The 114547-nt window shown below is 73.9% G+C and carries 98 protein-coding genes and 3 pseudogenes; 32 read left to right on the plus strand and 69 right to left on the minus strand.

The window, feature by feature from the left end:
• Positions 1-507: 507 nt before the first annotated feature.
• From ACFY4B_RS34180 to ACFY4B_RS34210, 7 genes are all read right to left on the minus strand, one after another.
• Entirely contained in the window at positions 508-1497 is a 990-nt protein-coding gene (locus tag ACFY4B_RS34180) for a phospholipase (RefSeq protein ID WP_387974417.1), read from the minus strand.
• A gap of 146 nt (positions 1498-1643) precedes the next feature.
• On the minus strand, positions 1644-3014 hold the full coding sequence (locus ACFY4B_RS34185; protein ID WP_387974420.1) for a (5-formylfuran-3-yl)methyl phosphate synthase: 1371 nt from the start codon (positions 3012-3014) through the stop codon (positions 1644-1646).
• 215 nt (positions 3015-3229) lie between these two features.
• The gene (locus ACFY4B_RS34190; protein ID WP_387974422.1) at positions 3230-3820 is read right to left on the minus strand and encodes a hypothetical protein; all 591 of its coding nucleotides are present in this window, start codon (positions 3818-3820) and stop codon (positions 3230-3232) included.
• Positions 3817-5217, minus strand: a complete 1401-nt coding sequence (locus ACFY4B_RS34195) for a hypothetical protein (protein WP_387974425.1) — start codon at positions 5215-5217, stop codon at positions 3817-3819. The genes ACFY4B_RS34190 and ACFY4B_RS34195 overlap by 4 nt, the downstream gene beginning before the upstream one ends.
• Entirely contained in the window at positions 5214-6023 is an 810-nt protein-coding gene (locus tag ACFY4B_RS34200; RefSeq protein WP_117492847.1) for an ABC transporter ATP-binding protein, read from the minus strand. The genes ACFY4B_RS34195 and ACFY4B_RS34200 overlap by 4 nt, the downstream gene beginning before the upstream one ends.
• Before the next feature lie 41 nt (positions 6024-6064).
• Positions 6065-6892: a zf-HC2 domain-containing protein gene (locus ACFY4B_RS34205; protein WP_387974428.1), complete on the minus strand. Its 828-nt coding sequence runs from the start codon at positions 6890-6892 to the stop codon at positions 6065-6067.
• Positions 6889-7392, minus strand: coding sequence for an RNA polymerase sigma factor (locus ACFY4B_RS34210; RefSeq protein ID WP_049650857.1), 504 nt, complete (start codon positions 7390-7392; stop codon positions 6889-6891). The genes ACFY4B_RS34205 and ACFY4B_RS34210 overlap by 4 nt, the downstream gene beginning before the upstream one ends.
• Positions 7393-7593: 201 nt before the next feature.
• Between ACFY4B_RS34210 and ACFY4B_RS34215 the strand changes: the two genes are divergently transcribed.
• The 3 genes from ACFY4B_RS34215 (at position 7594) to ACFY4B_RS34225 (ending at position 10660) form a co-directional block, all read left to right on the plus strand.
• Complete coding sequence (locus ACFY4B_RS34215) at positions 7594-8172, plus strand: TetR/AcrR family transcriptional regulator (RefSeq protein WP_387829029.1); 579 nt, start codon at positions 7594-7596, stop codon at positions 8170-8172.
• Between the two features lie 227 nt (positions 8173-8399).
• Complete coding sequence (locus ACFY4B_RS34220; protein ID WP_049650855.1) at positions 8400-9437, plus strand: agmatine/peptidylarginine deiminase; 1038 nt, start codon at positions 8400-8402, stop codon at positions 9435-9437.
• A 59-nt stretch (positions 9438-9496) separates the two neighbouring features.
• Entirely contained in the window at positions 9497-10660 is a 1164-nt protein-coding gene (locus tag ACFY4B_RS34225) for an agmatine/peptidylarginine deiminase (protein ID WP_074004639.1), read from the plus strand.
• 87 nt (positions 10661-10747) lie between these two features.
• Here ACFY4B_RS34225 and ACFY4B_RS34230 read toward each other — a convergent pair whose 3' ends face one another.
• Entirely contained in the window at positions 10748-11926 is a 1179-nt protein-coding gene (locus ACFY4B_RS34230) for an agmatine deiminase family protein (RefSeq protein ID WP_387974430.1), read from the minus strand.
• A 142-nt stretch (positions 11927-12068) separates the two neighbouring features.
• On the opposite strand from ACFY4B_RS34230, the gene ACFY4B_RS34235 reads away from it, so the two are divergent.
• Positions 12069-12725: a TetR/AcrR family transcriptional regulator gene (locus ACFY4B_RS34235; protein WP_158077750.1), complete on the plus strand. Its 657-nt coding sequence runs from the start codon at positions 12069-12071 to the stop codon at positions 12723-12725.
• Positions 12726-12748: 23 nt separating this feature from the next.
• On the opposite strand, the gene ACFY4B_RS34240 is transcribed toward ACFY4B_RS34235, so the two are convergent.
• From ACFY4B_RS34240 to ACFY4B_RS34275, 8 genes are all read right to left on the minus strand, one after another.
• Positions 12749-13930 (minus strand): agmatine deiminase family protein, encoded by a 1182-nt coding sequence (locus ACFY4B_RS34240; RefSeq protein ID WP_387974433.1) that lies wholly within the window; start codon positions 13928-13930, stop codon positions 12749-12751.
• 127 nt (positions 13931-14057) lie between these two features.
• Complete coding sequence (locus tag ACFY4B_RS34245) at positions 14058-14981, minus strand: DUF4436 family protein (RefSeq protein WP_387974436.1); 924 nt, start codon at positions 14979-14981, stop codon at positions 14058-14060.
• Between the two features lie 122 nt (positions 14982-15103).
• A complete protein-coding gene (locus tag ACFY4B_RS34250; RefSeq protein ID WP_049650845.1) occupies positions 15104-15901 on the minus strand; it encodes an ABC transporter ATP-binding protein in 798 nt (265 codons plus the stop codon).
• On the minus strand, positions 15894-16841 hold the full coding sequence (locus ACFY4B_RS34255; protein WP_074004680.1) for an ABC transporter ATP-binding protein: 948 nt from the start codon (positions 16839-16841) through the stop codon (positions 15894-15896). Before ACFY4B_RS34255 ends, ACFY4B_RS34250 begins: the two co-directional genes overlap by 8 nt.
• Before the next feature lie 76 nt (positions 16842-16917).
• Complete coding sequence (locus tag ACFY4B_RS34260; protein ID WP_375875354.1) at positions 16918-17772, minus strand: ABC transporter permease; 855 nt, start codon at positions 17770-17772, stop codon at positions 16918-16920.
• Complete coding sequence (locus tag ACFY4B_RS34265; RefSeq protein WP_079272556.1) at positions 17769-18728, minus strand: ABC transporter permease; 960 nt, start codon at positions 18726-18728, stop codon at positions 17769-17771. Before ACFY4B_RS34265 ends, ACFY4B_RS34260 begins: the two co-directional genes overlap by 4 nt.
• A complete protein-coding gene (locus tag ACFY4B_RS34270) occupies positions 18725-20374 on the minus strand; it encodes an ABC transporter substrate-binding protein (RefSeq protein WP_387974440.1) in 1650 nt (549 codons plus the stop codon). The genes ACFY4B_RS34265 and ACFY4B_RS34270 overlap by 4 nt, the downstream gene beginning before the upstream one ends.
• Before the next feature lie 31 nt (positions 20375-20405).
• Entirely contained in the window at positions 20406-21410 is a 1005-nt protein-coding gene (locus tag ACFY4B_RS34275) for an agmatine/peptidylarginine deiminase (protein ID WP_241853060.1), read from the minus strand.
• A gap of 256 nt (positions 21411-21666) precedes the next feature.
• Here ACFY4B_RS34275 and ACFY4B_RS34280 point away from each other — a divergent pair, with 256 nt between their 5' ends.
• Together ACFY4B_RS34280 and ACFY4B_RS34285 are read left to right on the plus strand one after the other, a co-directional pair.
• On the plus strand, positions 21667-22242 hold the full coding sequence (locus tag ACFY4B_RS34280; protein ID WP_049650842.1) for a TetR/AcrR family transcriptional regulator: 576 nt from the start codon (positions 21667-21669) through the stop codon (positions 22240-22242).
• Between the two features lie 212 nt (positions 22243-22454).
• Complete coding sequence (locus ACFY4B_RS34285; protein ID WP_387974444.1) at positions 22455-24194, plus strand: serine/threonine-protein kinase; 1740 nt, start codon at positions 22455-22457, stop codon at positions 24192-24194.
• A gap of 79 nt (positions 24195-24273) precedes the next feature.
• Here the strand turns inward: ACFY4B_RS34285 and tatA are convergent, their stop codons facing one another.
• Positions 24274-24594, minus strand: coding sequence for a Sec-independent protein translocase subunit TatA (tatA, locus tag ACFY4B_RS34290; RefSeq protein WP_387974446.1), 321 nt, complete (start codon positions 24592-24594; stop codon positions 24274-24276).
• A gap of 264 nt (positions 24595-24858) precedes the next feature.
• Here tatA and ACFY4B_RS34295 point away from each other — a divergent pair, with 264 nt between their 5' ends.
• The 6 genes and pseudogenes from ACFY4B_RS34295 (at position 24859) to ACFY4B_RS34320 (ending at position 31082) form a co-directional block, all read left to right on the plus strand.
• Positions 24859-26070 (plus strand): agmatine/peptidylarginine deiminase, encoded by a 1212-nt coding sequence (locus ACFY4B_RS34295; protein WP_387974449.1) that lies wholly within the window; start codon positions 24859-24861, stop codon positions 26068-26070.
• Between the two features lie 37 nt (positions 26071-26107).
• Positions 26108-26875 (plus strand): urease subunit gamma, encoded by a 768-nt coding sequence (gene ureA / locus ACFY4B_RS34300; protein ID WP_387974452.1) that lies wholly within the window; start codon positions 26108-26110, stop codon positions 26873-26875.
• Positions 26872-28581 (plus strand): urease subunit alpha, encoded by a 1710-nt coding sequence (locus tag ACFY4B_RS34305; RefSeq protein WP_074004626.1) that lies wholly within the window; start codon positions 26872-26874, stop codon positions 28579-28581. Before ureA ends, ACFY4B_RS34305 begins: the two co-directional genes overlap by 4 nt.
• Before the next feature lie 185 nt (positions 28582-28766).
• A pseudogene (locus ACFY4B_RS34310) lies at positions 28767-29066 on the plus strand (cytochrome P450); the annotation flags it as partial.
• Between the two features lie 25 nt (positions 29067-29091).
• A pseudogene (locus tag ACFY4B_RS34315) lies at positions 29092-29958 on the plus strand (cytochrome P450); the annotation flags it as partial.
• Positions 29955-31082 carry an NADH:flavin oxidoreductase gene (locus ACFY4B_RS34320; RefSeq protein WP_380780320.1) on the plus strand — a complete coding sequence of 376 codons (1128 nt, stop codon included), beginning with the start codon at positions 29955-29957 and terminating at the stop codon, positions 31080-31082. The pseudogene ACFY4B_RS34315 and the gene ACFY4B_RS34320, both read left to right, overlap by 4 nt.
• 111 nt (positions 31083-31193) lie before the next feature.
• Here the strand turns inward: ACFY4B_RS34320 and ACFY4B_RS34325 are convergent, their stop codons facing one another.
• Both ACFY4B_RS34325 and ACFY4B_RS34330 read right to left on the minus strand, forming a co-directional pair.
• Entirely contained in the window at positions 31194-32636 is a 1443-nt protein-coding gene (locus tag ACFY4B_RS34325) for a carboxylesterase/lipase family protein (RefSeq protein WP_387974455.1), read from the minus strand.
• A gap of 100 nt (positions 32637-32736) precedes the next feature.
• The gene (locus tag ACFY4B_RS34330; protein WP_387974458.1) at positions 32737-33690 is read right to left on the minus strand and encodes an MBL fold metallo-hydrolase; all 954 of its coding nucleotides are present in this window, start codon (positions 33688-33690) and stop codon (positions 32737-32739) included.
• Between the two features lie 186 nt (positions 33691-33876).
• Between ACFY4B_RS34330 and ACFY4B_RS34335 the strand changes: the two genes are divergently transcribed.
• Positions 33877-34821, plus strand: a complete 945-nt coding sequence (locus tag ACFY4B_RS34335) for a helix-turn-helix domain-containing protein (protein ID WP_387974460.1) — start codon at positions 33877-33879, stop codon at positions 34819-34821.
• Between the two features lie 15 nt (positions 34822-34836).
• Here ACFY4B_RS34335 and ACFY4B_RS34340 read toward each other — a convergent pair whose 3' ends face one another.
• Positions 34837-35040 (minus strand): cold-shock protein, encoded by a 204-nt coding sequence (locus ACFY4B_RS34340; RefSeq protein WP_049649849.1) that lies wholly within the window; start codon positions 35038-35040, stop codon positions 34837-34839.
• Positions 35041-35557: 517 nt separating this feature from the next.
• Here ACFY4B_RS34340 and ACFY4B_RS34345 point away from each other — a divergent pair.
• The 3 genes from ACFY4B_RS34345 (at position 35558) to ACFY4B_RS34355 (ending at position 38503) form a co-directional block, all read left to right on the plus strand.
• Positions 35558-35689, plus strand: a complete 132-nt coding sequence (locus ACFY4B_RS34345) for a hypothetical protein (RefSeq protein WP_375875341.1) — start codon at positions 35558-35560, stop codon at positions 35687-35689.
• Between the two features lie 378 nt (positions 35690-36067).
• Complete coding sequence (locus ACFY4B_RS34350; RefSeq protein ID WP_387974463.1) at positions 36068-37114, plus strand: hypothetical protein; 1047 nt, start codon at positions 36068-36070, stop codon at positions 37112-37114.
• 198 nt (positions 37115-37312) lie between these two features.
• Positions 37313-38503 carry a CapA family protein gene (locus ACFY4B_RS34355; RefSeq protein ID WP_387974466.1) on the plus strand — a complete coding sequence of 397 codons (1191 nt, stop codon included), beginning with the start codon at positions 37313-37315 and terminating at the stop codon, positions 38501-38503.
• Positions 38504-38646: 143 nt separating this feature from the next.
• Here ACFY4B_RS34355 and ACFY4B_RS34360 read toward each other — a convergent pair whose 3' ends face one another.
• The 17 genes and pseudogenes from ACFY4B_RS34360 to ACFY4B_RS34440 form a co-directional block, all read right to left on the minus strand.
• Complete coding sequence (locus ACFY4B_RS34360) at positions 38647-40641, minus strand: alkaline phosphatase family protein (protein WP_387974469.1); 1995 nt, start codon at positions 40639-40641, stop codon at positions 38647-38649.
• A 447-nt stretch (positions 40642-41088) separates the two neighbouring features.
• Positions 41089-42315: a TIGR02679 family protein gene (locus tag ACFY4B_RS34365; RefSeq protein WP_387974472.1), complete on the minus strand. Its 1227-nt coding sequence runs from the start codon at positions 42313-42315 to the stop codon at positions 41089-41091.
• Positions 42312-46397 (minus strand): TIGR02680 family protein, encoded by a 4086-nt coding sequence (locus ACFY4B_RS34370; protein WP_387974475.1) that lies wholly within the window; start codon positions 46395-46397, stop codon positions 42312-42314. The genes ACFY4B_RS34365 and ACFY4B_RS34370 overlap by 4 nt, the downstream gene beginning before the upstream one ends.
• A gap of 16 nt (positions 46398-46413) precedes the next feature.
• Positions 46414-47628 (minus strand): TIGR02678 family protein, encoded by a 1215-nt coding sequence (locus ACFY4B_RS34375; RefSeq protein WP_049649843.1) that lies wholly within the window; start codon positions 47626-47628, stop codon positions 46414-46416.
• 19 nt (positions 47629-47647) lie between these two features.
• The gene (locus ACFY4B_RS34380) at positions 47648-49162 is read right to left on the minus strand and encodes a TIGR02677 family protein (RefSeq protein ID WP_387974478.1); all 1515 of its coding nucleotides are present in this window, start codon (positions 49160-49162) and stop codon (positions 47648-47650) included.
• Positions 49163-49372: 210 nt separating this feature from the next.
• Entirely contained in the window at positions 49373-49822 is a 450-nt protein-coding gene (locus ACFY4B_RS34385) for a hypothetical protein (protein ID WP_074004610.1), read from the minus strand.
• A 183-nt stretch (positions 49823-50005) separates the two neighbouring features.
• Positions 50006-50134 (minus strand): annotated as a pseudogene (locus tag ACFY4B_RS34390) (family 1 glycosylhydrolase); the annotation flags it as partial.
• A gap of 360 nt (positions 50135-50494) precedes the next feature.
• Positions 50495-50899, minus strand: coding sequence for a hypothetical protein (locus ACFY4B_RS34395; protein ID WP_117492811.1), 405 nt, complete (start codon positions 50897-50899; stop codon positions 50495-50497).
• A gap of 427 nt (positions 50900-51326) precedes the next feature.
• A complete protein-coding gene (locus ACFY4B_RS34400) occupies positions 51327-51629 on the minus strand; it encodes a hypothetical protein (protein ID WP_387974482.1) in 303 nt (100 codons plus the stop codon).
• 225 nt (positions 51630-51854) lie between these two features.
• Positions 51855-52034 (minus strand): hypothetical protein, encoded by a 180-nt coding sequence (locus ACFY4B_RS34405; protein ID WP_387974485.1) that lies wholly within the window; start codon positions 52032-52034, stop codon positions 51855-51857.
• 700 nt (positions 52035-52734) lie between these two features.
• Positions 52735-53184, minus strand: coding sequence for a hypothetical protein (locus ACFY4B_RS34410; protein ID WP_387974488.1), 450 nt, complete (start codon positions 53182-53184; stop codon positions 52735-52737).
• 10 nt (positions 53185-53194) lie between these two features.
• Positions 53195-53419: a hypothetical protein gene (locus tag ACFY4B_RS34415; RefSeq protein WP_387974605.1), complete on the minus strand. Its 225-nt coding sequence runs from the start codon at positions 53417-53419 to the stop codon at positions 53195-53197.
• A complete protein-coding gene (locus ACFY4B_RS34420; protein WP_387974490.1) occupies positions 53367-53783 on the minus strand; it encodes a polymorphic toxin-type HINT domain-containing protein in 417 nt (138 codons plus the stop codon). The genes ACFY4B_RS34415 and ACFY4B_RS34420 overlap by 53 nt, the downstream gene beginning before the upstream one ends.
• 516 nt (positions 53784-54299) lie before the next feature.
• Positions 54300-55637, minus strand: coding sequence for a GH1 family beta-glucosidase (locus ACFY4B_RS34425; protein ID WP_387974493.1), 1338 nt, complete (start codon positions 55635-55637; stop codon positions 54300-54302).
• Between the two features lie 155 nt (positions 55638-55792).
• Complete coding sequence (locus tag ACFY4B_RS34430; protein WP_387974496.1) at positions 55793-56734, minus strand: phosphotransferase family protein; 942 nt, start codon at positions 56732-56734, stop codon at positions 55793-55795.
• Between the two features lie 20 nt (positions 56735-56754).
• Positions 56755-56883, minus strand: a complete 129-nt coding sequence (locus ACFY4B_RS34435; protein WP_255357452.1) for a hypothetical protein — start codon at positions 56881-56883, stop codon at positions 56755-56757.
• Between the two features lie 365 nt (positions 56884-57248).
• Positions 57249-58769, minus strand: a complete 1521-nt coding sequence (locus tag ACFY4B_RS34440; protein WP_049656120.1) for a sialidase family protein — start codon at positions 58767-58769, stop codon at positions 57249-57251.
• Between the two features lie 350 nt (positions 58770-59119).
• On the opposite strand from ACFY4B_RS34440, the gene ACFY4B_RS34445 reads away from it, so the two are divergent.
• Entirely contained in the window at positions 59120-59641 is a 522-nt protein-coding gene (locus ACFY4B_RS34445) for a SigE family RNA polymerase sigma factor (RefSeq protein ID WP_053112272.1), read from the plus strand.
• Positions 59631-60653 (plus strand): hypothetical protein, encoded by a 1023-nt coding sequence (locus tag ACFY4B_RS34450; protein WP_387974499.1) that lies wholly within the window; start codon positions 59631-59633, stop codon positions 60651-60653. The genes ACFY4B_RS34445 and ACFY4B_RS34450 overlap by 11 nt, the downstream gene beginning before the upstream one ends.
• 114 nt (positions 60654-60767) lie before the next feature.
• On the opposite strand, the gene ACFY4B_RS34455 is transcribed toward ACFY4B_RS34450, so the two are convergent.
• The 3 genes from ACFY4B_RS34455 to ACFY4B_RS34465 all read right to left on the minus strand — a co-directional run bounded on the left by ACFY4B_RS34455 (position 60768) and on the right by ACFY4B_RS34465 (position 63594).
• Positions 60768-61481, minus strand: coding sequence for a hypothetical protein (locus tag ACFY4B_RS34455; RefSeq protein WP_387974502.1), 714 nt, complete (start codon positions 61479-61481; stop codon positions 60768-60770).
• A 228-nt stretch (positions 61482-61709) separates the two neighbouring features.
• Entirely contained in the window at positions 61710-62156 is a 447-nt protein-coding gene (locus tag ACFY4B_RS34460) for a glutaredoxin domain-containing protein (RefSeq protein ID WP_387974505.1), read from the minus strand.
• Positions 62157-62322: 166 nt separating this feature from the next.
• Complete coding sequence (locus tag ACFY4B_RS34465) at positions 62323-63594, minus strand: MFS transporter (protein ID WP_387974508.1); 1272 nt, start codon at positions 63592-63594, stop codon at positions 62323-62325.
• A gap of 831 nt (positions 63595-64425) precedes the next feature.
• Here ACFY4B_RS34465 and ACFY4B_RS34470 point away from each other — a divergent pair.
• Positions 64426-65067 carry a hypothetical protein gene (locus tag ACFY4B_RS34470; RefSeq protein WP_387829112.1) on the plus strand — a complete coding sequence of 214 codons (642 nt, stop codon included), beginning with the start codon at positions 64426-64428 and terminating at the stop codon, positions 65065-65067.
• 39 nt (positions 65068-65106) lie between these two features.
• On the opposite strand, the gene ACFY4B_RS34475 is transcribed toward ACFY4B_RS34470, so the two are convergent.
• The 5 genes from ACFY4B_RS34475 to ACFY4B_RS34495 form a co-directional block, all read right to left on the minus strand.
• On the minus strand, positions 65107-65976 hold the full coding sequence (locus ACFY4B_RS34475) for an NAD-dependent protein deacetylase (RefSeq protein ID WP_387974511.1): 870 nt from the start codon (positions 65974-65976) through the stop codon (positions 65107-65109).
• A gap of 88 nt (positions 65977-66064) precedes the next feature.
• Positions 66065-66700, minus strand: a complete 636-nt coding sequence (locus ACFY4B_RS34480; protein WP_387974514.1) for an AAA family ATPase — start codon at positions 66698-66700, stop codon at positions 66065-66067.
• Positions 66701-66968: 268 nt separating this feature from the next.
• Positions 66969-67745 carry a maleylpyruvate isomerase family mycothiol-dependent enzyme gene (locus ACFY4B_RS34485; RefSeq protein WP_387974517.1) on the minus strand — a complete coding sequence of 259 codons (777 nt, stop codon included), beginning with the start codon at positions 67743-67745 and terminating at the stop codon, positions 66969-66971.
• Positions 67742-68545: a methyltransferase domain-containing protein gene (locus ACFY4B_RS34490; protein ID WP_049660250.1), complete on the minus strand. Its 804-nt coding sequence runs from the start codon at positions 68543-68545 to the stop codon at positions 67742-67744. The genes ACFY4B_RS34485 and ACFY4B_RS34490 overlap by 4 nt, the downstream gene beginning before the upstream one ends.
• 66 nt (positions 68546-68611) lie before the next feature.
• The gene (locus tag ACFY4B_RS34495) at positions 68612-70072 is read right to left on the minus strand and encodes a hypothetical protein (protein ID WP_387974520.1); all 1461 of its coding nucleotides are present in this window, start codon (positions 70070-70072) and stop codon (positions 68612-68614) included.
• Positions 70073-70374: 302 nt separating this feature from the next.
• Here ACFY4B_RS34495 and ACFY4B_RS34500 point away from each other — a divergent pair, with 302 nt between their 5' ends.
• Positions 70375-71067, plus strand: coding sequence for a Tat pathway signal sequence domain protein (locus ACFY4B_RS34500; protein WP_117492178.1), 693 nt, complete (start codon positions 70375-70377; stop codon positions 71065-71067).
• Between the two features lie 61 nt (positions 71068-71128).
• Here the strand turns inward: ACFY4B_RS34500 and ACFY4B_RS34505 are convergent, their stop codons facing one another.
• From ACFY4B_RS34505 to ACFY4B_RS34540, 8 genes are all read right to left on the minus strand, one after another.
• Positions 71129-72334 carry a glycosyltransferase 87 family protein gene (locus ACFY4B_RS34505; protein WP_387974522.1) on the minus strand — a complete coding sequence of 402 codons (1206 nt, stop codon included), beginning with the start codon at positions 72332-72334 and terminating at the stop codon, positions 71129-71131.
• 281 nt (positions 72335-72615) lie between these two features.
• The gene (locus tag ACFY4B_RS34510; RefSeq protein WP_074004583.1) at positions 72616-73362 is read right to left on the minus strand and encodes a class I SAM-dependent methyltransferase; all 747 of its coding nucleotides are present in this window, start codon (positions 73360-73362) and stop codon (positions 72616-72618) included.
• A gap of 3 nt (positions 73363-73365) precedes the next feature.
• The gene (locus ACFY4B_RS34515; RefSeq protein ID WP_375875307.1) at positions 73366-74181 is read right to left on the minus strand and encodes an SDR family oxidoreductase; all 816 of its coding nucleotides are present in this window, start codon (positions 74179-74181) and stop codon (positions 73366-73368) included.
• A complete protein-coding gene (locus ACFY4B_RS34520; protein WP_380738086.1) occupies positions 74178-75041 on the minus strand; it encodes a TauD/TfdA family dioxygenase in 864 nt (287 codons plus the stop codon). The genes ACFY4B_RS34515 and ACFY4B_RS34520 overlap by 4 nt, the downstream gene beginning before the upstream one ends.
• A 12-nt stretch (positions 75042-75053) precedes the next feature.
• A complete protein-coding gene (locus tag ACFY4B_RS34525; RefSeq protein ID WP_074004675.1) occupies positions 75054-76310 on the minus strand; it encodes an aspartate aminotransferase family protein in 1257 nt (418 codons plus the stop codon).
• A gap of 11 nt (positions 76311-76321) precedes the next feature.
• Complete coding sequence (locus ACFY4B_RS34530; protein WP_387974527.1) at positions 76322-80770, minus strand: AMP-binding protein; 4449 nt, start codon at positions 80768-80770, stop codon at positions 76322-76324.
• Complete coding sequence (locus ACFY4B_RS34535; protein ID WP_387974530.1) at positions 80767-81336, minus strand: DUF6309 family protein; 570 nt, start codon at positions 81334-81336, stop codon at positions 80767-80769. The genes ACFY4B_RS34530 and ACFY4B_RS34535 overlap by 4 nt, the downstream gene beginning before the upstream one ends.
• An 11-nt stretch (positions 81337-81347) precedes the next feature.
• Positions 81348-82175: a phytanoyl-CoA dioxygenase family protein gene (locus tag ACFY4B_RS34540; protein ID WP_375875305.1), complete on the minus strand. Its 828-nt coding sequence runs from the start codon at positions 82173-82175 to the stop codon at positions 81348-81350.
• 376 nt (positions 82176-82551) lie between these two features.
• Here ACFY4B_RS34540 and ACFY4B_RS34545 point away from each other — a divergent pair, with 376 nt between their 5' ends.
• From ACFY4B_RS34545 to ACFY4B_RS34555, 3 genes are all read left to right on the plus strand, one after another.
• Complete coding sequence (locus ACFY4B_RS34545; RefSeq protein ID WP_380776949.1) at positions 82552-83214, plus strand: TetR family transcriptional regulator; 663 nt, start codon at positions 82552-82554, stop codon at positions 83212-83214.
• Positions 83215-83333: 119 nt separating this feature from the next.
• A complete protein-coding gene (locus ACFY4B_RS34550; RefSeq protein WP_049659048.1) occupies positions 83334-83528 on the plus strand; it encodes a DUF1918 domain-containing protein in 195 nt (64 codons plus the stop codon).
• A 44-nt stretch (positions 83529-83572) separates the two neighbouring features.
• Positions 83573-84265: a DedA family protein gene (locus ACFY4B_RS34555; protein WP_387974533.1), complete on the plus strand. Its 693-nt coding sequence runs from the start codon at positions 83573-83575 to the stop codon at positions 84263-84265.
• Positions 84266-84272: 7 nt separating this feature from the next.
• Here ACFY4B_RS34555 and ACFY4B_RS34560 read toward each other — a convergent pair whose 3' ends face one another.
• Positions 84273-85013: a PIG-L deacetylase family protein gene (locus tag ACFY4B_RS34560; protein ID WP_117492187.1), complete on the minus strand. Its 741-nt coding sequence runs from the start codon at positions 85011-85013 to the stop codon at positions 84273-84275.
• A gap of 238 nt (positions 85014-85251) precedes the next feature.
• On the opposite strand from ACFY4B_RS34560, the gene ACFY4B_RS34565 reads away from it, so the two are divergent.
• Positions 85252-86271 (plus strand): MDR family NADP-dependent oxidoreductase, encoded by a 1020-nt coding sequence (locus ACFY4B_RS34565; RefSeq protein WP_387974536.1) that lies wholly within the window; start codon positions 85252-85254, stop codon positions 86269-86271.
• A 16-nt stretch (positions 86272-86287) separates the two neighbouring features.
• On the plus strand, positions 86288-86680 hold the full coding sequence (locus ACFY4B_RS34570; RefSeq protein ID WP_117492190.1) for a MerR family transcriptional regulator: 393 nt from the start codon (positions 86288-86290) through the stop codon (positions 86678-86680).
• A 92-nt stretch (positions 86681-86772) separates the two neighbouring features.
• Here the strand turns inward: ACFY4B_RS34570 and ACFY4B_RS34575 are convergent, their stop codons facing one another.
• The 5 genes from ACFY4B_RS34575 to ACFY4B_RS34595 form a co-directional block, all read right to left on the minus strand.
• Positions 86773-87978, minus strand: a complete 1206-nt coding sequence (locus tag ACFY4B_RS34575) for an MFS transporter (protein WP_117492192.1) — start codon at positions 87976-87978, stop codon at positions 86773-86775.
• 5 nt (positions 87979-87983) lie between these two features.
• Positions 87984-88607, minus strand: a complete 624-nt coding sequence (locus tag ACFY4B_RS34580) for a GNAT family N-acetyltransferase (protein WP_387974540.1) — start codon at positions 88605-88607, stop codon at positions 87984-87986.
• Positions 88604-89830, minus strand: a complete 1227-nt coding sequence (locus ACFY4B_RS34585) for a type III PLP-dependent enzyme (RefSeq protein ID WP_387974602.1) — start codon at positions 89828-89830, stop codon at positions 88604-88606. The genes ACFY4B_RS34580 and ACFY4B_RS34585 overlap by 4 nt, the downstream gene beginning before the upstream one ends.
• 120 nt (positions 89831-89950) lie before the next feature.
• Positions 89951-91264 (minus strand): DUF6271 family protein, encoded by a 1314-nt coding sequence (locus tag ACFY4B_RS34590; protein WP_387974543.1) that lies wholly within the window; start codon positions 91262-91264, stop codon positions 89951-89953.
• Positions 91246-92340 carry a phytanoyl-CoA dioxygenase family protein gene (locus ACFY4B_RS34595; RefSeq protein ID WP_074004572.1) on the minus strand — a complete coding sequence of 365 codons (1095 nt, stop codon included), beginning with the start codon at positions 92338-92340 and terminating at the stop codon, positions 91246-91248. The genes ACFY4B_RS34590 and ACFY4B_RS34595 overlap by 19 nt, the downstream gene beginning before the upstream one ends.
• Positions 92341-92770: 430 nt before the next feature.
• On the opposite strand from ACFY4B_RS34595, the gene ACFY4B_RS34600 reads away from it, so the two are divergent.
• Positions 92771-94714, plus strand: a complete 1944-nt coding sequence (locus tag ACFY4B_RS34600; RefSeq protein WP_074004571.1) for an FUSC family protein — start codon at positions 92771-92773, stop codon at positions 94712-94714.
• A gap of 122 nt (positions 94715-94836) precedes the next feature.
• Here ACFY4B_RS34600 and ACFY4B_RS34605 read toward each other — a convergent pair whose 3' ends face one another.
• Positions 94837-96240, minus strand: a complete 1404-nt coding sequence (locus tag ACFY4B_RS34605; RefSeq protein ID WP_387974546.1) for an amidase — start codon at positions 96238-96240, stop codon at positions 94837-94839.
• A 308-nt stretch (positions 96241-96548) separates the two neighbouring features.
• Between ACFY4B_RS34605 and ACFY4B_RS34610 the strand changes: the two genes are divergently transcribed.
• The 3 genes from ACFY4B_RS34610 to ACFY4B_RS34620 all read left to right on the plus strand — a co-directional run bounded on the left by ACFY4B_RS34610 (position 96549) and on the right by ACFY4B_RS34620 (position 99143).
• Positions 96549-97898, plus strand: coding sequence for a cytochrome P450 (locus ACFY4B_RS34610; RefSeq protein ID WP_387974549.1), 1350 nt, complete (start codon positions 96549-96551; stop codon positions 97896-97898).
• Between the two features lie 95 nt (positions 97899-97993).
• On the plus strand, positions 97994-98722 hold the full coding sequence (locus ACFY4B_RS34615; protein WP_387829154.1) for a rhomboid-like protein: 729 nt from the start codon (positions 97994-97996) through the stop codon (positions 98720-98722).
• A 10-nt stretch (positions 98723-98732) separates the two neighbouring features.
• A complete protein-coding gene (locus tag ACFY4B_RS34620) occupies positions 98733-99143 on the plus strand; it encodes a hypothetical protein (RefSeq protein ID WP_387974552.1) in 411 nt (136 codons plus the stop codon).
• Between the two features lie 55 nt (positions 99144-99198).
• Here the strand turns inward: ACFY4B_RS34620 and ACFY4B_RS34625 are convergent, their stop codons facing one another.
• Complete coding sequence (locus tag ACFY4B_RS34625; RefSeq protein ID WP_049657336.1) at positions 99199-99780, minus strand: DUF421 domain-containing protein; 582 nt, start codon at positions 99778-99780, stop codon at positions 99199-99201.
• A gap of 54 nt (positions 99781-99834) precedes the next feature.
• Positions 99835-100668 carry a LysR family substrate-binding domain-containing protein gene (locus ACFY4B_RS34630; RefSeq protein ID WP_181970875.1) on the minus strand — a complete coding sequence of 278 codons (834 nt, stop codon included), beginning with the start codon at positions 100666-100668 and terminating at the stop codon, positions 99835-99837.
• 67 nt (positions 100669-100735) lie between these two features.
• Here ACFY4B_RS34630 and ACFY4B_RS34635 point away from each other — a divergent pair, with 67 nt between their 5' ends.
• Together ACFY4B_RS34635 and ACFY4B_RS34640 are read left to right on the plus strand one after the other, a co-directional pair.
• Positions 100736-101164: a DUF5997 family protein gene (locus ACFY4B_RS34635; RefSeq protein ID WP_380738112.1), complete on the plus strand. Its 429-nt coding sequence runs from the start codon at positions 100736-100738 to the stop codon at positions 101162-101164.
• 305 nt (positions 101165-101469) lie between these two features.
• On the plus strand, positions 101470-103143 hold the full coding sequence (locus ACFY4B_RS34640; protein ID WP_387974555.1) for a DUF885 domain-containing protein: 1674 nt from the start codon (positions 101470-101472) through the stop codon (positions 103141-103143).
• Positions 103144-103165: 22 nt separating this feature from the next.
• On the opposite strand, the gene ACFY4B_RS34645 is transcribed toward ACFY4B_RS34640, so the two are convergent.
• The 3 genes from ACFY4B_RS34645 to ftsH form a co-directional block, all read right to left on the minus strand.
• A complete protein-coding gene (locus ACFY4B_RS34645; RefSeq protein ID WP_310593214.1) occupies positions 103166-103936 on the minus strand; it encodes an SDR family oxidoreductase in 771 nt (256 codons plus the stop codon).
• Between the two features lie 179 nt (positions 103937-104115).
• The gene (gene nadE, locus ACFY4B_RS34650) at positions 104116-104955 is read right to left on the minus strand and encodes an ammonia-dependent NAD(+) synthetase (RefSeq protein ID WP_387974560.1); all 840 of its coding nucleotides are present in this window, start codon (positions 104953-104955) and stop codon (positions 104116-104118) included.
• Positions 104956-105021: 66 nt separating this feature from the next.
• Positions 105022-107127, minus strand: a complete 2106-nt coding sequence (ftsH, locus tag ACFY4B_RS34655; RefSeq protein WP_387974563.1) for an ATP-dependent zinc metalloprotease FtsH — start codon at positions 107125-107127, stop codon at positions 105022-105024.
• A 413-nt stretch (positions 107128-107540) separates the two neighbouring features.
• Here ftsH and ACFY4B_RS34660 point away from each other — a divergent pair, with 413 nt between their 5' ends.
• Positions 107541-108134, plus strand: coding sequence for a DUF1707 domain-containing protein (locus ACFY4B_RS34660; protein WP_387974566.1), 594 nt, complete (start codon positions 107541-107543; stop codon positions 108132-108134).
• A 102-nt stretch (positions 108135-108236) separates the two neighbouring features.
• Here the strand turns inward: ACFY4B_RS34660 and ACFY4B_RS34665 are convergent, their stop codons facing one another.
• The 4 genes from ACFY4B_RS34665 to ACFY4B_RS34680 all read right to left on the minus strand — a co-directional run bounded on the left by ACFY4B_RS34665 (position 108237) and on the right by ACFY4B_RS34680 (position 113540).
• Positions 108237-108962, minus strand: a complete 726-nt coding sequence (locus ACFY4B_RS34665; RefSeq protein WP_387974568.1) for a DsbA family protein — start codon at positions 108960-108962, stop codon at positions 108237-108239.
• A gap of 154 nt (positions 108963-109116) precedes the next feature.
• Positions 109117-110721: an alpha/beta hydrolase gene (locus ACFY4B_RS34670; protein ID WP_387974571.1), complete on the minus strand. Its 1605-nt coding sequence runs from the start codon at positions 110719-110721 to the stop codon at positions 109117-109119.
• Positions 110722-111351: 630 nt separating this feature from the next.
• A complete protein-coding gene (locus ACFY4B_RS34675) occupies positions 111352-112077 on the minus strand; it encodes a DUF6461 domain-containing protein (RefSeq protein WP_375875288.1) in 726 nt (241 codons plus the stop codon).
• A 227-nt stretch (positions 112078-112304) separates the two neighbouring features.
• Complete coding sequence (locus tag ACFY4B_RS34680) at positions 112305-113540, minus strand: glycosyltransferase (protein WP_387974574.1); 1236 nt, start codon at positions 113538-113540, stop codon at positions 112305-112307.
• Positions 113541-114547: the final 1007 nt, after the last annotated feature.

Here is a 114547-nt window from a genome sequence, read left to right on the forward strand (position 1 = left end):
GAGTTCTCAAGGAACGGACGCTTCCTTCGGACCGCCTTCCAGCGGACCCTCCGGGCTTCGTTCTTTCGTGTTTCCAGCTTACCAGATGCTTTCCGCTCCGTTTACCGGCGCTTTCTGCTTCCGACTCGCTGTTGTCTTCCAGCGCTTGGCGCCCTGTCTGACGTTTCAAACACTAGCCGACCTCCACTTCGAAAAGCGAATCCGGCCGCAATCCGATAAAACGAACACGCCATATACAGACTGGGCCGCACCTGCGCATGACAGATTCGCCCCAGCCCGAGCCGGGAAGTGTTGGTTCAGAGGATTGGCCGCCCCGGGACCGTCCGCGTTGACACGTGTCCGGTGCTCCCAGTCGAGCGACTGGGAGACCCTACCCCTCCCCGGCGCCCGAGACAAAATGCCCTGTCCGGACGGCACCGGCCCCCTCCTTCTCCCCTCTCTCCTGCGGGCTCCGGGTCGGCGCCCGCGGGAGAGAGGCCGGGCCCCCTACCCACGACGAACGGTCGCCTACCTGAACAGGCGGTCGCCGCTGGTGGCCATGCGGTGGGTCCCGCTGTGGCGGTTCACCCAGTCCCGGACGAGGTTGACGGCGTTGGCGCACTGCCAGCTGTTGTCGTACTCGCGCACCCCGGTGAAGGCGCCGTAGCCGGCGATGATGCCGTCCACCTGGGCGTCGCCGAGGAGCTTGTCGACGTACCACGGGTCGTTGTAGGTGGTCGTCCAGGACAGGGTGGCCGCGAGCCATCCGGCGGACCGGTCGGCGGCTCCCTTCTTCAGTTCCGCGCAGGTGTTGTAGGTGGCCTCCGTGCAGTTGCCGAAGCCCTTGGTGATGTCGCTGTCGCCGTAGTCCATCGCCCGGCGGCCGGCCGGGAAGCCGGAGCCGGACCGGTTGAAGGCGCTGTTCACCTGGTCGCGGGTGCCGGTCGTGGTGATGCCCTCCAGCGGGCCGAGCCTGCCCTCCAGGCTCTTCCAGCCCCGGCCGCCGACGTCCTGGGTGCTGCCGCCGTGGTACTCGTAGAAGCCGTAGAGCACCTGGATGCCGGCGGCCGTCAGCCGCTGGGCCTTGTCGCGCAGTCCGGCGACGCTGCAGGTGCGGTTCGGCTCCTCGCCGCAGTAGTTGGGGTCCTTGATGTCCAGCCAGACCAGCGACAGCCGGCGGCCCGCGTTGGCGTTGGAGAGGATGCGGTCGAGCATGCTGTCGAAGCTGGGGCCGAGCCGGTTCTCGCCGGCCGAGGAACAGTCGTGGTAGGCGCGCCACTCGTTCGGGTTCCACCAGGCGCAGACGTCGATCTCGATGGCGTTGGCGCCGTGGTTGATCGCGGCGTCCACGCCGTCCAGGGTGTCGACCCGGTGCGCGATGGCGTAGATCGGGTGACGCTGGTCGGCGGCGGCCGCCGGGGTGGTGCCGAGCGCGGTGACGCCGACGATCCCGGACAGCGCCGCCGTGAGGGCCGACAGCGTCCGCAGGTGGGCACCGCGCCTGTGGTGAGTGGTCAAGAGGTGCTCCTTCTCGCTGGTGCTCGAAGTTGTCCGTACTCACGCGTGCTCGGATCTACTCGGACGTACTCGGACAACCGATATCACCGACTCCGCGTCGCCGTACGGTGAACGAGCGATACCTGCGGTCTCGCGGGCGCCACCGCTCAGCCGAGCGGTGCCAGTACCCCGTAGGCGTCGGAGGAGTACGCGGCGAGGTCGGGGTGGCGCTTGAGCAGGCCCGCCAGGTCGTCGAGCGCCCCGGGCTGCTCCGTCATCCGCCGCGGCAGCACCAGCCGGCCGCCCTGCTCCGGCGGGACCAGGCCGCTCACCAGGGCGCGGCGCACCGTCCGCTCGTGCCGGGTACCACGGCCGGTGCCGCCGTACGGGTCGCGGGCCAGGGCGCTGACGCCACCGCGGGCGGAGAGCTGGTCGAGCTCCGGGACGAGCCGCCAGACCTGCTGGGCGTGGTGGCTCTGCACCGAACCGGCCAGGTTCGCCTCCAGGCCGTGGGCGTGGCACAGCTCCACGAGGAACCGGATCTCCTCCAGCGAGAGGATGCCGGCCCTGGCCAGACCGTGCCGGTCGGTGTCGTGGCGGTCGAGGTCGGCGAGCTCCGGGCTGCCGGCGGTGGAGACCAGTCCGATCCGGGCGACCTTCAGCAGGATGCTGGTGTCCACCATGATCGCGTCGGCGCCGGCCGCCGCGCTGGCCTCGACCATCGCGCGGATCGCCTCCCGATCGGTGCGACGGGCCGTCGTGAGACCGTAACCCGCGTGGGAGAACGGCTCGTTGACGGCCACGAAACCGCCGGTCGTGCCCGTCGGCAGGGCGCCGGAGGCCCTCAGCTCGGCCGGCTCCGGCCGCCGGCCGCCGAACAGCGGCTCGCCGTGCGGGTCGAGCAGTGCGTCCGCGTACTCGGCGAGGTCGAACGCCCCGGGCGTGGACGGCTCGCACGGGTAGTACTCCCGCAGGCCCACCAGGGCGCGCCGCACCTGCGGCAGTGTCTTGCGGGCGTCCCACAGGTCGAGGTCCTGCGCGAACAGGACGGACATCACCCGGGTGTGCGACAGCCGGTCGGTCCGGCGCAGCGTCGCCGTGATCTCGCCGAGCACGTCGGCCAGTTCACCGGTCCGCATGCCGTCCAGGCCGACCTTGACGATCCCGCAGGGATGCACCCGGGTGCCCATCGCCAGGGCGACGCCGAGGGCGGCCTGGGCCGCCTTGCCGACCTGCTCGTACGCCGACTTGGGCAGGGCCAGACCGTTCTCCGCGCGCCGGTACAGCAGCTGGTCCTCGCCGATGTTGGTGCTCAGCTGGACCGGGAGGTCCCGCCGGGCGGCCAGCACCGCGTCCGCGATGTCCATGATCCGGCGCGGTTTGATCGTGCCGAGCGCGCTGCGCGGATCCTCGCTGTCGATGATCCGCGCGCCGCCGAGGACCGCCTCCCGCGCCTCCTGCGGGTCGAAGACGCTGACCAGCAGCCGTCGATCCGCCCCGACCTCGCCGGGTATGCCGGACATTCCGATGGTCGACACCGTTCCCCCTCCGAGAACTGACTGTTCGTTCGGGGGTCAGTCTTGACCGCAAGAGGTGCTCAACCGACCGATCGGCGACCGATCCTCACTCGAAGGAGTGAGATCACTTGACAGCAGGGTGACCAGGCGGCGATGCCGCCCCGGCACGCGGCCGGTCCGCGGGCGCCGCCGGGTGCTCCGTCGGCGCCCACGGGCCCGTCACCGTCGCGGACCCGTCACCGTCGCGGGCCGGCCACGGCGTACAGCGCGCCACCGGTCACCAGCAGGGCCACCGCGGTCCAGGTGGACACCCCCGTCCCGGCCGGACAGGTCATCCAGCCGATCGCCTTCCCCACGGTGGTGGGCGGCAGCGGGGGGACGAGGATGGTGAAGCCGAGCCAGCCGATCGGCAGGATCCAGGCGAGGTGCGCTCCGCAGAGCACCGCCCCGAGCGCGGCCAGGCCGGCCAGGCCCGCGGTGTCCCGGAGGACGACCTCGGTGGGGGCGAACCTCGGCCCCGCGGCCTGCACCGCCAGCACCGCGGCGCCGACGACCACGCCGATCAGCAGCGCGTGCGCCGCCCGGCGGGGCGCCCACCGGATCGCGGCCGTCCGGTCCAGTGCGGAGTCCTGCCCGCCGAGCCCGACGGAGCCGGCCGCCACACCCGCGGCGAGCACGAAGTACACGATCGGGTTGATCGCGTCCGCGTCCTCCCCGCCCGTGCCGCCGCCCCGGTTGAAGGCCCACACCACCAGGGCGGTGAGCGCGACCGCGGCCGCCGACGTGGGCACCTGCCGTGAACGCGCGTACAGCGTCAGCCACCTCACTGCGACACCTCCCCGGCCAGCACCGGAATCTGGTCCTGCCGCGCGCAGGACAGGGAGGCGGCGTGCAGCGCGACGATCCGCGAGCGCTGCTCCGCCGGCGGCAGTGCCGTCAGCTTCTGCCACGCGGTGTCGGCCGCCGCCCAGGTCTCGACCTCGTACGCGGTGGTGCCCTTCGGCGCCAGCGGCTGGAGCTGGGGGTCGTGGAGCGCCCAGCTCACGGCGATGCTCTGGGCGGGGATGGCGACGTGCCCGCCGCCCTCCTTGTCGTTGTCCGGGTAGCAGCTCGGTGCCAGACCCTTGGCGATCAGCGCGCGGGTCAGCTGCTCGCCCGTCGCGTCGGCGAGCAGCCGCTCGCTGAAGTCGACCAGCAGCACGTCCGCGGAGAGTTCGCGCGCCTCGGCGAGCTCGTGCAGCGCGGTGTCCTCCCGCACCGAGGTCGGCGCCCGGTCGCCCAGGACCTCGTGCAGCACGCGCAGCGCGTCCTTGCTGCGCTGGGTGAGCTCGGCCAGGTGGGAACGGCTCGCCTGGGTCACGCACACCGGCCCGTCGCACACCAGCGCCGCGGCGGCCTTGTCGACGACGTAGACGTCGCGCGCGGCGGACGGGAGGACCAGCAGGGCCAGGGCCAGGCCGGCCAGGGCGGGAGTCACCGCGAGCAGCCGGGCCCGCCGGGTCGCGGCCGCCAGCAGCGCGACGCCGGTGGCGAGCAGGCCGAGCAGCCAGAGCGTCTGGCCGAGGTGGACGGAGCCGGACAGGGTCAGCAGCATCTGCCGCGGCTCCGGGGTCGCCGGCGACAGCAGGGCGAACCGGTTCGCCACCCGGCCCGTCGGTACCGCCCCTTCGTTGTTCATCCGCAGGAACAGGCCCGTCCCCACGAAGACGATCACCACCAGGGCCGGCGGGGTGAGGACGGAGGGCAGCGCCCGCGCGACGCCCATGCCGAAGACGGCGCCCGCGACCAGGGCCAGTGCCGCCACCAGCGAGATCGGCAGCCAGCCGAGGGGGGTGTAGGTGGTCGGACCGGACGCCACCTGGACTCCGCCCGCCAGGACCAGCAGGCCGAAGCCCACCGCCAGCGCGAGCCCGATCGCACCGGCCGGCAGCGCCGCACGGCGCCAGGCCGGCAGTGGCGTGGTCGTCAGCAGCTCGGTCATCCGCGAGCGGGGTTCGCGGAGCCCGTACACCGCACCGACGCCGATCACGAAGGGCCACCAGAAGGTCAGCAGGGACCGGGTCCAGAACGCCATGGTGGTCCACTGGGCCGTCCACCCCGCGGTGCCGTGCCACCAGAACGCGTCGAACGGGAGGAAGACCGCCAGGCTGCCGCCCAGGACGACGACTCCGGCCCAGGGGGCGGCCGAGCGCTTCAGCTCGGTTCGCAGCACGCGTGCGTTCACCAGGCGCTCCCCTGCTGGCCGGAGGTGCGGAGCAGCGCCGAGTAGCCGCGCTCCAGGGGGCTGTCGCCGGGGTGCTCGGCGCTGCCCGCCGCGCCCAGCTCGTCCGGCGTGCCCTGGAAGACGAGGCGGCCGTCGGCGAAGAGCACCACGTCGGAGCAGGCGGCCGCGACGTCCTCGACCAGGTGGGTGGAGACGACCACGCAGGTGTCGCGGCCCAGGTCGGTCAGCAGTTCGCGGAAGCGCAGCCGCTGGGCCGGGTCGAGGCCGGCCGTCGGCTCGTCCAGCAGCAGCACCGCCGGGGAGTTGACGATGGCCTGGGCGATGCCGGCCCGCCGCACCATGCCGCCGGACAGGGTCTTCATCCGGTGGTCGGCGCGGTCCGCCAGGCCCACCCGTTCGACGGCGCGCTGGACGGCGTCGGGGACGTCCCGCTTCGGGACCTCCTTCAGCCAGGCCATGTACTCGACGAACTCGCGTACGGTGAACCGCTTGTAGTAGCCGAAGTCCTGCGGCAGGTAGCCGATGCGGCGGCGCAGGGCCCGGTGGTCGCCCACCCTGCCGAGGGAGGTGCCGAGCATCTCCAGCTCGCCCTCGGTGGGGCGCAGCACGGTGGCCAGCGTCCGGATCAGGGTGGTCTTGCCCGCTCCGTTGGGCCCGAGGAGGCCGTGGGCACCGATGCCCAGCGAGAGGTCGAGGCCGTCGACGGCCATCTTGCTCCGTCCGACGCGGACCTTCAGGCCGCTGGCCCGGATCTCCCAGGGGTAGGTCTTCGGCGCGGTGTCGGCCGCGCTCGCCGTATGCGTCATGCGATGGTCCCTTTCGAGGGTGGACAGGGTGGACATGGGTTTCACAGCGTCGAGTACGTGTCCCGGCGGGCGATCACGGCGCAGACGCCGAGCGCGAGGAGCAGCCCCCAGACGGGCAACTGGTCGCGTTGCAGGGCCAGTTGGAGGAAGACGGGGACCCGGCCGGTGATCGAGGTGGGGGCCACGACGACGAGGCCCCACCCGGCCGCCAGCCCGAGGGCGGCACGGGTCACCCCGACCACGCTGCCCAGCGCCAGGGCGGTGGAGGTGAAGGCCAGGGAGGGCAGCAGCCACTGCGCGGCCGTCGTGCTCCCGGTCAGCCATCCCCCCAGCAGGAGGACGGGCAGGACCACCACGAGGACCGAGGTGGTGCGCCTGAGCAGCAGGGGCAGGCCGGCCCGGGCGGTGGAGGCGGTCAGTTCGTGGGCCGGGTCCAGGCCGCTGGACCAGGACGCGGCGACGCCGCACAGCGGCAGCACCGGCGCGATCAGCGAGACCGGTGAGGAGCTGCCGAAGACCTCCGCCGGCGCGGCCGCGTCGAGCAGCAGCGCCACCAGGGTGACGACGGCGGTCATGGCCAGCCACGGGGTCATGGCCGGCGTCAGCCAGGACGACACCCACCTCGGCCGGCGCCACCGCGGGGGCACCGCGCCCACCGCGTCCAACCGCGGTTCCAGGCCGGCCCGGACGGTGTCGACGAGCGCGGCGATGTCGGGTGCCCCGGTGGCGACGGAGGCCGCCAGCAGGCTCCGGCAGGGCGCGCACGTCTCCAGGTGGGCCTCCAGCGCCCAGACCGTGTCCGCCGCCATCGTCGTGACGCCACGTGCGTAGTCGTCGATCAACTGCCTGGTCGCGTGTTCCCCACTCATGCCAGCGCCTCCCGCATCGCGATCCGGGCCCGACGGGCACGGGTCTTGACCGTGCCTTCGGGCAGTCTGAGCAGGACGGCGGTCTCCCGGACGGAGAGCCCGTCCAGCACCGTGGCCTGCAGTACCTCTCGGAGTTCCGGCGCCAGCCGGCGCAGGGCGTCGCCGACGTCGCCGCCGACGGTGCCGGCGAGCGCCTCCTCCTCCGCCGCGGGCACCACCGCGCGCTCGGCGGCGGCGACCGGCGGTTCGGCGTGGTGGGCCCGGCGCCGGAACGCGTCGACGAGGCGGCGTGCCGCGATCGTCCACAGCCAGCCGACGGCTGTCCCGCCGACCGCGCTCCCGGCGAACGCGCCGGCGGCGCGCCAGACCGCGAGGTAGGTCTCCTGCATGACTTCGGCGACGATCTGCTCGTCCGCGCAGCGGCGGCGCAGCCGTACGGCGAGCCAGGGCGACGTCCGCCGGTACAGCTCGTCGAAGGCCCCGCGGTCGCCCTTGGCCACCAGCCGGAGGAGGCGTTCCTCGTCCAGGTCGTCCAGTGTTCTCCTGCGTGATCTCACACCAGCCAGACGCCCGATGCGGCGTGCGGGTTCTTCCCTGGAGGTGACCTGCATCACATCCGGGCGGAATCGGCCGGCCTCCGCTGACCGGCCTTTCAGCAACCGCACGGGGTCGGCGCCCGCGCCCCGGTAAGGTGGTGGATCGTGGCCAGTCGTAAAACGTCGATCTTGGAAGCAGCGGCGCGGGTGATCGCGCGACGCGGGGTGCGCGGGCTGCGGGTGGAGGAGCTCGCCGCCGAGGCGGGCGTGTCCACCGCGCTGATCTACTACCACTTCAAGGACCGGACGGGGATCCTCCGGCAGACGATGGAGTTCATCAACGACCGGGCGGAGCGGTACACGACCGAGCGCGCCGAGGGCGCCCCGCCGCTGACGCCCCGCGAGGAGCTGGAGCAGACCCTGCTGCTGGAGCTCCAGGACACCGCCGAGGTGCGGGAGAACAGCACCGCCTGGGGCGAGCTGCGGGCGAGCGCGGTGTTCGACGAGACGCTGCGCGAGGACCTGGCGCGGGCCACCCGGATCTGGGTGCAGGAGGTCGCCGAACTGCTCGGCACCGTACGGCCGATGTCCTCGGCGGTCGCGCTGGCCGGGGCGGCGGAGCGGCTGACCGCGCTGCTGGAGGGGCTGAGCACGCGCTGGCTGAGCGGCAGCCTGCCGCTGGCGCACGCCCGCACGCTCATGGCCGACGCGGTCGACGCCGAGGTGGCCCGGCTCGGGTCCTGATCCGTACGGACCGCACGGGGGGCCTCACTCTGCGCACGGAGCCCGTCAAGGATGCGTTAGGGCATGACCGCGAGTTTGACTGACTTTTCAGTCAGTGCGAGCCTGAACCCGCGGCAGGGTGCTGCCGCCCGTCCGTCCCCACGTGCGCCGCCCCGGCGCGGCGCGAAGAGTGGAGTCGGCGGCCCCCGGCACCCCTCCCGGCACCGTCGCACGATCTGGAGGCCCTCATGACCCACTACCGCGATGACCGCTCCACCGAGCCCTACCCCTGGGTGCCGGCGGACGACGTCCCGCACGCGCGGACCTGGATGTCCTGGCCCTCCCGCCGGGGCGTGTGGGGACTGCGGCTGGGCGGCGTCCAGGAGGACATCGCCCTGATCGCCCGCACGATCGCCGAGTTCGAGCCGGTGGTGATGTGCGCCCCCGACGACTGGACGGCGGGCAAGGCCCAGTCCTGGTGCGGCTCCGGAGTCGAGGTGATCACTGCGATCCCCACCGACGACCTGTGGATGCGCGACACCGCGCCGGTGTTCCGCCGGGACGGGTACGGCGGCCTGGACGCCGTGGTCCTCAACTTCAACGGCTGGGGCAACAAGCAGGTGCACCACGACGACGCCCGGGTCGCCGAGCTCGTCGCCACCCGTCGCGGCCTGCGCCACACCTTCGCGGACTTCGTCGGCGAGGGCGGCGCGATCGAGACCGACGGCGACGGCACCGTGATGGCCACCGAGAGCAGCCTGGTGAACAAGAACCGCAACCGCGGCATGAGCCGGGACGAGATCGAGGAGGCCGTCCTGGAGGCCTACGGCGCCGACACGATGATCTGGCTGCCCGGGATCAAGGGCCAGGACATCACCGACGACCACGTGGACGTCACCTCCCGGTTCGTCCGCCCCGGCACGGTGATGGTGCAGCTGCCGCCGGCCGACCGCAACGACGCCTGGGCCCGGGACGCCCGCGAGCAGTTCGCGATCCTCTCCGCCGCCACCGACGCCCGGGGGCGCCGCCTGCAGGTCGTCCCGGTGCACGGCCCGGACACCGTCCGCTCCCGCAGCTCCAAGTTCGTCGACTCCTACCTCAACTTCCACGTCGTCAACGGGGGCGTCATCACCGCCCAGTTCGGCGACGCGTACAAGGACGCCGCCGCCCGGGACGCGCTCGCCGCGGCCTTCCCCGGCCGTGAGGTGGTGCAGATCGACGTCGACCGCCTGATGGCCGGGGGCGGCGGCATCCACTGCTCGACCATGCACGAACCGCTGCCGTAACCCGGCCGCCCCGCGCACTCTCCTCCACCACCACCCAGACCCTCAGCTGGAGTTCCCGCATGACCAACGCCCTGTCCCGCCGCACCCTGATCCGCAGGCTCGCCGGCGTCGGCGCCGGAGTCGGCGCCCTCACCCTCGGCCTCACCGCCTGCGACCCCAACGACCTGAAGGACCTCGACGGCGCCGTACCGCCCACGCGGCCCGGCGGCACCCCCGGTGTGCGCCGCTTCGGCGCCGAGTGGGACAAGCACCTGCGCACGGTGATGTCCTGGCCCGCCTCCGAGAACGTCTGGGGCGACCAGCTCGCGGACGTCCGCCGGGACGTCGCCGGCCTGGCCCAGGCCATCGCCGCCCGCGAACCCGTCGTCCTGATGGCCCGGCCCGAGCAGGCGGACGCCGCCCGGAAGGCCTGCGGCTCGGCGGTCGAGGTCGTCCCGATCGCGGTCGACGACCTGTGGGCCCGGGACACCCTGCCGGTGTTCGTCGAGGAGGGCGGCACGGTCAAGGGCGTCGACTTCAACTTCAACGGCTGGGGCGGCAAGCAGCAGCGCGGCAACGACTCCAAGGTCGCCCGGACGGTGCTGGCCAAGTACGGCGTCGAGCGGATCGAGACCCGGCTGGTCGCCGAGGGCGGCTCCTTCGAGACCGACGGCCAGGGCACCCTGATGGTCACCGAGAGCTCCGTCGTCAACGACAACCGCAACCCGGGCATGAGCCGGGACGCGGTCGAGGCCGAGCTGAAGAAGGTCCTCGGCGTGACCAAGGTGATCTGGCTGGCGGGCGTCAAGGGCAAGGACATCACCGACGCCCACGTCGACTGCCTGACCCGCTTCGTCGCCCCCGGCGTGGTCCTGCTCGACCAGGCCTTCCCCGGCACCCCGGCGGACGTCTGGTCCCGCTCGGCCGACCAGGCCCGGTCCGTCCTGAAGGACGCCACCGACGCGACCGGCCGGAAGCTCCAGGTGGTGGAGCTCCAGCAGCCCGACCCCGACAAGATCACCGGGCGCGGCGACGCCTTCGTCTCCTCGTACATGAACTTCTACATCGGCACCAAGGGCGTCTACCTGCCGAAGTTCGGCGACGCCAGGGCCGACGACCGGGCCCAGCAGCTCATGAAGCAGTACTTCCCGGGCCGCGAGATCGTGCCGGTCAAGATCGACGCGATCGCGGCCGGCGGTGGCGGCATCCACTGCGCCACCCACGACATCCCCGCCCTGGGCTGACCGGACCGGCCGGGCCGGGGACAACCCCGGGCCGGCCTCCGTTCGGGGCCGGGTCCGGTCGGCGGGCCGGACCCGGCCCCGGCGGGTTCACACCGCGGGCTGCTGCTGGGTGACGCAGTGGATCCCGCCGCCGCCCGCCCCGAGGGAGTCGATGTTGAGCTGCTCGACGGTGCGGCCGGGGAACAGCCGGGCGAGGGCCGTCCTGGCGGCGCTGTCGGCCTTGGTGTCGCCGAACTGCGCCGCGATCACCGCGTTGTTGCACAGGTAGTAGTTGGCGTAGGAGCCGACGAAGTTGGGGTCGGTCGAGCGGATCAGGTTGTAGTCGGGCCCCTGGATCCGGCTGACCGCGAACGGGGTGCCCTGGGCACCGGTGGTGGTGGTCAGGATCCGGTACTGCTGCCGTGCGTCGTTCGACCAGGCGTCGGTGTCGCTCGCCAGCGGCATCTGGACCACGGCCGTCCCCGCGTCGAGGAAGCGGGAGGTGGCGTCCACGTGGTCGTCGGTGATGTCCTGGCCGGCCACACCGTTGAACCAGATCACCGTGCTGGCGCCGTAGGCCGCGCACATCGCGCTCTCGACCGCGGCCTGGGACATGCCGGGGTTGCGGTTGGCGTTGAGGATGCTGCTCCGGGTGGCCATCAGCGTGCCGGCCGCGTCGGTCTCGATGGCGCCGCCCTCGGCGACCAGCCCGGCGGCGGTGAACGGCAGGCCGAGGTAGGCGGCGACGCGCCCGGCGACCAGGGCGTCGTTGCCGTGCGGGTTCTGGTGGTTGCCCCAGCCGTTGAAGTTGAGGCCGATCGTGTCGAGGCCGCCGGCGCCGTCGGTGCGGAAGACCGGACCGGTGTCGCGCATCCAGCAGTCGTCGACCGGGATGTCCCCGATGACGGTGACGGCCGAACCGCACATCGAGCGCGCCTTGGCGACGCTCGCCGGGTTGGCGCACATGGTCACCGGCTCGTACTTCGCGATGGTCTTCGCGATCAGGGCGATGTTCGACTGGACACCGCCGAGCTTGTTCCGCCAGATGGTGCTGCTGTCCGGCCAGGCCATCCAGGTGCGGGTGTGCCGGACGGTGTCCAGCGGCACCCGGAGGCCGGCGGCGACGGCCGGGCCCGCGGTGGTGGTGCGGGGTTGCGCGGCCCGGGCCTGCCCACCGCTCGCCGCGGTCAGCGCGGTGCCCGCGACGGCGAGCCCGGCGGCCGTCAGGAACCGGCGTCGGCCGAGCCCTCCGTCGATCGCCGGATGGGATCTGAAGCTGCCCTCCATCACTACCTCCCTGTCAAAGTGCGCTGCCTGTCCGGTAGTTGACCGAAAAGGTAAAACTGACCAAGCGCTCGGTCAATACTTTGCGCAGAGATCGGTGCCGATGCGCCCCTGCCGCTCCCCCGCAGTCGTTACAGTGGCGGCCATGGCGACACAGGCGACGGGCGCAGCCCCGCGTACGGCCCCCGGCCCCGGCGGCACCGGCCGGGCGCGCGCTTCCGCCAAGGGCGAGCAGACCCGGGCCCGGCTGATCGCCGCGGCCCGCACCCTGCTCGCCGGCGACGGCGCGGGGCGGTTCACCACCCGCAACGTGGCCGCGCTGTGCGGGGTCTCGCACGGGATGTGCCACTACCACTTCGCGGACCGCACCGACCTGATCGTCGCGGTGGTCGAGGACATCCGGCCCGAGTGGATCACCCCGCTGGAGGAGGCGGTCGCCGGCCCCGGCGGCTACGCCGAACGCTCCGAGCGGGTCCTGGCACTGCTCACCCGGCCCGAGAGCCCCGACCTCGCCCGGCTGCACGCGGCCCTGCACTGGCTCGCCCTCAACGACGAACGCGTCCGCGCCAGCCTGGAGGCCGAGTACGCGCGCTGGCGCTCCTCCTTCGTCGGCCTGTTCCGCTGCCTGCTGGACGAGCGCGGCGACGGCGCCGACCCGGTGCCGCTCGGCGAGGCCTTCGCCGCCGCCGTGGACGGGCTCGCCGCCATCGGATCGCTGGACGGGACGGTGGACGCCGAGCGGGTGCTGCGGACGCTGCTGGACTCGCTCTCCTCCGCCGCCGCCCGGCCGTCCGGCGCCTGACGGTCCCACCATCTGCCCCCGCGTCACCCGGTGAAGCCGGACGCGACGGGCTGCTGCTGGGTGGCGCAGTGGATGCCCCCGCCGCCCGCGGCGATGTGGTTGATGCCGACCTGGGTGACCTTGCGCCCCGGGTGGAGGTCGCCGATGATGCCGGCCGCCCGGTCGTCGGTGGCCTGGTCGCCGAAGCGCGGGACGATGACGCCGCCGTTGCAGACGTAGTAGTTGATGTAGGTGGCGAGGAAGTCCTTGCCGGCGCCCTGGATCAGGGTGACGTCGGGCTCGGGCAGGTCGACCACGGTGAGCGTGCGGCCCTTGGCGTCGGTCTCGGACTGGAGCACCTGGACGGCCTGCGCGGAGGCGGTGGTCCAGACGTCCGGCGGGGTGTCGGCGGCGGGCCGGTGCAGCACCACGGTGCCCGGCTCGGCGAAGCGGGCGAGGGCGTCGACGTGGCAGTCGGTGATGTCCTGCCCGGCGACGCCCTTGAACCAGATCACCTTCTCGACGCCGAGCAGGCCCTTGAGGCTCGCCTCGATCTCGTCGCGGGACTTGCCGGGGTTGCGGTTGTCGTTGACCCAGGAGCTCTCGGTGGCCATCAGGGTGCCCTCGCCGTCCACCTCGATGCCGCCGCCCTCCCCGGTGACCGACGCCTGGACGCGGGTGATGCCGTAGTGGTCCAGGAGGTAGCGGGCGACCAGGGCGTCGTTGGCGTGGGTCTGCTTGCCGCCCCAGCCGTTGAAGTTGAAGTCGACCCCGGCGAGCCCCTTCGGGCCCGTGACGAAGGTCGGGCCGGTGTCCCGGGCCCACAGGTCGTCGACCTTCAGTTCCAGCACCTCGACCGAGGAGCCGCAGGCCTGCCGGGCCTGGTCGGCCTGGTCGGGGCGGGCCAGCAGGACGACCGGCTCGAAGCCGGCGATGGCCTGGGCCAGCCCGGCGATGTCCTGCCGGACGGCCGGCAGTTGGTCGCCCCACACCTCCTCCAGCGCCGGCCAGGCCATGAAGGTGCGGGTGTGCGGGCCGGACTCGGCCGGCATGGCCCACCCGCCGGTCGCCGAGCCTGCGGACGGGGCCACCCCCGAGGCCGTACCGCTCTGACCGGACCGCTCCCCCGATCCGCTGTCGGAGGAGCAGCCACCGGTCAGGGCCAGCGCGGCGAGCGCGGCCCCGGACTGCAGGAGTGAACGGCGGGACGGCCGGGGGTGAGCCATGGGGCCTCGTTCCGGTTGGGGTCGGGTTCGGCTCCGCAGGCTACTGATCGGAAGGTCAGATTCCGGTGCGGCACGCACCCGCCGTTCGGGGGAATCCGCTCACCGCCCCCGCTCACCGCCCCTCGGCTCACGCCGCCTCGGTCACCGCCTCCCGCTCGCGGCGCAGCCGGTGCTCGGTGCGGATGCCGGACCAGGCGGTGCAGGCCAGGCTGGCGGCGATGAGGCCCTCGGCCCAGAAGAACGCCACGTAGTCGATCAGGGATCCGATCGGCGGCGCCCCGGGGGCCGCGTTGCGCATGCCGATCAGGGCGAACAGGCTCGCCGCCATCCAGCCCAGGGAGGGCCAGACCAGCCCCTCGCGCTTGCGGTACAGCACCTCGGCGGCGCCGAGGACGGCCAGGGCGATGGCCCACATGGCCGCGATCATGAACCAGGAGAGGATGAAGGTGCTGCGGGACCGGGTGATCCGCGCGTCCAGGGTCACGGCACCGGAGCTCGCGGTGGTGGCCTGCGGGCGCAGTACGAAGAACGGGTCGGTGTCGGTGAGGACCAGGCCGACGGGCACGGCCGCGCCCCCGCTGGTGGCGGTGAAGCCGGCCTCTGCGCGGTAGCGGTCGAACGGGTAGTCCGTCTTGGTGCCGTCGTACGTCCCCACCTGGACGAGCTGGGACGCCGCGGCCTCCCCCTCGGCCGCCCGGATGGTCACCTTGGGGGTGCCGGTGACGGTGATCTCGACGGGGCGGGCGAAGGTCTGGGAGTCCGGCCCGGCGGCGAACCTGCCGTGCGGGACGGGCGTGACGTAGAGGGTCAGCTGCTGGGCGGTCGGGTCCACGTCCTGGGCGGTGACGTCCAGTTCGATCCAGTCGGGCGTCGAGGGGACCGCCAGCTCCCTGGTCTGTTCGCGGGTGTCGCGCTCGTTGAGGTACAGCCCGATGCCCGACCCGCAGAGGGTGACGACCACCGCCAGGACGGCGGCGAACCGCCAACAGCGGCGGGGGGATCGGTGCGCGGCCCGGTCGGTCGCGCTGGTGTCGTCGGTGGTGACCTGCACGGTCGTCCTTCCTGCGGCGGTGGCGCCGGGCCGGCAGGGTCGCCGCCGCCCGGCGTCGCCCGCCGGTGTTGCTCGGTCGCTCCGGCCCGGCAGGTCCCACCACCTGCCGGGCCGGAGCCGTCTTACAAGGCGCGGCGCGCGGCGGCGATCCGGTCGGGATCCCAGCCGGGCCGGGGGACGGACTCCAGCAGCAGCCGGGTGTAGGCGTGCTGCGGGGAGTCCAGGACGTGGGCGGTGGGGCCGGATTCGACGATCCGTCCGTGGCGCATCACGACGACCTCGTCGGTGACGCAGCGGACGACGCCGAGGTCGTGGGTGATGAACAGGTAGCCGATGCCGGTCCGTTCGCGGATGTCGGCGAGCAGGTTGAGGACCTGCGCCTGCACGGAGACGTCCAGCGCGGCGACCGCCTCGTCCAGCACCAGGACGGCCGGCTGGACGGCCAACGCCCGTGCGATGGCGACGCGTTGGCGCTGGCCGCCGGAGAGCTGCCGGGGCAGCGCGTCGGCCGCCCGACTGCCGAGGCCGACCTGGTCGAGGAGTTCGCGGATCCGGGCCGCGTGGTCGGTGCCGGGGAAGTGCAGCCGCAGGGTCTCGCGGAGCACGGCCTCGACGCTGGTGCGCGGGTCCAGGGAGAGGTACGGGTCCTGGAAGACCATCTGGACCTCACGGGCGCGGGCCAGCCGCCCGGCCCTCCCCCGCACCCGGCCGGCGCGGGCCCGGCCCCGGACGGCGACCCGCCCCTCGTCGGCCTGTTCGAGGCCGACGACGATCCGGGCGGTGGTCGTCTTGCCGGAGCCGGACTCGCCCACGATGCCGAGCGATCCGCCGGCCGGGAGGGTGAAGGAGACGTCGTCCACCGCCCGTACGGTGCCGAAGGTCCGGCACAGTCCGGTGACCTCCAGTACGGCCTCAGGCATCGGCGCGGCTCCCTTCGAGCGGGTGGTGGCAGGCGACCGGGCCCGGCGCCGGGGTCTCCTCGCGGCACAGGGCGGTCGCCCGGGGGCACCGGGGGGCGAACGCGCAGCCCGTCAACTCCTCGCGCAGGTCCGGTGGTTGGCCGTCGATGGCGGCGAGTCGGCCGCTCCCGGAGTCCAGCCCCGGGGTGGCGGCCAGCAGCGCGGCGGTGTAGGGGTGGCGGGGCCGGGCGAAGAGCGCCTCGGCGGGGCCGCTCTCGACGATCCGCCCGGCGTACATGACGTGGACCCGGTCGCTGATGGCGGCGGCGAGGCCGAGGTCGTGGGTGACGAACAGCAGGCCGGTGCCGAAGCGTTGGCGCAGCCGGTCGAGGAGCGCGACCACCTCGGCCTGGCTGGTGACGTCGAGCGCGGTGGTGGGCTCGTCGGCGAGCAGCAGGACCGGGTCGCCCATCAGCGCGGCGGCGATCATGACGCGTTGGAGCATGCCGCCGGACAGCTGGCCCGGGTAGCGGCGCAGCAGTTCCGGGCCGAGGCCCACGGCGTCGAGCAGTTCGACCGCGCGCCGCTCGGCGTCCTCCCGGCTCGTCCGGCCGCCGAGGCGGACGCCCTCGGTGAGGAAGTCGCCGACGCGGCGCAGCGGGTTGATCGCGGCCCTGGGGTCCTGGAAGACCATGGCGGCCCGGCCGGTGCGCAGGGCGCGCAGCCGGTCGGGGCCCATCGTCAGGACGTCCTCGCCGTCGACCAGGACGCTGCCCTCGGCGGTGGCGCCGGGCGGCAGCAGGCCGAGGGCGCTGCGGGAGGTGAGGCTCTTGCCGGAGCCGGACTCGCCGACCAGGGCCACGGTCTCCCCGGGGCCCACGGCGAGGTCGACCCCGTCGAGGACGGGCCGGGCGGTGCCGGGCAGGCGGAGCCGCAGGCCCCGGATGTCGAGGGCGTTCACGCGGTCCTCCGGTTCGGGGCTGCGCCGGTTCGTCGGGTCCCCCGGTTCGTCGTTCTCCGGCTCGTCGTTCTCCGGCTCATCGGCTCCTCCGGGCGACACGGTCGGCCCAGCGCTCGCCGACGACGTTGAACGCGACGACGGTGAGCACGAGGAGGACGCACGGCAGGATCGCGGAGAGCGGGTAGCCGTGCTGGATCGCCGTCTGGCCGTCGAAGACCATCCGCCCCCAGTCGGGGGTGAGCGCGGGGACGCCGAGGCCGAGGAAGGAGAGGCCGGCGAGGTCCATGAGGGCGTAGCCGAAGTTGATGGTGGACTGCGCCAGGACGATCGGGGCGATGTTGGGCAGGACGTGCCGCAGGCAGATCTGCGCGGCGGAGTGGCCCTGGACCTGGTACGCGGCGACGTAGGGGCGTTCGCGTTCGGCCAGCACCAGGGAGCGGGTCAGCCGCGAGACGTACGGCAGGTAGGCGATCGCGAGGGCGACGACGGGGGCGAGGAGGCCCTCCCCGTACACCGAGACGATCAGGATGGCGAGCAGCATGCCGGGGAAGGCGAAGACCAGTTCGGTGCCGCGGGAGAGGACGGAGTCGAGCCAGCCGCCCCGCCAGCCGGCGACCAGGCCGACCAGGACGCCGGCGACGGTGGAGAAGGCGACCACGCCGAGCGGGCCGAGCAGGGAGGTGCGGGCGCCGAGCAGGAGCCGGGAGAGGGTGTCGCGGCCGGCGGCGTCGACACCGAGCAGGTGGTCGGGCGAGGGGCCGGCGAGGGCGTTGCCGAGGTCGACGGCGTTCGGGTCGTCCGGCGCGATCCAGGGGGCGAGCAGGGCGGCGAGCACGACCAGGGCGACGAGGCCGAGGCAGGCCAGGTGGAGCGGGGCGCGGGCGGCCCTGAGGCGGCCGAGGCCGGGCCGGCGGGTGAGGGCGACACTCATGCGTCGGCCCTCCTCGAACCGAGGGCGACCCGGGGGTCGACCAGCGGGTGGAGCAGGTCGACGACCAGGTTCACGGTCATGAACAGGGCGACGATCAGCAGCGAGATGGCCTGGACGGTGGGGAAGTCCTTGGTGGTGGTGGACAGTTCGAGGAGCTGGCCGATGCCGCCGATGCTGAACGCGGACTCCACCAGGATCGTGCAGACCAGCAGGGTGGAGACGATCAGGCCGCCGGTGGTCAGCACGGTGCCCAGCGAGTTGCGGAACACGTGGCGGCGGATCACCTCGCGCTCGGGCACGCCGCGGCTGCGGGCGACGGCGACGTGCTCGCCCTCCAGGGCGTCCAGCATCGCCGAGCGGGTGACCCGGGCGAGCATCCCGATCAGGTACAGCGCGAGGGCGACCGCCGGCAGGGTGAGGTGCCACAGCAGGTCGCCGAAGCCGTCGCCGGTGCCGCTGGTCGGGAACCAGCCCAGCTTGACCGCGAACAGGCCCTGCAGCAGGACGGCCGCGACGAAGGAGGGGGTGCCGACCGCGAGCGTGGTGGAGAGCAGGACCGCCGAGTCGGTCGCGCCGCCGCGCACCGCGCCGATCCAGCCGAGGGCCAGGCCGAGGACGGCGACCACGAGCAGGGCCATGACCACCAGGGTCAGGGTGGCGGGCAGCCGGTCGGCGAGCAGCCGGGACACGTCGGTGCGGTAGGTGATGGAGCGTCCGAAGTCGCCCTGCAGCACCTGGCCGAGCCAGCGGAAGTACCGCACCAGGAACGGGTCGTCGAGGTGGTACTGCTCGTTGATCGCCTGCAGGGCGGCCGGGGAGGCCGACCGGCCGGACAGCAGGAAGCTCGCCGGGTTGCCCGGTGCCAGGTACATCGCGCCGAAGACCACGAAGGACGCGCCGAGCAGGGTGGCGGCCATCTCGGCCAGCCGCCGGGCGGCGAATCTCAGGAAGTTCACCGGGCGGCCCCCACGTCGGCGGCCCACGGGTAGTACATGTACGAGATGGTGGTGGGGGCGCCGGTGACGCGCTTGTTGAGGAAGACGGAGGTGGGCCACTCGGCGACCGGGATCCACAGCAGCCGCTCGGAGGCGGTCTGCTGGAGCCTGGCCTCGATCGCGCCGCGCCTGGCCGGGTCGTACTCGGCGGTGGCCTGGTCGACGAGGTCGTCGTAGGCCTTGTCGCTGAAGCCGGCGTAGTTCTGGTAGGCGCCGGTCCGGAAGTTGGCGAGCAGGTCGAGCGGGTCGGTGACGGAGTCGTAGTACGTCTCCGGGAACAGGTCGATGCCCTCGCGCGCCTTGGCGTCGGTGAACAGCGCGGTGAAGGCGTTCGGGGCGATCGTCTTCAGCTGGACGTTCAGGCCGATCTTCGCTCCGGCGGCCTGGACGGCGGTGGCGAGCAGCGAGACGTCCTGGCCGATGGTGCTGGTGGCGACGGTGAGCGTCCTGCCCTCGGCACCGGCCTCCTTGACCAGGGCCTTGGCCCGGTCGATGTCCGGGGCGGTCGGGGTGAGGTGGTCGAAGGCCGCCTTCCGGACGTCCTCGGGGGCGCCGGCCCAGGCGGCCCTGGTGGTGAGGGAGCCGGTGACGGTGCCGGCGCCGGCCAGGCCGGTCCGGACGAAGCCGGAGCGGTCCAGGGCCAGCGAGAGCGCCTGGCGGACCCGCAGGTCGCCGAGCGGGCCGTTCATGCTGGTGACGTTGAGGTTGACGGTGCTCAGGCCCTCGCCGAAGTAGAGCGTGCCCGGGCCCTCGCGCTTCAGCCGGTCGTAGCTCTCGGTGGGGATCAGGTAGCCGCCGTCGACGTCGCCGGTGAGCATCGCGTTGGTGCGGGCGGACGCGTCGGTGAGGAAGCTGAACACGACCTTCTTCGACTTGGCCTTGGCGCCCCAGTAGCCGTCGAAGCGCTGGAGCTCGATCGACTGGCCCTTGGCCCAGGTGCCCAGCGTGAAGGGGCCGGTGCAGTCGAGGCCGCCGTTGGTGCCGTAGTCCTTGCCCGCGGCCTCCACCCCGGCCTTGGCGGCGACGACGCCGGCGGCGGTCGCCATGTACTGCGGGAACTGGGAGTCGGGCTGCTTGAGCTTGACGGTGACCTGGAGCGGGCCGGTCCTGGTGACGGACTCGACGTTCTGGAACACCTGCGCCCAGGCCGCCGCGTTGTCCGGGTTCATCTGCCGGCCGAGGCTGAAGACGACGTCGTCGGCGGTCATCACCGTGCCGTCGTGGAAGTGGACGCCCGAGCGCAGGTCGTAGACCCAGGTCGCCGGGTCGGGGTTGGAGGCCTTCTCCGCGAGGCCGGGGGCCAGGGTGAGCTGGGGGGTCCAGCGCATCAGGCTCTCGCAGACGTTGGAGAGCACCGTGTTCTGCGGGTAGTCGAAGGCCTGGAGGTAGTCCAGAGTGGGCGGCTCGGCGTAGGTGGCCCAGGTGAACGAGTCGAGCTCGCCCTTGGCGGGCGGGGTGTCGGCGGAGAGCCGGACCGCCGCCTGGTCGGCGCCGCCGCGGGGCGGGCCGGAGCAGGCGGCGACCAGGGCCGCCGCCGAGAGCAGAGCGGTGGCGAGGACGAGCCGGCCGCGGGCTCCGGCGCCCCTCGCGGGCGCGGTGGGAGTCATGAGGGTGGGGTCTCCGTTCGCTGGCGAGGGGTCAGGCGTGGGCGGCCGGGATCTGCTGGGTGATGCAGTGGACGCCGCCGCCGCCGTAGGCGATCACCCGGGCGCGCACGCCGACGACCTTCCGGTCCGGGTAGGCGGCGGCGAGCACGGCCAGGGCGCCCGCGTCCTCGGGGTGGTCGGCGACCGGCACGACGACGCCGCCGTTGGCGAGGTAGAAGTTCAGGTAGCCGACCTCGACCTCGCGGTCGTCGACCTCGACGAAGGCGGCCTGCGGCAGGTCGACGATCTCGAAGGGCCGGCCCTGGGCGTCCGTGGAGTGCTCCAGCACGGCGCGGTTGGCCCGCATCCGGGCGTGGTCCGGGTGCGCGGGGTCGGCCGGGAGCTGCACCACGACCTTGCCGGGGGCGACGAACGCGCAGACGCCGTCCACGTGCCCGTCGGTCTCGGTGTCCAGCGCCCCGCCGTACGGCAGCCAGACCACCTTGGTGACGCCGAGGCGCGCCTTCAGTTCGGCCTCGATCTCCTGCCGGGTCATCTCCGGGTTGCGGTTGGGGTGCAGCAGGCACTGCTCGGTGGTGATCAGCGTGCCCTCGCCGTCGACGGTGATCGCACCGCCCTCGAGGATCATCTCGGAGCGGATCGCCGGGGTGCCGAGGTGCTCCAGCAGCAGGCCGCTGATCCGGTCGTCGGCGTCCCAGGGGCTGTGCTTGCGGCCCCAGGCGTTGAAGCGGAAGTCCACGCCGGCCCGGCGGCCGTCCCCGTCGAGGACGAAGATCGGCGCGGAGTCGCGGAACCAGGAGTCGTCCGTCGGCAGCTCGACCACGGTGATGCCCTCGCCGCACCGGGCCCGGGCCTCCTCGCCGTGGCCGGGCGGCGCGACCATGGTGACCGGTTCGAACTGCGCGATGGCGCGGGCGACGGCCGCGTACTCGCCCTTCACCTCGTCGAGGGTGTCGCCCCACAGGTCCGGGCGGACGGGCCAGGCCATCAGGCAGCCCTCGTGCTCGGTCCACTCAGCGGGCATTCGGTACGTCACGGGAAACCTCTTCTGTTCGGGCCCCTCCGGGCGCGGCGCGGTGCGCCGGGCAGCGACGTGGCCGTCGGTGGTGTCCGGGAGGGGGTGGGGGTCTACGGGGCGCTCCCTGGCTGATGCGGGAGGCGTGGGGGTTGCCCCGCATCCTCTACCGTACTGAAAATTCAGTCAAGACTTGGAGGCAAAGCTGATGGAAACCCCTGAAACGATCATCAGGAACCTGTCTGACCAGCCGGGAAGCCCGGTAGAGTGGGCGCCCATGTCGGACCGTCGGACGGAAATACTCAAGGCCGCGACCCGGGTGATCGCCCGGCGCGGCGTACGCGGACTGCGCGTGGGCGAACTCGCCGCCGAGGCCGGGGTGTCCACCTCGCTGATCTACTACCACTTCACCGACCGAGCCGGGATCCTCCGGGAGACGCTGGCGCACATCAGCGACCGCGCGGACCACTACACCGCCGACGAGGAGCCCGCCCCGGCCCGCGCCGAGAGCCCCCGGGCCGACCTCGAACGCGTGCTGCTCCGGGAACTCCAGGACAGCCCGGACGTCCGGGAGAACAGCACCGCCTGGGGCGAGTTGAGAGCCACCGCGGTCTTCGAACCGCACCTGCGCGAGGACCTGGCGCGGACCACCCACACCTGGGTGCACGACATCGCCGAACTGCTCGCCCGGGCCGATCCGTGCGGGACCGCCCCGGCGCACGCGGCCGCCGCCGAGCGGCTCACCGCCCTCGTCGAGGGCCTGAGCGTGCGCTGGCTGAGCGGCTCGCTGCCGCTCGACCACGCCCGCCGGCTGCTGTGCGGGGCCGTCGAGGCGGAGCTGGCGCGCGACTAGCCGGGCCCCTGCGGGCAGTCCCTTCCCGTCGGCCCCGCGTCGGGCAGCCCTGCCGGGGCCGATTCGGCCGATCCTGATAAAACCTCTAAACTCTGCGGCGCCGTGCGTGCCGTACGTGCCGTACGTGCCGCGTGTGCCGTACGCCCGTCTCCGGCCCGTCCGGTCCGTCCGGCCCCCGTGCCGCCCCCTGACCGCCGAGAGAGGCAGCCCGCATGTCCGCTGACCGGTCCCCCTTCGCCCTCCAGCCGGTCTTCCAGGAGCTGGCCGACGACGACCCGCGCGAGGTCGGCGGCCACCTGCTGGCCGCCCGGCTCGGCGCCGGCGGCATGGGCCGGGTCTACCTCTCGTACACCCCCGGCGGCCGGCCGGTGGCGCTCAAGGTGGTGCGGCCCGAACTGGCCGGGGACCCGGAGTTCCGGGCCCGGTTCGCCCAGGAGGTGGCCAGCGCCCGACGCATCCACGGGCTGTACACGGCCCAGGTGGTCGACGCGGGCGTGGACGCCGCCACCCCCTGGCTGGCCACCACCTACGTGCCGGGCCCCTCGCTCCAGGAGGTGGTGCAGCGCCACGGCCCGCTCCCGGAACGGACCGTCCTGCTGCTGATGGCCGGCATCGCCGAGGCGCTGCAGGCGATCCACGCCACCGGGGTGGTCCACCGGGACCTCAAACCCGGCAACGTGCTGATCGCCTCCGACGGCCCCCGGGTGATCGACTTCGGCATCGCCCGCGCGGCCGACGCCAGCGCGCTGACCGGCACCGGCCTGCGGATCGGCTCGCCCGCCTACATGGCGCCCGAGCAGGCCGTGGGCCGGGCCGCGACCCCGGCCACCGACGTGTACGCGCTGGGCGCCCTGGCCGTCCACGTCGCCGGCGGCGCTCCGCCGTTCGGGGACGGCCCGGACCCGGCGGCGCTCTACCGGACCGTCCACGAGGAGCCCGACCTCGGCCGGGTCCCGGAGAGCCTGCGCGCGCTGCTGCTGCGGTGCCTGGCCAAGCGGCCCGAGGACCGTCCGACCACCGCCGAGGTGATCGCCGCCGCCCGGAGCCACCCGGCCGTGGGCGGGCAGCTCAGGTTCGGCGACGACTGGCTGCCGCACCCGCTGACCAGCCAGATCACCCGGCACGCCGAGCTGCCGCAGGTGCCGGCCGAGGGGCCCGGGGCCGCCGGGCCCGGGTGGGACTCGGCGCGTACGGTCCTCGCCCCGACCACCCCGCCGACGCCGACGGTGCTCGCGCCGGCGCCGGCGACCGGAGCCGCCCCGGCACCCGCCGGGCCGCTGCCCGCCGGGTCGCAGGTGTCGGCAGGCCGTCAGGCCCCGCGCGCGGGCGGCCGCAGACGCGCCCTCGGGCGCACCGCGCTGACCGCCGCCGTCGCCCTGGCCGTCGGCGCCGCCGCCGCGACGGCCCTGCTGCTCGACGACCAGGAGTCGGGGGAGGCCTCGGCCGCCGAGGCCCCGGTGTCCGGTGCCGCCGAGCCCGGCGACCCGACGGCCGGCCCGACGCCCGCCGGGTCGCCGTCGCCCACCCGGTCCGCCCCCGCCGCGCCGAGCGCCGCGCCGCCGTCCGCCCCCGCCGCCGAGTACGCCCCGGCCTACCGCGCGGTCGAGCTGACCTCGTCGGACGCCGGCTACGAGTTCGACCTCGCCACCGGCACCGTGGTCCCGACCGACAGCGCGACCTGGTACGTCGGCCGCGGCGAGGGCGAGTTCCTGGTGCCGGAGAACGCCGACTCCTTCATCGGCCGGGACGCCGGACTGGGCCCGGCCGAGTGTCTCAAGGGCCTCGGCAGCCGCCCGGCCGGGCGGATCCCGTTCGCCGCCGTCGGGCCGCGCGGCGCCTTCTGCGTCCGGTCCGCGGACGGCCGGGACCTCGCGGTCGTCCGGGTGCTGTCGACCGCGGGCCCGGACGGGCCGGTCCGGGTGTCCCTGGACCACTACCGCCGCAACGGCTGAGAGCCGTCGTTCCCCCGTCGGGCGGCGGGGGGACGACGGCTCCCGGCGTCGGCGGCGGGCTCGTGTACGGGCCCGCCGGTCAGAGCGGCCGCTTCACCGGCCCGGCCTGCGGGGCGGCGGGCGGCTCGGTGACGGCTCCGCCGGGCGAACCGGGCGTCGCTCCGCCAGGTGAACCGGCCGTCGCTCCGCCGGGCGAACCCGCGGTTGCTCCACCGGGCGGCTCGGTGACCGCTCCGCCGGGCGCACCGTCCTCCCGCAGGGCCGCCGTCTCGGACTTCAGGATCCGCATCGACTTCCCCAGTCCGCGCGCCATCTCGGGCAGCTTCTTGGAGCCGAACAGCAGCACCAGCACGGCCACCGTGACCAGCACGTGCCAGGGCTCCAGACCATTGCGCAGCATCGCCGCCTCACCCGGCCTTTCGTCGTCGTGACCGGGGCCGCTCGTACGGCGCCCCCGGTCGTCTCGGGGTGGTTTGGGTGACTTCACCGTAAAGCTTGACTGATTTTTCAGTCAATGCGAGAGTCGGTCCCGGCGCTGCCGACCGACCTCGTCCTCCCGGACGACCTCCTCGTCCGCCGCCGACCATCGCCGCGTGGGCCGCTCCCCCGGAGCCCGCCCTCCCCGCCGCGCCGGATCCACCCCCCAGCCCCACCGGAGTCCACCGTGTCCCAGTCCCCCCTCGCCCGCCGCACGGTGCTGCGCTCCCTCGCCGGAGCCGGTGCGATCGCCCTCGGCGCGACGGCCTGCGCCACCGCCGGCGACGAGCCGGCCGGCCCCGCGGCCCCGGCCTCCGGCACCCCCGGACAGCCCGCCGCGCAGCCCCCGGCGCCCGCCTCCGATCCCACCCCCGCGCCAGCCCCCGCCCCCGCTCGCGGCCGGCGGCTCGGCGGCGAGTGGGAGAAGCACGAGCGGACCTTCATGGCCTGGCCCGCCTCCGAGAACGTCTGGGGCGAGCAGCTCGGCGCCGTCCGCAGGGACATCGCCACCGTGGCCCGGGCCATCGGACAGCGCGAACCGGTGGTCCTGCTCGTCCGCCCCGGCCAGGAGGCCTCGGCCCGCAACGCCTGCGGCTCGGACGTCGAGCTGCTCGCCGTCCCGGTGGACGACCTGTGGGCCCGCGACACCCTGCCGGTCTTCGTCGAGGAGGGCGGAAAGGTCAAGGGCGTCGACTTCAACTTCAGCGGCTGGGGCGGGAAGCAGGAGCACGCCAACGACGCCCGGATCGCCCGCACCGTCCTGGAGAAGTACGGGATCGAGCGGCTGGAGACCCCGCTCACCGCCGAGGGCGGCTCCTTCGAGACCGACGGCCAGGGCACCCTGCTGGTCACCGAGAGCTCCGTGGTCAACGACAACCGCAACCCGGGCCGCACCCGCGACGAGATCGAGGCGGAGCTCAAGCGGACGCTGGGCCTCACCAAGGTGATCTGGCTGGCGGGCGTCAAGGGCAAGGACATCACCGACGCCCACGTCGACTGCCTCGCCCGCTTCGCCGCCCCCGGCGTCGTCTTCCTGGACCGCGCCTTCCCCGGCACCCCGCCCGACGTCTGGTCCCGCTCCGCCGACCAGGCCCGCGCCGTCCTCGCCGAGGCCACCGACGCGACCGGCGGGAAGCTCAAGGTCGTCGAGATCGGCCAGCCCGACCCGGACCGGATCACCGGTCGCGGCGACGCCTTCGTCTCCTCGTACATGAACTTCTACATCGGCAACAAGGGCGTCTACCTGCCGCTCTTCGGCGACGCCAAGGCCGACGGCCACGCCCAGGAGGTCTTCCGGGAGCAGTTCCCGGACCGCGAGATCGTCCCCGTGAAGATCGACACCATCGCCTCCGGCGGGGGCGGCATCCACTGCTCCACCCACGACCAGCCGGCCGGCTGACCCCCGCCGCCCCGCACCGAGGGAGAAGGGAACCCCCGTGCAGCTGACCCCCACCGAACGCGACCGGCTGCTGATCTTCACAGCAGCCGAACTCGCCCGCGCCCGCCGCGCCCGCGGCCTGCGGCTCAACGTCCCCGAGGCCACCGCGCTCGTCTCGGACACCGTCTGCGAGGCCGCCCGCGACGGGCTGCGCCTGGCCGAGGCCGTCGCGCGCGGCCGCTCCGTCCTCTCCCCCGCCGATGTCCTGCCCGGCGTGGCGGACCTCGTCACCGAGATCCACGTCGAGGCCGTGTTCGAGGACGGCACCCGGCTCGCCGTCATCGCCGACCCGTTCGGCGGCGGCGCTCTCGGCGAGGCCGCACCCGGCGCCGTCCTCACCGACGGCCACGCCGCGACCGGACCGGAACCCGTCCGCACCCTCGCCGTGCGCAACACCTCCGGGGTGCCGGTCTCGGTCACCTCGCACTTCCACTTCTTCGAGGCCAACCCGCGGCTGGCCTTCGACCGGGCCGCCGCCTACGGGATGCACCTGGCCGTACCGGCCGGCTCCTCGGTGCGCTTCGACCCGGGCGCCACCGTCGAGGTCGGCCTGGTGCCGATCGGCGGCGAGCGGGTCGCGATCGGCTTCGCCGGGCTGGTCGACGGACCGCTGGACTCGCCCCGGGTACGGCGCGAGGCGCTGCGCCGGGCCACCGAACAGGGCTACCTCGGAGCGGCCGACGAAGGACTGGCCGGCGCGGGAACGGTCGACGCCGGAGCGGCCGACGCAGGAACAAGCGGCGAAGGACAGGAGCAGCACCCGTGAGCAGCAGCATCGACGCGTCCGAGTACACGGCCGTGCACGGCCCGCGCGCCGGGGACCGGGTCCGGCTCGGCGACAGCGGCCTGGTCGTCCGGGTCGAGTCCGACTCCCAGCGGCCGGGCGACGAGTTCCTGGCCGGCTTCGGCAAGACCGCCCGGGACGGCCTGCACCTCAAGGCCGCCGCCGTCCGGGACACCTGCGACGTGGTGATCAGCAACGTCCTGGTGATCGACGCGATCCAGGGCATCCGCAAGACCTCGATCGGCATCCGGGAGGGCCGGATCGCCTCGATCGGGCGGGCCGGCAACCCGGACACCCTGGACGGCGTGGACGTGGTGGTCGGCACCGGGACGGCCATCGTCTCCGGCGAGGGCCTGATCGTCACCGCCGGCGCCATCGACACCCACGTGCACCTGATGTCCCCGCGGATCATGGAGGCCTCGCTGGCCTCCGGCGTCACCACCATCATCGGCCAGGAGTTCGGGCCGGTCTGGGGCGTCGGCGTCAACTCGCCCTGGGCGCTGCGGCACGCCTTCAACTCCTTCGACGCCTGGCCCGTCAACATCGGCTTCCTGGGCCGCGGTTCGTCCTCCCACCCCGCCCCGCTCGTCGAGGCGCTGGCCGAGGGCGGAGCCTGCGGCTTCAAGGTGCACGAGGACATGGGCGCGCACACCCGCGCCCTGGACACCGCGCTGTCCGTCGCCGAGGCCCACGACGTCCAAGTGGCCCTGCACACCGACGGGTTGAACGAGTGCCTCTCGGTCGAGGACACCCTGAAGGTCCTCGAAGGCCGGACCATCCACGCCTTCCACATCGAGGGCTGCGGCGGCGGACACGTCCCCAACGTCCTCAAGATGGCGGGCGTGCCGAACGTCATCGGTTCCTCCACCAACCCCACCCTCCCCTTCGGCCGGGACGCGGTCGCCGAGCACTACGGCATGATCGTCTCCGTCCACGGGCTCAAGACCGACCTGCCCGGCGACGCCGCGATGGCCCGCGACCGCATCCGGGCCGGCACCATGGGCGCCGAGGACGTGCTGCACGACCTCGGGGCCATCGGCATCACCTCCTCCGACGCCCAGGGCATGGGCCGGGCCGGCGAGACGGTGCGCCGCACCTTCGCGGTGGCGGGCAAGATGAAGGCCGAACGCGGCCCGCTGGAGGGCGACGGCCCGGACGACGACAACCAGCGCGTGCTGCGCTACATCGCCAAGCTCACCATCAACCCGGCCATCGCCCACGGCCTCTCCCACGAGGTCGGCTCGATCGAGGTCGGGAAACTCGCCGACCTCGTCCTGTGGCGCCCGGCGTCCTTCGGCGCCAAGCCCCAGCTGGTCCTCAAGGCGGGCTTCCCCGCCTACGGCGTCACCGGCGACCCCAACGCCGCCACCGAGACCTGCCAACCCCTCGTCATGGGGCCCCTGTTCGGCGCCCACGGCGCCACCCCTGCGGACCTCTCCGTCGCCTTCACCAGCCGCGCCGCCGCCGAGTCCGGCACCCACGCCCGCCCGTACGACACCATGACCACCCGCCGACGCCGCGTCGCCGTCCGCCACACCCGCGGCATCGGCCCGGGCGACATGGTCCGCAACAGCCGCCTCGGCGAGGTCCTCGTCGACCCGCGCGAAGGCCTCGTCACCCTCGACGGCACCCCCCTGCGGTCCGACCCCGCCGAGGAGGTCCCGCTGAACCGCCTGTACTTCCTCTGATTCCTCTGCCCGTCGACCGGGGCGGGCCGGTGGGACTCCTCGCCGGTCCGCGCGCGGCCCACCAGGGTGAGCCGGCCTCCGCCCCCGCGCGCCGCGCAGTCCACCAGCGCGCCCCGGCGCGAAGGGTTCGCAGGAGGTGCACCGGGCCGCAGACTGTGTCCCGACCCCGCACCGGAGGAACGACGATGCCCACCGCCAGCCGTCCGCCGGCCCCTCCCGTCGCTCCCGGGCGGCTCCCGCTGATCGGCCACGCCCTGGAACTGTGGCGGCGTCCGCTGGAGTTCCTCGGCAGCCTCACCGCCTACGACCGGATCGTGGCCGCCCACCTCGGCCCGAAGCCGAGCTACGTACTGACCAGCCCGGAGCTGGTCCACCGCGTACTGGTCACCGACGCGGCGAGCTTCGCCAAGGGCCGCTCCTTCGACAAGCTCCGCCCCTACCTCGGGAACGGACTGGCCACCTCCCAGGGCCCCCTCCACCTCCGACAACACCGACGGCACGGGCGAGCGGCCGGACCTGCTGTCGACGCTCCTCCAGGCCCGGGACGCCGACAGCGGCGAGGCCATGACCGACCGCCAGCTCCACGACGAACTCATCACCCTGCTGGTCGCCGGCACGGAGACCGCCGCAGGCGGGCTCGCCTGGCTCTTCCACGAGCTGGGCCGGCACCCGCTCGTCGACCAGCGGCTCCACCAGGAACTGCGGGACCACGTCGCCCTTCCCCTCGGCCCCGAGCGGCTGGCCCGGCTGGAGTACACGCGCCGCGTTGTCGACGAGGCGCTGCGCGTCCGCAACCCCGGCGGCATCACGATCCGCCGCGCGACCACCGACGTCGAACTCGGCGGCTACCGCTTCCCCCGAGGCACCGAGTTCATCTTCAGCGCCCTGGTCCTCCACCGGAATCCTCGTTACTTCCCCCACCCCCTGCGGTTCGACCCCGACCGCTGGCTGCCCGACCGGCCCCCCGTCCCGCGCGGCGCGTTCGTCCCCTTCGGCGCCGGCAGCCACCTGTGCATCGGCGAGTCCTTCGCCCGCACCGAGATGATGACCGTGGTCGCGGCCGTCGCGGGCCGCTGGCGGCTGGCACCCGCGGGTACGAGGCGTCATGACCAGCACCAACCGTCCCGAGAACCTCCTGATGACGGCGGAACCGCGCACGGACCCGTCCGGGAACCGCCCGGCCGGGCCCTGACCGGTGCCGGGAGCCGTCGAGAGACCCCGTCCCGGGGCCCGCGGCGGACCGTGGCGCGGATCACAGCGGACTTCGCGCGGACGGTGAAATGCGGGAGCCGCCAAGGCGGTTGGCACGGGCGAACGATCACCGTCACCGCCCTGGCGCCCGCCACCGCCACCGCCGACCGCGAGGAATCCTCATGACCGTCACCGAGCCCGCCGCCTCCCGCGCGGCCGACCTCCTGTCCCGGCCCGTCACGATCAACGGGCTGACCGTGCCCAACCGGATCGTGATGGCGCCGATGACGCGCTCGTTCTCCCCGGGCGGCGTGCCCGGCGAGGACGTGCGCTCGTACTACGCCCGCCGCGCCGCCGCGGGCGTCGGCCTGATCGTCACCGAGGGGACGTACGTCGGCCACGAGTCCGCCGGCCAGAGCGACGCCATCCCGCGCTTCCACGGCGAGGAGCAGCTGGCCGGGTGGGCCCGCGTCGCCGAGGACGTCCACGCGGCGGGCGGCACCATCGTGCCGCAGCTCTGGCACATCGGCATGGCGCGCAAGCAGGGCGACCCGCCGTTCGCCGACGCCCCCGCCGTCGGCCCGTCCGGCATACGGCTGGACGGCACCGAGGGAACGGGGCGGGCGATGACGCGGGCCGACCTCGACGCCGTCATCGGGGCGTTCGCCGAGGCCGCCGCGGCCGCCGAGCGGATCGGCTTCGACGGCGTCGAGCTGCACGGCGCCCACGGCTACCTGCTCGACCAGTTCCTGTGGGCCGGCACCAACCGCCGCACCGACGCCTACGGCGGCGACCCGGTCGCCCGGACGAGGTTCACCACCGAGCTCGTCGCCGCCGTACGCGAGACCGTCTCCCCCGGTTTCCCGGTGATCTTCCGCTACTCGCAGTGGAAGCTGGAGAACTACGACGCCCGCCTCGCCGAGACCCCGCAGGAGCTGGAGGCGATCCTCACCCCGCTCGCCGAGGCCGGCGTCGACGCCTTCCACGCCTCGACCCGCCGCTACTGGGTCCCCGAGTTCGACGACTCGGACCTCAACCTGGCCGGCTGGACCAGGAAGCTCACCGGCCGCCCCGCCATCACCGTCGGCTCGGTCGGCCTCGACGGCGACTTCATGCGCGCCTTCGCGGGCCAGGGCTCCGGGGTCCAGGGCCTCGACAACCTGCTCGACCGGCTGGAGCGCGACGAGTTCGACCTGGTCGCCGTCGGCCGCGCCCTCCTCCAGGACCCGCAGTGGGCCGCCAAGGTCCTCTCCGGCCGCTTCGCCGACCTGCTCCCCTACGACGCCGCCGCGAGCCGCACCCTTAGCTGACCTCGACGGGCCGACCGGGCCCGGCCCGTACCGCTGCGCTCGCGGTGCGGGCCGGGCCCGGTCTGGTCGGCGGGCGGGCTGGCTGCAGGTGGTCGGACCTCCGTGCCCCGCTCAGCCGCCGAGGGCCTCCGCCACGGACAGCCGCGGGTCGTAGGCGGCCCAACCCGGGTCCCCGGTCCCGGCGAACGCGACCCAGGCACCGTGCACCCGGGCGGCGAGGCCGGCCGGGGCGGGGTCGGGGCCGAGCAGGCCGGTGTCCCCGTGCAGCCAGGGTTCGTCGGCGAGGTCGAACACGAAGGGCAGCTCGATGGTGTGCGCGGCGCCGAGCCGCCCGTCCAGGGCCGTCGAGCGGTACCCGAACGAGTAGCGGTACGTGCGGCGGCCGCCCGAGATCCGGGCGTGGGCCTCCGCCATGCGCGCCGTCCCGGCCTCGAACAGGGCGTGCGCGAGCACGGCGGAGCGCAGTTCGCCCGGCGTGGCGCCCGGCCGCGCCGCCCGCAGGGCAGGGAGGACCGCCGCCGGATCCGCCAGCAGCCCGGCGGCGACGGCGTGGAGGTCGGCCTCCGTGGTGGACTCCAGCTCCCCCTCGGGCACGAGGTAGAGGTTCGCCTCCTCGGTGTTGGTGCCGATGAGCAGGTCGACGTCGCGGGCCGGTCCGTCCGCGAGGGCGTCAGCGGGCTGGACCGGCAGGACGAGGCCGAGCGGGCTGAGCCCGGCCAGCGGGTCGGTGGCGGTGTCCGTCCGCAGGTCGAGGCCGAGCAGCGCGGGCAGGACCGTCAGCAACCGCTCGTCCGGGATCGGGGCGAACGCCTCGGCGGTCGCTTCGACGCCCAGCTCGGCGGCCGCGACGGCGGTGACCCGCCCCGCCTGCTCCGGGGTGAACGCGCCGGTGCCGCTGCCGCTCTGCACGATCGCCCGCCGGAACAGCCCGTCGGCCTCCGGCGCCGCCAGCAGCGCGCAGACCAGCGTCGCGCCCGCGGACTCCCCGAAGACGGTGACGTTCCCCGGGTCGCCGCCGAACGCCCCGATCGTGTCCCGCACCCAGCCGAGTGCGGCGAGCACGTCGAGCAGCCCCCGGTTGGCCGGGGCGCCCGGCAGGTCGAGGAACCCGGGGATGCCGAGGCGGTAGTTCACCGTCACCAGGACGACGCCGTCGCGGGCGAACGCGCCGCCGTCGTAGAGGGCGGCGCGGTTCGAGCCGGTGATGAACCCGCCGCCGTGCACGAACACCATGACCGGGCGGCGGCCGCCGTCGGCCGCGGGCGTGTGGACGTCGACGGCCAGGTACTCCGCACCGGGCGCCCAGCCGGGCCCGAAGTAGGGGCTCACGTCGAGCCGGTCGAAGGCGCGGACCGGCTGCGGGGCCGTCGGCGAGGGCCGCGTGCCGTCGCGGACGCCGGACCAGCCCGGGTGCGGTACGGGCGGGGCGAAGCGGCCGGCGCCGGTCGGTGCCGCCGCGTACGGCAGGGCGCGGTAGCGCTCGCCGGACCCGTCCCGGACTCCGCGCACGGCTCCTGCCGGGGTTTCGACGACCGGATCTGCCTGTCGGGGCATGGGAAACGATTCCTCTCTGACGGTTCTGGAGCTCTCTGGCGGTGCTGGGGCCGACGTACCGGCGGAGCGGGCGCGTCGGCGGATCAGGTACCTCGTCGCGTCAGGAGATGCGGGAGAAGCCCGCCCACTCCCTGATCGCGAACGTCGACCCGTTGCGCGCGACCTCCACCGCGCCCCGGCCGCCGAAGTGCGCCGGGAAGAGCAGCGCACGGTGCTCGGCCGCCTGGCCTAGCAGCCGGTGCCGGGTGGCGCGGGACAGCGCCGGGTCCTCGCAGAAGCAGGAGTTGGTGTCCGGCTCGGCGATCTGGAACGGGCTGTGCACCAGGTCCCCGACGAACAGGGCCTGCTCGCCGCCGGACTCCAGGGTGAGCACGGACGAGCCGGGGGTGTGCCCGGGCGCGAGGTCGAGCCGCAGGTTCCGGTCGATCCGGTACGTGCCCTCCCACAGCCGCGTCAGTCCCGCCCGGTGGACCGGCGCGACGCTGTCCTCGAAGACGTTCTGGTTCCCGCGGCCGAGCACGCTGCGGTGCCCGTTGGCCGGGTCCCAGAACTCGAAGTCCCGCCGGGTCATCAGGTACCGGGCGTTGGGGAAGGTCGGCACCCAGGTCCGGCCGTCGAGGCGGGTGTTCCAGCCGACGTGGTCGACGTGCAGGTGGGTGTTGACGACGAGGTCGACGTCCTCGGGCCGCACCCCGGCGGCGGCGAGGTTGTCGAGGTAGTCCGTGTCCAGGTGGTTCCAGACCGGCGCGTGGGGCCGGTCCTTGTGGTTGCCCGCCCCGGTGTCGACCAGGATCGTGCGCCCCTCGCTGCGCAGCAGCCAGGACTGGACCGCGGTACGGCACTCGTCCGTCGCCGGGTCCCAGAAGTCGGGCGCCAACCAGTCGCGATGCCGCTCCCACGAGCCGTCGGGGCCGGCCGGGCCGTTCGGGCCGTTCGTGCTGCCGGGGCTATCTGGGAAGAACCGGCCCGGGGACAGCCCGGCCGAGCCGTAGAACTCCTTGATCCGGGTGACGGTGACGTCACCGATGGTGATCTGCTCCGGGTTCCGCCGCATGGGCTCCCCTCCTCGGGTCCGGGGCACGCGGCCGACCGTCCGCCGACCGCTCCCGACCGTTTCCGGTCGGGACCGAGCCTGGCCCCTCCGAGCGGCACCGACCAGCCCCCACTCGTCCTACCCCGGCCCGTCCTACCCCTCACAGGGTGTGGCTGGGACCGCTCCGGGCGCCGAATACTGGGGGGCATGAACGGACCCGGCCCGCTCGGCGCCTTCCTCAGAGCCCGACGGACACGGCTGCACCCCGAGGACGTCGGCCTGCGCGAACTCGGGCCCCGCCGTCGGGTGGCCGGGCTCCGGCGCGAGGAGGTGGCCCAGCTGGCGGGCGTCAGCGTCTCGTACTACACCCGGCTGGAGCAGGGCCTGTCCCGCGGGGCGTCGGCCGAGGTGCTCGACGCGATCGCCCGCGCGCTCCTGCTCGGCGACCACGAGCGCGAGCACCTCGACCGGCTCGCCGTCGCCGCCCGCCACACCCCCCGGGTGCGCCGACCGCGACCCGAGCGGCTGGCGGACGAGACCCGCGACCTGCTCCGCGCGGTCGACGGCGTCCCGGCCGTGGTGCTCGGCCGCCGTACGGACGTGCTGGCCTGGAACACCCTCGGGCACGCCCTGCTGGCCGGCCACGTGGACGTCCACGGCCCGGACGACCCGGCGCGACGCCCGAACCTGAGCCGGATGCTGTTCCTGGACGGGCACACCCGGGAGCTGTACGTGGACTGGCAGCACAAGGCGCGCACGGTGGTCGGCAGCCTGCGCGCCACCGTCGGCAGGCACCCCGAGGACCCGCTGCTGGCCGAGCTGATCGGCGAACTGACCATGAAGAGCCCGGAGTTCGTCGCACTGTGGGGCGACCACCGGGTGGCGCCGTGCGACACCCGCTCCTACCGGCTGCACCACCCCGCCGTCGGCGCGCTCACCGTGACGCAGCAGATGCTGTCGATCGCCCGCTCACCCGATCAGGTACTCGTCGTCTGCACCGCCCCCGCCGGCTCCCCCTCCGAGGCGGCCCTCGCCCTCCTCACCCGGGCCGGCGTCGGCCGCGGGGTTCCGCGGAGCAGCGGTCCGCCCCGGAACGGCAAAGGGCCCGCACCGTGCGTGACGCACGGTGCGGGCCCCTGTCTGCCGGGCTAAAGCGCGGCAGGGAAATTACAGCGGGCGGATGTTCTCGGCCTGCGGGCCCTTCTGGCCCTGCGTGACGTCGAACTCGACCTTCTGACCCTCGAGCAGCTCGCGGAAGCCCTGGGCGACGATGTTCGAGTAGTGGGCGAACACGTCAGCGCCGCCGCCCTCCTGCTCGATGAAGCCGAAGCCCTTTTCCGCGTTGAACCACTTCACGGTGCCAGTAGCCATGAGAAATCTCCTTCGAGAGACTGTGCGAAGTCTGCACCATGCAGACATTCGAGTCGCCGCGATGAGAACCCGCCGGAAAGAGCCGGTAAAACAAAAAATGCGCCCGCAACAATAAGCAGGCGCACACAAAGTTCATGGGAACCACAACTGCAACTAAGAAGAGCTTAGCAGACTCCGGCCCGCCGGCGCGGATTTTCACTCGTCTATTTTTTTCCCGCCCTCCCGGGCGCGACCGTCTCGCCCCGAAAGCGACAGCAACGATCGATTCCCGCACCGGAGTTGGCGACACCGGACCCCGCGCCGCCCCGGTCATGATTTTTTCGCCACGCCCAGGGGGCGAGTCGCCCCGGGGACACCCGGCAACGGATTCACACCCTCCGGAACGGCCCGTTCCGTCGATTTTCGGAGCATACTGACCGGGATGAGGAAAACACCGGCAGTCCGACGCCCCCTGCCCACCAGCCCCTTCAAACCCCGGCCCGACGCACCGCCCAAGCTATTCGCGGTGGGCGACCGCGTGAGCCACGACAAGTATGGTCTCGGCCGCGTCCTCGCGGTGGAGGACGGAGCCTACGCGGCCGTCCTCGTCGACTTCGGCACCCGACAGGAGCGGATCGCCCCACCGTACGCCGCCTTGTTCACACTCTGACCGGCACACCCGCGGCCCTACCGTCACCGCTCCGGGGCGCATGCCGGAGCCCGATCGGCCGCTCACCTGGGTCCGGCCACCCGGCCGGACGCCAGGCGTTTCGTGATGCGTCGACGCGCCCGGCCCGCAGCCCGGTTCCGCACCACACCCGGGCCACGCCCGCGCCCTGTCCGCACCGCGCCCGCACCCGCACCCGCACCCGTGAGGCGGCCACCCGGCGGCCCCGGCCACCCGCACGGCCCCGCGGACGGCTTCGGATTTTGGACTAGACCAATACCGATCCGGTCAACTCCTCCACGCCCCGTCCACGCGCCCTCCCCTCCCCCGTAGCGTGTCCACGCCTCGCACAGCGCGAGGACACCGTCCGGGGAGATCTCCATGAACTCGCTTACGGGTACGGCTCGTTGGACCACCGCCCTCGCGGCATCAGTCACGCTCCTGTGCGCCGTGCCGGCCGGCGCCACGGCCGGCACCGCCGACACCGCCGACACCGCCGTCGGCTGGCGGGCGCTCGGCATCGCCGTCAGCTCCGACGGCAACCGCGCCTACGTCGTCGCCGAGGACCACGTCGGCACCGGCTACCCCACCCTCCTGCGCACCGTCGACACCCGCACCCGCACGGTCGTGGCGCAGACCCTGCTCAGCCAGGACGGCACCGCCGGCCGGCCCGCCCTCAGCCCCGACGGCAACCGGATCTACGTCCTCGCCGCCGAGCAGCTGCTGGTCGTCGACCTCGCCACGAACACCGTGCTGTCCCGCACGCCCGTCGACCGCCCGCGCGCGCTCGCCGTCAGCGCCGACGGCTCCCGGGTGTTCGTGACCCAGCAGGGCACCGCCGGCCCCGGCCGGGTGCTGGTCTTCGACACCTTCACCCGTTCCTTCACCGGCGCCGTCCCGCTGGGCGACCCCGACGTCGACGGGATCGCCCTCCACAACGGCGGCGCCGACGCCTACGTCGCCACCGGCGCGGGCGTCGTCCACCTCGACCTGACCTCTCCCGTCCCGACCGTCACCCGCACCGTCCAGCCGCTCGCCGCCGCGACCGAGGTCACCGCCTCCCCGGAGGGCACCCGCCTCTACGCCCTCGGCAGCCGGGCCGCCCAGGGCTCCGGCTACGAGCTCGACCCCTTCACCGACACGTCCCGCACCGCCTTCACCCTCGGCGGCCCGGCCACCTCCGCCGACACCCACCTGGTGGCGGTCTCCCCGGACGGCGGCCGTCTGTTCGTCCTCAAGGACGGCTGGAAGCCCTCCGCCACCGTGCTGGCCTACGACACCGCCACCAACACCGCCCTCCCGGCCGCCGACCTCACCGGCTTCGGCCTGGACGGCGTCGGCACCGCCACCCTCGGCCCCGACGGCCACACCCTCTACCTGGCCGGTCCGCGCGGCGAGACCAGCTACCTGAAGGCCGTCACCTTCTGACCCGCCCGCCCGCCGGGCGGGTGCGCGGCCCCGCGCCACCCCGCGCACCCGCCCGTCCGCGCCCCTCCGCGCCCGTCCGTGCCCGCCGACGGGTCGGTGGCCCCGTCGGGTGATCCCAGGGCGCGGGTTCCACGGCGGCCCGTCCACAACTCGCATAGTCGGACTCGTCATACCCGCCGATCGTGGGACGAGCCGACCATGCGATTTGCCTGCCGAGAGATCCTCACAGCCGCCACCGCCCTGCTGCTCTCCCTCACCGGCTGCGGGTCGCCGCAGGAACGGCAGCCCGCACTGTCGACACCCCGCGATCCGAGCTCCCCGGCCGCGCCCACCCAGGCAGGGCCGCGGGCGTTCACCCTCGTCGCGACCGGGGACGTCCTGCCGCACACGGAGATCATCCAGCAGGCCAAGGAGGACGCCGGGGGCAGCGGTTACGACTTCACCCGGATGCTCGCCGGGGTCAAACCCGTCATCAGCGCCGCCGACCTGGCCATCTGCCACATGGAGACGGTCTACGGCGCCGACGGCGGGCCGTTCACCGGCTACCCGTCGTTCATCTCGCCACCCCAGGTCGCCCAGGCGCTCAAGGACACCGGCTACACCTCCTGCGACACCGCCTCCAACCACACGCTCGACGGCGGCCCGGACGGCATCCGGCGCACGCTCGACGCCATGGACGCCGTCGGCCTGAAGCACACGGGCTCCGCGCGCAGCGCCGACGAGGCGGGCAGCCCCACGACGCTCACGGCGGGCGGCGCCACGGTGGCCCAGCTCGCCTACACCTACGGCACCAACGGCATCCCCCTGCCGAAGGACCGGCCCTGGGCGGTCAACCTCATCGACCGGGAGCGGATCCTCACCGACGCCCGGGCCGCCCGCGAGCGCGGCGCCGACATCGTGGTGGTCAGCCTCCACTGGGGCACCGAGTGGCAGGACACCCCGGACGAGCAGCAGCTCGCGCTCGCCCGCGACCTGGCCGCCGAGCAGAGCCCCGGCCGGCCCGACATCGACCTGGTCCTCGGCACCCACGCCCACATCCCGCAGGCCTACGAGAAGATCAACGACACCTGGACGGTCTACGGCATGGGCGACCAGCTCGCCGGCCACATGTTCAACCCCACCGGCGCGGAGGACCCCCGGGGGAACTGGAGCTCGATCGCCCGCTTCACCTTCTCCCCGCCGCCCGGGCCCGGGCAACGATGGACCGTCACCAAGGCCGAGTTCCTCCCGCAGCTGACCGACCTCGGCCCGCCCTACCGGGTCCTCGACCTGACCGAGGCCCTCCGCCGCACCCCCGACCGCGCCGACTACACCCGGGCCCTCGACCACATCCGGTCGGTCGTCCTGAGCCGCGACGGCGCCTCGGCCGGGCTCACCATGGCCCCCTGAGCGGACCGGCGCCGGAACCTCCGCGAAGCCCCGGGGCGCGGCTGCTCGCGAGCAGACCTCCGGTCGGCGGCGACCAGGTCGCGGTACCAGGCGTCCTGCGACGCTCCCATCCCGGTGGGCCACCAGTTGGAGGGGCCCGCCCGCTAACGGCCGTCCGGTCGGGGCGACGGTGCGGCGATGTCCGTACGGAGGCCGGCGGCGTCGAGCCGCGCGAGGACCTGGGTCAGGTAGCCGTGGGCGTCCCTGACCGTGTGGACCGAGCGGAGCTGTCGGACGATGCGCTCGCGTTCGGCGGGGTGGAGCCGGGCGTCGTGGAGCGCCGCGACCTGGAGGAAGCCCTGCAGGGTGGAGCTGATCGGCCGGTCGGCGGTGGTCCGCACTCCGACCGGCCCCTCGCCCGGCCCGACCGGTGCCCCGTCGTCGCCCTCGTCGTCGCAGGTGAAACCGGAGTCGGCCGGAGCGGGCAGGGTCAGCGGAGCGTCACCGCGCGGCTCGGCCGCGGACAGCAGGTGGAGGAAGTCATTGGCTCCGGCGTCACGCAGGGTGAGGCTCGGCAGGTGGTAGAGGCGTTCGACCGATGCCAGCAGCGATCCGTGGTCGTAGACGGTGTGGTCGATCAGGTTGCAGTTCCGGCCGTCCGGTCCGCTCGGCCGGACGGCCGGGACCCACGGCGAGACGATGACGGCGGGGACGCGGACGCCGAGTCGGTCGAACCGGAAGCCGTGGCTGTTGTGCGCCGGGTCGGTCACGTCACCGGGCGGGACGGCGGCCGGCGGCTCGACATGGTCGTAGAAGCCGCCGTGCTCGTCGTAGGTGATCACCAGCAGGCTCGACTCCCAGTGCGGCGACTGCCTGATCGACTCGTAGACGTACTTGATCAGGGCCTCGCCCCGGGTGACGTCGTCGATCGGGTGCTGGCTGTTGCCGCACTGGAAGTTGCCGCCGTGGCTGAGGACGTGACCGTAGCTGGGTTCGATGAAGACGTACGAGGCGGCGAAGTCCTGATGCCGCAGATCCCCGGCGAGCTCGTCCAGGCCGTGGAAGCGCTCCAGCATGGTGGGCAGGTCCATGCCCGCCAGCGCGCTGACCTGCGGGAGGGCGTCACCCTGGTAGACCTGCCAGTCGCACCCCTTGCTGTCGAGCGCGTCGTAGATCGTGCCGTTCTCGAACTGGTAGCCGTCGACCTGCGAGGCGGCCAGTTCCAGCGGGTCCGGACTGCGGTCCAGCCCGCCCGAGGTCGCCGCGTGAAGGAAGAACCGGTTCGGCCAGGTCGGCCCCGGCAGGGCGCAGAACCAGTTGTCGCACACCGCGAACTCACGGGCGAGCGCGCTGATCACCGGCACCTGGTCCGGGGTGAAGCACGCCATCACCGCCCCGAGGTCCGCCAGGGCCGAGGCGTCGCCCTTGGCCACGGCCTGGTTGGCGTAGTTGTCCACGAACCCCTGCATGGTGAGCGCGGGGTAGCTGCCGCCGTAGTGGCATGTGTCGTCCCTCGGTGTGCCGGTGATCGGCACCGAGGCCAGCTGGAGCTGGACGTCGCAGAACTCGTGCGGCGGGTCGACCGGCATGACGAAGGGCGCGCCGGCGCGCACCGCGAAGACCTGACCGTCGTGCGTGTTCGTCAGGCTCGCCGAGGGCCCGTTGACGGTGGTCGGCGCGCCGCTCACCGCATCCACCCCGACCCCCGGCCGGAAGCCGGACCCGGCGTCGACCGTGCCGGTGGAGACGCCGAGCATGTGGTCGAACGAACGGTTCTCCAGTACCAGCACGAAGACGTGCCTGATCCGCCCCTCCGGCCGGGTGGCCGGACCGAAGACGCGGCAGGGGATCCAGAGGACCAGCCACACCACGTACGCCACCGCCGTGAGGACCCAGTAGAGGACCCAGGCGAACGCGCGGCAGACCCGGTTCGCCAGCCGGTACCAGGCCTGGCCGAGCAGGTCGGCCACCCGGTAGAACGCATCGCGGAACCACGAGGACGGCGCCTGGTCACCGCACCGGCCGGCACCCCGATCCGCCCACTGCGCACACCTGTCGGCCCCCTCGTCCGCCCACCGGGAACAGGCCCGGACCAGCCTCGCGCGCCACTCGTCCCGGGTGCGGGTGATCGAGTACCGGACCTCACCGCACGGCGACATCCGCCGCCTCCTGCTCCGCGGGCGACCGCAGCACCCGGCGGGTCACCGCCCGAAGCCCGGTATCGGCGAGCCTGCCGACCCGCTCCGGCCCGGGGCGTCTCCGGTGTTTCCGGTGTTTCCGAGCGCGCTGCGCCCTCTACTGGCCTGTCCTTCCAGGCAAACACCGTTCGATGGCCCGCTCAACTCGACGGCAGCGGGCGCCCGGCCGCGGGGAAGACGGCGCGGACGACGGCGCCGACACCACCGCCGGGGGCGTTGCCGGCGGCATCGATTCGCAGGCGCAGGCCGGAGAGGGCGGGGCCAGCTCACGCGGCCCGCTCCGGGTCCGCACCCGAACCACGGCGGCCGACAGCCCGAGCGCCTGCACCACGGTCCGGCAGAGCAGCGGCGGTGCGTCCGCCGGGTTGACGGCATTGAACCCCTCGGCCCGTCGGACAGGCTGTCATTCTATCCGTGTCGGTGGTCTGCCAAATCGTCGAGGAGAAGGTCGGCGACCACCTCTTCGACCGCTGCGGTGCGCAGTTCGGCCATGGAATCGACGAGTCTCCGGTCCCACGGTGCGGGCGTCAGACGCCCCGGGTCGGGGCCCGAGGGAACCCGCGGTGCGGCGGCCCGGTAGTCGTCGGCTGCCATCCGCCAGGGGGCTGCGCCGGTCTTGGCCATGACGTGCGCCGCGATGCGGATGCCCTCGCCGTCGAAGTCGCCGTGGTAGCGCAGGGACGCGCCGTCGTCGGCGAGTCGGCGCAGCAGGTGGATCACGGCGGTGTTGGGCCAGCCGGAGGTGCAGACCAGCGGCGGGCAGTGGGGGCCGAAGCGGCGCAGGCTCAGGGCGAGCACGCTGGGGTTCTCGGTGATGTGCACGGGTCCGGTGGGACCGGTGAATTCGCCGGGTGAGCGCACTTGGGCGAGGGTGAGGCTGACGGGGTGGCCCGCTCCGGCGCAGATTCGGGAGATCTCGGCCACCGGGCCCTCTCCCCCGGGGCGGAGACCGACGGCGAGCACGGTGGCCGACAGCTCGTCGTCGGCCACGCCGGCTCGACTCCACAGCGCGCGTCGTCCCTCGGCGGCGTCTGGCATGTCGGTGCCGTACAGCACCGCCAGCGCACGCAGGACGAGCGAGGACAGCCGGGTCCCGTCGTCGAGGGCGTGGGAGTCGCCGTCGAGGAGGCGGGCGGCGAGGACCGGTAGTGGCTCACCGTCGGCTGGGAGTGCGTGAAGGACGGTCAGCGCGGCGGTCAGCAGGCCCCGGGTCCGCTCGGGAGAGCCGTCGACGAGGCCGCCGGCCCGCAGGTGGCCGACCCAGTCCAGCAGGGCCGGCTGGGCGGTGACCACCTCGTGGTCGGCCAACCACGCCCACAGGGCATCGCGTTGGCCGGTCTTCCGTTCGCGCTCGGCGGCCCGGTCGTGGATCGGGCCGAGGATCGCGGTCACCACGTCCCGGACGGGTCGGCCGCAGGCGTCCAGCACGGCACGGTCGAGCCCGGCGAGGGGGATCGTCGGTTCGGCGCCGGGGAGCCGGTCGAGCCCGAGGAGGTCGGCCAGTGCCTCCCGGCCCGCCTCGTCGAGTGGTCCGGACCGTACCCGGCTGACGGAGCGACCGGTCGAGAGACGGCCGTGAACGGCCGACCACAGGGGTCGGAGCTCGGGGAGGTCGAGGGGGTGACGGTCCGTCATGCCGGTTCTTCCGTGTCGGCTTCGTCGGGCAGCAGGTCGGTGCCCGTCCAGGTGAAACGGGCACTGGTGACGGCGTCGTCGCCGTCACCTCCGGTGATCAACTGATGGACGGCGATGCCGGAGAGCTCCCGGTAGGTGCACCATTCGTGGTCCGAGGTGAGCACCAGGTCGAGGTCGAGTGCCGCGAGGAGGCCGAAGACCTGCCCGCGGTTGACGGTGTCGACGCCGACGAAGACCTCGTCGAGCAGGATCAGCCGCGGAGACTCCGGCACCGCCTCGTAATGGGCGGCCACGGCGGCGAACAGCGGCAGGTGGAGGGCGATGGCCTTCTCGCCGCCCGAGAGCGCGCCGTGGAGCTTCTTGGTGAGCAGCTGCCACCCGGAGCCGTTGGCGCGGTCCAGTTTGACGACGAACTGGTGCCAGGCCGTGTAGTCGAGGACCTCGGCGAGCTGCTCCTCCCAGGTCGCCGCCGTGTTGCGGGTCTTCGCTTCCTCGATCCGGCCCCGGAAGAAGGCGTGGAGGGCCTCCCGGTCGGCTTCGGTGATCCGCGCCGGGTCCTTGAGCAGCAGCTCACGGGCCGTCCGGGTACCGGCGGGCAGGTCGGGGTGGATCTGCCACACCAGACGGACGGCCACCCGTGAGGCAGTGCGGATCCCTTCGAGGTGGCCGTTCATCCGCTCGACGAGTTCACCGGCCTGACGGATCCGGGAGGCGAGGTGGCGGCGCGTGTCGCCGGTGAGGGTCCGGTCGAAGAGGCCGCGTTCGGCTGCGGTGATGTCGTCCTGACCGCGGTCACGCTCACCGGTGAGGATGACGAGGAGGCCGGTCGCGCCGACCCGGATGCCGTCGACGGTGGCGGTGAGGACCTGGACGTCCTCCTCCGCTTCGAGCTCGAGGTCGGCGCGGCTGCTGAGGCTCTGGCGGGCTCGGTGGACGGCCTCGGAGAGACGGTTCAGGGAGTCACCGAGGTTCCTGGTGCCGTGCGGCAGGTCGGGCCACGCGGCAGCGGTCTCGCGCGCCGCTTCGAGGGTGGCGCGGGTGCCGTCCGCGGAGGTGAGGACGAGCCCGAGGCCCGCGTCCTCGGGGAATCCGAGGACGCACAGGCGCCGGAAGCCATGGGCGGCCTCGTTCCGGGCCTCGACGGCCCTGTCGTGCAGGGCCTCGTCCTGGGCCGCGGTGGCGCCGAGCGCGCCGATGCGGCCTTCGAGCGCGAGAAGTGCCTGGGTGCCGGATTCGAGGTCGCGGCGAACGCGGTCGAGGGACTTCCGGAAGTCACTGATGCGGGCGGCCACTTCGCGGTAGTCCTCACCGACGGTGCTCTCGACCGCCCGGAGCGTGGAGCGGAGCCCACGGGCGGCGGCCTCGGCGGTCTCGGCCTCCGCCAGGCCCTCGGCCGCGGCCCCCCTCGATGCCTCGGCATGGCCGCGCGCGGAGTGCCAGGCCTGGTGGGCGGCTGTCCAGGCGAGATGGGCGTCGAGCCAGACGTCGGCCTGTTCGCGCAGCGCTTCGACGGCCGCGGCGGTCTTGTCCAGGGCGGCGCGTTCGGTCGGCAGGGCATGCTCGGCGGAGGCGACGGCGAGTGTGCGCAGCGCGTCCGCGACCGCCTTCTCCTGCCGCGCGAGCTGTTCGACGGCCTCCCGCACGGCGTCCTCCCGAGCGCCCACCTCGGACTCGGCCCGGTCCCAGCCGCCCTTGGCCTCCTCCACGTCCCGGTGGTGCGGCCGGGAGCGGAGGTCGGCTTCGAGGCGCTTCCGGCGGTCGGCGAGGGCGTGCAGCCGCGTCTCGTAGCCGACGACGGCGGTGTCGGCCTCGGCCAGTTCGGTGGTGAGTTCCGCGATCCGCCGCTGCCTCGCGCGTTCCCGGGCCGCGGCGCCGATGTGGCTGGACTCCTCCTTGGCCCAGGAGCCGACCGCCATCGCCAGCCGCCAGCTTCCGTCGGCGCCCACGACGGCCGGGTGGTCCGTCGTCAGTGCGGGGCCGTAGGCGACACCGGCAAGCAGCCGCCGCACCCGGGCGGGCGGCACCGGGCCGTCGGGTTCCGGAGCCAGGACGTCGAGCAGCGAGGGGCCGGGTGCGGGCGCGGCCGCTGCCGGATCGGCCAGGACGTCGTGCCCTGCGACGACGAGACCGCCGTCAGGGGTCATCCAGGCGTCGAGCAGGCCGGCCGCTTCGAGGGCCGCTTCGACGCCGGCCTGATCGGCGGGCGGAACGTCCGGCCGGAAGGCCAGCAGACGCCACAGTGGCGCCCCCGGCAGGACCGACCGGTCGGCCGTGCGAGTCCGTGGTGGAACCGGCGGGAGATCGGCCGCGGCCGCGATGCGTTCCAGTTCCCGGAGGACCCGGTCACGCCCGGCGCGGGCGTCGTCCCGGCCGGCGCGGGCGGTCGTCTCGTCGGCGGTGATGGAGCTCTCCGCCGCCCGGGCCGCGGCTTCGACCAGCACGAGGACATCAGTCTCGACGGCGGCACGGGACGCGAGTTCCTCGGCGTCGTCGATCGAGAGTTCCGCGCAGTCCTCCCTCGCCCAACGACGCAACAGGGCGGCGTGGGCGTCGACGGCGGCCTGGTAGGCGCGGGCGTTCCCCTCGCGCTTCGCGGTCGCCCCGGTCAGCCGTTCGCGCGCCGAATCGAGGTGCTGCTCCGCCGTCGTCCGGCCCGCGAGGAACCGCTCGTGGCGCTCGACGGCGGCTCGGACGTCGGCGATCTGGTGGTGCCGCGAGACGACCGCACCGCGCAGCAGACGGCGCGCCGTACGCCCCTGCTCCTCGTTCTCCCCCGACGGACCCGGTGCGGTGCCGAGCACCGTCTGCACCTCGGCGCAGACGGACTCCATGGCTGCTCGCCGCGCCGCGCCACGTGCCTCCTCGCGAGCGGCCCGGGTCTGTTCGGCCCGCTGTTCGGAACGCAGCCGCGCATCGTCGGCACGCCCCGCGTCCTCGTCGGCCGCCCGAACCTTCCGGTCGGCGGCGGTACGGGCCCGGGCGGCGGTCTGGTCGGCCTGCTCGCTCCTGCGACGGAGCTGGTCGAGCTCCTGCCCCTGCCGGTAGACCTCGGAGTCGAGCAGCCCCTCGATGGCGCCCTCGATCTCCTGCCGCCCGTGTTCGAGTTCCTGTTGCGTCCGGTTGCTCTCGTCGCGCTCACGCACGGCTCCCGCGTGCGCCTCCCCGCTCTCCCTCGCGAGGCGGGCGAGGCTGTCCATCTCGGTCGTCGCGGAGATGAGACCGGCTGCTCCGGCACGCAGGACGCGCTGGGCGTAGCCGCGTTGCTGGTTCGCGACGGCGGTGGCCGCGGCCACCTCGTCGTCCAGTGTCTTCAGGTGTTCGCGCTGGCGGTCGAGGCGCTCGAAACCCTCGGCCAGTTCGGTGATCTCGCCCTGGCCGAGCGGGGGCAGCGCCCGCGAGAGCAGCGAGGACAGCAGCGACGGATCCAGGCGCTCCGAGAGCTTGGGGGTGCGGAGCTGGAGCAGCGCGGTGATCAGGGCGTCGAAGCGCTGCTCGCTCAGCCCGGGGAAGAGCGTGCTGCGGACCGTGTTGCGGTAGTCGGTGGGTGCCCCGTGCAACTCGCCCTGGCCGTGCAGGGCATCGGCCAGGGCGGCGCGGGTGAGCGGCTGGCCCGCGTCGTTGACCAGGGAGAGACCTCCGGGGCGGTCGATCCGCGCGCCGGTGGTGAAGTAGTCGACGGTGACACCGGGGGTGTGCACGCTGGCCTGGAGCCTGGCGCCGCAGGTGAACCACCCGGGATCGCCGTCACCGCGGACGAACTCCAGCCACACGTACCCGACGCGGGTCTTGCCCGTGGTGCCCTCCCCCATCAGGTTCCAGTGCATGGTGCGCTCGGAGCCGCCGAAGGTGGACAGCCGGTTGGGTCGCAGGCTCGCGTCGAACAGGAACGGCAGGAGCACCTCCAGCGCCTTCGACTTGCCGGTGCCGTTCTGCCCCCGCAGGAGCAGCCGGCCCTTGTGGAAGGTGAAGGTCTCGTCGTAGTAGCGCCAGACGTTGAGGATGCCCGCCCTGGCGGGCCGCCATCGCGCGGCTGCGGCCGCCGTCGGGGGCACGGGGCTCTGCGGTGGCTGTGTCACGGTCATCGGAGGTCTTCCCTGGTCAGGTTGCGGGACCGTCGGTCACGGTGGTGCGGTACCGGAACGCCGCGGGCCGGGGAACGGTGCGGTCGCCGATCCGGCGGGCCAGGCCGAAGTCGTCGAGGACACGAAGGGCATCGGCGGTGAGCCGCTGGGCGCCGTCCTCGGACTGGTAACCCTTCGCCCACCGCGGGAAGCGCCGCAGCAGCGTGTTCGCCTCGGCCTCGAGCTGTTCCGGTGTCAGCCCGTCCGGGGCGGCCGTCAGCGGTTCCAGCAGGAGCAGGGCGGCGACGCGGGCCGTCGCGGAGTCGTCCGGGAAGCGGCTGTCGGTGGCGATGGCCTCCGGGTCCACGAGCAGCAGGCCGTCGGCCCGTTCCTCCAGCACGAAGCCGCCCTGCTCGGCGGCGCGCTTGACGATCTGGCGCCCCGTCGGCGAGGCCAGGTAGGCCAGTTCGTCGGCGCCGAGTTCGTCGTGGTGCAGGACGGGATCGTCGAGGAGCCGCCGGAGCACCGAGTGCCGGAGCCGGAGGTTGCGCTGCGCGTCGGAGGCGTCGGCCCCGCCGTACCGGCTCTCGCGCACCGTGCCCCGCAGGAGTTCCTCGAAGCGCAGCGGCACGTCCTGCGCCGGAACGGCCAGCCGGGACGGGCCGACGGGCGCGGCGAGCAGGCGCATCAGGACGGTGGCGTCCACGCGGTAGAGGACCTTGGCCTTCGCCGAGTCGACGAAGCTCTCCGTGACGCCGTCCACGGTGAGGAGCGCGCCGTAGGCCTCCAACAGCTTGAGCACGTCCACGAACGCCATGCGCTCGGACCTGCTCGCCGTGTCGAAGGGCGGCAGTGCCTCGTCGGTGGCACAGGCGTGGACGACCCGGTCGGCGAGCAGGCCGACCGTCGTGACCGGGACCGGAAGCAGCTCGGCCGCGACGACGCACAGCAGCGTGTAACGGCGGCGGTCGAACGGGGCCTTGCCGGACCGCAGCCGACGGGCGGGGCGCGAGGCGTCGGGCACGGTCCGGATCTTGAGCAGACGCGCATACCCCAGACGCGGCTCCACCACCAGCTGCCAGCCGCAGTTGTAGTCGAACCACTTCGTCAGCGGATCCTGACGGCGGCGGATCAGCTCGAAGGCGGGCGGGTCACCGCGCTCGGTGATCAGCGGCAGGCCGAGGAGCAGTCTGATGCCTCGGGCTATGTCCTGCCGCTCGGCCAGGACCAGCTGGTTGGCGAGGGTGCTCATGTGCCGCTCCTGGTGGTGTTCATGCGCTGTCCTCCCGGACGACCGCCCGCAGTGCGCTCGGGCTCCGGATCTCCACCAGGTAGTCGGGCCCTTCGAACCGGCCGTAGGAGGTCCGCAGGACGGCCCGTCCGCCCTCGGGAGAAGGCCGGAGCACGATCTCCACGCGGCCGTCCGAGGTGACCGCCCGACGTGCCCCGCCGGCGTCCGGTCGTACGGCCAGCGCCCGGCCGAGGAGGTCGAGCAGCCGCTCGAAGACGGTGTGGTCCAGCACGCGCAGGTCGGAGAGCCGCACCGGGCCGTCGGTTCCCAGAACGTCCCAGGCCGCTTCGAGTTCGGCCCGCTCCTTCCGGGCCCGCTCGGCCCGGGCCGCCTTGATGCCTCCGATGTCGCGCACCTTCCCGGTGCGGGTGAACCGCTCGGTGCGGCCGCTGGTGCGCAGCAGCGCCGAGACCTCCACCGGCGGAGCCTCGGCCCAGCTGCCCGAGGAGGGCACCAACTCCGGGTCGGGGTGGGCGAGATGGGCATGCCGGGCCGACCCCAGACCGAAGGCGGCCGACCAGAGACGGTGCAGGTCGTCCTCGGTGGGCGCGGCGGCGAACCAGCGGGCCAGCTCCCGGAAGTCCTGGACGGCGCTGGAGGAGCGGCGCCGTGACTCGGTGATCCGGTCGAGAACCTGGAGGAGCGTCACGATCGCCCGCCGCGCCACGTCGTGCAGCTGCTCCACGCGGGGCCGTGCCCCGTCGGCCGGCCGGAACCAGGACCGGAGCCCCTCCCAGCGCGCCCGGCGCCGCTCCAGCCAGGCCGGCGCGGGATCGCCGTCGGCGACCGGCGGCAGCTCGGCGCCCCGCAGCGCCCGCGCGTGCAGCAGGCTCACCCCGAGCCGCTCCACACGCTCGACGGCGGTGGCGACCGCCTGGCCCCGCTGGTCGAGGTTGACGAGGAACTCCTGGAGATAGGCCACCGTCGCGGCCTTCACCTCGCGGAAGGTCGCCAGGTCCGCACCTTCGGCGCGCAGCAGGCGCTGCAACTCGCCGTTGAACGCCTTGGTGTTGGCCAGCAGCGCCTCCAGGTGGCCCTCCAGCTCCTGCAGCGTGGTGAAGACCCGACGGTCCGAGGACGTGGAGTCCCCCAGCAGGACGTACAGCTCGTCGAGCCGGTCCGTGATCGCCTCCAGCACCGCCGTCTGGAGCGCCCCCGTCGAGGCGAGGACGAACAGGGCGTGCTCGACCCCGGCGGACGCGGCCTCACCGCGTCGGGTCAGCGAGTACTGGAGGTTGCGGCGCTCGTACTCCTCGGCGGTGCGGTAGTTCTCCGCGTGGTTCTGGACGACGTCCAGCAGCTGCCACTCCCTGAGCTTGCGCAGCGCCTCCTGGAGGTCGTCGTCATGGACCGCGTCGAGCCAGCCCACCGTCCGCAGCCGGGTGCGGACCTCGTCCAGCCCGAGCACGGTCTCCAACCTCTCGTTGGCCGCTCCGAAGGCTTGAAGGATCGCACCGTAGAGTTCGGCCCTCTCCCCCGTCGTGAACCGGAACATCTCCGGCGGCACCCTGCGCAACCGCTGCCCTCCCCGTCTTCCGGGCACCACAGTACGCGGACGCGCCGACGCCCGACGACGCGGTTGTCGACCGGCCAGGTCGGAGTGCGGCAGGTACAGCTGGTGCAGGTGCGCCCGGGCCTCCGGGGAGGCCTGTGTCCCGGCTCCGGCAACCGCCGGTGAGGTTTCACAGAGCTGAACGCGCTCCGATCAGTTCTCTTCCGTCCCCGCCATCCCGCTCACCTCCGCGATTCCCTCGACCGTCGCGCGGTCGCTCGCCCGCCGGCCCTCGGCGGCGTCAAGCCGGTCGCGCATGTCCCGCAGGCGGGCCGGATCGGAAGCGACCTCCGGCGGTACGAGCGACATGACCCCCTTGGCCCGCTCGCCGTCGCCGAGGTCGGCCACCACGCCGTCGGCGCGGTCCTCGTGTCCGGGCACCAGGGCACCGAGCAGGCCGAGGAGAACGAGCAGTTCGCGCTGCACCGCGGGTGTGAACAGCTCCCGTTCCTCTGCGTCCAGCTTCACCTCGATCCGCCCACCACCGAGCTCGGCATAGCCGCGCAGGAGATCCATCAGAAGCTTGAACTGCCGCTCGGGCATCAGGACCTGGAGCGACTCGATGTAGAGCTTCAGTCGCAGCGCCGGTAGTTCCGCGTCCATCCGGGCCCTCCCTGGTGCGTCAGTCGACCGGAATCCTCACCGATCGTAGTCACCCGATGGCACGGGTGGCGAGGACAGGTGACAGCGCGCGGAGGCGGGCGGAGTTCCCCTTGCCGTCAAGGATCGGACGACACCCCCTTCCCCGTCGCGATCCTGACCCGCACCCCCTTGCCCAGGCCTTGACTAACGTCCGGATTCGGCATGGTGACCGGCGATCAGGTCGCGGTACCAGGCGTAGGAGGCCTTCGGGGTGCGCTGCTGCGTCGCGAAGTCGACGTGGACGAGGCCGAAGCCCTGGTGGTAGCCCTCCGCACATCGAACAGACTGCCATTGTAGCGAGGCCGCAACGGCGGGTCCTCGGGCCTGTCCAAGTCCGCTACTTCGCAGGAAAGTTGCACAAACTCTCTCGCGCATCGCAAACCATGCCATGTAGGTCGCTTCGCTATCGCCGAGTTCGGCGACCATCAACCAGCCGTCGCGCGAGCCCAAGCGGATCCGAGCTCCTCCGGAGACTATGGTCCACCTCTGATCCGGACAAACGGAACATGGTTACTGACGATCAGAAAATCCGCACGTTGAGGACAGGCCCCCGCCCCGTCCTGGCAAGCCTCTGCGAACCGATACGGGCCGGCGCCAAAAGGCCCCGGCCCGTATCAGATATGTCATGCCATCTCAGCTCGAAGAGCCGAACGGCCTGTAGATCTCCCACAGCTCGCAGTGCCCAGTAGCCCCTACCGTCCGCCCGACGAACGACGGGGACTGAACGTCAACCGAGAGCCGTTCAATGACTTCGGAGGCGTGAGTCGAGACCTCCCCGGGATTCCCGGGCCAGATGATCGCCCCCTCCACCATGCCTTCAAACTCATCCTCCAATACGGACGCATCATCTGCTGGGATCACAGAGAAGGCGAAGAGGCATTGGTCGACGTCGTCTGAGTCGAACCGAGTGGCGAGTGTCCGGAAGTACCACCACACCCCGCCCCTGGTCTCCAGCCGAGCGAAGCCCTCACGGGCTCCGTCGCACCAGTCGAAGATCACGACCGGCCGCATGATCCGGTTTTCGTTGTCCACGGACATCAACGCCTCTTCTTCACCCTTCCAAAGGTTTCATTGAACGCCCTCTGAGTCTCGCCTTGAACGGGCTTCGGCAACACGAGCGTGTGATGCATCTTGTCAGATTTGGCCGGTGTGTACCGCAGTTCGAAGTGCGCCAAGATCTCTGCCTTCGTGGCTGTCACCGAGTCCGCCGGATCACGGGCTTCGGATCGGTGGCGCGGTATGCGGCAACAGCTCGCTGGCGCAACTCGGACGGGCACTTCATCGGTGTAGCCATGGCAGAGGCTCCCTTCTCATGGCCAATCAGGCCACGTCCGGCAACCTTCCGCACCTCGAGGGAACCTCACTCCTACCGTCGCCCAATCGGCTACATCCATCCATCGCCCCCGACAACCGGAAGGCGTACCCTCGGGTTCCACCAGGGGCACGCCTCTGTCAACCGATCCGGCTACTGCCTCGGCGCCAGGCCTCCAAACCCAGTCCTCGCCAACTGCGCCACAGCCTCTGCGATCACCTCGCGGGTCACCGACGGAATAACCAGCAGATTGACCGCCGTCATGATCCGGCCGGCCTCAACCGCCGCCTTCGCATCCTGCGCCAAGCGCTCCTCGTCGTAGACGGTCAGGTCATAGACAGCATCACCGACCCGACCGACCCGAACCCCAACGCCGAAGAGCCTCCCCTTGCACTCGACCTCGAACTCGTACCCGTCGAGGTCCGTCGGGGACTTGATCTCATAGGAGCTAAACACTTCGATGCCTCCCGCTACCTCTTCAACGTCTTAATCTTCGAAAGCTCCACTTCGAACTGAGATGAACTCAGTTTGACTCCAGGCGCAGGAACAATCTCATAGTTACCCCTTACTCGGCTTACCCCTCAGCTCGACGCGGAGCGTACTTGGAACCGAGCCCACATCGACTTCATGCGGGACCATGGACTGCGCGGGCGGGAGTCCCGGGCGCCCGTCGCGCGGGTATCAGTCGGCGAAGTCCTCGTCCCGCCACAAGCCGTCGAGCCGGTCCCGCACCCACATTGCCGTCGTGCCACCGGGGTTGCTGGCCCGCGCCATTCGCGCCGTCAACACCGGGATCTCGGTGACCGGACGGGGACGGACCGACATCTCCCACTCCTCGGAAATCTCGCGGGCATCGTGCATCCGCGAGACTGGCGCACCACCATGATCACCTGCAGCAGAACACCAAGATCCCCGACAGCGTCAAGCTGAGGGATCGAGAACAACCTGTCGCTCGCGAACATGGACTTCGACGAGGTCGCTGACGGCCGTCGATGAAGACGGGGTGTTCAGGGGCTTCTGAACCGGACCGGGCGACAGGCCGGGGTACTGGCTGTCGCGTTGCCGGAGAGTGATCACGGGTCCGACTGGCCGTGAGGCGGCTGGCCGATGACCCTGATCCGTCCGGATCACCTCGTCTGGACAGGGGCAATGCGTGACGGGCTCCGGCGGTCGACAGAAGGGTCTTACTGACGGACCGGCAGATCGTTGTCACTCGCGGTGACGAAGGCGAATCCGGAGACCTGAGGCCATTTGGGGGCCAGCTTGGGAGCGCACCTAGTGAGCGCCAATGGGCGCTTACGGATATCTATGTACCAACTTGAACCCGACTGACCATCGACCGGGTTGGGGGATCTGCCGACGTTCGCTGTCCGCGATGAACCTCAACTCCCCTTGAAGTCAGTCCGGTTGGGCAACAGAAAAGCCGAGGCCTCAAGGCCTCGGCTTCCGAAACTAGTTGAGCCCATCGACCGCAAGGCCCCTGCTGAAATCCCTTTCAGCAGGGGCCCCGCTCATCGTGCTGGCACAAGCGCCACGCCGAGAGGTCGCGGGCCCTCAGGTTCTAGATGAACGGACCATCCAAAACCTCGAACGAACAAAGCCGCGACACAACATACTGCTTGGAATAGCTGTTCGATTCATCACGGATCGCCCGCGCCGACCACTCGTCCGGCCCCGGATCCAGGTCCAGGACGAAGAATCCGTCGACACTGCCGACCTTTAGCCCATCCGAGAGAACCTGCAAGGGATACGCCCGAGTCTCGGCAAGGCGGTACTCGTTAATACCGTGCATGACGATCCTCACCAGCTTCCACCCGAACAGACCGCCGGCCGCCCCCCTTCCCCCTGGATCCGTCCGGTCCATCGCCTGGACCTCCACCATGATCGTCCGACCGGCCTCATTGCCCCGTGGAAGGACGATGAAGATGCCAGAGATCACGCCGTCCTCGAATCCCAGAAATCTCTCAAGAAACTCGGGAATAGATTCAGTCGAAAGGTGAATTCCGGTCATTTATATTCACTCACTTCCGGGGTCGCAGGTTCCAGCCCGAAGGCAATTTTTTCGGATCGATATGTTCGGCATTTGAGCCATGGCCACCACCTGGGGTTCCCGGCGGATCAATCACATGGCCGTGAGGTCCGCCAAAGTTATGATCCTTGAAGTCGAAATGGCCGACCGCATTTCCATTCTTGTCATAAATGGTGTTCTGAACAGGGGTGCCATCCTTTCCCGTCCTCGTGTACACCGAATCCGGCGTTCCACCTGTCCATGGAGGCCTTTCCGTCCCCCCAGGAGTGCCCCCCTTGGGGCGTTGTCCCGCCGCCGCAGGGGTCATACGGGGCAGGCGTGTTGTTATGAACGAGGACTGGCGTGACACCTGCCAGCACATAGTACGTGTGAAGATTTGCAACTGTGAGGTCATAGGTGCGCCCCTCGGCGGCGCGGCGGACCACGCCAGTCAGTACTGCAGGGCTCCCGTCCGGTTTCCGGAGCTGTTCGCCAGCCTTCAGGTCGCGGGCGTCCTCCCACCGCTGGGCAACAGCGTTCCAGAACGGGTGGTGTGCGGTCGTCGTGGAAGGAAGCCCTGACCAGGGCATCCGTCTCCGCATTGGGGACTGTCCCACCCCCCAGGCCCATCAGCAGTGGACCCTGAACCCCGAATCCGCGCCCTGACCCCTGACACCCTCTGGGCCCGCCCGTCCACGATTCCTCCGGGAGCCGCGGACGGGCGGGCCTCTTACATCCCGCGGACCTGTCGCCGCGTTGTATCGCCCCTGATGGCGAATGCGAGGACGGTGTCGAGCAATCGACACGGCCGCCAGTGAGATCGGGATACTCCGGCCGCCGTCGCACAGGTCATCGACCAGATGGGCGTAGGACCTGGCAACGCCACGGCCTCGGCGCTAACCCTCGGGAGCCGACATGGTGGGCGCGCCGGAGTCGTAAGGTGCCCCGTCCCCGCGCGACCGGTCCCGGCTGAACCGCTGACCATGGGCTACCGACCTGTCGAACACCCTGTCACTTGCTTGGCGTCCGAGGCACAACCGCTACGGGCAACCCCATCCAGATGGGCCCTCGACCGGCGCCAAGAAGCTGTTCATCCCGCAGGACCTGGGGGCCGACTATCACGAGTGACAGTCGCGGTGGGCGGCGATCAGGTCGCGGTACCAGGCGTAGGAGGCCTTCGGGGTGCGCTGCTGGGTGGCGAAGTCGACGTGGACGAGGCCGAAGCGCTGGTGGTAGCCCTCGGCCCATTCGAAGTTGTCGAGGAGGGACCAGGTGTAGTAGCCGCGGATGTCGATGCCGTCGGCGGTGGCCTGGGCGAGGGCGTCGAGGTGGGCGGACATGAAGTCGATGCGGGGCTGGTCGGGGGTGGTGGACTCCTCGACGGAGCAGCCGTTCTCGGTGATGGTGAGGGGTGGGAGGGCCTTGCCGTACGACTCGCGGAGGTTGAGGAGGAGTTGGCGGAGGGCTTCGGGGACGACGGGCCAGCCGAAGGCGGTGTGGGGGACGTCGGGGATGTCGACGAGGTCGAAGGGGAGGCCGGGTTCGGTGGGGGCGGCGACGCGGGTGGGGTTGTAGAAGTTGAGGCCGAGGCCGTCCAGGCCGGGGGTGTGGATGAGGTCGAGGTCGCCGGGGTGGACGGCGCCGAAGATGTCGTCGGGGACGCCGAGGGCGGTGAGGTCGGGGTAGCGGCCGAGGAGGACGGGGTCGGTGAACAGGCGGTTGTGGAGGGCGTCGTAGGCCTCGGCGGCGGCGAGGTCGGCGGGTGAGGGGGTGGCCGGCTCGACGGGGGTGAGGTTGTTGGAGAGCATCGCCTCCAGGCCGCGGTCGTGGAGGACGGTGGCGGCCAGGCCGTGGGCGAGGAGCTGGTGGTGGGCGGCGGGGAGGGCCTCGAACATCAGGGTGCGGCCGGGGGCGTGGGTGCCCAGGGCGTAGCCGAAGACGGTGTGGACGAAGGGCTCGTTGAGGGTGATCCAGGCGGGGACGCGGTCGCCGAGGCGGTCGGCGACGATCCCCGCGTACTCGGCGAAGCAGTACGCGGTGTCGCGGTTGAGCCAGCCGCCGTGGTCTTCGAGGGCCTGCGGGAGGTCCCAGTGGAAGAGGGTGGGCAGCGGGGTGATGCCGGCTTCGAGGAGGGCGTCGACGAGGCGGTCGTAGAAGGCGAGGCCGGCGGCGTTCACGGCGCCCGCGCCGGTGGGCTGGACTCGGGACCAGGCGACGGAGAAGCGGTAGCCGTCGAGTCCGAGGCCCTTCATCAGGGCGATGTCCTCGGGGTACCGGTGGTAGTGGTCGCAGGCCACCGCGCCGGTGTGGCCGTCGCGGACGGCGCCGGGGCGGGCGGCGAAGGTGTCCCAGACGGAGGGCCCGCGGCCGTCCTCGTTCACCGCCCCCTCGATCTGGTAGGCGGCGGTGGCGGCACCCCAGCGGAACCCCGCCGGCAGGTCGAAGCGGTCCGGCATGACAGCCTCCTGACGGAAACATGAGGGGAAGTCATGTTATCGGCGCGGCGCCGAAACACCAGAGTGGGACGACGGAAGGGACCGGAGCCCCGCAGAGGGCCTCGGTCCCTTCCGTCGTCCGGTGACCGGGGGTGCGGGGCTCGCCCCCGGCCCCGTCACCACACGTCGGCGAGCTCCCGCAGCAGTTCGACCACCCGCGCCGTCTGCACCGGCCCGAGCCGCGGGTCCGGCGCCACCGAGGTGAAGACCAGGGCCAGCATCACCGCCGCGTCCAGCCGGTAGAGGAGGTCGGCCGCGGGGGTGACGGAGGGCTTCCCGCCGGCGGCCTCGTAGCCCTGGCGGATCGCCCGCTCGTCCAGGCCGTTCTCCGGGATGAGCGCGTACTCGGACATCCGCGCCAGTTCCATCGCGGGGTCGCCGATCAGCACGTTGGACCAGTCGATCAGCGCGGCCACCCGCCCCTGGCTGCACAGCAGGTTCTGCCGGCGCAGGTCCAGGTGGAGCAGCGCGGGCTCGGCCGACGTCTCGGCGAGCCGGGCCGCGATCGCCGCGCGCTCGGGCAGTTCGCCCAGGCCCGGGCGGAGGTCCAGCAGCCTGCCGAACCGGTCGGGCAGCCGCTGCGCCAGCAGGTCGGGGACGGGCCGGCCGTACTGGACGACGGGCGCCAGGTCCGGGGCCGGCTTGGCGTGCAGCGCCGCGAACAGCGCCCCGACCTCGGACCAGTCCGGTGCCTGGGCGTCGGAGTCCACGAAGGCCGAGAGCAGCACCGGCGTGCCCGTCCGGGTGTACTCGATGCCCAGGGCGCGGGCGACCGGGAAGCCGTCCGGGGCCAGCCACTGGGTGATCCGGAGTTCCTGCTCCAGCAGGCCGTCCGCGCCGACGCCGACGTTGTTCGCGGTGTGGAACGTACGGGCGCGCGGCACGCGCAGCACCACGTCCTCGTGCGCCGCGCCGCTCAGCGGGCTCGCCCGGTAGACGAGGAACTCCACGCCGCTGCTGAGCACCACGGGCGGGGTGTAGCCGAGCGAGCCCGCGAGTTCGGCGAGCCCGTCCGTGACGTCCTGGTCGATCAGTTGTCCAGTGGCGGGAAGCCTCACCAGAAACCTTCCTCTGTTTGTCATTTGACGGCCAGGAAGCCCTCGAAGCAGGTGTACTTCTGGGCCGTCATGGCCTGGCCGGACCCGGCCCTGCTGCCCTGGCGACGCTCCGCCAGGGTGCGGATCAGGGTACCGGTCGAGCAGCCCACGTCGAGGAGGAGGCCGTCCTCTACGACGATGCCGGCGTAGTGCCGGGCGACCAGCTCCGGCAGTTGCGGGAACTCCCTCGGCCGGCAGCGGGGCGATGCTCGTGTGGGTCTGGAGGTCGCGGACGGCGTGGCAGTCGCCGATGACGGCCGGGAAGTCGCCCGTGGCGAGCTGGTTGGTGCTCTCCTGGGGCGGCGCGCCGGATTCCGCCGATTCCGCCACGCTGCCGTGTCGCCGTACTGCCGCGCCGACCCGGTTCGGGACGCGGCCGGGCCCGTCCTCCCGGTGGGGCGGGAGGACGGGCCCGGGCGGGTCAGCGGTGGGTCAGCGGGGATCAGTGGCGGGTCAGTGGCGGGTCAGTGGCGGGTCAGTGACGGACCGGCGGCGGCAGCTGCCGCTCCCGGACGGGCGCGGTGAAGGCGACCGGACCGGTGCTGGACGGGGTGCTGCCGCCGCGGACGGGCAGGCCGCCCTCGACGGCGTACATGGCCTCGTCGTAGGCCTGGCCGTCGGCCGGGGCCCTGCCGACCGCGAAGATCGCCACCGCCTTGCCGTCGAGCACGGAGGTGGAGAGGTAGTCGCCGACCATGGCGCCGCCTCCGGTGGCGGCGATCCGGGACAGCGGCATCGGGCCGGCGACGGTCCGCGGCGCGCTCCAGGTGGCGCCGCCGTTGGCGGAGGAGATGAAGCCGACCTCCAACTCGCAGGTGGCGTCGGTGCAGTCGGCGTTCGGATAGAAGTAGTAGTACAGCCCGAGCTTGGCGCTGTGCCCGGAGGTGGCGCGGTCGACGCCGAGGCCGGGGAGGAAGTGGTCGGCGCCGCTGGTGGTGGCGTCGATCGGCACCCGGGTCACGGCGGACCAGGTGGTCCCGTCGGTCGAGGTCGCGTAGACGATGTCGTTGCCCGGGCAGCCGGCCCGGAACCGGCAGTCCTGCCAGGCGACGTAGACCCGGCCGGCGCCGTCGATCTCGGCCGAGGGCAGGCCCTCGCCGTCGCGCAGGCCGCCCGCGACGCCGTGCGCCACGACGTCGGCGACCAGGACGGTGGAGCCCCAGGACCGGCCCCCGTCGGTGGAGTTGAAGGAACGGATCGAGGTGGTGTCGGTCGAGAAGGGGACCACGACCCGGCCGTCGGGCTGCACCAGCGGCTGGCCGCCGAGGCCAAGGTTGACGCCGGACGGGCCCGACGGGGCGGACCAGGTGGCGCCGCCGTCCCGGGAGGCGGACATCACCACCAGGTTGTCGGAGGAGGGGATGTCGACCTCGATGTAGCAGGTGCCGAAGTACGGGCTGGACGGGGTGTTGTCGCAGACGATCCACTCCTTGTCGTAGCCCTGGCCGTCGAAGCCGACCGCCCGCACCGGGTCCTGCCAGCGCAGGCCGTCGGCCGAGCGGCTGACGGTCACCCCGACGGGGTTGATCGCCGCGTCGATGACCAGGCCGGCGATCATCCAGGTGCCGTGCCTGGCGTCGTAGGCGATCGAGGGGTCGGAGGCCCGGGCCCAGTTGCCGCCACCCTGGTGGGTGGTGATGCCGGGCAGGATGCCGTGCCGCCAGGTGGCGCCGCCGTCCCGCGAGGTGTTCCAGCTGAGGGCGGCCGAACCGCCGGCGGGGAACCGGCCGACCTGGGACGAGGAGACGATCGTGCCGCCGTAGGCGAAGGTGTCGGGCTCCACCTCGGTGGCGTGCTGGCTTCCGGTCCCGGTGTCGGTGAACGGGTCGGCGCTCACCTGCAGCAGGCGCGGTCCGCCGCCGTCGACGGTCAGGGCGTACGGGGCGGCGCCGGCGGCCGGGGCGGCGTTCCAGGCCGCGCCGGTCAGGACGAGGGCGGCCGCGGCGGCGACGGCGAACGGCCGCCGCCAGCGGGCAGGGGTGCGCGGGTGCTTCATCCGAAGCTCCTTCGCGTGGGGGGAAGGTACGGACGACGAGGGGCGGGCCGCGGTCCGAGGGCGCGGCGACCCGCCCCGGTTGGCGCGTGCGGATCGGAGGGGTTCGGCGCCGTCGAGGCTCGTGGGGGCGACGCCGCCCGATCGCGTGCCGCGCGCAGAAGTGCACACGTGTTCGCAAATCGGAAGTGTGAGCCGGATCATGACATCGCACAAGATGTGCGACCAAAACGGAACGGTGCCTCGCGGACCGTCGGGTCCGGTGCCCCTCCCCCGGCGCAGGGCGGCGCCCCCGCGGACGTGAATACTGGCTGGTTGTCATCCGTTTTCCGTGGCTGGGGCGTCCTGAAGGCATGAAGCGCGAATCGATCCTCCCGGGGGGCTCCGGATCCGACCCGTTCGACGAGTTCGTCGTAGCCCGGTACCAGGCCCTGCTGCGGGGGGCGTACCTGATCACGGGTGACGTCCACGACGCCCGGGACCTGCTGCACGACGCCCTCGCGCAGGTGTACCCGAAGCGTTCGACGATCCGGGACACGGCCGCGACCGAGGGGTACGTCCGCAGGACGATGGTCCGCACCCACGTCTCGCGCTGGCGGCGGACCAGACGCGAAGTGCTCACCTCCGCGCTGCCGGACGGACCGGCGGCCCCGGAGGGCGAACGGGACGACCAGCTGGCGGCGGCACTGGCCGGACTGCCCAAGCGGCAGCGGGCCGCCGTGGTGCTGCGCTACTACCTGGACCTGCCGGTCGCGCAGGTGGCGGAGGAGCTGGGGTGCTCGGTGCCCACGGCGAAGACGCACCTGGCGCGCGGGATCAAGGCGCTTCGACAGGACATGGAAAACGTGAGGGAGCTGGTAGGCCGTGAGCGCTGAGGACAGGTTCGAGGAGGAGCTGGTCACCCGGCTCGGAACACACGCGGCAGGGATCGCCGGCACCCCGCCGCTGGCCGAACTGCACCGGGCCGGGCGTCGGCGCGCCCGGCGGCAGGCCGCCGTACGGGGGGTGACGGCGGCCGCGGTGCTGGTCCTCGGAGCGGGAGCGCTGACGCAGCTCGGTGGCGGCGGCCCCGGGAACGACCGTACGGGGGCGGCCGGGACGGGCCTCAGCGTGCTGACTCCGACGGCGGGGGCGACGGCGCCGGGGCGCACCGCCGTGATGCTGAACTGTGTGAACGGGCCCACGTCGATGCGGACACCGGGCTGGCACCAGCACTCCAGCCGGCAGCCCTGGGAGACGCCGTCGGCGATCACCTCGTCGGGCTACTCGTCGTCGTGGACGCCGCCGCCGGGCTCCCCTTGGTTGGGCCTGTTGTCGCCTGCCACCCTTCCGCCGGGACACTCGTCCTCGGACGTCCCGTCGACAGGCACGCCGTTCTCCGGCTTCCCGTCGTCGTCCGGCTCGCCGTCGCCCCTGCCCACGGACTCGGCCTCGGGCTCGGCCTCGGGCTCGGGCTCGCCGTCGTCGCTGTCGTCGGAAGACCCGGCGGAGGCCCGCGTGACCCGGGCGGGTGAGTCCATCGAGACGCTGGCGATGACCGACTACCCGGACCACTACTTCGGCACGTGCCGCGACAGGAACACGGACACGCTCTACGTGATGCGGGTTCCCGGCAGCGGCCTGGACGCCGCCGTGACCGCGAGGGCGGCCGACTGGCCCACGGTGAAGGTGCGGTTCGCCGACGCCGCGGGCTCCCGCGAGCAGCTCATGACCGTCCTGAACCGGATCCGCGCGGACACCGAGGAGTGGCGGACCAGGGGCGTGGTGATCGACGGGCTGACGCTCGCCATCGACGGCACCGGCGTCGTGGTCGACACCCCGCAGTGGCAGTCCGCCGAGGCGGACATCAAGGCGAAGTACGGGGCCCTGGTGGCCGAGGTCCGCTAGCGACCCTGCTTTTCAACGTCATTGGCCACCAAGGGACTTGGACCAGGGCCGGAGGGCGGTGTCACCGATCGGGTCGGTGGCTCCGCCGTCCGGCGTGTCCGGGTTCCGGCGCGCTCACTCGTGGGCGCTGATCTCGCCGCCGGCGCTGAGCACGATGGAGACGCCGTTGGCGTCGACCCCGACATCGTGCTGGTTCGCCTCCAGCGTGCCGTACACCGCGTTCTCGTTGCCGAGGATCTCCGCGCGGTACCGGAGTTCGCCGACCTTCGTGACCTTGGCCGTCCAGCCGCCCGCCAGCTTGAAGGTGCCCGGCCCCTGGTGGCTGCCGCCCATCCAGGAGCGGATCCGGCCGTCCAGCGAGAGCATGACGAACATGCCGTTGGCGTCGAGCCCGTCGTCGTGCTCCTTCGTCTCCATGGTGGCGAGGACCTGACCGGCGTTGACGATCTTGGCGGTGTAGTGCTGGTTGCCGAGGTCGTGGATCTCGGCCTTGCTGCCGTCCACCAGGGTCTCGGTACGGACGCCCTGGCCCCCCTTGGGCGGGGTGACCGACGTGGTCGCGGCGTGCCCGCTGGGCGCGGCGGCCGGAGGGGTGGCGCCGCGCGTGCCGGTCGGGGTGGGCGCGGCGGAGGCCGTGGTCGGAGGCTCGGTGGCGGGCGCGGCGGGCGGCGCGGTGGCGGCGGCCGACGCGGTGGTCGGCGCGGCCGCGCCGGTCGCGCCCGACGTGGAGGAGCAGGCCGTCGCGGCGGGCACCAACAGGGCCGCGGTCAGGACGGTTCCGGCCAGCGTACGGGCAGTGGTCGCGCGGCGGATCGTCGAGAAGGGCATGCGGTTCTCCTGAGCGAAGTGCGGGTGAGGAGCGCGCGGCGCCCTCTCCTGCGGGGACCGGAGGGCGGCTTCGCGTGCAGTTCGAAGGTAGTGCGAACAGTCGACGGAATGGAGCCTTCCGTGTCACCGAACTGCAACGCCCCTGGCCGCACGGCTCCGGTCACGCCGGCGCTGAGCCGTACTCAAATCGCCTGCCACCGCCGTCGGTACGGCCGCGCCGACGGGCGGTCAGCGCTTCGCGGTGGCGGCGGGAAGCTGTCCGCGCACCCACGCGGAGTCGGGGTTGGTGTGCGGTCGGCCGGTCACGACGACAGTCGGCACGGTCTCGTTGCCGTCGTTGGCCGCCCGCACCACCGCGGCCGCCTCCGGGTCGCGCCAGATGTTCACCCAGTGCACCCGCCGGGCCGCCCGGCCCAGCCGGATCCGCAGCCGCAGGCAGTACATGCAGCCCGGCCTCCAGTACACCACCGGCCAGCCGTCGGCCGCGCTGCGGCGCTGCGCCTCCGCCGCGCCGAGCGACTTCGGGAAGACCAGGGTCGAGCTCACGGCCGCGAGCCCCGCGAACCCCAGCAGGTACACGACGGCCGCTCCGCGGCTCCCGCTCGACACGAGTCCGCCCGCGACGGCCGCACCGCAGAGCACCAACAACAACGGCAGCATCCACACACGCATCATGGCGACCCAGGCTATCCGTACACGGCCCTCGCCGCTCCACTCCCCCGGCCCTGCCACGCGATGACCCCCACCGTTTGAATCGATGCCCTTGCACTGTACCGATGGTGACGTTGCGTCAGAACGGCTCGCGATGGCGGCGGACCGCCGGGAAGCCCGCGGGCCGATGTCAGGCGAGGTCGCGCGGCCGGCGGAGCGGGCCGGCCGCCAGAATCACCGGGCCCGCCAGGCTGCACACCGCCAGCAGGAGCAGGGCCGTACGCGGCCCCCAGGCCGTGGAGGCGGCACCGGCCAGCAGCGCGCCGACCGGGATGGAGCCCCAGGAGACGAACCGGACGGTGGCCATCACCCTCGGGAGCAGCTCCGGCGGAGTGTGGGTCTGCCGGTGGGTGCGGGCGACGATGGTGGTGACCACGACGCCCGCCGCGAAGCCCGCGTTGCCGAGGGCGAAGACCAGCGCCGCCCATCCGGAACCGGCCACCGGGAGCAGGAAGGTGACGAGCGCGGCGATCCGTGCCGACCACCGCAGGGCGCCACCGCTGCCGATCCGGGAGACCACCCGGGGCGTCAGGGCGGCGCCGACCAGGCTGCCCAGGCCTCCGGTGGCCATCAGCGCGCCGACGGCCGCGGCCGGGGCGTCGAGGGCGTCCACCAGGAACACCGGAGTGAGCGTCATCAGCCCGCCGGAGACGAAGTTGACCGCGGTGGCGTAGGCGGCACACGGCCCGATCACCGGATGTCGGGTGACGAAGTGCCAGCCCTCGCGGATCTGCCTCCACATCCCCGCGCCGCCCGGCCGCCGGGCGGGCCGCTCCGCGCGCGGCAGACTGCGCAGCAGCGCCGCCGAGACCAGGTAGCTGACCGCGTCCAGCACCATCGCGGCCGCGCCGCCGACGAGTTGGACCAGCACCCCGCCCAGCGAGGGGCCGGCCAGTTCGGTCGCGGCGCTGCTGCCGGAGAGCAGGCTGTTGCGGACGGTCAGCTCCTCCTTGGCGACGATCGAGGGCAGGAAGGTGGAGTTGCCGACGTCGAAGACCACACCCGCCAGCCCGACCAGCAGCGCGACCACCACCAGCTGCGGCAGGCGCAGTACGCCCAGGGCCGCCGCCACCGGCACCGAGGCCACCGCCGCCCCGCGCAACAGGTCCATCGCCACCTGGGTGCCGCGCAGCGGGAGCCGGTGGACCAGGACCCCGGCCGGCAGTCCGACCAGCAGCCAGGCCAGGTACCCGGCGCCGGTGACCAGGCCGACCTGCCAGGCCGTCGCGTGCAGGGTGAGCACGGCGATCAGCGGCAGGGCCACGACGGACACCTGGTTCCCGAGCCGGCTGACCAGCGATCCGGTCCAGTAGCGCCAGAACACCCCCGCCGAGGTCCGGTGTCGCGCCTCCCCCTCCGCTGCGCGGTCCGCCGCGACCGCCGTCCGCGTCGTCACATCCATCTTCGGTCCGTCCCTTCCGTCGCAACCGGCCCACCCATCGCTCCCCTGCTTCCCCGGCGCCGGCGCTCCCGGCCGCACGCTGGAGTCCGGCGCCCATCGAGACCGCACGGCCGCACGCACCACCCGCGAAGCCCCGGGCCACCGCACCGGCGCCCAAGTCACGGACCAGCCGGTCGCGTTCGCCGAGCACGCCGCGCCGCACCCGCCCACCGTCCGGGCCGCGGGCGTCGACCGGCCCGAACGGATCACCCTCGCGCCGGACGCCACCCGCACCATCCGTGGGGTCCGCTACCGGTGATCGACCCGGCGGGATCGGTGAAGGGCGCCCGCGGCCCGGTCGACGGGCTCACGGCACACTGACGGCGGGCCGTGACCGGCCCAGCCCTGACGCACCGGGCGTCCGCACAGCCGCCCGGGTCCTGACGCGTCCCTGCCCAACTCACCCGACGCCCACACCCCGAACGACCGAACACGCCACGGCCGTCACACCGAAACCCGGCCACCCCATGCGGCGGCCCGCACACCCGGCCGAACCCTGGCCGGATCCCGCCGCCCCCGGGGCCGCGGCCGCGCGCTCCCGCCGGTCACTCTCACGCGGCCGCCGCACCCGCCGCGCCGCGCCGCGCCGCGCCGCCGATCCGACCGCAGCGCGACCGGACGATCCCGCCACCCGCCCCCGCGGCGCGGCTGTCCCCGCAGGAGAACCACCCGGAAGGCCCGCTTCCGGATTGTGACGTGCCCCTGTCTAGTTCGTTCCCGTCCCGGTGTGGTGGGATGAGCCTCACGGGGATGAACCGCTGACGGGGGTGTGTGCTGGTGCGGAATGGATGGTTGCGGGAGCTGGACGGGGACGCGGTGCGCCTGGCGGCCGTGGGGCTGGTGCGGCTGGGGGCGCAGGACTGGCTGAGTACGGAGGGCGGGGCGCCGGCCTGGGTGGGCGGGTTGCGGGCGGCCTCGTTCGCCGATGCCTGGCTGGCGTTCGGGGACGGGCCCGCGTCCGGGTTGCGGGCGCCCGCGCCGGAGGTGCTGCGGGCCGTGGTCGCCCGGGCCGCGGAGCTGGTGCTGCGCTCCTGCCGGGAGGACGGTCCGGCGGCGCTGGAGTGGCTCGGGCAGCGCTCGGCGGAGGCCCGGGAGCAGGCGCGTCGGGAGGGCGCCTCGCACCCGGCCGAGCCCTGTGCGCTGACCCTGGTGTGGCACGGGGTCCAGGCGCTGACCGCCGAGGACGGGCCGGATCACGCCCGCCGGATCGAGGAGCGCGCCGAGGCGTACGTGCGGGAGCGGCACTGCCGCCAGGACACCCTGGCGCTGGTGCTGTGCTGCACCCGGATCGCCGCGGCCGCGCTGGTGGAGCTGTGCGAGGGCGATCCGGAGCGGGTGGCCGGCTGGCTGGAACAGGACGCGGCACGTTCCATGCCGCGCGCCGGCCGGGTGCCGCTGTGGGTACCGGGCCGACCGGCCCTGCCCGCCGGCTGACCGGGCCGACCGGGCCGGCCGGAACGCCGGCCGGCCCGGTCAGGCCGCGTCGAGCAGCCGGGCGACCTCCGTCATGGCCGCCCCCAGCGGCAGGTCGAGGCGGAGCCGGGCGAGTTCGTCCCCGCGTGTCGGCCCCTGGTTGACGATCGCGACCGGCAGCCGGGCCCGGGCGGCGCGGCGGACGAAGCGCAGCCCGGACAGGACCGCCAGGGAGGATCCGAGGACCACCAACGAGCCCGCCGCGTCGACCAGTTCGTAGCAGTGCTCGACCCGGGGCGGCGGGACGTTCTCGCCGAAGAAGACCACGTCGGGCTTGAGCACGCCGCCGCACGCCGTGCAGGCGGCGACCCGGAAGCCGTCCACCGCGGACTGCGGCAGCCGCGCGTCGCCGTCGGGCCGCAGCTCCGCCCGGGTCGGCCGGAAGCCCGGGTTGAGCTCCTCCAGCCGCCGGTCCAGCTCGGCCCGGGTGCTGGTGCGGCGGCAGTCGAGGCAGACCACCCGGCGGAGTCCGCCGTGCAGCTCGACGGCCTCCCGGGTGCCGGCCGCGTGGTGGAGGCCGTCCACGTTCTGGGTGATGACCGCCGCGACGTGCCCGGCCCGGCGCAGCCGTTCCACCGCGTGGTGCCCGGCGTTGGGCCGGGCCCCGGCGATCGCGGGCCAGCCGGTGTGGCTGCGGGCCCAGTAGCGGCGCCGGGCCTCCGCGCTGCCGGTGAACTCCTGGTACGTCATCGGGGTGCCGCTGCGGCGGCGGCCGGTGGCGCCGCGGTAGTCGGGGATACCGGACTCGGTGGACAGGCCGGCCCCGCTGAGCACCACCGCGCCGCGCCGGTCCAGCAGCCGTACCAGGCCTTCCAGCTCCTCCCCCGGGGGAACGACGGCCTGCCCGCCCGGGTGTTCGAACGCGTCCATACCGTCGAGGTTAGGGCGTGGCGCCGCAGGAGGGGCCGGCACAGGTCCCGGACGCATCGGGATGCGATCGCGGCACCGCGCGGTCCTGTCAGCTCTTCCGACCCCGCGGCACGTGGTTCCCCACCCACCCGGACGGCTCCTCGGTGGCACCGGCGGCACCGGCGGCGAAGGCCGTGATCCGCTCCAGCGGCGGATTCCAGCCCCGGGTGGTGTCCACCGCCAGGCAGGGGGCGTCGAGCGCGATCGGCACCCAGGACTCGATCGGCCGCTCGCCGCGCGCGATGCGGCGCAGCAGCTCACCGTCCGCGTGGACGGCGCGCCCTGGTTCCTCGGCGGCCCTGCGGGCGATGCGCTCGCGGGCGGTCCCGGGGTCGACGGTGCAGCGTACGATGCGCAGCTCGGCGCGGCCGACGAGCGGCAGCAGACCGGGCCGCCACAGCCGGTCCTGGAAGGCCGCTTCCGCCACCAGGTCCGTTCCCGCGCGCAGGAGTCCGTCGACGGTGCGGAAGAACTCGGTCAGCGTCCGCTGGTTCAGGTCCTGGTCCAGGCCCAGGGCCAGGCCCAGCTCCTCGGCCGGGGCCGGCCGGGCGGCGGCCATCCGCTCCTTGATCTCGTCCCGGCAGACCGCCGGGCGGCCGAGCGCGTCGGCCAGGGCGTGCGCCAGCGTGGTCTTGCCCGCTCCGGGCGGGCCGCTCACGACGAGCAGGTGCGGGCGTCGGTCCATGGTCGGGGTTCGGTCCGCGCTGGGGGTTCGGTCCGTGGTCGGGAGGGAGGGCGTCATGCCTGCTGAGTCTGCGCCGGGCGGCCGCCGCCCGCCACCTCCCCTGCGGGTGGCGGACGGCGGCATCGCGCCGCCGGAACCCGCCGGAGCCGCCGTTCCAGTGGACCCGCCCCTCGGGAAACCCCGCCGACGCGGAGGTGAACGAGGCCGAACCGCCGCTACAGGAGCAGATGTTGCCGCATTCCGGCGACCGGACGCCGGACCCGCCGCCTCAGCCCCAGCCGGGCACCGGCGGCAGCGGCCACCCCGGCGGCCCGGGCAGCGGCCCGTCCGCCCGCAGGCCCTCCGCCCGCAGGCGCTCCACCGACCCGCGCCCCGACAGCCAGGCGAGCAGGGCGTGGCCGGGGCCGCTGACGGTGGGGCCGGACGGGGCCAGGGCCCAGTCGCGGCCGAGGTCGGTGGCCGTCAGCCGGGCGACGGGGAATCCGCGCGCGGCCAGGGCGGCCGCCGTCCCGTCGAGCGCCCAGGCGACGTACCCGGTGGGCCAGTCGGCGGTCGAGTGGCCGAGGTCCAGGTCGACGTGGTGGGTTTCGAGCTCCCGCCACGCCCGGTGCAGGGTGAACCACGCCGGGTGCCGCCAGCCGGCGAGGGCGGTGACCGGCGTGGACCACCGTTCGACGGGCATCGCGTCGGCGGCCGCGAACATCCCGTCCAGGCTGTTCCGCAGGTCGGCGGCCGGCTCCGCCGCACCGCGCCCGGCGCCCTCGCGCGGGGCGTGGTCCGGCGCGGCGGACCCGGCGCGCGGACCCGGCTCGGTGCCGGTGCGGGCCACGGTCAGCAGCCACCGGTACGCGTCGGCGCTGCGGGCGAGGTGGGTGAGGACGTGGGCGCGGCTCCAGCCGGGCAGCGTCGAGGGCTCGCGGGCCTGCCGGTCGGTCAGCGTGCCGACGGTGGCGAGGACCCGCCCGGCGGAGGCGCGCACCTCGGCGAGCAGCGCGCCGGCCCCGGCCCCGTCCAGGCCTGCGGGCGGCGGCCCGGGGGACGTCACGGGCGGCGCGCCCAGGCGGAGATCATCGGGGCGGTGGCCAGGTCGAGCCGGCCGGTGGCGACGTTGGCCAGGTGACGGTCGATCTCCTCGTCCGTCGCGAGGCCTTCCCGTACCAGCAGTCCGCGGATCTGCCGGACGGTCGCGTCCTCCAGGACCGCGCAGGCCGGCGAGGTGATCGGGAAGTACGCGTCGGCCTGGACGTCGACCAGGCCCGCCTCGCGCAGCGCCCTGGGCAGCGTCCGCCCGTACGCGAGGTCGGCGCCGCGGCCCGCCATCAGGGTGCGGAAGCCGGTCCGCAGCCGGTTGGCGAGGCGCTCGTCGGGGCCGGACTCGTCGGGGCAGAGCAGCGGTTGCAGGGCCGGGTCGGCGTCCTCCAGGAGCAGCCGGCCGCCGGGGCGCAGCGCCCGCACCATCCTGCGCAGGGCCTCGGCGCGGTCGGCGACGTGCACCAGGACCAGCCGGGCGTGCACCAGGTCGAAGCCGCCGGGCGGCGGCGGGTCGGCGGCCACGTCGTGGCGCAGCACCTCGATCACGCCGCCGGCGGCGGGGGCGGTCCAGGAGACGTCGATGTCGGTGGCGACCACCGCGCCGGTCGGGCCGACGCGTTCGGCGAGCCCGAGCGGCACCGAGGGGCCGCCCGCGCCGACCTCCCAGCAGCGCATGCCGGGGCCGATCCCGAGGGCGTCGACGTGCCGGAAGGTCACCGGGTCGAAGAGTTCGGCGAGGGCGCCGAAGCGGATGCCCGCCTCCGACTGGCGGTTGTCCAGGAGGTAGCCGTGGTCGCTCTCGTGCTCAGCCATGCCGGGATTCTCGCAGACGCGAGTTCGAAGACAGGCCCTCGGGGCGCGGCGCTCGGGTCGGGCCGTTCAGGGCTGCGGGGCCGGGTCGGTGAGCGCCGGGATGTCGTAGGTCACCTTGCCGATGTCGGAGATCAGGTAGCCGCCGTCGGGCCCGCGTCGGAGCGTCAGTCGCGGGGTGTACGACTGCCTGGGCGTTCGGAACCAGCCCTCCTCGGCGGCGTAGGTGCAGTAGGCGGAGACCTCCAGCTCGACCACCTCGCCGGTGAGGTCGCGCGGATCGAAGCGGCCCGCCGCGGGCCCCGCGACCACCCATCTGACCAGCGACCAGCCCCGGCGTGCGGTCAGGTCGGCGGGCCAGGCCGGCCCGTTCTCCTCGCAGGCGGTCAACCCGCCGCCGGCGGCGGCCAGTTCGGAGGCCAGGTACCGGCGCGACCGGCTCAGGATGGCCGCCGGCCCGGTGTCGCCGCGGGAGGTGTCGAAGGTGCCCGAGGTGACGGCCCAGGCGATCGCGACGGACTCCGCGTCGTGCCCGTCCACCGTCAGCGGCGGCGTCTGCGCGGTCGGCCGGTCCTTCGGCGGGGCGATCGGATCCCCCGGCTGGTATCCCGGTTCGGAGGGGAAGCTGTAGCCGGCCGGAGCGACGGCGACCGTGGTGCCCGGGATCTCCTGCTGGTCCTGGTCGTAGCAGGGGTTGCACCGGATGCGCTCGCCGGAGCCGGTGCCGTAGCTGGTCTCCCAGCCCCTGCCGTGGGTCGACAGCTCGGTGCCGGACTCCCTGCGCACTCCGGAGACGTGGAACGGGCGGTCGCCGTCCTTCAGCGTCCAGGTGCGGCGCTTGCCGTCGACGGTGCCCTCGACCGTGAGCACGTAGTCGTAGCTGTGCCGGGTCGCGAGCACGGTGAGGCTGACGATCTCGGGCTTCCGGTCCTCCAGGTAGAGGTACTTGTCGGTGAAGTAGGGGGCGAACGACACCGGTCCGGCGGCCCCGATCAGCGCGACCGGGTTCGGGGAGTCCAGGTCGACGCCCATGTCGATCTTCTTGCCCTCCCCCTGTCCGGCGCAGTCCACGACCGTGCCGGGCAGCGGGTCGCGGGGCTCGCCCACGATCGTCGCCCGCACCTGTTCGATCGCCACGGTGTGGCCGTTGCCGACCATCGAGACCGACAGCGGCGACGCGCCCACGTCCGTACCGCCCTGCGCGTGCGCCCACGTCCGGGCGCCTTCGCAGCCGGTGACAGCCGGCGGGTCGGTCGGTTTGACGACCCGGGGGACGACCGTGGTCGAGTCGGCGTCGGCGTGCTCGGGGTCGTAGTGGGCACCGAGTTCCGGCCCCTTGCCGCCCTCCGTCGCGGTCAGCGCCCAGTACGTCGTGCCGGCCCCCAACAGGGCCAGCACGCTCAGCACGGCGATCAGCAGCCGCAGGCGCGGTCTGCGGCCGCCCATCAGCGTGAGGACGCCGCCCATGAACACGTTGCCGTGGATGGTGCTCTGGCTGATCCTGTTGTGCGTCTCGTGCTGGTCGCCCACTCCACCCACCCCGTCCGAGGGATCCGCGTCCACCACAGTGGCGGTTCCCGGCGGGTGGAGGGAAGACCCGCGCCGCAAGCCCCGGGCACCGTGGGTGGCGTCGCGCCGTCGTGGCGTCGTGGCGTCGTCGGCGAGGACGGCCTTGTTGACGAAATGTCAGCAAGTTCGTCCGATCGCCTTGACGGCATGCGGTCACGGCTGGACCCTGTGGACCCGGAAACGCCGCGCGCTCCCCGGCCCCCACCGCTCGGGAACGCGCGAGAGGACGTCTTCTCGCCCCTCACCGAGGAAGAGGTTTTCCCATGCGCTTCAGCCGCCGCCTCCCCGCCACCGCCGCCGCCGTCTGCGCGACCGCCGCGCTCGCGCTGGCCGCCGTACCCGCCTCCGCGTCGCCCGAGTCCCTCGCCGCCGGCCCGGTCCTCACCGCCGGGAGCGCGGGCGGCACCGCCGTCGCCGTCGGCGACGCGCTCGCCGCACCGCTCGCCCCGGGCACCAAGGCCACCTTCTACTCGACCGCGACCAGCACCACCGGTGTCACCTGCGCCACCTCGCAGCTCTCGGCCTCGGTGCTGGGCAACCCGGCGGCGCCGGGCAGCGCGACCGCGTCGCTGACCGGGCTGACCTTCGGCTCGTGCACCGCCAACGTCACCGGGGTCACCTCGGTGCGCAGCCTGACGGTCGGCAACCTGCCGTACGGCGTCACCGTCTCCGACGCGCCCGGCCTGCCGGTCACCCTGACCGGCGGGTCCGCCGGGACGATCCAGGCCACCGCCGTGCTGGACACCTGGTTCGGCACCATCACCTGCTCCTACCAGCTGAGCGGCGCGTTCACCGGCAGCGCCGACAACACCGCGCACAGCCTGGCCTTCCGCACCGAGCACTTCGCCAAGAGCGGCGGTTCGACGCTCTGCCCGGCCGACGGCTACTTCTCCGCGACGTACGGGCCGGTCGCGGACACCAGCCAGTCGGGAAGCCCGGCGGTCTTCGTCAACTGACCGCACCCGCGAGGGAGTCGGGGCGGGCGTGGCAGCGCCGCCGGGCCCACCCCGGCTCCGGTCAGACCCGGAGCAGGCCGAACTCCCGGGCGGCAGCCCGGAGTACGGCGACCAGTGCCAGCAGCATCAGCGCGCCGTGGGCCGGCATCGACAGGTACGGCGCCACGCCGGGTGCGATGAACTTGAGGTAGCTGCCGAAGGACGCGAGCTGGACCAGCACCGGCAGGTACCAGAGCCGCCGGGGCAGGTGGAAGGCGACGATCACGCTGAGGACGTCCGCGACGTAGAAGTAGCGCTCGTGCATGGACGGCAGCAGGAACGGCACCGCGATCGCGAAGACCGTGGCCAGCAGCAGGATCCCCGTCCCGGTGAGCCCCGCCCGTCCGCCCCCGGCCGTGGACCTGCCGGCAAGGGACTCTCCGGCCGCGCCTCCGGCGCTTCGCAGGGCCCGGACCGCCAGGGCGATCAGCGCCAGCACCAGCAGGCCCGCGACCAGCACGCCCGCCCGGCGCACCGGGTCGTCCTCGCCGGACGGCACCGAGACGAACTGGTAGACCGACGGCGCGTTGAGCGTGAGGTCCCGGTAGGTCCCGGTCTGCCGGGCGTACACCGTCAGCAGCTGCCAGGGGTCGGCGCCGAGCAGCACGGCGGGGACGTCGAGCGCCAGGTAGGCGGCCGGGACGGCCAGCAGGCACCGCCACGGCATCCGCCGGGCCAGGACCACGACGAGCAGCAGGGGGAAGAGGAAGACCGCCTGGAGCTTGAAGGCCAGGGCGATCCCGAAGAAGGCGCAGGTCCACCAGGGCCGGCCGCGCAGGAGGTGGTGGACGCCGCCGAGCAGGAAGGCGGTGAAGATCGCGTCGGCCTGGGCCCACCACCCGCTGTTGGTCACGACCGTGGGCAGGAACAGCACGGTCACCGCCGCCGCGAACGGCCGCCAGGGCCGGTGCGGCCACCGCAGCGCGACGATGCGGTGGGTGTAGTAGGCCAGCGCCAGGTCGAAGAGGACCGACAGGCACTTGACCGCCGTCAGCGCGGGCACCGGCAGCCGGCCGAGCGCGGCCATCAGGTACAGGTAGGGGACGTTGTAGTCCGAGAAGCCGGTGTCGCCGAGGGCCTGGAATCCGCCGTGCGCCGCGATGTACCGGTACCAGGGGCCGAGGAAGTAGTACCAGTCCGACGACTCGTACTGCAGCAGCAGGCCCCGGAGCAGGAGCGCGGACGCCACCGCCGCCACCGCGACCAGCACCGGCACCGGCACCGGCACCGGCACCACCGGATCGGCCCGGCGCGGAGGCGGGGTCCCTCGGTCCGGCGCGGCTTCCTGGGGGCCGGGGCGCAGGTCGGGTTCGGGTCGGACTGGACAGTGGTTCATACCACCAGGACGCGGCACCCACCGGAAACGGACGACAACGAACCGGTACGGATTTCCGCGGGCCGCCGACCGACCCACCGACCGGGCCGCCGACCGACCGACCCGCCCGGGCCCGCCCCGGGCCTGAGCTCGTACGGCTCCGACCCGGGGCGCGAGCGGGCGACCGGCAGCGGTCAGTCCCCGGCCTCCCGGTGCCGCCACCGCACCGGGTCCTCGGCCACCGCCGCGCCCGCCGCGGTCCGGGCCGGCGTCCGGTAGCCCGCCGTGGCGAGCACCAGCATCTCGTTCTCCCCCGGCCGGAACTCGTAGGCCACCCGCTCCACCCGGCTGGGGACGCCGAGGTCCGCCAGTTCCTCGCGCAGCGGCTCCAGCCCGGGGTAGCGCTCCCGCGTGTCGTACACCATCAGCGGGAACACCCGCACCTCGCGCCGCGCCACCCGGGCGAGCTCCAGCAGGGCCGCCCGGTGGAAGTCCCCGTCCAGCCGGTTGCCGTACGAGAACAGCAGGTGCGAGCTGAGCACCAGGTCGAAGGAGTCGTCGGCGAAGGGGAGTTCGGGCAGCGAGCCGGCCACGTAGCGGTCCGGGCGGGCGGCGATGTCGGCGCGGAAGTCCCGGGCGTTGGCGGTCCACTGGCGGATCATGTCGTCCGCGTCGGTGTACCAGGACCACACGTGGTCGGCCGTCTCCTTCACCAGCCGCTCGCGCTTGAACCCGGTCTCCCGCTCCACCAGCAGGCCCAGCTCCTCGCGGTGCTCGGCGTACTGGCGGTCGACGGCGACGGCGTCGATGCCGCGCCGCCCGGCCTCCGCCACGAAGCTCGCGGCGCCGGCCGGGCAGTCCAGGACGCGCTGCGCCAGGTCGCGTTCGGTGAGCGCGAACATCGCCCGGTACTCCGCGAAGGAGCGTGCGCTGACCAGCACGGCTCAGCCCCTTCCGACGAACGGCATGGTGGTCGGCAGCACGACCAGGGACTGGATGGTGGTGTCCGGCGGCTGCGAGGCCATCAGCACCAGGGCCTCGGTGAAGCGGTCCACCGGGATGGTCGCCTCGACGGCCATGGTCCGGTCGGCCTGCATCGCGGCCGGCTGCGGGCCGCCGTCCACCGGGGTGACGTTGCCGACGTCGATCTGCCCGCAGGAGATGCCGTACGCCCGGCCGTCCAGGGCGAGCACCTTGGTGAGGCCGAGCACGGCGTGCTTGGCGGCGGTGTACGCGATGGAGTTGGGGCGCGGCACGTAGGCCGAGGGCGCGCCGTTGTTGATGATCCGCCCGCCCTGCGGGGTCTGGGTGCTCATCACCCGGAAGGCCTCGCGGGCGCAGAGGAAGCCGCCGGTGACGATGGTGTCCAGCACCCGGTTCCAGTCCTCGAACGGGGTCTCGGTGATCGGCCGGCGCGGGGCGGCGGCGCCCGCGTTGTTGAACAGCAGGTCCACCCGGCCGTAGCGGTCGAGGACGGTGTCGAAGAGCCGGGCGACCTCCTCCGGGCTGCGGATGTCCGTCGGGACGGGCAGCACCCGGGCGGCTCCGGGCCCGGCCAGGGCGGCGGTCTCCTCCAGCGCGTCCTTGCGCCGACCGGCGACGGCCACGGTCCAGCCGGCCGCCAGCAGGGCCAGTGCCGAGGCCCGGCCGAGGCCGCTGCCCCCGCCGGTGACGATCGCCACCCGCCCGTGCGGTGCGGGCGCGCCTCCGGTGCCGGCTCCGGCGGTCACGGCACCCGTGCTCTCGGCTCCAGCGGTCACGGCGTCCACTCCTCCCCCTCGTTCACCCAGACCCGCAGCATCCGCCGGGCGTACGGACCCGGCTCGTCGATGAACGGCGAACGCCCGTGCAGCACGCGGCTGTTGCGGATGATCAGCAGGTCACCGGCGGCCATCGGCAGCCCGAAGGCGATCTCCGGCCGATAGAGCACCTCGTCCAGCACGCCGAGCGCCTCCCACTGACGGTCCGTCAACTCCGGTCCGCCGCGGTCGGGAGAGGAGCGGACGGTGCGGGTCTGGTAGTAGCACCCGATCGTCCCGTCCTTGCGGTCGTACAGGATCGGGGTGACCACCACCTGCGGACCGGCCCGGCCGCTGCGCTCGAAGGTCCACTCCTCGCGGAGCGTGGCCAGCGCGTCCGGCCGCTCCCGCTCGATCAGGTCGTGCACGTGCCGGGCGCTCGCCAGCTTGGTCAGCCCGCCGCCGTCGAAGGCGGGCCGCAGGCAGAGCAGGACCAGCAGGTCGCAGGTGTCGCAGTGGAAGCCGAGCTCGGTGTTTCCGTCGCCGTCCTGGTCGTGCAGCACCGAGGTGAGGTCGCCGCGCCCGTTCTGCGGGACGATCCGGCCGAAGTCCCCCAGCAGGAAGGAGAGCACCTCGGTGATCTCCTGTTCCGGGCGGGTCGCGTCCACCAGGCCGCTCACATGGGTGATGCCCACCGAGTCGGCGGCGTTCCGGACGAACTCCCGCAGCCTGGTCCGCACCTGCTCACCCGCGCCCCACCGCCCGGCCCGCGCGTCGGCCCAGAGCAGCCGCCGCTCCCGTTCCTCCAGCGGGAGCGACCAGAGCTCCCGCCGGGCGTCCAACTCCAGGCTGCTCCAGCCGATTTCGGTCACCGCGTCCATGTCCTCTCCTCCCTACCGGCCGCCGGCCGCGACGGCCTTCGCCCACAGTTCCAGGCCCTCGTCGATCTGTTCGGCCGTGACCACCAGCGCGGGGATCATCCGGACCGTGTTGAGGTGGATCCCGCACAGCAACAGCAGCAGGCCGTGCTCGGCCGCGGCCTGCTGGGCGCGCCGGGCCGCCTCCGGGTCCGGGGTGCCGTCCGGGCGGCAGAACTCGCTGGCGGCCATCAGTCCGAGCCCGCGGACGTCGGCGATCCCGGGCGCCTCGGCGGCGACCGCCCGCAGCCCGGCCAGCAGCCGGGCGCCCTGCTCGGCCGCGTTCTCGACCAGCCGCTCCTCGCGCAGCACGTCCAGGGTCGCCAGCGCGGCGGCGCAGGCCACCGGGTTGCCCCCGTAGGTGCCGCCCTGCGAGCCGGGCCAGGCACGGCCCATCAGCTCGGCGGGCGCGGCGATCGCGGACAGCGGGAAGCCGCTGGCCAGGCCCTTGGCGGTGATCAGGACGTCGGGGCGCACCCCTTCTTCGTACTGGTGGGCCCAGAACCGGCCGGTGCGGCCGAAGCCGGTCTGCACCTCGTCCACCACCAGCAGGATCCCGTGCCGGTCGGCCCGCTCGCGCAGCCCGGCCAAGAAGCCGGGCGGGGCCGGGACGTAGCCGCCCTCGCCGAGCACCGGCTCGACGAACATCGCGGCCGTCTCGGCGGGCGCGGAGACGGTGGCGAGCACCTCGTCCAGTCCGCGCAGGGCGTGCGCCACCGCCTCGTCCTCGGACAGCCCGAGCCGGAACGCGGCCGGGAAGGGCGCCACCGCGACCCCGGGCATCAGCGGGCCGATGCCGGCCCGGAACCGGGTGCCGGCCGTGGTGAGCGAGGCCGCGCCCATGGTGCGGCCGTGGAACGCGCCCTCGAAGACGATCACGTTCTGCCGTCCGGTGGCGTGCCGGGCGAGCCGCAGCGCGGCCTCCACCGCCTCGGTGCCGGCGGTGGCGTAGAACAGCGAGTCCAGGCCGGACGGCAGGACCTCGCCGAGCCGCTCGGTGAGCGTGAGCAGCTGGTCGTGCAGCACGGTGGTGTACTGCCCGTGGATCAGCCGGCCGGCCTGTTCCCGGACGGCCTCGACCACCTTCGGGTGACAGTGGCCGGTGCTGGTCACCCCCACGCCGGAGGTGAAGTCGAGGTGGCGGCGGCCGTCGGCGTCGTAGAGGTGGAGTCCTTCGCCGCGTACGGCGACGACCGGGGTGGCCTGCTTGAGCGCCGGGGAGAGCTGGGACACGGGGCCTGCCTTCACGGGTTGGTCCTGCCTTCACGGATGTCGTCTCGGGGGTCGTGACCGGCGCCGTCGCGGACGTCGTCACGGATGTCGTGACTGGCGCCGTCGCGGACGTCGTCACGGATGTCGTCACGGGTGGGCGGGGTCGGACCGACGGGCGGCAGGTAGCCGGCCTCGGCGGCCCAGGTGAGTGCGGCCGACCACCACCGCGGGGTCGGCGCGGCGAACCGCACGCCCAGGCGGTCGAGCACCGCGGTGGTGTACGAGCTGTCCACCAGGACGCGGCGCTCCTCCTGCGCCGCCCAGGCCGCGGCCACCCGGGCGGCCGTCGGGTGGCGGCGCTCGGCCCGGGCGAGGGCGGCCGCGAAGGCCGCCTCGTCGGTGAGCCGTACGGCGTGGCCGTGCCCGGCCAGCCACCGCACCAGCTCGTCGTGCGGGACGGCGTGCGGCGTCTCCACGTGGTACGCGCCGGGCGCGGCGTACGGGTCGAGGGCGATCGCGGCGATCCCGGCGGCCACCGTGTCCACGTACGAGAACGCGAAGGCGGTGCCCGGCCGGCTCGGCGCGGCGCCGGCCAGCAGGTAGCCGCGGAGCAGCTGGTAGATCCGGTTGTCGCCGGCGTTGGCCTGGAACGCGCCGGTCCGGCTGTGCGCCGCGATGTGGCCGCTGCGGTGCAGGTAGGCGGCGTGCCCGCGGGCGGCCCAGGCCCGGACGGCCTGTTCGGCCCGGTACTTGGTCCGCTCGTACGGGGTGCGGAAGTGCTGGCCGATCTCCAGGTCCGCCTCGCTGAAGCGGCGCGGCGGGCCGTCGACGCCGCCCGAGACGGCCAGCGTGGAGACGTGGTGGACCCGGGCGTCCGGGGCGTGCTCCCCGACCCAGTCGAGCAGTCGGCGCACCGCCGTGTGGTTGGTGCGTTCCAGCTCGTCGGGTGAGGCCACCAGTCGGACGTCCGCCGCCGCGTGCACCACCAGGTGGGCGCCCCGGGCGTGTTCCAGTGCGGCCGGGGAGAGGCCGAGGCCGTCCCGGTCGATGTCCCCGGCGAGCGCCCGGGCGGGCCGGACCGCGCCCGCCGCGCCGGTGCCGAGCCGCTTCAGCGCCTCGGCGTCGTCGGCGGCCCGCACCAGGCAGGTGACCTCGGCGCCGCGCGCCAGGAAGGCCTCCAGCAGGTGTCGTCCGAGGTAGCCGGTGGCGCCGGTGAGCAGCACCCGGGCGGGTTCGCGCACCGTCGCCCGGGCCGTCGGGGCGACACCGGGGTGCAGCAGTTGGCCGGAGGTGGACAGCGGTGCCCGGACGGGCGGTGCGGCCTCCGGCGCCCCGGCGTCGGCCCGCGCGTCGGCCTGGCCGACGACCTCGACCTGGGGGTCGATCTGGACATCGGCCTGCGCCTCGGCCGCCACGGCGCGGGCGAACCGCCCGGTGATCCGCTCGGCGGCGGGGTGCGGCAGGCCGGGCCGGCCGTACACCAGGTCGGCGACCAGCCGTTGCTCCACCACCCGTGCGGTGAGCCGCAGTTCGTACAGCGGGTCGCCGCCCGTACAGCGGGCCGTGCCGGCCTGTTCGGCGGCGACGGTCCAGTCCAGCGCGGGCTCCTCGGGCAGCCGGAAGGTGCCGAGGAAGTTGAAGCCGACGGCGGGCCGTCCGCCGGGCCCGTCCATCGGCCGGACGGGGGCCTCGCGCAGCCGCCGGGCCACGGTGTCCGGGGTGGCCCCGGCGTCCAGCTCGACGTGCTTGACGGCGGTGAACCAGCCGACGGTGTCCAGGAATTCGCCCGGGTCGCCGACCGCGTCCCGGCCGTGGGTCTCGACCTCCACCGCGAGCCGGGGGCGGCCGCCGTCGCCGGTGACGGCCTCGGCGAAGGCGGCCAGCAGTACGGCCTCCAACCCGGCCCCGGCACCGTGCCGGGCGATCAGCCGGGCGGTGGCGTCCGGGTCGAGCGCCCAGCTGAGCGCGACGGGCTCCTCGACCTCCCCGGCCTCCTCGGCTTCCCCGGCTTCCCCGGCTTCTCTGACGGTGGCGTCCCCGGCGACGGGTTCCGCCGCGTCGGAGGACGAGACCGCCGCCCAGGCGTAGAAGTCCGCCGTCGGCGGCAGGTCGACCGGCTTCCGGTCGAGCACCGCCCGGTACGCGTGCGCCAGGTCGTCCAGCAGGATCCGCCAGGACAGCCCGTCGACCACCAGGTGGTGCGCGATCAGCGCGAGCCGGTCGTCGGTGCCGGGCGGGCCGGTGAACAGGTGGGCGCGCAGCAGCCGGCCGGCCGACGGGTCGAGGCTGCGGTGGAGTTCGGTGCAGACCCCGGCGACGGTGTCGGCGATCTCCCCGGCCGCGCGCGGGATCCGGGAGAAGGAGACCGGGTCGAGCTCGGCCACCGCCCGGACCTCGCCGCAGCCGTCCGGGGTGACCGGCCGGCGCAGCGCCGGGTGCCGTTCCAGGACGGCCGCGACGGCCGCCGAGAGCGCCTCCGGGTCGACGGCGGTGCGACAGCGCAGCAGCACCGACTGGTTCCAGTGCCGCAGGTCCCGCACCGTCCGCTGCCGGTACAACCACCGTTGGGCCGGGGCGAGTCGGCGACCGCTCGTGGAGCCGCGCGGGGCCGGGACGGACGGCGCGACCGGGACGGCGGCCGCCGCCAGGCCCTCCGCCGTCGGGTACCGGTAGAAGTCCTCGTAGGCGACCCGCAGGCCGGAGCGCCGCAGGAGGGCGATGGTGCGCATGGCGAGGATGGAGTCCCCGCCGAGGCCGAGCACGTCGGCGCGCGGCCCGACGGCGGGCAGGCCCAGGGCGCCCGCCCAGAACCGGGCGATCTCCCCGGCCGGTCCGCTCCCCGCGCCGCCGTTCACCCCGGTGTCGTCCGAATCGGTACCGTCCGACTCGATGTCGCCCGACTCGGCCCGGGCCTCGACCAGTTCGGCCGCCAGCTCGGCCAGCCGCTGCCGGTCGAGCTTGCCGTTCGGTCCGACCGGGAACCGCGGCAGCACCAGGATCGGCTGCGGCACGGAGTAGCCGGGCAGCCGGTCCCGCAGGTGCGCCCGCAGCCCGTCCAGGCTCCCAGCCCCGTCCAGGCCCCCCGTCCCGTCCGCGCCGTCCAACAGCCGTACGACACCGATGAGTTGGTTGCCGAGCGCGGTCTCCCGCAGCAGCGCCGCCGAGCGGGCGACGCCCGGGTGGCCGTCCATCGCCCGCTCGACCTCGGCGAGGTCCACCCGGTAGCCGCGGACCTTGACCTGGCGGTCCACCCGACCCAGGAAGACCAGGCTGCCGTCCGCCCGCCGCCGGCACAGGTCGCCCGTGCGGTAGACGAGTCGGCCGTCGCGCCGGACGAAGCCGCGGGCGGTCTCGTCCGGCCGGCCGAAGTACCCGGCGGCCACACCCCGGCCGCCGATGAGCAGTTCGCCCACCGAGCCGTCCGGCACCGCCCGGCCGTCGCCGTCCACCACGGTCAGCAGCACCTCGCCGATCGCGGTGCCGATCGGTACGGTCGGCTCCTCGGCGGGCAGTTGGCGGGCGGAGGTGACGAGCAGGCAGGTGGCGCCGACGGTGGTCTCGGTCGGTCCGTAGTGGTTGGCCAGCCGCGCGGTGGTGCCGCCGTCGAGCAGGGCGGCGGCGAGCGGGCGGGGCAGCGCCTCACCGCCGAGCAGCACGGTGTGCAGCGGCGGGGAGTCGGCCGGGCGGCCCTCCAGCAGGGCGGTGAGGTGCGAGGGGGTGGTCTTCAGCACGTCCACCCGGGCGCGCCGCAGCGAGGCCCAGAAGGCTTCCGGGTCGCGCACCTCGCGGTCCGGCACGAGGTGCACCGAGCCGCCGGTGGCCAGGGCGAGCAGCCAGGCGGTGTGGCCGAGGTCGGCGGCCAGGGTGGTGACGTGGGCGGCGCGGGGCGCGTCGGCCTCGGTGAGGTCGAGCCGCCCGGCCAGCGCCCGGGCGTAGTGCACGGCGTTGGCGTGGGTGACGGCCACCGCCTTGGGCTCGCCGCTCGACCCGGAGGTGAAGGAGAGGTACGCGAGGTCCTCGCCCCGTACCTCGGTGGCCACCGGGGGCAGCTCCGGCAGCGCCTCGACGTCCACCACCTCCCCGCCGAGGCCGCCCTCGGTGGCGAGCACCCGGGCCACCCGGACGGAGGCCAGCCGCCGGGCCAGGTCGGCCGCCGACCAGTCCGGATCGGCGAGCACGGCCGCCGCGCCCGCGCGCAGCACGCCGTACAGCAGCACCAGCATCCGGGCGTCCCGGGGCCCGAGCAGGGCGACCCGGTCGCCCCGGCGGGTGCCGGCGGCGGCCAGCCGGGCGGCGATCCGGTCGGCCGCGGTGTCGACCGTGCGGTAGTCGAAGGTGCGGACGCCGTCGCCCAGGGCGGGCCGGTCGGGGTGCGCCCGGGCGTGGTGGGCGAGCAGGTTGGGCAGCGAGCGGGCCCGGTGGGCGGGGTCGGCCGGGTGGCCGCAGGACGCGGACCGGAGGTGCTGCGTCGCGGAGGTCACGCCGACTCGTCCCCCCTCCGGCCCGCCCGGGCGGGCCCGGCGGCCACTCCCGGGTCGCCCACCAGGTAGCCGTCCAGCAGCTCCCGCTCGGGCAGCCGTCCGGCCAACTCCCAGGCCAGCATGCGGTGCAGGCCGTCGAGGTGGATCAGCCCCGACCGGAGCACGAGGTCCCCGTAGTCGGAGTGGTCGACCGGGGCGGTGCTGAGGAAGACGGGCGTGAGCGGGGCCCACCTCAGCAGCCGCAGCTTCGCCGCGCAGACCGGGTTGGCGGCGGTCCAGGCCGATCCGCCGGCCCGGACCCGCTCGGCCGCCTCGCCCACCGTCAGCCCGGAGCGCGGCACCAGTTCGAGCTCCCCGCCCTCGCTCAGGTGCCAGGGCAGCACGATGCCCAGGACGTCCGTCCGGGAGAGCCGGATCCGCCACCAGCCGCCGGGGATGCGGTCGGCACGGTCGAGGTTCTCCTCGCCGTACATGTTGCTGTTCGCCTCGTGGGCCCGATCCACCGGGTGGTCCCGCAGGTAGGCGTCGTGGACCTCGGGGTAGGCGACGGCTGTGACGATCTCCACGGCAGTGCTCCTCAGACGGTTCCGGTGTACTCGGTGCGGGCGTGTTCGCTGCCGGTGTACTCGGTGAAGTGCCGCTCCGCGAACAGCTCGGGCCACTGGCCGTCGGCCAGGTCCAGTTCGCGGGCCCGGGCGAGCATCTGCCGCCAGTACGGCTTCACCGGGCGCCAGCGCGCTCCCACCTGGCAGTAGGAGGCGTCGACGAAGTACCGGGGGCGGCCCGGCCCTTCGGGTGCCGGCCGGCGGGTGTGGAACAGCGCCGAGTTGAGCAGCACGGTGGAGCCGGGCGGCAGCCGGTCGATGACCACCTCGCCGGGCAGTTCGCCGGTGCCGTGGTGGGCGTAGGCGGACTTGCCGACGGTGCGCAGGTGCGAGCCGGGCAGCACGGCCAGACTGCCGACCTTCTCGTCCAGTCCGCCGAGGTAGTGCAGCGCGTGGACCATCAGCAGCGACGGGTCGGAGCGGTCATTGGGCTCGCAGTCGTGGTGCCAGGCCTTGCCCGGGATCCCCGGGTCCTGGCGGTCGCTGTGCAGGTGGTGGAAGACGAAGTCCGGCCCGAGCAGGCGGGTCAGGGTGCGCAACAGGGGCGGGTGGGTGAGGAGTTCGCCGTGGGCGGGCAGTTCCAGTTCCAGCAGCGGGGGCGGTCCGTGCCGTAAGGGGTCGGCGCACGCGGCGATCGACCGGGCCCGCAGGCCTTCGTCGACCCACCGGTCCACCTCGGGCGCGAGCCGTTCGCGCAGCGCTTCCGGCAGCAGGCCGGGCAGGACCAGGTACCCGGACTCCAGGAACTGGCGGCGGTGCTCGGTGTCGAGGGCCTCACGCCCTCCGGAGGACGGCGTCACCGAACCGATCCCCTCCTTCCGTTCGGCGGGGAACACACAGGGAATCGGCGCCACGGGACGTGGCGCGGGCAGTGGGGGCACACGGCGTCATCCAGACCTCGGGTGGCGGCGGAGCGTCCGTCACAGGCGCCTCGGCCGCCACAGCTGAATCGTGATCACCACGAAGAGGCATGCGTTGATCACGCAAGGTAGTCCGCCTCAGGAGTATGAACCTGTCTTCGCGTCCACGACAAGACCAATGCCAACCCGTGGACACCTTCCCGCCACCGTGCCGTTCAGCTCCGGCCACCAGTCGTCTCCCGTCCCACGGGGAACTCCGGTCCGTTCGCGCCCCGGTGATTCGCCGCCGCAACAGCGGATGCGGCACAGTGAGGTCATGAGCGACAGGAGTCACCCCGCCCCCGGACCGGTCCGGCGCCGCCCGGTCCAGCAGCGCAGCCTGGAGCGGTACGGCCGCATCCTGGACGCCTGCGCCGGGCTGCTGGACGAGGTCGGGGCGACCGCGCTCACCACCAAGGAGGTCGCCCAGCGCGCCCAGGTGCCGATCGGCACCCTGTACCAGTTCTTCGCCGGCAAGGAGGACCTGCTGGCGGCGCTCGCCACCCGCAACCTCGACCACTACCTCCAGCGCCTGGACGCCCGGCTGGCCGCCGCCGCGCCGGTCGGCCCCGCCCTCTTCACCGATCTCGCGGTGGAGGAGTTCGTGGCGATGAAGCGCGCGGTGCCGGGCTTCGGCCAGCTGGACTTCGGCCTGGCCGGACCGGCCGTCCCCACCGGCGTCCGGGACGACCGGTACCTGCTGGACGCGGGCGTGGACAACAACACCGCCGTCGCCCTGCGGCTCCAGGCGCTCGGCGGCGAACTGTTCCGGGCGGGCGACCCGACGGCCGTCATGCTGACCCTGCGGGTGGCCCTGGAGGCCGCCGACGCGGTGCTCAAGCTGGCCTTCCGGGAGTCCCCGGACGGCGATCCGGCGCTGATCGCCGAGTGCAAGCGGCTGGTCCGCGGCTACCTCGCGCAACAGCCGTCCGCCCGCTGAGGCCCGGCCCCGCCGGCCCCGCCCGCCCGAGGCGTTGCGCGCCCGCCGCCCCCGCAGCACAGTGGATAGCGGGAACCGTCCGCGGAGGCGGCCCGGCACACGACCCGAGGGAGCAGACCATGCACGCGGCGGTAGGTGACCGGCTCCACATCCACAGCAGGTCGGTGGGCATGGTGGACCAGAAGGGCGAGATCGTCGAGGTGCGCGGCACCGACGGCGAACCGCCGTACGTGGTCCGCTTCGAGGACGGCCACGAGGGCCTGATCTACCCCGGCCCCGACTGCAACATCGAACAGCGCCAGGCGGAACGCTGACCCACTCCCCCGCCACCCCGCCCCGCGCGAGGTGGTGAGGAGCGGTGCCCGCCCCCACGACCCCGCTGCCCGGGGCACTCGCCGGACTCGCGCCACTGCTGGACCACTACGGGTACCTCGCGGTGGCGGTGCTCGTCCTGCTGGACAACTGCGGCGTCCCGGTGCCCGGGCAGACCGTCCTGGTACTGGCCTCGGTGTACGCCGGCACCGGGCACCTCGACCTCGCCGCCGTCCTGCTGATCGCGACCGGCGCCGCCGCGCTCGGCAACGGCCTCGGCTACCTGATCGGCCGCACCGGCGGACGCGCCTTCGTCCACCGCTGGGGCCGCTACGTGCTGCTCACCCCGGCCCGGATGGAGCGCGCGGACGGCTTCTTCGCCCGGCACGGCGGCAAGGTGGTCGCGGTCGCCCGCTTCGTGGACGGGCTGCGCCAGTACAACGGGATCATCGCCGGGACCACGGAGATGCCCCGGCGCCGGTTCCTGGCGTTCAACCTGCTCGGCGCGGTGCTGTGGACGGCGGTCTGGGGCACCTTCGGCTACCTCGCCGGCGCCAACATCGGCGCCGTGTACCACACGGCGCTGCGCTACCAGGTCTGGTTCGCGGTCGGGTTGGGCGTGCTGGTCGCCGCCCTCCTGCTCCGGCAGGTGCTGCGCTACCGGCGCCGGCGCCGCGCGGGCACCGACGCCGACGCCGACTCCGACCCCGACGCCGGCTCCGGCTCCGGCTCCGGGTAGCCGGAGGTCAACGCAGCGGGAACACCTCGAACGGCACCGCGAAGCGCGTCCCCAGCCGGCTGCCCGCGCCCCGGCCGAAGCCCTCCAGAAACTCCCGCGGCTCCGCCATCGCCCCGCCCAGCCCGGCCAGGTACGCCTTGTGCTCCTCCAGCGAGGCGACACCCTGGTCGAAGGTCCCGGTGGTGTCCACCGCGTGCTTCGCCTCCGGCGAGGCCACCGCCCAGATCTGCCGCACGCCGTTCCACGGCTCGTGGCCCTCGTCCAGCAGCTCGCGGAACACCCAGCGGTTCCCGGCGTCCCGGACCCCGTCCAGGGTGGCCCGGCCGACCGCGACGTGGTCGGCCTGGTTGAGGAACACCCCGCCGTAGGTGTCCCGGAAGTTGCTGGTGATCACGATGTCCGGCCGGTGCCGGCGCACCGCCCGGGCGATGTCCCGGCGCAGCGGCAGCCCGTACTCCACGACGCCGTCCGGGTGGCCGAGGAACTCCACGGTGTCGACGCCGACCACCCGCGCCGAGGCGATCTGCTCCGCCTCGCGCAGCGGACCGCACTCGGCCGGGTCCAGCGTGTCGATGCCCGCCTCGCCGCTGGTCACCATCACGTAGACGACCTTCTTGCCCTGCGAGGTCCAGCGGGCGACGGCCGCGGCCCCGCCGTACTCCATGTCGTCGGGGTGGGCGACGATCGCCAGCGCCGTCCGCCAGTCCTCGTCGACGGGCTCGAAGGGCTCGGGGGCCTGCTCGGTCATGCTGCTCGTTCCTCTCGGTGCGGCTCGGGGTCGTCCGGCGGTACGGACGTACGGGGGTATCACAGTCGTACGTCCGTACCACGCGTGACTCTAGAAGACCCGCGTCCCCCACACCCCGTCAGACACCTCCGTGGCCAGGCGGCTTGCCCCTGACGCAAGGGTCAGGGGTTAGCGTCCGGGCGTCCCGCGGCGGCACCGACCGCCGCCGCCTCCCCCGCCCGCTCAGAGGAGTGCCGCCATGGCCCTGCCCACCACCGCCCGCGTCGTCCGGCTGACCGCCGCACCGGCCGGACTGCCCGCCCCCGGGGACTTCACCGTGACCGAGGAGCCGCTGGCGGCGCCCGGCCCCGGGGAGGTCCTCGTCCGCAACCGGGCCTTCCTGGTCTTCCCCGGGCTGCGCACGCTGATCGGCGGCGCGGGCTCCGGCCTGCCGATGCCGCACATCGCCCCCGGGGACGCGCTGTTCGGGCCCGCCCTCGGCGAGGTGCTGGCCGCACCGGAGGACGGGCCGCTGCGCCCCGGCGACCTGGTCACCCACCTGAACGGCTGGCGGAGCCACGCGCTCGCCGAGGCCGCGCATCTCACCCCCGTCCCGTCGGACTTCCCGGACCCGCTCGCCCTGGTCTCCGCCGCCTCGGCCGGCTACGGCGGGCTGACCCGCTCCGTCGGGGTGCGCCCGGGCGACGTGGTGCTGGTGACCGGCGCGGCCGGCGCGGTCGGCACGGTGGCCGGGCAGGTCGCCCGGCTGCTCGGCGCCGACCGGGTGATCGGCACCACCCGCTCGCCCGCCAAGGCGGAGCGGCTGACCGCCGAACTCGGCTACGACGCGGCGCTGGTGCCCGGCGGGCGGCCCTTCGCCGAGCAACTGGCCGCGGCGGCACCGGAGGGCGTCGACGTCGTGCTGGACCTGGTCGGCGGCGAGCAGCTGACCGCCGCCGTGGACGCGGCCCGGCACGGCGCCCGGTTCGCCCTGGTCGGCGCGTTGGACGGCCAGCTCGCACCGGAACGCCGGGGCGGCGACGCACCCGCCGTGATCGACGCCTTCCGGGTCGCCACCCTCGGCCTGAGCCTGTGCGGCTTCACCGTGCTCGACCACCCGGACCTGGAGGCCGAGTGGCGGGAGCGCCTGGCCGGCTGGCTGCGCGCCGAGGAGATCGTCCTGCCCCGGACGCCGGTGGCGGGCATCGACCGGGCCGTCGGAGCGTTGACCGGACTGTTCACCGGGGACACCTTCGGGACGACCGTCGTGGAACTCTGACGACCAGGGAGCGGGCATGCGGATCGGGGACGCGGCAGCGGCGGCGGGCACCACACCCAGGGCGCTGCGCTTCTACGAACAGCGCGGCCTCCTCCGACCGCCCGCCCGCTCCGCCTCCGGCCAGCGCGAGTACGGCCACGCCGAGGTCGCCCGGGTCCGGGTGATCCGCCAACTCCTCGCCACCGGGCTGACGGTGGACGACCTGGCCAGCCGCGCCCACCGCCTCGACCTGCTCGACCAGGACCCGCCGGTGCGCTGCTCCGGCTCCCCCGGTCCCGACACCTTCGCCCCCGTCGTCCACGCCCGGCTGGCCGCCCTGGACGCCGAGATCGCCCGCCTCACCGCGCTGCGCGCCAGGCTCGCCCACCACATCGCCACCGGCGGCGCGGACGTCCCGGCCGGGGACTGACGGACGCCCGGGTCACCGGCCTCCGCAACAGACTCGCCCGGCACCTCGCGACGGGGGTGCGCGAGGTGCCGGGCGAGGGTCCGGGGGTGGGGTCAGGTCGCGTCGGCGGCGAGCCGGGGTTCGGCGGGGGCGGCGGGGGCGTCCTGGTCGGGCCAGCGGATCCGGGTGGCGCAGAGCGAGACGACGGCCGCCGAGGCGGCGACGGCGGCCATGCCCCAGAGCAGGCTGGTGGCGCCGGCGATGAAGCCGATCACGGCGGGGCCGGCCAGCAGGCCGGTGGTGCCCATGGCGGCGACCAGGGAGAGCGCGTCGGGGCCCTGCCGGGCGGCGGCGACGTAGACGCACGGGGTCACCGCGGCCACGCCGAGGCCGACGCAGGCGAACCCGAGCAGGGTCGGGACGACGCCGCCGACCGCCAGGGCGAGGGCCAGTCCGAGGCCGGCCAGCAGGCTGCCGGTGCGCACGATCCGGCCGTCGCCGAAGCGGGTGCGCCAGCCGTCCGCGAAGATCCGGGCGCAGACCATCATCACCGAGACCACTGCGATGCCCATCGGGGCGAGTCCGGCGCCGGCCTGCACGTAGTCCTTGAGGTAAAGCGCCGACCAGTCGTTCATGGCGCCCTCGGTGACGGTGCCGAACACCATCGCCAGGCCCATCCAGAGGGTCACGACGGTCGGCAGCACGAAGCCGCGGCGCTCCTTCCGCTCCTCCGGCTCGGCGGCCGCGGCCGGGCCGTCCGTCAGCAGCCCCGGCCGGGCGGCCACGACCAGCACCGCGAGCAGCGCGGCGGCCACGCCGAAGTGCGCCGCCAGGGTGCCGGTGACGGAGGTGACGCCCGAGGCCAGCAGGGCGGCGAGCAGCGAGCCGGCGCTGAAGGTGGCGTGCAGCCGGGACATCGTGGTCCGCTCGAAGCGGGCCTCCAGCGCGGCGCCCTGGGCGTTCATCGCGACGTTCAGGGCGCCGACCGCGACGCCGTCGAAGAACAGCACCAGCAGCGTCACCGGATAGTTCGGCACCACCGACAGCGCGAGCAGGACGACGCCGAGGGCGAGCGCGGACAGCACCGAGAGCAGGCGGGAGCCGAGCCGCCGCATCAGCACCGCGACCAGGGGGAAGGACACCGCCGCGCCGACCCCGCAGGTCATCAGCAGCAGGCCGATCTGGGCCTCGCCCAGGTCGAGCCTGGCCTTGAGCGCGGGCACCCGGGAGACCCAGGTCGCGTACTGGAATCCGAGGACGAAGAACAGTGCGCCGATGGCCACTTGGGACCGGCGGAAGTCGTCGCGAACGGGGGACATCGGTATCAGCCCACTTCGGCTCTGGAGTGCGGCCCGGGGGTCGGGTCGGTGGGGTGCGGCAGCGGCCGGGACGGGACGGGGTCCAGCGGCATCGCCATGTAGACCGCCCGGGTGCCGTAGCTCTCGGGCAGGTCGATCTCGGGCCGGGCGTGGTAGCCCAGCGTGGTCCACAGCACGTGCGAGCCGCGGACGGCGACCAGCGAGACGCTCCGGTAGCCGGCCGTCCGGGCGGTCTCCTCCAGGTGCCGCAGCATCCGCAGGGACAGGCCCCGGCCGCGCAGCTCCTCGGCGACGACCAGGTCGTGCGCGTGCATGTTGGTCGGCCGCTCGCCCGCGCCCGCGCCGTGTCCGTCCTCGCTGCGGGCGAGGTCCGGGCAGCGGAACAGCGGGTACGGCAGGGCGAGCAGGTACCCGCCCACGCTTCCCGCTCCGTCCTGGCCGCCCGGGTGCTCCAGCACGAAGCAGGTGTCCGGCGAGGCGTGGTGCCGGGACCGGAGCGCCTCGCGCCCCTCGGACAGGCCGCTGGCGGCGTAGGCGCGCTCCTCCAGCGCGACCACGGCGTCCCAGTCCTCCTCCCGGAGCAGCCGGATGCGCAGGTCGGTCGGAGCGTCGACGAGGGCGTCGGTCATGCGGTGCCTCCGTGGTGGTCCCGGCCGTCGCCGCCACCGATGCAGGTGTACGGCAGCGGCGCGAAGCCGTTGAACCCGCGGGTGGCGTACGCCGTGGCGTACGCGCCGCAGGAGTGGATCCAGACCGGGTCGCCGGAGCGGACCGCGCGCGGGACGCGCACCCGGCCGCCGTCCTGGGCGTACGCGTCGTCGCTGTCGCAGGTCGGGCCGGCCACCACGGCGTTGACGAACTGGCCGCCCGGGTGGGCGGGGAACTCCAGCCGGTACTGGAGCTGGTCCATCTCGTACAGGCCGTTGAACTTGCCGCAGCTGAGGTAGAGCCAGTCCTCCCGGGTGCCGTCGAGGCGGTGGCGGGAGGTGAGCCGGGAGACGTGGGCGCGGATCGCGCCGTGGTCGGCGACCAGGTGGCGCCCGGGCTCCAGCAGGAACTCCAGCGGCCCGGCGGTGACGGCGCGCAGCCGTTCCATGCCCTCGCGGATCACCACGAACATCTTGTCCAGCGGCGGGTCGAGCGGGCGCCCGCCCCGGTCGAGGACGCCGAGGGCGGGCAGGCCGCCGCCGAGGTTGATCCGGGTCGGCGTGATCCCGCGCCAGTTGAGCGCCTCCAGCACGGCGGCCAGCGCGTCCACGGCGGCGGTCCAGGCCTCGGCGGTCATCTGCTGGGAGCCGACGTGCACCGACAGGCCGGACGGCACCAGCCCGGCGGTCCGGGCGGCGTCGAGCACCCGCACGGCGTCCTCGGGCGAGCAGCCGAACTTGTGGCTCAGGCCCCACAGGGCGCCCTCGCCGGTGGTCGCGATCCGGCAGAACACCCTTGCGCCGGGGGCGTGTTCGGCGATCGCCGCGACGTCCTCCAGGCTGTCGGTGGCGAAGTCCCGCACGCCCAGCCGGTAGGCCTCGGCGATGTTGCGGTCCGACTTGATGGTGTTGCCGTAGTGGATCAGCTCGGGCGGCACGCCGGTGCGCAGCGCCTGGGCGATCTCCTGCGGGCTCGCCGCGTCGAAGCCGGAGCCGAGCGCGGCGAGGTGCTCCATCACCTCGTCGACCGGGCAGGCCTTCATGGCGAACCGGACGGCCACGCCGGGCAGTTCGGCGCGGAGCGCGGCGTACTGGCGGCCGATGCCGTCGAGGTCGTAGATGATCCGGTCGTCGGTGCCGTCGGCGAGTGCGGCGCGCAGCGCGCCGCGGTCGTGCTCGTCGGCGCGGGGTGGTTCGGCGTGCAGCACGGAGACGGACGGGGCGCGGTGGGCGGGCGGGTGGCCGGCGGCTCGGGCGGTGGCGTGGCCGGCGGCCGTACTGGTCTTGCTGGTGGTCTGGCGTATCACGGTGAGCTCCCCGTCCGGCTAGCGCGGCGACCGGTCGGCGGGGGTGGCCTTGGCCGCCCGCACCAGCGGGCCCCACGCGTCGATCAGCGCTGCGAAGTCCTCGATGTCCGCCTGCGCCTCGTCGAGCAGGCGCGCCCGCAGGGGCGCCAACCGGTCCGCGAAGTCGGCGTACTTCCCGCCGAGCCGCCGGTAGCAGCGGTCGAGTTCGGCGAGCCTGCGGTGGTTCTCCGCGCGGTCCGTCGCGGCGCTGCGACGGGCGGAGTCGGCGATCGCCTCGGGGCGGACGCGGTGCTGCTCGTCCAGCAGGGCGCCGCCGGCGGTCTCCATGTCGGAGTAGACCGGGTAGAGGTAGAGCATGGAGAGCAGGAACTTGGCGTAGCGCAGCTGGTAGGCGGTGAAGCCGGGGCCGGTGCGGCGCTCCGGGGTGTAGTAGTTGACGATGTGGCGGTTGTGGGTGACGCCCGGCAGGGTCGCGTCACGCACCAGGTGGTGCAGGAAGTAGTCGCTGCCGATGGTGTCGGTGGCGGGCGGCAGCGGCACCCGTTCGTACACCTCGTGGTGGAGGCCGATGTTGCACATGTCGATGTGCCAGATGTCGGGCAGGTCGAGCACCGCGCGGTCGGCGGTGAACGGCTCGCTGCCGCCGCCGGTGAAGGAGTCGGCGACGAGTTCGCGCTTCTCCTGCTCGCTCGCCCCGGTGGGCGCCCAGAGCGCGACCACGTCGTGGTAGACCTCGGGGTCGAGTTCGCGGATCTCGCCGATGTCGACGGAGAGTTCGCCGACGAAGGAGGCGCCGACCAGCGCGACCTGCTTGTCCGCGTGCGCCGGGTCGAGGCGGTTCTCGGTGACGGCGGCGGCCGCGTCGGCGGCCTTCAGGCCGAGCGTGGCCAGCTCGTGCTCGATCGGGAACACCGGCTCGCCGTCGAGCAGTTGGTAGCTGCTGTCGGAGTCGCGGCGGTGCACCGACGCGCAGCCGAGCGCGGCGGCCAGCAGGAACGCCCGGTTGGTGCAGGCGCCGTAGGAGAGGGCGTCGGGCAGCATCAGGCGCAGCAGCCGGTCCGGGTCGGCCGCGCCGGAGCGCTCGACCGCCTCGCGCAGGAAGGCGCGTTGGGCGTCCTCGTCCAGGTGGTGGACGACCACGCCCTCGACGGCCGGCAGGGCGGCGAGGGCCGCGGCGTGCCGGGCGCGGGTCGCGGGGTCGGCGGAGTCCAGCACCAGCAGGTGCACCCGGACGCCGAACCGCCGTACGGCGTGGGCGGCTTCGGCGCCGATCGCGGTGATGGTGTCCGCGCACGCGCGGTTGGTGGGCAGGGTCAGGCAGACGTCGCGCATTCCCGCTCCCCCGTGTCCCCGCGTTCGTCGAACGGCTTGCCGCTCCAGGAGCGCAGGCCGAGCAGCTTCTCCCCCAGCTCGGTGAGTTCGGCGGTCCCGTAGCGCTGCGCCTCGGGCCGGTCGGCGTCGCCGACCAGCGTGCGGTTCCAGTCCGGCGTGCCGAGCGTGCGCCAGGACTCCACCCGGGAGCGGCGCAGCTTCTCGGACTCCTCCAGCGCGGGCATCATCGACAGGTACTGCACCGCGCGCACCCCGCCCGCGGAGGTGTTGGGCGCCACGCCGTGGGCGAGCAGGCCGTTCCAGATCAGCAGGTCACCGGCCTTCAACTCGGGCCGGACGACCGGGTACTCGGCGCGGTCGACGTCCGGGCGGATCGGGTCGCGGTCGGCCGGCTGGGCGGCCTGCCACTGGTTGAAGCGGCGGAACAGCTCCGGGTCGCACTGGAAGCCGCCGTGGTCGGGGGCGGTGTCGTTGAGCGCGATGATGCCCTGGACGCGCTGCGGCAGCACGCCCCGGGTGGTGTCGACGTCCCAGTGCAGCTCGATGTCGAAGCCGCGGTCGGTGGGCTCGATCAGCGCGCGGTCGCGGTTGCGGACGTTCGGCGGGTTGAGGTTGAGCCGGTCGAGGGTGACCCAGAGCTCCTCGCAGTCCCACACGTCGACGAAGGCGTCGTAGACGCGCTGCGCCTGGCGGCTGTCCCAGATGAGCTGGTGGTGATAGGCCTCGACGAAGCCGTAGATGTGCAGGTGCCGGTCGAGTTCGTCGCGGTAGTGGCGCTCGCGGTACCAGTCCTCGGGGCGGTCCGGCGACAGGCCCTGGAACTCCCAGGCGAAGTCGAGCAGTCGGCGCGCGGCCTCGGCCGGGATCGCCTGCTTCACCACCACGTAGCCGTAGTCCTGCCAGAAGGCGTGGTCCTCCTCGGAGAGCACGCGCAGCGGGCGGGTCTTGCGGACCTCGCGCAGTGCGGTCGGGGCGAGGTAGCTCTCGGTGTCGGCGCTGAAGTAGGGGCGCTCCGACGCGGCCCGGTACAGGTATTCCCCCGCGGGTCCGTCGGAGTGTGGGGCAGGGCTCGGCATGGGCAGTCACTCCATGGTTCGTAGTCGACGCAGCGCTTCCTCGTACGCCAGGTGCGGGCACGGCGAGTCGGCGGCCGGTCACCGGCCGCAACGGGAATTCGAGCGCGGACCGGAAGGCCGTCCGCACACGGCCCTTCTCCCCTCGGCCCGCGGGCGCGGAACAGCGCCACGTCAGGGGGTCAACTCGTCCGTCCGGCAAGGCCGCTCACCCTGCATCAGCCATTGCCGAACCGCGCTCCCCATACGTTGGACTAGACCAACTAATGGTGTCAACCCTTTCCCGCGGGTTACCGATTGGGAAATCAACGCAGCTCACGGCGCCTCTCGGGGTTCGCTTTATGTTTCGGAGGCTGACATAAGCGCGGGTATGTTTCCGGAATTGACATAAGCGCGAACGGTGAACCGCCCGGGTCCGCCGTACGTTGGGCACATGGCACGCGCGTTGACGGCTCCCCCGTGGCTGACCGAGGGCCTGCGCCCCCGGTCCGCACCGGTCCCCTGGGCGGCGGCCGCCCGCGCCTCCGTCGCGCTCGCCGCCCCGCTCGCGGTGGGCACCGCCACCGGACGGCCCGGCTACGGCGCGCTGGTGTCGATGGGCGCGCTGTCCGGAGTCATCGGGGACACCGCCGACGCCTACCGGATGCGGGTGTTCAACATCGCCGTGCCCCAGCTGTTCGGCGCCCTCGGGATGCTGTTCGGCACCCTGGTGTTCGGCACCGGCTGGACGGCCGTCGTGACGGTGACCGTCGTCGCGCTGGTCTCCGGCATGATCTCCTCGATCGGCGCGGTCGCCTCCGTCTCCGGACTGCTCCTGCTGCTCAACGCGGTGGTCGGGGCCGGCCTGCCGCTGCCCTCCCCGTGGTGGCTGCCGCCCGCCCTGCTGCTGCTCGGCGGCCTGGTGGTGCTCACCCTGACCCTGCTCGCCTGGCCGCTGCGGCTGGGCGTCCCCGAGCGGGCGGTGGTGGCCGGCACCTACCGGGCGGCCGCCGACCTGCTGGAGGCCGCCGGCACACCGGAGTACGACGGCCGCCGCCACGCGCTCACCCAGTCGCTCAACCAGTCCTACGACCTGCTGCTCGCCCGGCGCGCCCGCCGGCACGGCCGCTCACCCACCCTGGCGCGGCTGCTCGCCCAGCTCAACGCGCTGATCCCGGTGGTCGAGGCGGCCCCCGCGGCCCAGCTGCGCCCGCCCGAGTTCGGCCCGCTGCCGGCCGACTACCCGGCCGCCGTCCGCGCGCTCGCCGACGCCGTCGAGCGGGACCGCGCCGGCCCGGCGCCGCCCCTCGCCCTGCCGAGCCCCGCCGGGCCGTCCACCCGCGCCCTGGTCGAGGCGATCGAGCACGCCGCCACCGTGGCGTACGAGGCCTCGCCCGACCCGTACGCCGCCGACGACCGGCTCGGCCGGCCGGCCCGCCTCGCGGTGCGGGCCCGGCGGGCGGCCAGGGCGCTGCTGCTGTCCGGCGCGTCCTGGCGGTACGGGCTGCGGCTGGCGCTGTGCATCGGGCTGGCGCAGGTGCTGGTCTCGGTGATCGCGGTGCCCCGCTCGTACTGGGTGGCGCTGACCGTGACCTTCGTGATGAAGCCCGACTTCGGCTCGGTGTTCTCCCGCGCGGTGCTGCGCGCGTTCGGCACCGCGGCCGGGCTGCTGATCGCCATCCCGGTCCTGGCCGAGGTACCGCACGGCTGGTGGGACGTCCCCGTGATGGCGGTGCTGGCGACGCTGATCCCGGTGCTCTCCGCCAAGGGGTACGCCTTCCAAACCGCGGCCATCACCCCGGTCATCCTGCTGCTCTCCGACCTGCTCAACCACCAGGGCTTCCACCTGGTGCTGCCCCGGCTCTACGACTCGCTGATCGGCTGCGGGATCTCCCTGCTGGCCGGCTACCTGCTGTGGCCGGAGTCCTGGCACACCCGGATCGGCGACCGCCTCGCCGACGCCGTCCAGGACACCGCCTCGTACGTGTCGCTGGCCTTCGCCACCGGCCCCGGACCGGACGAACCGGCCGCCCGCGCCCGCTACCGGCGGCGGCTCTACCGGGACCTGTCCGCCGTGCGCAGCGAGTTCCAGCGGGCCCTCACCGAGCCGCCGCCGGTCGGGGCCCGGGCGCGGGCGTGGTGGCCGGTGGTGATCGCGGTCGAGCGGATCGTGGACACCACCACCGCCACCCGGGTGCGGATCGAGCACGGCGCGCCGGTGCCGACCACCGCCGAGGTCGCCGCCGTCACCCGGGAGCTGGCCGACCTGGCCGAGGCGCTGCGCACCGGCGAGCGGCTGCCGGAGGCGCGGCCGGACGCGCTGTCGCCGGACTGCGCGCTCGCCCGGCTGCACCACGAGGTGCGCGCGGCCCGGGCGGTGGCGGCGCCGCTGCCCTGAGCGTCACCGCCCGGAACGTGTCACCGCCCGGAACGCCGGGGTCCTGAGCTCCGGGGCCCTGAGCGCCGCCACTCCGAACGCAGCCGTCGCCGAACGGCCGACCGGGCCCCGGACCGGCCCGCTCAGTCCTGGATCCGCCGCCAGGGCCGGTCCGCCTCCAGCGCGAAGGCCAGCTCCAGCAGCAGCCGCTCCTGCCCGTGCGCCGCCGACAGGTGCACCCCGACCGGCAGCCCGCCGGGCGCGGAGCCCGCCGGCAGGGCGATGCCCGGGCCGCCGGCCACGTTGTTGACCGGGGTGAAGGCCACGTAGCGCGTCAGCCGGTCCATCAGCTCGTCGAAGTCCACGTTCGGGCTCAGGTGCCCGATCGGCGGGGTGGTGTGGGCCAGCACCGGGGAGAGGATCACGTCGTGGGTGCGGAAGATCCGCGCGTACACGCCCTCGGCCCGGCGCAACCGCCGCAGCACGCCGGGGGTCCGCGGGAACTCGGCCTGGAACCGGCGGCGCAGCCCGGTGGTCAGGCCGTCCAGCCTCCCGGCCCGGAAGCCCGGGTCGATCAGCAGCCGGCCGGTGGCCGCGACGGCCCAGGCGATGTAGCCCCAGTAGCTGACGAAGTCGCGGGAGAACTCCTCGCCGAAGGGCAGTGCGGCGGGCTCGACCAGGTGGCCCATCGCCTCCAGCCGGGCGGCGGTCTCCTCGACCACCCGCCGGGTCGGCCCGTCGGTCCTGGCGGTCGGCGAGTCCACCACCAGGCCGATCCGCAGCCGCCGCTCGCCGGGCCCTTCGACCAGGCCGAGCGGGGGCAGCGCGGGGTTGCTCCGGTGCCGCTCGGCGGCGGCGAGGAAGGCGGCGGTGTCGCGCACCGAGCGGGTCAGCACGCCGTCGGTGACCAGGTCGATCGGCAGTTTGCCGCTCTGGGCGTTGGTGACCAGCCGGCCCCGGGTGGGCTTGAGGCCGACCAGCCCGCAGCAGGCCGCCGGGATGCGGATCGAGCCGCCGCCGTCGTTGGCGTGGGCGATCGGCACCACGCCGGAGGCCACCAGGGCGGCCGCGCCGCCCGAGGAGGCGCCGGCCGAGTGCGAGGGCTTCCACGGGTTGCGCACCGGCTGGGCGGTGGCGAACTCGGTGGAGGCGTTGAGGCCGAACTCGGGCAGCCGGGTCTTGCCGAGGACGGCCAGGCCGGTGGCGAGGAACTGGTCGGTGAAGCGCGCGTTGCGGCGGGCCGGGCGGGCGGAGAAGGCCTCGCTGCCCATCCCGGTCGGCAGGCCGCGCAGGTCCACGTTGTCCTTGAGGTAGGTCGGCACGCCCCAGAGCGGACCGCCGATGCCCTCCCGGCTGATCCGCGGCCTGTCGTACGAAGCGTGGGCGACGGGCAGCAGCGCGCCGTCCACCCGGGCGGCCCGGTCGACGGCCGCGCCGACCAGCTCCCGGGGGTTGACCGTACCGGCCCGGACCAGCGCGGCGAGCGCCACCGCGTCGTGGGCGCCCAGGGCGTCGTCGGCGAACGCGTGGACCCGCTCGTCGGTCATCCGAACCCCCCACTCCCCGCCGGACGTTCCGCCGTCCGACCATCGCACCGGCTGCTCGTACCTGCCCGGTTCTACTGACCGGTAATCTCACTGGGCTCCGAGTGTAGGCCCACCCGGCGACGCCCTGCGGCCCGGGGCGCCCGCTCACGGGCGGACGAGCCGTCAAGACAGCGAGGGCGCACGATCGTTCGCCCCGCGCCCCCGCGTTCACCCCGTCCGCCGGTCCACGATCGTTTCGCCGCACACCGCCGGGAAAGATCACGTTCGCGATTCGTCCCGGTCCTCCCGCCCCAACCAAGGTGACGCCCGTGCCGACCCCGTTCTTCCCGACCACCCGGTTCACCGCGGCCACCGCCCCCGGCGGCCTCCCTCTGCTCGGCCACGCCCCCGCCCTCCTCCACCACCCCCACGAGTTCGTCGCCGGCCTGCCCGCCCACGGCGACCTCGTCCGGCTGCGGCTCGGCCCGCTCCGCGCGTACGTGGTCTGCCACCCCGAGCTGGTCCGCCGGATGCTCACCGACGACCAGACCTTCGACAAGGGCGGGCCCCTCCTCGACAAGGCCCAGGAGGTCTTCGGCAACGGCCTCGCCACCTGCCCCGCCGCCGCCCACCGGCGCCAACGGCGCATGCTGCAGCCCGCGTTCCACCGCGACCGGCTGCCCGGCTACGCCGCGCTGATGATCGAGGAGATCGCCGGCGCCACCGCCCGCTGGCACGACGGCGACGTGATCGACGTCCCCGCCGCGATGTACCGCCTCTCCACCGCCGTCACCGCCCGCTGCCTGTTCGCCGCGCACGAGCGGGCCGGCTCGCTGCCGGTGCACCGGAGCATGGACATCGTGACCCGCGGCGTCGGCCGGCGGCTGATGCTGCCGCTGCCCGGCGCCGACCGCCTCCCCACCCCCGGCAACCGCCGCTTCCGCCGCGCCCAGCAGGACCTGCGGGAGATCACCCGGCGGCTGATCGCCGAACACCGCGCCACCGGCACCGACCGGCAGGACCTGCTCTCCACGCTGCTCGCCGCCACGGACGAGGACGGCCGGGGCCTGTCCGACACCGAAGTCCACGAGCAGGTGGTCACCTTCCTGCTGGCCGGCATGGAGACCACCGCCGCCACCCTCTCCTGGGCCTGGACACTGCTCGCCGCCAACCCGGCCGTCCGGACCCGCCTGCACGCCGAACTCGACACCGTCCTGGACGGCCGGCCCGCCCGCCACGAGGACCTGCCCTCCCTGCCGCTCACCGCCCGGATCGTCAGCGAGACCCTGCGGCTCTACCCGCCGCCGTGGATCCTCAGCCGCACCGCCACCACCGACACCGAGCTCGGCGGCCACCGCGTCCCGGCCGGCGCCACCCTGCTCTACAGCCCGTACCTGCTGCACCGCCGACCCGACCTGTTCCCCCGCCCCGACCGCTTCGACCCCGACCGCTGGCTCACCACCGCCCGCCCCGCCCCCGGCACCTACGCGCCCTTCGGCCTCGGCGCCCGCCGCTGCATCGGCGACGCCTTCGGCACCACCGAGGCCGTCCTCGCCATCGCCACCATCGCCGCCCGCTGGACCATCGCCCCCACCCCCGGCCGGCCCGTCCGCCCCGTCCGCGGCTCCTCCCTCGTGCCCCGGCCCTTCACCGCGACGCTGACCCGCCGGGTCCGCTGACCGGATCCCCACCGGGCTTCGGTACTGTCCCGGCATGGCCGGCCGCACGGGCGCCGGCCGCGGACCACACCGCTCGACCGGGACACCACCAGACCATGAACGCACCCACCCCATCGGGGCTCCTGACCGGGCTGCTCCGCGCCGTCCGGACGTACCCGCGCCGCTCGCCGCTGACCTTCGGCTACGTCCTCCTGCTCCTGCTCGGGAACGTCTGGGTCGGGAACCTGCTCGCCCCGGACCGGGCGGACGCGCTCCGCGACCACATCAGCACCAACCTCGACAACCTCCACGACCACCCGGTCACCGCCCTGTTCGGCAGCGCGCTGCTGTTCGACGGCACCCTCACCGAGGTCCTCTCCACCGGCTTCGGCGGCACCCTGATCACCCTCGGCCTCGGCATCGGCTGCTGCCTCGCCTGGACCGAGCGCCGCTTCGGCAGCCCGCGCGCCGCCGCCGTCCTCCTCGGCGGGCACATCGGCGCCACCCTGCTCACCGCCGCGGTGATCGTGTTCGCCCTGCGGCACGGCTGGTACCCGGAGAGCGTGCGCCAGGCCTCGGACTACGGCATCAGCTACGGCGCCCAGACCGTCCTCGCCCTCGCCGTCCTCGCCCTGCCCCGCTGGGCCCGGCTGCCCTGGGCCGCCTTCGTCCTCGCCTGGCCGCTCTCCGGCGACGGCGAATGGCCCGGTCCCCTCCCGCCGTTCACCACCGTCGGCCACCTGCTCTCCGCCGCCCTCGGCTTCGCCCTGGCCGCCGCCGTGGCCCTCACCGCCGCCCGCCGCCGGCGCGCCGAAACCCTTGCCCCGGCGCCGGCCGACCGGTGATCATGCCCGGATGACCAGGAGTGCGAAGACCCCCTTCCACAGCCCCCGTTCCTTCCAGCTCTGGCACTACGGCATCGGCCACAAGGAGCTGGTGCTGCGCAGCCAGGCGGGCGGGCAGGAGCCCGAGACCCTCGACATCGTCTTCGAGACCGTGCGGGCGATGAAGCTCCACACCCACTACCCCACGCTGACGATCCGTTCCGCCACCCCTGAGGAGCGCAAGCGCATCCGGGAGTTCTCCGACGGCGGCCCGGGCGAGCTCTCCGGCGCGGGGCACTACTACCTGGTCCTGGAGTCGGAGCGGGAACCGGCCTTCGTGGTGTGCCGCCGGGTCGAGGCCTACGCCCGGCCCGGTGCGGAGGCCGACTACCGCATCACGGCGTCGACCGGGCGCCTGGTCTGGGCCGGCAGCCGGGCCTGAACCCGGGCCCGGGCCCGGCTCTGAGCCTGGACCCGAGCCCGAGCGCGAGCCCGCCTCAGCCCGGCGGGCGCCGGTCGGCGGCGATCGCGGTGAGCAGCCGCTCGATCTCCGCCAGCCGGCGCCGCAGGTCCTCGACGTCGGCGCGGGTGGCGCTCTGCTCGCCGTGCTTGAGGGCCACCAGCAGCTGCCCGTCCGGCTCCAGCCGGGCGCGGGCGACGTCGCCGACCTTGTCGCCGTTCTGGATCCGGATGGCGTGCTCCAGCTCGGACGGGCGCAGCGCCAGGCTGTGCAGCGCGCCCTCGACCAGCTTGCCGTCCTTCACCACGGTGGTGGGCCTGCCCTCCAGGAGCCGGGCGGCCTTCGGGTCGCGGGCGAGCCAGCGGGTGACGCCGGCGTTCACCGCGACCAGCGTGACCGCCCCGATCGCGCCGCCGAGCAGGCTGTTGTCGTTGCCGATGATGGCGTTCTGCACCACGTTGGAGAGCAGGAAGACGACCACCATGTCGAAGGTGTTCAGCCCCGCCAGCCCGCGTTTCCCGGCCAGCCGGAACAGCACCAGGATCAGCACGTAGACGGCGACCGTACGGAGGACCTTCTCCACGATCGGAATCTGGACGGCCATCAGGTCGTGCCACACTGCCCCGCTCCTCCCGCTCGACCACAAGCGAACGGGGCAGACGCTACGCCACGGTCACCGCTTGGGCCTGCCGCGCCGGGCCGCCGCGCCCCGCCCGCCGGCCTTGGCGCCCCCGGCCTTCGGCGCCCCCGCGCGCTGTCCGCCGGACTTCTGCCCGCCCGCCTTCTGGCCACCCGCCTTCTGCGCGCCGCCCTTCTGCCCGCCGGACTTCTGCGGCTGCGGCTTGCCCCGGCCGGCCGCCGCCTTCTTCGGCTGTGCCTCGGGCGCCGCCTGCCCGGCCCCGCGCCCGCGCGAGCTGTTGACCGTACGGCCGCGGACGATCCCGATGAACTCCTCCACCAGGTCCGTCGTCCGCTCCTGCGGCCAGGCCAGCGCCACCTGGGACTGCGGCGCCTCCACCACCGGCCGGTAGGTGAGGTCCCGGCGGTGGTGCAGCCGGGCCAGCGACTGCGGCACCAGGAGCACGCCGACGTTCGCGGCGACCAGCTCGATCGCGTCCTCCGTGCTGTCCGGACGCGCGATGGCGGGCCGCCCGGGCAGGGTGTCGGCGGTGAAGCCGAGGGTGTCGTCGAGCGGGTGGAAGACCACCTCCTCGGCCAGGTCGTCCAGCGCGACCTCCTCGGCGGCGGCGAGCCAGTGGTCCTTGGGGAAGACCACGACGGTGGTCTCGCTGTAGAGCGGGATCGCGCTCAGCACGTCCTTGTCGACCGGCAGCCGGACCAGCCCGGCGTCCGCGCCGCCCTCGCGCAGCGTGCGCTCGCCGTCGCCGAACGGGACCGCGAGGAGGTCCAGCGGCACGTCCGGGAGCCGCTCGCTCCAGACCCGGACCCATTTGCCGGGGGTCACGCCCGGGACGTACACGAGCCGGAAGGACGGGTTCACCTGCATGTCTGTCACAAGGCAAGGCTACCGACCGTGACCGGGAGCGCCCGCGCACTCCCTTACCCTTGTCACCATGACATCGCTCAAGCAGAAGACCAGCCAGACCATGAAGCCGGCCACCGCGGCCAAGAAGCTGGGGATCTACCTCGACGCGGCGCCCACCGGCTTCCAGGAGGGCGTGGTCTCCCGCGAGGAGCTCAGCGCGCTGCAGGCCGAGCCGCCGCAGTGGCTCCAGGACCTGCGCAAGAACGGCCCGCACCCGCGCCCGGTGGTCGCCGCCAAGCTCGGCATCTCCATCTCCGGCCTGGCCCGCGGCGGCGTGACCGAGGCGCTCACCACCGAGCAGATCGAGGCGGTCAAGGCCGAGAACCCGCTCTGGCTCCAGCACGAGCGCGCCAACCAGGTGGACGTCCGCAAGGAGACCGCCCGGATCAAGGAGAAGCACGAGAAGGAGGCCGCCGCCCAGGCCGCCAAGGAGGGCAAGGCCGCCAAGGCCCGCTGACCCGTCCTCCCCCGCCCGGCACGGCGGCGCCCCGGCGCCGGTTGCCGGGCCCCGCGCAACGACGGTGCCGGCGTCCGTTCCGACGGACGCCGGCACCGTCGTGTGCGCGGGTCCGTACGCGGGTCCGCGGGTGGGTCCGTACGCGGCTTCGCAGGTTGGTCCGTGCGTGGCGACCGCCGGCGGGAGGAGGCGGAACCCCCGTCCCACCAGCGCGTATTGACCGGGCCGCCGATCGCTCCGAATAATCGGCGGGACCGGGCACGGCGGTACGCCGCGCCGCGGTACACCGCATCGGGGGAGCGACCGTGATCGAACAGCCTCAGCACACCGGACTCGCCGCACTCGCGGAGGAGTTCTTCGACGCCGAGAACACCCACAACCCGTTCGACGCGACCCTCAGCGGGGTCGAGGGCTACGCCCACCTGGTGCCCGACCCGTCCCGCGCGGCCGCGCACCGCCACCGCGAGGCCCTGCTGGGCTTCACCGCCCGGCTGGCCGCGATCCCGCTGGACTCGCTGGCCGGCGAGGACCGGATCACCCACCGGGTGCTCGCCCGGCTGCTCGCCAACGGCATCGGCCAGATCACCCACGGGCTGGCCGAGTTCAGCGTCTCGGCGACCATCGTCGCCCCGCAGAACGAGGCCTTCACCGCGCTCGCCATGACCTCGATCGACCAGGAGGGCGCCGACGCCTACCTGGAACGCCTCGCCGCGCTGCCCGACTACTTCGACGCCGTCCTGCGCCGCACCCTGGACGCCGCCGCCGAGGGCCGCCACCCGCTGCGCAGCGGGGTCGACGCCGCCGTCGCCCAGCTGGAGGCCCACCTGGCGACCGCCCCGGCCGAGGACAAGCTGCTGCGGCCGCTGGCCGGCCGCCCGGAGTCCGAGCGCGCCCTGGTGATCGTGCGCGACGCCGTCCGCCCCGCGGTGGCCCGCTTCCTGGCCGGGCTGGCCCAGCGGCTGGCACCGGGCGCCCGGCCGGACGACAAGCCCGGGGTCGGCCACGTGCCGGGCGGCGCCGAGGGCTACGCGGACGCCGTCGCCCGCTTCACCCGGCCCGGGCTCACCCCGGAGGAGGTGCACCGGATCGGTCTGGAGGCCGTCGCGGCGCTGCGCGAGGAGTTCGCCGAGCTGGGCGGCAAGGTGCTGGGCATCACCGACCCGGCCGCCGTGCTGACCGCGCTGCGCGAGGACCGCTCGCTGCGCTTCGGCAGCGCGGCCGAGATCGTCGCCCTGGCGGACGGGGCGCTGGACCGGGCCCGCCGCGCCGCCCCGGACTGGTTCCGCCCGTACCCGATCGCCGACTGCGTGACCAGGGAGATCGACCCGATCGAGGCGGAGACCGCGCCGCTGGCCTACTACCAGCCGCCGGGCCCGGGCGGACTGCCCGGCACCCACTGGATCAACACGCTGCGCCCGGAGACCCGGTTCAGCTACGAGTACGAGGCGATCGCCTTCCACGAGAGCGTTCCCGGCCACCACCTCCAGCTCGCCGTCGCGCAGACCCTGCACCACCTGCCGCGGTTCCGGCGGAACCCGAGCGGCCAGCTGACCGCGCACGTCGAGGGCTGGGGCCTGTACACCGAGCGGCTCGCGGACGAGATGGGGCTGTACGGCTCGGAGCTGTCCCGGTTCGGGATGCTCTCGCTGGACGCGATGCGGGCGGTCCGGCTGGTGGTGGACACCGGGATGCACCACTACGGCTGGTCCCGGGAGCGGGCGAAGGCCTACATGCGGGCCAACACCGCGACCCCCGAGGCCAACGTCCGCAACGAGATCGACCGCTACATCGCCTGGCCGGGCCAGGCCACCGCCTACCTGATCGGCCGCCGGGAGATCGTGCGGCACCGCGAGCGGGCCGAGGCGGCGCTCGGCGCCCGGTTCGACGTCCGGGAGTTCCACCACCGGCTGATCGGGCACGGCAGCCTGCCGCTGGGGGTGCTGGAGGAGCTGGTGACGGACTGGATCGCGGAGCAGTAGGCCGCAGGCCCTCCGGCCGGGCTCAACGGCCCAGCACCGCACCGCCGTTGAGCCCGATCACCTGACCGGTCAGGTACCCGGCGGCCGGCGAGGCCAGGTAGGCGACCGCCTCGGCCACGTCGGCCGGGGTGCCCGCCCGGCCGACCAGGGTGTCGGCCACCTTCCGCGCGTGGAACTCCTCGCTCCAGCCCGCCCCGAAGATCTCGGTGGACTCGACGTACCCGGGCGCGAGCACGTTCACCGTGATCCCGTCCGGCCCCAACTGCCGCGCCAGGCCGAAGGCCCAGCCGTGCAGCGCGGCCTTGGCCGCGGCGTACGAGCCCGCCGAGTGCGGGCCCGCGCCGCCGCGCTGCGCCGCGGCCGAACTGATCACCACCAGCCGGCCGCCGGGCCGCCGCAGCGCGTCCTGGAGCGCGGTGGTCAGCAGCACGGCGGTGAGCAGATTGCCGTCCAGGTCCCGCCGCCAGGCGGCGGCCAGCGCGGCCAGACCGTCATCGGCGGGCGGGGTGACGATCGCGCCCGCGTTGTTCACCAGCACGTCCACCGGCCCGAGCGCGGCGATCCGGGCCGCCGCCGCCTCGACCGCCGCCGGGTCGGTCAGATCGGCCGCCACCGGCACGACGCGCCCCGGTCCGGCGGTCCGCTCGATCTCCTCCCGGGCCTGCTCCAGCACCGCCGCCCGGCGGCCGAGGACCACCACCCGGTGCCCGTCCCGGACCAGCCGCGCCGCGATCGCCCGGCCGATCCCGGTCCCGCCCCCGGACACCACCGCGAGCCGCTCCACCGTCGTCACTCAGCCCCCCTCGGGCTTCGGCCCGTACGCGCCGGGCGATGTTCGGCAGCCCCCCGGTCACCTGGCGGTACCGGGGGCCTGGTCGTCCACGTCATGATCAGACCGCCGAGGGCCTTCGCCCCCCGGCCCCGGCGGACCGCTCCGGAGCCCGGCGCCGGCGGCGCGCTCGTCCGGACCGGTCAGACCACCGGCGGGACGACCGGCAGGTTGCGCTTGTGCTCGGTGCGGCGGTAGTGGCCGAGGACGGTGCGGAAGACCTCCTCGCTGACCGGCATGCCCTCCAGGAAGTCGTCCAGGGCGTCGTAGCTGACACCGAGGGCGTCCTCGTCGGGGCGGCCGGGGGCGAGGTCCTCCAGGTCGGCGGTCGGGGTCTTCTTGACCAGCTCGGCGGGCGCGCCCAGCGCCTCGGCGACCGCCCGCACCTGGCGCTTGGTGAGGCCGGACAGCGGCATCACGTCGGCCGCGCCGTCCCCGAACTTGGTGAAGAAGCCGACCGCGGCCTCGGCCGCGTGGTCGGTGCCGACGACCAGCCCGCCCTTGGCGCCCGCCGCCGCGTACTGGACCACCATCCGCTGGCGGGCCTTGACGTTGCCGCCGACGAAGTCCTCGTGGCCGTGGTCGCCGTAGGTCAGGCCGGCGGCCTTCAGGGCAGCGAGCGCGCCGTCGGTGGCGGGCTTGACGTCGACGGTCAGCACCTCGTCGGCGCGGATGAAGCCGAGCGCGAGCTGGGCGTCCGCCTCGTCCGCCTGGACGCCGTACGGCAGCCGCATGGCGGTGAAGGTCACCTGGTGCCCCTCGGCCCGCAGCCGCTCGACGGCGAGCTGGCACAGGCGCCCGGCGGTGGTGGAGTCGACGCCGCCGCTGATGCCGAGCACCAGGCTGCGCGCGCCGGTGGCCCGCACCTGGCCGACCAGGAACTCCACCCGCCGCTCGGCCTCCTTCGCGGGGTCCGGCACGGGGACGACCCCGAGGGCACGGGCGATCTCCCGCTGGACGTCGGCGGGCAGGGGCTCGGTCATTCCGACTCCTCGGGACGGTGGGTACGTGACGCGATCACGAGGATACGACCACCCACGATGCGGCCGTCACGGGCGGGGGGCCTCCCCCGGTGCCGCCTGCGCGTCCGTGTCCGCCGGTGCCGGCCGCGCGTCCGCCGCCGCCGCTCCTTCGGGCCCGTCCGGCTTCCGCAGCGAGACCGGCCGCTCCGGCCCCGGCGCCGGGTGCGACAGGATGTCGAGCACCACCCGGCCGTCCACCGTCTCCTGGACGACCAGCAGCGCCGCCAGCTCGTCCAGGTGGTGCCGGTGGTCGGTGAGCAGGGCGACGGCCCGCCGCTCGGCGCCGCGCAGCAGGCGGGCCACCGCCTCGTCCACCGCGCGCTGGGTCTGCTCGGAGTACGGGCGGCGCAGCAGGTCCTCGGGGTTGTCGCCGAGGTAGTGCGGGGTGCCGCTGGAGTAGCCGACCGGGCCGAGTTCCGGGGAGAGGCCGAACTCGCGGACCATCCGGGTGGCGACCGAGGTGGCGTTGGCGAGGTCGTTCGCGGCGCCCGTGGAGCCCTCGCCGAAGACCACCAGCTCCGCCGCCCGGCCGCCGAGCTGGACGGTGATCAGGTCGACCAGGTAGGCCTCGCTGTACAAGTGCCGTTCGGCCTCGGGCAGCTGCTCGGTGGCACCGAGGGCGACGCCGGCCGGGAGGATCGTCACCTTGGCGACCGGGTCGGCGTGCTCGCACAGCGCGGCGACCAGCGCGTGTCCGGACTCGTGCACCGCGACGGCGTGCCGCTCGTCGGGCAGCAGCGCGTTGGAGGACTCCCGGCGGCCGAGCAGCACCCGGTCGCGGGCGGTGTCGAGGTCGTCGGCGGTGAGGGTGGCCCGGTCGGCGCGCACGGCGTTGATGGCGGCCTCGTTGACCAGGTTGGCGAGGTCGGCGCCGGAGAAGCCGGGGGTGCCGCGGGCGAGCCGCCCGAGGTCGACGTCCGGGGCCAGGGTCTTGCCGCGGGCGTGCACGGCGAGGATGGCGGCCCGCTCGGCCTGGTTGGGCAGCGGGACGGTGACCTGCCGGTCGAAGCGGCCGGGGCGCAGCAGGGCCGGGTCGAGGGCGTCCGGGCGGTTGGTGGCGGCGATGACGACGATGCCGGTGCTCTGGTCGAAGCCGTCCATCTCGGCGAGCAGCTGGTTCAGGGTCTGCTCGCGCTCGTCGTTGCCGCCGAGCCGGGTGCCGCCCGCCCGGCGGCCGCCGACGGCGTCGATCTCGTCGATGAAGATGATCGACGGCGCGCGCTTGCGGGCCTCGTCGAAGAGGTCGCGGACCCGGGAGGCGCCGACGCCGACGAACATCTCCACGAAGCCGGAGCCGGTCACCGAGAGGAAGGGCACCGAGGCCTCGCCGGCGACCGCCCGGGCGAGCAGGGTCTTGCCGGTGCCGGGCGGCCCGACCATGATCACCCCGCGCGGCCCCTTGGCCCCGGCGGCGGCGTACCGCTCCGGGCTGCGCAGGAAGTCGACCACCTCGCTGACCTCCTGCTTCACCCCCTCGTACCCCGCCACGTCGGCGAACCCGGTGTCCGGCCGCTCCGCCTCGATGATCTTGGCCCGGGACCGTCCGATGGCGCTCAGACCGCCGCCCAGCGAACGGGCGGCCATCCGGCCGGACCAGAGGAAGAGCCCGCCGAAGATCAGCAGCGGCAGGAACAGCAGCAGGGAGGACCAGATCGAGCCGCCGCCGCTGCTCCGGCTGCCGGTGACGGTCACGTGGTGCTCGGAGAGCGCGCTGCTGAGCTGGGAGGTGTCCAGGGCGGTCGGGATCTGGCTGCTGAAGTGGGTGCCGTCCTTGAGCGTGCCGCTCACCGCGCCGGTGTCGCTGACGTCCACGGTCTGCACCTGGCCGGCGTCGACCCGGTTCACGAAGTCGGTGTAGCCGTAGCGGGTGCCGGGCTTGCCGGGGTTGGAGAAGAGCACCAGCAGGAGCAGCGTCACCAGTACGGCGACGGGCAGCAGCCAGCGGCGCCACGAGGGCGGCGGGGGCTTGGCCGGGCCGCCGGGGCCGGGGCGCTGGTTCCGGCCCGGGCCGGGGCCCTGGCCCTGGCCCGGGCCCCGTGGTTGGCCCCAGCCCTGCCTCGGGCCGGGGTCGGGGCCGGAGCCCGGCGGGGTCGTGGGGTGACGGGCGGCGCGCAGCCGGATTCGTGCGATCATCCACGCTCACCGCCTCTCGGGGGGGCCGGACAGCCTCCGTCCCTCCATGGTCGGACTCTCCGCGCCCGGACGGGAGCCTGAAGGGGGTGGCAACGGTCCACTCGGGGGAGAACGACCCGCTCGGCGCCACGGCCCGCGGCGTCGGATCGGGCTCGGGCGCCGGGCACGGGCGTCGGACACGGGAGGCGGACGCGGGCAGGCCGAAGGCCGGTCCGGTACGTGGGGTCGGGCCGTCGCGAACGGTTTGCGAAGGCCTGCCGGGCGCTTCCACCGCACCCGGCGAAGCCCGTCGTCCGGCCGCTCCTTCGGCTGCCCCTCCGGGCGCTCCTCCGGGTGCGCTCAAGGATCCTCGGGCCGTGCGGAGTTGGCGATCGAGCCGCCCACCAGGACGATTCGCGACCTAGAGTAGCCGCATGGTCAACGAGGAACTGCCAGCGCCGCACAAGACGCCCGGGGCCGCCGTGGAACCCCGGGCCGGGGACAGCGACCGGGAGGCGGTGGCCGAGCAGTTGCGGATCGCCGCCGGCGACGGCCGCATCGACCTCGGGGAACTGGAGGAGCGGCTCGACCGCACCTACGCCGCGCGGACGTACGGCGAACTCGACGTCCTGGTGGCCGACCTCGGCGGCCGGGTGGAGGCCCGGGAGGCGTCCGCGGCGGAGGAGGTCCTCACGCTCCGGCCCCGGATGAACAACATGGTGCAGAGCGGCCGCTGGTCCGTGCCCCGTCGGATCGTCGCGGAGACCAAGATCTCGCTGCTCACGGTCGACTTCACCGAGGCCGTGTGCCCCCACCGGGAGATCACGGTCGAGGCCTCGACCGGCATGGGCCACATCCGGCTGATCGTCCCGCGCGGCTGGGGCGTACGGATCGACCCGTCGAGCACCAACACCGGAAACATCGTCAACAAGGCGGCCGAGCAGGCGGAGCCGGGCGCCCCGGTGCTGACCGTGATCGGCCGCCCCCGGTCGGGGCCGATCAGGATCAAGCAGCGCCGCCGGGGCTGACAGGCCGCAGGCCGGGCCCGCGGCAGTCCTCCGTGCGGGCACGCCCGATGCGGGCTCGGCGAGGGCTCAGTGCGGGCTCGGCGCGGCCTCCGCCGGGGCGGGTCAGGAGAAGTCGAGCGCGTCCGTCCGGGTCCGCTTGAGCTCGAAGAACTTCGGGTACCCGGCCAGCAGCCGCACACCGTCGAAGACCCGTACGGCGTCCTCGCCGCGCGGGATGGCGCTCAGCACCGGGCCGAAGAAGGCGACGCCGTCCACGTGGATGGTCGGCGTCCCGACCTCCTCGCCGACCGGGTCCATGCCCTCGTGGTGGCTCTTGCGCAGGGCCTCGTCGTACTCCGCGCTGTTCGCCGCCTCGGCCAGCTCCTCCGGCAGGCCCGCCGCCGCCAGAGCCTCCCGGATGACGGCGTCGTCGGCGGCCCGGTCCTGGCCGTGCAGCCGGGTGCCGAGCTCGGTGTACAGCTCGCGCAGCACCTGCGGGCCGTGCTGCTCGGCGGCGGCGATGCAGACCCGCACGGGGCCCCAGCCGGTGGTCATCAGGCGCTGGTAGCGCTCGGGCAGGTCGGTGCGGCCCTCGTTGAGGACGGACAGGCTCATCACCCGGAAGTTCAGGTCGAGTTCGCGCTGCTTCTCGACCTCCAGGATCCACCGGGAGGTTATCCAGGCGAAGGGGCAGACGGGGTCGAAGTAGAAGTCGACCTTGACGGTGTCGTTCTTGACGGTGTCGTCGCCGACCCGGTGGCCGTTGCCGGGGTGCCGGTCGGAAAGCCGGGCGGCGAGCTGGTCGAGGTGGTGCTGGGCGGGCGCGGTGTTCGTCACGTCGTTGGTCACGCTGAGAAGACTAGTGACAGAGTGGCCCACTCTCCAGGGCCAATCGATGGCCGCTCCAGTGGGCCACTTTCACTCCCGGCCGTCCGTCCCCGCACGCCCTGCGCGCCCGGCACGGCCCGCACGCCCTGCACGCCCCGCACGCCCCGCCGACCGCTCAGCCGCAGGTCGTCCCGTCCGCCGGCACCGTCCCGTCCAGCAGGTAGGCGTCCACGGTCTGCTTCAGGCACGGGTTGCCGGTGTTGTAGCCGCCGTGCCCCTCGCCCTGCAGCGTGACGGTGACGCCGACGCCCGCGCCGAGCTGCTGCGCCATCGTACGGGCGCCCTCCACCGGGGTGGCCGGATCGCCGGTGGTGCCGACCACCAGGATCGGGGCGGCCCCCGGCGCGGACACCTCCGGATGGGCGGCCTTGCCGGGGACGGGCCAACCGGTGCAGGCGGTCAGTCCCCAGGCGGTGTAGGACCCGAACACCGGGGAGGCGGCCTGGAACTGCGGCAGCTGCTGCTGCACGTCCTGGTCCGAGTAGCGCTGCCGGGCGTCCACGCAACTGATCGCCCGGTTCGCGGCGTTCAGGTTGCTGTAGTGCCCCTGCGCGTCGCGCCCGTTCAGCGCGTCGGAGAGCTGGAGCAGCGTGTCGCCGGTCCCCTGGTCCATCGCCTGGGTGAGCCCGGCGGCCAGCACGGGCCAGGTCTCCTGGCTGTACAGGGCGCCCGCGATGCCGGTGATCGCCAGGCTCTCGGTGAGCTGCCGCCCCTGGGTGGTCGGCAGCGGCGACTGCGCCAGCTTCTGCACCAGGGCGGTGACCTTCGCGGTGCCCTCGTCGCCGCCCGCACCGGTCGGGCAGGCGGCCCCGACCTGGGCGGCGCAGGCCTTCATGAAGTCGTCGAGGGCGAGTTGGAAGCCCTGGGCCTGGCCGAGCGCGGCCTGCTGCGGGTCCTTGGTGGGGTCGACCACCGAGTCCAGCACCATCCGGCCGACCTGCTGCGGGAACAGGTGCGCGTAGACGCCGCCGAGCTGGGTGCCGTAGCTGATGCCGAAGTAGGAGAGCTTCGGGTCGCCCAGCACCTGCCGCATCAGGTCCATGTCGCGCGCGGCGCTCTCGGTGTCCACGTACGGCAGCACCGCGCCGGAGTTGTGCTCGCAGGCGGCGACGAAGCGGGCGTTGCCGTCGTCCAGGGCCTTCACCGCGTCGGGGGTGTCGGGGGTGCTGTCGGCGGCGGTGGCGGCATCCATCGCCCGGTCGTCCAGACACGTCACCCCGTCACTGGCGCCGACCCCGCGCGGGTCGAAACTCACCAGGTCGTAGCGGGAGTTGAGGGAGGAGTAGGTCGCGGCCAGGGCCGGCAGGGTGGCCACGCCGGAGGCGCCGGGGCCGCCGAAGTTGAACAGCAGCGAGCCGATCCGGTGCTGCTCGTCCTTGGCCCGGCTGCGGATCACCGCGAGACCGATCGTCGTGCCGTCCGGTTTGCCGTGGTCCAGCGGGGTCTTGAGGGTGGCGCACTGCCAGTCGGCGGCGGGCGCGGTGCCGTCGCCCTGGGCACCGGTGGGGGCGGGGCAGGCGTGCCAGTCCAGCTGTTGGGCGGCCAGTCCGGTGGCGGTGCCGGTGGCTGCCGCCGCCCCGGTGGCCGGGGAGGTCGGGGAGGTCGGGGAGGTCGGCGCGGGCTCGGCGGCGGAGGAGCCGTCGCCCTGGCAGCCGATGGCCGCGGTGAGCAGCAGGACGGTCAGGCCGAGCGCTCCGGCGCCGCGGACGACGGTGTGCATGGGGCGGGTCCACCTCTCGGTCGGCCGGGCACCCCGGCGCGCGGTCTCGGGCCTGCCGGACACCCCGGCGCACGGCGGGAGGGCTCACGGCGGGACGGCCTACGCCTGGCGGGCCTGCGTGCGCGCGGCACCCGGTTCGCCGACGCACCACAGACCCTAGGGGCCGGGGACCGCCGATGCCCTGCGGAGACCCCCGGACGGGGGGCGTGCGCCGTACCGACTGCCACCGGCCGAACGGGTGCCGGGCCGGTGGGCCGACGGGCTCCGGCTGACGGGCCGACGGGCTCGGACTGACGGGCTCGGCCCGACCCAGCCCGGCTGCGGGGCCTCTCCGCGGCGGCGGGGCACGTCTCTCTCCGCCCCCGGGCCCTGTCGCCGTTCCTGTCTCGACCCTGCCGATCGGCAGGGTCGAGACAGGAACGGCGCAGCAGGAACCTCCCGATCGGCACATGTGCGACGGACCGGCGGCACGCAAGGATGACGGCCATCGGGGCCCTGCCGATGGGGCCCGGGAAGGAGCCTCCCGTGACCGCCCTGACTCTGTCGTCCCTGTCCCCGCTGTTCCCGTTCCCGCTGCTCCCGTTCCTGCCCTTCCTCTTCCTCTTCCTGCTGTTTCGCCGGCGCACCGCCTCAGTACAACGCCATGCCCGGGGTTCCCCGCACCGCGTACGCCGGCAGGCGCAGCCCGCCGAAGGCGTCCCGGGGCAGGCTCAGTCCGAAGCGCCGCTCGACGGCGCCGAGGGTGCGGCGGCGGGCGGCCCCGTCGGGCTCCCGCCCGGGGTCGCAGGAGGTCACGCCGTCGGCCTCCAGGACTCCGGCGGCGACGAGGTCCGGCACCAGCAGGTCCGGCTCCTGGCCCCAGCGCCAGCGCTCCTCGCCGAGGCCGAAGCCGCACAGCACGGCACCGTCCCGGGCGTAGTCCAGCAGGGCCGGCCGCCGCTCCGGCATCGGACGGAAGTGCACCACCTCGGCTCCGTCGCGCGCTATCTCGGTGAGCAGCTCACCGCCGGTGGAGTCGCCGTACTCGATCGCGAACGACCAGCCGGCGCACGCGCCGACCCGGATCACGCCGTCGCCGTCGTCGCCGGGGCGGTAGACGTCGATGTCCAGGTCCCGGATCTCGGTGTCACTGATCGGCTCGGTCGCGGTGGCCGGGTCGGCACCCATCCGGTGGGCGAGCTCCGCGGGCGTGATCCCCCGGGCGAAGACGACGCCGCCGACCTCACCGTCCGTGCCGGGCCCACCCATTGACGACCGGCTGGTGCCCGGTCGGCCGGTGCTCGGCCGACCGATCTCCAGGAGCCACTGGATACCGTCGCCGTCCTGCCCCACTCCCCCGTGCGTGCCGTCGGTCATGCCGCCCTCCCCTCGCGCGCGGCCTGCGGTGACCGGGCGCGCCCGTGGGCACCCTAACCGACCCGGCCGACACCCGGCCGCCGGTCGCCGGATCGCCGCCCGAACCAGCCGCGCCCGGATCGCCAACCACCCCTGATCGATTGGAAGGAGACCGAACCGGAGCCGAACTCACCTGGTGCCCTTCGCCGTTCACCCGGAAAAGGCGGCATACGCCCCTCCCCCGCCACTCACCGGGACACGGCCGGTACCTTCTTGCCCACCGCCTCGAACAGCAGCTTCGCGGCCACCGTCGCCCCGTCGGTGCGGATGCCGCCGGCCACGGCCTCCGCCCGTACCCGGGTCTCGGGCGCCAGGGCCGTGGCGAGCGCGGCGGAGAGCGAGTCGACGGTCGGCGTGCGGTCGAGATGGGCCGCGCCGATGCCCAACTCGGCCACCCGGCCGGCCCAGTACGGCTGGTCGGCGATCCGGGGCACGACCACCTGGGGCACGCCCGCCATGGCCGCGGTCGTCGTGGTGCCCGCACCACCGTGGTGGACGACGGCGGCCACCCGGCGGAACATGGCCTGCTGGTTCACCTCGCCGACGACGTGGCAGTCCTCGTGCTCGTCGACCGCGGCGAGCCCGGCCCAGCCGTGGGCCAGGAGCACCCGGCGTCCGTGCGCGCGGCCCGCTTCGACGGCCACCCTCGCGATGTCCTCCGGGGCGTGCGCGGCCATGCTGCCGAAGCCGACGTACACGGGCGGTTCACCGGCGGCCAGGAACGCCTCCAGGTCGGCCGGGAGCGGCCGGTCGTCGGGCAGGATCCACGCGCCGGTCTGCACCACGTCGAGTTCCGTCCTGCCCTCCGACGGGCACAGCGTCGGGTCCGCCGCCAGCCACGGCCGTCCGGTGAGGACGTGGTCGCGGACGTTCTCCACCGGCGGCAGGCCGATCGCCGCCCGGTGGCTGTTGAGCGCGTCCCCGTACAGCGCGTTCACCCGCTGGGCGTCCTGCTCCCAGAGCTTCCGGTAGTCGGTCTCGTCGTCCGGGGACGGCGTGCCCGGCCGCCGGCCGGGCCGGGAGTGCCGCGAGGGCAGTCCGAGGATGTGGAAGCAGGCCAACACGTAGGGCAGGCCGAGCTTCTCGGCGACGTCCCGCGCACCGGCCGGCATCAGGCCGGTCGCCAGCACCAGGTCACAGCCCTCGGCCGCGGCGGTCAGCGTCTCGAACCGCACGGCGACCAGCTCACGGGCGAGCCGGAACGCGTCCTCCGCCGTCGGCGGCTTCGGGCCGGCCACCACCGACCGCACCGACGGACCGAGCGGCACCAGCGGCACCCCCGCCCGCCCCAGCACCGCCGCGAACTCCTCGTCCGGCGGCGCGCACACCCGCACCTCCGCACCGAACCCCCGCAGCGCCACCGCCAGCCCCGCCAGCGGCTCGACATCCCCGCGCGACCCCCAGGTCGTCATCAACACACGCATTTCACGACTCCCGTTTCCGCAGGTCATGGCCTTACGGCCGGGATTCTGCGCCATGCCGGGGGCCTTGCCGCAAGCCCCGGGGCACGGTATAGCTTGAAAGTGGCAAGGGGATTCACTCTCCTCGCCTTTTTCTTTGGCCGCCCGGTCCCACTCACTCCCCCGAACCGGCCACACCGGAGCAATCCCCACCCGGAACCCGCCGCCTACCACGCGCCGCTCACTCCGAACCACCACCACCGAGCAGCCCACTGCGAGCCACCGCCCCCGACCGCGTGGCCGTATACCCCAGTGGTGTCAGCTCCGGAACACCCACCGCAGTCACCGTCACGAAGCGCCCACTCCGGGCCACCCACCATCGGCAACCTCCCCAGACCTCACACGCCCGGGCCGTCCGCACAGGGGCCACCTGCCCGGTCAGCCCATCCCAACACGCCTGTTCCAGACGGCCCCACACTCGACCCGCCCGCCCAGGACCCCTCCCCCAAGACCCCGGAACTCACCCCAGCCACACACACCCAGCTCTTCCCCACTGGCGTGCCGAGGCGCCCACAGCAGACCTCCTGACCAGGGCAGCCCACCCCAACACGCCTGTCCTGGACGAGCCTGCGTTCCTGGCGGCTCCTCAGCCGGGCCGCCCAGCCCCGGGCCCCGTCCCGGAGACGCCGGACCCCCGGCCGGTCGGTCGTCGCGCAAAACGGCGGCCCCGCGTACGACCCGCCGCCGCCACCGTGCCCACCGGCAGCACCAGGTCCCCCCCCCCCCCCCCCCGCCGCCCGGCCCAGCCACAGAACCACCCACGCCCCAGCGCAGACCTCACTCGCCGCCAGCGACAAGCGCCGAACCGACTGTCCGACCCACGACCAACCGCTCGGCCCAGGGCCAGCCACCACGGTCAGGTCACCCACCAACCCGGCCAGCCTGGCCAGCGAGCCGGCGGAAACACCACCGCACCCCCACTCCCACCCGCCCGGCGGCGGGACAGCCAACCCACGGCCAGCAGCCCCAAC

The organism is Kitasatospora sp. NPDC001261 (assembly GCF_042896795.1).
GTDB lineage: Bacteria > Actinomycetota > Actinomycetes > Streptomycetales > Streptomycetaceae > Kitasatospora.

Coding starts and splice junctions, on each gene's coding strand:
- ACFY4B_RS34200 (WP_117492847.1), bottom strand. CDS start 6,023: ATGACGCATACGGCGAGCGCGGCCGACACCGCGCCGAAGACCTACCCC.
- ACFY4B_RS34205 (WP_387974428.1), bottom strand. CDS start 6,892: ATGAGTGGGGAACACGCGACCAGGCAGTTGATCGACGACTACGCACGT.
- ACFY4B_RS34220 (WP_049650855.1), top strand. CDS start 8,400: ATGACCCACTACCGCGATGACCGCTCCACCGAGCCCTACCCCTGGGTG.
- ACFY4B_RS34225 (WP_074004639.1), top strand. CDS start 9,497: ATGACCAACGCCCTGTCCCGCCGCACCCTGATCCGCAGGCTCGCCGGC.
- ACFY4B_RS34230 (WP_387974430.1), bottom strand. CDS start 11,926: ATGGAGGGCAGCTTCAGATCCCATCCGGCGATCGACGGAGGGCTCGGC.
- ACFY4B_RS34235 (WP_158077750.1), top strand. CDS start 12,069: ATGGCGACACAGGCGACGGGCGCAGCCCCGCGTACGGCCCCCGGCCCC.
- ACFY4B_RS34240 (WP_387974433.1), bottom strand. CDS start 13,930: ATGGCTCACCCCCGGCCGTCCCGCCGTTCACTCCTGCAGTCCGGGGCC.
- ACFY4B_RS34250 (WP_049650845.1), bottom strand. CDS start 15,901: ATGCCTGAGGCCGTACTGGAGGTCACCGGACTGTGCCGGACCTTCGGC.
- ACFY4B_RS34260 (WP_375875354.1), bottom strand. CDS start 17,772: ATGAGTGTCGCCCTCACCCGCCGGCCCGGCCTCGGCCGCCTCAGGGCC.
- ACFY4B_RS34270 (WP_387974440.1), bottom strand. CDS start 20,374: ATGACTCCCACCGCGCCCGCGAGGGGCGCCGGAGCCCGCGGCCGGCTC.
- ACFY4B_RS34280 (WP_049650842.1), top strand. CDS start 21,667: ATGTCGGACCGTCGGACGGAAATACTCAAGGCCGCGACCCGGGTGATC.
- ACFY4B_RS34285 (WP_387974444.1), top strand. CDS start 22,455: ATGTCCGCTGACCGGTCCCCCTTCGCCCTCCAGCCGGTCTTCCAGGAG.
- tatA (WP_387974446.1), bottom strand. CDS start 24,594: ATGCTGCGCAATGGTCTGGAGCCCTGGCACGTGCTGGTCACGGTGGCC.
- ACFY4B_RS34320 (WP_380780320.1), top strand. CDS start 29,955: ATGACCGTCACCGAGCCCGCCGCCTCCCGCGCGGCCGACCTCCTGTCC.
- ACFY4B_RS34325 (WP_387974455.1), bottom strand. CDS start 32,636: ATGCCCCGACAGGCAGATCCGGTCGTCGAAACCCCGGCAGGAGCCGTG.
- ACFY4B_RS34330 (WP_387974458.1), bottom strand. CDS start 33,690: ATGCGGCGGAACCCGGAGCAGATCACCATCGGTGACGTCACCGTCACC.
- ACFY4B_RS34335 (WP_387974460.1), top strand. CDS start 33,877: ATGAACGGACCCGGCCCGCTCGGCGCCTTCCTCAGAGCCCGACGGACA.
- ACFY4B_RS34340 (WP_049649849.1), bottom strand. CDS start 35,040: ATGGCTACTGGCACCGTGAAGTGGTTCAACGCGGAAAAGGGCTTCGGC.
- ACFY4B_RS34350 (WP_387974463.1), top strand. CDS start 36,068: ATGAACTCGCTTACGGGTACGGCTCGTTGGACCACCGCCCTCGCGGCA.
- ACFY4B_RS34355 (WP_387974466.1), top strand. CDS start 37,313: ATGCGATTTGCCTGCCGAGAGATCCTCACAGCCGCCACCGCCCTGCTG.
- ACFY4B_RS34360 (WP_387974469.1), bottom strand. CDS start 40,641: ATGTCGCCGTGCGGTGAGGTCCGGTACTCGATCACCCGCACCCGGGAC.
- ACFY4B_RS34365 (WP_387974472.1), bottom strand. CDS start 42,315: ATGACGGACCGTCACCCCCTCGACCTCCCCGAGCTCCGACCCCTGTGG.
- ACFY4B_RS34370 (WP_387974475.1), bottom strand. CDS start 46,397: ATGACCGTGACACAGCCACCGCAGAGCCCCGTGCCCCCGACGGCGGCC.
- ACFY4B_RS34375 (WP_049649843.1), bottom strand. CDS start 47,628: ATGAGCACCCTCGCCAACCAGCTGGTCCTGGCCGAGCGGCAGGACATA.
- ACFY4B_RS34380 (WP_387974478.1), bottom strand. CDS start 49,162: ATGTTCCGGTTCACGACGGGGGAGAGGGCCGAACTCTACGGTGCGATC.
- ACFY4B_RS34385 (WP_074004610.1), bottom strand. CDS start 49,822: ATGGACGCGGAACTACCGGCGCTGCGACTGAAGCTCTACATCGAGTCG.
- ACFY4B_RS34395 (WP_117492811.1), bottom strand. CDS start 50,899: ATGTCCGTGGACAACGAAAACCGGATCATGCGGCCGGTCGTGATCTTC.
- ACFY4B_RS34405 (WP_387974485.1), bottom strand. CDS start 52,034: ATGCACGATGCCCGCGAGATTTCCGAGGAGTGGGAGATGTCGGTCCGT.
- ACFY4B_RS34410 (WP_387974488.1), bottom strand. CDS start 53,184: ATGACCGGAATTCACCTTTCGACTGAATCTATTCCCGAGTTTCTTGAG.
- ACFY4B_RS34420 (WP_387974490.1), bottom strand. CDS start 53,783: ATGCGGAGACGGATGCCCTGGTCAGGGCTTCCTTCCACGACGACCGCA.
- ACFY4B_RS34425 (WP_387974493.1), bottom strand. CDS start 55,637: ATGCCGGACCGCTTCGACCTGCCGGCGGGGTTCCGCTGGGGTGCCGCC.
- ACFY4B_RS34440 (WP_049656120.1), bottom strand. CDS start 58,769: ATGAAGCACCCGCGCACCCCTGCCCGCTGGCGGCGGCCGTTCGCCGTC.
- ACFY4B_RS34445 (WP_053112272.1), top strand. CDS start 59,120: ATGAAGCGCGAATCGATCCTCCCGGGGGGCTCCGGATCCGACCCGTTC.
- ACFY4B_RS34455 (WP_387974502.1), bottom strand. CDS start 61,481: ATGCCCTTCTCGACGATCCGCCGCGCGACCACTGCCCGTACGCTGGCC.
- ACFY4B_RS34460 (WP_387974505.1), bottom strand. CDS start 62,156: ATGATGCGTGTGTGGATGCTGCCGTTGTTGTTGGTGCTCTGCGGTGCG.
- ACFY4B_RS34465 (WP_387974508.1), bottom strand. CDS start 63,594: ATGGATGTGACGACGCGGACGGCGGTCGCGGCGGACCGCGCAGCGGAG.
- ACFY4B_RS34475 (WP_387974511.1), bottom strand. CDS start 65,976: ATGGACGCGTTCGAACACCCGGGCGGGCAGGCCGTCGTTCCCCCGGGG.
- ACFY4B_RS34480 (WP_387974514.1), bottom strand. CDS start 66,700: ATGGACCGACGCCCGCACCTGCTCGTCGTGAGCGGCCCGCCCGGAGCG.
- ACFY4B_RS34490 (WP_049660250.1), bottom strand. CDS start 68,545: ATGGCTGAGCACGAGAGCGACCACGGCTACCTCCTGGACAACCGCCAG.
- ACFY4B_RS34500 (WP_117492178.1), top strand. CDS start 70,375: ATGCGCTTCAGCCGCCGCCTCCCCGCCACCGCCGCCGCCGTCTGCGCG.
- ACFY4B_RS34520 (WP_380738086.1), bottom strand. CDS start 75,041: ATGGACGCGGTGACCGAAATCGGCTGGAGCAGCCTGGAGTTGGACGCC.
- ACFY4B_RS34545 (WP_380776949.1), top strand. CDS start 82,552: ATGAGCGACAGGAGTCACCCCGCCCCCGGACCGGTCCGGCGCCGCCCG.
- ACFY4B_RS34550 (WP_049659048.1), top strand. CDS start 83,334: ATGCACGCGGCGGTAGGTGACCGGCTCCACATCCACAGCAGGTCGGTG.
- ACFY4B_RS34560 (WP_117492187.1), bottom strand. CDS start 85,013: ATGACCGAGCAGGCCCCCGAGCCCTTCGAGCCCGTCGACGAGGACTGG.
- ACFY4B_RS34565 (WP_387974536.1), top strand. CDS start 85,252: ATGGCCCTGCCCACCACCGCCCGCGTCGTCCGGCTGACCGCCGCACCG.
- ACFY4B_RS34570 (WP_117492190.1), top strand. CDS start 86,288: ATGCGGATCGGGGACGCGGCAGCGGCGGCGGGCACCACACCCAGGGCG.
- ACFY4B_RS34575 (WP_117492192.1), bottom strand. CDS start 87,978: ATGTCCCCCGTTCGCGACGACTTCCGCCGGTCCCAAGTGGCCATCGGC.
- ACFY4B_RS34580 (WP_387974540.1), bottom strand. CDS start 88,607: ATGACCGACGCCCTCGTCGACGCTCCGACCGACCTGCGCATCCGGCTG.
- ACFY4B_RS34590 (WP_387974543.1), bottom strand. CDS start 91,264: ATGCGCGACGTCTGCCTGACCCTGCCCACCAACCGCGCGTGCGCGGAC.
- ACFY4B_RS34595 (WP_074004572.1), bottom strand. CDS start 92,340: ATGCCGAGCCCTGCCCCACACTCCGACGGACCCGCGGGGGAATACCTG.
- ACFY4B_RS34600 (WP_074004571.1), top strand. CDS start 92,771: ATGGCACGCGCGTTGACGGCTCCCCCGTGGCTGACCGAGGGCCTGCGC.
- ACFY4B_RS34605 (WP_387974546.1), bottom strand. CDS start 96,240: ATGACCGACGAGCGGGTCCACGCGTTCGCCGACGACGCCCTGGGCGCC.
- ACFY4B_RS34615 (WP_387829154.1), top strand. CDS start 97,994: ATGAACGCACCCACCCCATCGGGGCTCCTGACCGGGCTGCTCCGCGCC.
- ACFY4B_RS34620 (WP_387974552.1), top strand. CDS start 98,733: ATGACCAGGAGTGCGAAGACCCCCTTCCACAGCCCCCGTTCCTTCCAG.
- ACFY4B_RS34630 (WP_181970875.1), bottom strand. CDS start 100,668: ATGCAGGTGAACCCGTCCTTCCGGCTCGTGTACGTCCCGGGCGTGACC.
- ACFY4B_RS34635 (WP_380738112.1), top strand. CDS start 100,736: ATGACATCGCTCAAGCAGAAGACCAGCCAGACCATGAAGCCGGCCACC.
- nadE (WP_387974560.1), bottom strand. CDS start 104,955: ATGACCGAGCCCCTGCCCGCCGACGTCCAGCGGGAGATCGCCCGTGCC.
- ftsH (WP_387974563.1), bottom strand. CDS start 107,127: ATGATCGCACGAATCCGGCTGCGCGCCGCCCGTCACCCCACGACCCCG.
- ACFY4B_RS34660 (WP_387974566.1), top strand. CDS start 107,541: ATGGTCAACGAGGAACTGCCAGCGCCGCACAAGACGCCCGGGGCCGCC.
- ACFY4B_RS34670 (WP_387974571.1), bottom strand. CDS start 110,721: ATGCACACCGTCGTCCGCGGCGCCGGAGCGCTCGGCCTGACCGTCCTG.
- ACFY4B_RS34675 (WP_375875288.1), bottom strand. CDS start 112,077: ATGACCGACGGCACGCACGGGGGAGTGGGGCAGGACGGCGACGGTATC.
- ACFY4B_RS34680 (WP_387974574.1), bottom strand. CDS start 113,540: ATGCGTGTGTTGATGACGACCTGGGGGTCGCGCGGGGATGTCGAGCCG.